The 115,343-nt window shown below is 58.2% G+C and carries 99 protein-coding genes, 2 tRNA genes and 2 pseudogenes (1 of these 103 running past the window's edge); 45 read left to right on the top strand and 58 right to left on the bottom strand.

From position 1 onward, the window contains the following. Positions 1 to 62: pseudogene (locus GIW69_RS07905) on the top strand (helix-turn-helix domain-containing protein); it begins 227 nt to the left of the window's first position. A gap of 61 nt (positions 63 to 123) precedes the next feature. Here GIW69_RS07905 and GIW69_RS07900 read toward each other — a convergent pair. Both GIW69_RS07900 and hslO read right to left on the bottom strand, forming a co-directional pair. After that, on the bottom strand, positions 124 to 1,665 hold the full coding sequence (locus GIW69_RS07900; protein WP_236481572.1) for a phosphoenolpyruvate carboxykinase: 1,542 nt from the start codon (positions 1,663 to 1,665) through the stop codon (positions 124 to 126). Positions 1,666 to 1,846: 181 nt separating this feature from the next. Further along, positions 1,847 to 2,749 (bottom strand): Hsp33 family molecular chaperone HslO, encoded by a 903-nt coding sequence (hslO, locus tag GIW69_RS07895; RefSeq protein ID WP_236481571.1) that lies wholly within the window; start codon positions 2,747 to 2,749, stop codon positions 1,847 to 1,849. Positions 2,750 to 2,853: 104 nt separating this feature from the next. Between hslO and GIW69_RS07890 the strand changes: the two genes are divergently transcribed. Further along, entirely contained in the window at positions 2,854 to 3,654 is an 801-nt protein-coding gene (locus GIW69_RS07890; protein WP_236481570.1) for a phosphatase PAP2 family protein, read from the top strand. Positions 3,655 to 3,779: 125 nt separating this feature from the next. Here the strand turns inward: GIW69_RS07890 and GIW69_RS07885 are convergent, their stop codons facing one another. Beyond that, complete coding sequence (locus GIW69_RS07885; RefSeq protein WP_236481569.1) at positions 3,780 to 4,193, bottom strand: S4 domain-containing protein; 414 nt, start codon at positions 4,191 to 4,193, stop codon at positions 3,780 to 3,782. 216 nt (positions 4,194 to 4,409) lie between these two features. Here GIW69_RS07885 and rimB point away from each other — a divergent pair, with 216 nt between their 5' ends. Continuing rightward, positions 4,410 to 4,889 (top strand): retropepsin-like aspartic endopeptidase RimB, encoded by a 480-nt coding sequence (gene rimB, locus GIW69_RS07880; RefSeq protein ID WP_496570904.1) that lies wholly within the window; start codon positions 4,410 to 4,412, stop codon positions 4,887 to 4,889. Next, positions 4,886 to 5,791 carry a 30S ribosomal protein S6--L-glutamate ligase gene (rimK, locus tag GIW69_RS07875; RefSeq protein WP_007949201.1) on the top strand — a complete coding sequence of 302 codons (906 nt, stop codon included), beginning with the start codon at positions 4,886 to 4,888 and terminating at the stop codon, positions 5,789 to 5,791. The genes rimB and rimK overlap by 4 nt, the downstream gene beginning before the upstream one ends. Before the next feature lie 79 nt (positions 5,792 to 5,870). On the opposite strand, the gene GIW69_RS07870 is transcribed toward rimK, so the two are convergent. Together GIW69_RS07870 and ompR are read right to left on the bottom strand one after the other, a co-directional pair. Continuing rightward, positions 5,871 to 7,184 (bottom strand): ATP-binding protein, encoded by a 1,314-nt coding sequence (locus GIW69_RS07870; protein WP_236481568.1) that lies wholly within the window; start codon positions 7,182 to 7,184, stop codon positions 5,871 to 5,873. 112 nt (positions 7,185 to 7,296) lie between these two features. Further along, the gene (gene ompR, locus GIW69_RS07865) at positions 7,297 to 8,037 is read right to left on the bottom strand and encodes an osmolarity response regulator transcription factor OmpR (RefSeq protein WP_236481567.1); all 741 of its coding nucleotides are present in this window, start codon (positions 8,035 to 8,037) and stop codon (positions 7,297 to 7,299) included. 359 nt (positions 8,038 to 8,396) lie between these two features. On the opposite strand from ompR, the gene GIW69_RS07860 reads away from it, so the two are divergent. The 9 genes from GIW69_RS07860 to GIW69_RS07820 all read left to right on the top strand — a co-directional run bounded on the left by GIW69_RS07860 (position 8,397) and on the right by GIW69_RS07820 (position 18,590). Then, positions 8,397 to 10,724, top strand: a complete 2,328-nt coding sequence (locus tag GIW69_RS07860; RefSeq protein ID WP_236481566.1) for a Tex family protein — start codon at positions 8,397 to 8,399, stop codon at positions 10,722 to 10,724. Next, a complete protein-coding gene (locus tag GIW69_RS07855) occupies positions 10,724 to 11,107 on the top strand; it encodes a PaaI family thioesterase (protein WP_236481565.1) in 384 nt (127 codons plus the stop codon). The genes GIW69_RS07860 and GIW69_RS07855 overlap by 1 nt, the downstream gene beginning before the upstream one ends. A 187-nt stretch (positions 11,108 to 11,294) precedes the next feature. Beyond that, positions 11,295 to 12,878 (top strand): glutamate--cysteine ligase, encoded by a 1,584-nt coding sequence (gene gshA, locus GIW69_RS07850; protein WP_236481564.1) that lies wholly within the window; start codon positions 11,295 to 11,297, stop codon positions 12,876 to 12,878. A gap of 197 nt (positions 12,879 to 13,075) precedes the next feature. Beyond that, on the top strand, positions 13,076 to 14,053 hold the full coding sequence (tauA, locus tag GIW69_RS07845) for a taurine ABC transporter substrate-binding protein (protein ID WP_236481563.1): 978 nt from the start codon (positions 13,076 to 13,078) through the stop codon (positions 14,051 to 14,053). A gap of 16 nt (positions 14,054 to 14,069) precedes the next feature. Continuing rightward, positions 14,070 to 14,864 (top strand): taurine ABC transporter ATP-binding subunit, encoded by a 795-nt coding sequence (gene tauB, locus GIW69_RS07840; protein WP_236481562.1) that lies wholly within the window; start codon positions 14,070 to 14,072, stop codon positions 14,862 to 14,864. Further along, positions 14,861 to 15,700 (top strand): taurine ABC transporter permease TauC, encoded by an 840-nt coding sequence (gene tauC / locus GIW69_RS07835; protein WP_236481561.1) that lies wholly within the window; start codon positions 14,861 to 14,863, stop codon positions 15,698 to 15,700. The genes tauB and tauC overlap by 4 nt, the downstream gene beginning before the upstream one ends. Before the next feature lie 58 nt (positions 15,701 to 15,758). Next, the gene (tauD, locus tag GIW69_RS07830) at positions 15,759 to 16,592 is read left to right on the top strand and encodes a taurine dioxygenase (protein ID WP_236481560.1); all 834 of its coding nucleotides are present in this window, start codon (positions 15,759 to 15,761) and stop codon (positions 16,590 to 16,592) included. A 114-nt stretch (positions 16,593 to 16,706) separates the two neighbouring features. Further along, entirely contained in the window at positions 16,707 to 17,384 is a 678-nt protein-coding gene (locus GIW69_RS07825; RefSeq protein ID WP_236481559.1) for a hypothetical protein, read from the top strand. A 3-nt stretch (positions 17,385 to 17,387) separates the two neighbouring features. Next, positions 17,388 to 18,590, top strand: a complete 1,203-nt coding sequence (locus GIW69_RS07820; RefSeq protein ID WP_236481558.1) for an XRE family transcriptional regulator — start codon at positions 17,388 to 17,390, stop codon at positions 18,588 to 18,590. Positions 18,591 to 18,663: 73 nt separating this feature from the next. Here the strand turns inward: GIW69_RS07820 and mgrA are convergent, their stop codons facing one another. Beyond that, on the bottom strand, positions 18,664 to 19,701 hold the full coding sequence (gene mgrA / locus GIW69_RS07815) for an L-glyceraldehyde 3-phosphate reductase (protein ID WP_236481557.1): 1,038 nt from the start codon (positions 19,699 to 19,701) through the stop codon (positions 18,664 to 18,666). A 231-nt stretch (positions 19,702 to 19,932) separates the two neighbouring features. Between mgrA and GIW69_RS07810 the strand changes: the two genes are divergently transcribed. Then, a complete protein-coding gene (locus GIW69_RS07810) occupies positions 19,933 to 20,193 on the top strand; it encodes a hypothetical protein (RefSeq protein WP_236481556.1) in 261 nt (86 codons plus the stop codon). Positions 20,194 to 20,214: 21 nt separating this feature from the next. Here the strand turns inward: GIW69_RS07810 and betT are convergent, their stop codons facing one another. Next, complete coding sequence (gene betT / locus GIW69_RS07805) at positions 20,215 to 22,176, bottom strand: choline transporter BetT (protein WP_236481664.1); 1,962 nt, start codon at positions 22,174 to 22,176, stop codon at positions 20,215 to 20,217. A gap of 296 nt (positions 22,177 to 22,472) precedes the next feature. Next, positions 22,473 to 23,399: a serine O-acetyltransferase EpsC gene (gene epsC, locus GIW69_RS07800; RefSeq protein WP_236481555.1), complete on the bottom strand. Its 927-nt coding sequence runs from the start codon at positions 23,397 to 23,399 to the stop codon at positions 22,473 to 22,475. A gap of 188 nt (positions 23,400 to 23,587) precedes the next feature. Here epsC and GIW69_RS07795 point away from each other — a divergent pair, with 188 nt between their 5' ends. The 13 genes from GIW69_RS07795 (at position 23,588) to GIW69_RS07735 (ending at position 36,646) form a co-directional block, all read left to right on the top strand. Then, the gene (locus GIW69_RS07795; protein WP_236481554.1) at positions 23,588 to 24,580 is read left to right on the top strand and encodes a D-cysteine desulfhydrase; all 993 of its coding nucleotides are present in this window, start codon (positions 23,588 to 23,590) and stop codon (positions 24,578 to 24,580) included. 233 nt (positions 24,581 to 24,813) lie between these two features. Continuing rightward, positions 24,814 to 25,614 carry a cystine ABC transporter substrate-binding protein gene (gene tcyJ / locus GIW69_RS07790; RefSeq protein ID WP_236481553.1) on the top strand — a complete coding sequence of 267 codons (801 nt, stop codon included), beginning with the start codon at positions 24,814 to 24,816 and terminating at the stop codon, positions 25,612 to 25,614. Beyond that, entirely contained in the window at positions 25,614 to 26,279 is a 666-nt protein-coding gene (gene tcyL / locus GIW69_RS07785) for a cystine ABC transporter permease (protein WP_236481552.1), read from the top strand. Before tcyJ ends, tcyL begins: the two co-directional genes overlap by 1 nt. Positions 26,280 to 26,283: 4 nt before the next feature. After that, positions 26,284 to 27,033 carry an L-cystine ABC transporter ATP-binding protein TcyN gene (gene tcyN, locus GIW69_RS07780; RefSeq protein ID WP_236481551.1) on the top strand — a complete coding sequence of 250 codons (750 nt, stop codon included), beginning with the start codon at positions 26,284 to 26,286 and terminating at the stop codon, positions 27,031 to 27,033. 472 nt (positions 27,034 to 27,505) lie between these two features. Further along, positions 27,506 to 28,237: a hypothetical protein gene (locus tag GIW69_RS07775; protein WP_236481550.1), complete on the top strand. Its 732-nt coding sequence runs from the start codon at positions 27,506 to 27,508 to the stop codon at positions 28,235 to 28,237. Positions 28,238 to 28,517: 280 nt separating this feature from the next. Further along, positions 28,518 to 29,759 (top strand): SfnB family sulfur acquisition oxidoreductase, encoded by a 1,242-nt coding sequence (locus tag GIW69_RS07770; RefSeq protein WP_236481549.1) that lies wholly within the window; start codon positions 28,518 to 28,520, stop codon positions 29,757 to 29,759. A 36-nt stretch (positions 29,760 to 29,795) separates the two neighbouring features. Continuing rightward, a complete protein-coding gene (locus GIW69_RS07765) occupies positions 29,796 to 30,995 on the top strand; it encodes an SfnB family sulfur acquisition oxidoreductase (protein WP_236481548.1) in 1,200 nt (399 codons plus the stop codon). After that, positions 30,995 to 32,353 carry an LLM class flavin-dependent oxidoreductase gene (locus GIW69_RS07760; protein ID WP_236481547.1) on the top strand — a complete coding sequence of 453 codons (1,359 nt, stop codon included), beginning with the start codon at positions 30,995 to 30,997 and terminating at the stop codon, positions 32,351 to 32,353. The genes GIW69_RS07765 and GIW69_RS07760 overlap by 1 nt, the downstream gene beginning before the upstream one ends. A 125-nt stretch (positions 32,354 to 32,478) precedes the next feature. Further along, positions 32,479 to 33,288, top strand: a complete 810-nt coding sequence (locus tag GIW69_RS07755; protein ID WP_236481546.1) for a MetQ/NlpA family ABC transporter substrate-binding protein — start codon at positions 32,479 to 32,481, stop codon at positions 33,286 to 33,288. A gap of 1 nt (position 33,289) precedes the next feature. After that, the gene (locus GIW69_RS07750) at positions 33,290 to 34,414 is read left to right on the top strand and encodes an ATP-binding cassette domain-containing protein (RefSeq protein WP_236481545.1); all 1,125 of its coding nucleotides are present in this window, start codon (positions 33,290 to 33,292) and stop codon (positions 34,412 to 34,414) included. Beyond that, positions 34,404 to 35,048, top strand: a complete 645-nt coding sequence (locus tag GIW69_RS07745; protein ID WP_236481544.1) for a methionine ABC transporter permease — start codon at positions 34,404 to 34,406, stop codon at positions 35,046 to 35,048. Before GIW69_RS07750 ends, GIW69_RS07745 begins: the two co-directional genes overlap by 11 nt. 450 nt (positions 35,049 to 35,498) lie before the next feature. Continuing rightward, the gene (locus tag GIW69_RS07740) at positions 35,499 to 35,855 is read left to right on the top strand and encodes a DUF6124 family protein (RefSeq protein WP_236481543.1); all 357 of its coding nucleotides are present in this window, start codon (positions 35,499 to 35,501) and stop codon (positions 35,853 to 35,855) included. 161 nt (positions 35,856 to 36,016) lie between these two features. After that, entirely contained in the window at positions 36,017 to 36,646 is a 630-nt protein-coding gene (locus GIW69_RS07735) for a class I SAM-dependent methyltransferase (protein ID WP_236481542.1), read from the top strand. Positions 36,647 to 36,650: 4 nt separating this feature from the next. Here GIW69_RS07735 and GIW69_RS26370 read toward each other — a convergent pair. The 9 genes and pseudogenes from GIW69_RS26370 to GIW69_RS07695 all read right to left on the bottom strand — a co-directional run. After that, positions 36,651 to 36,795 (bottom strand): annotated as a pseudogene (locus GIW69_RS26370) (hypothetical protein); the annotation flags it as partial. A 45-nt stretch (positions 36,796 to 36,840) separates the two neighbouring features. Further along, positions 36,841 to 37,977, bottom strand: a complete 1,137-nt coding sequence (locus GIW69_RS07730) for a hypothetical protein (protein WP_236481541.1) — start codon at positions 37,975 to 37,977, stop codon at positions 36,841 to 36,843. Further along, positions 37,974 to 38,858, bottom strand: coding sequence for a hypothetical protein (locus tag GIW69_RS07725; RefSeq protein ID WP_236481540.1), 885 nt, complete (start codon positions 38,856 to 38,858; stop codon positions 37,974 to 37,976). The genes GIW69_RS07730 and GIW69_RS07725 overlap by 4 nt, the downstream gene beginning before the upstream one ends. Before the next feature lie 217 nt (positions 38,859 to 39,075). Further along, complete coding sequence (locus tag GIW69_RS07720) at positions 39,076 to 42,708, bottom strand: toxin VasX (RefSeq protein WP_236481539.1); 3,633 nt, start codon at positions 42,706 to 42,708, stop codon at positions 39,076 to 39,078. Next, positions 42,705 to 43,571 (bottom strand): DUF4123 domain-containing protein, encoded by an 867-nt coding sequence (locus GIW69_RS07715; RefSeq protein ID WP_236481538.1) that lies wholly within the window; start codon positions 43,569 to 43,571, stop codon positions 42,705 to 42,707. Before GIW69_RS07715 ends, GIW69_RS07720 begins: the two co-directional genes overlap by 4 nt. Beyond that, positions 43,568 to 43,735, bottom strand: coding sequence for a hypothetical protein (locus GIW69_RS07710; RefSeq protein ID WP_236481537.1), 168 nt, complete (start codon positions 43,733 to 43,735; stop codon positions 43,568 to 43,570). The genes GIW69_RS07715 and GIW69_RS07710 overlap by 4 nt, the downstream gene beginning before the upstream one ends. A 180-nt stretch (positions 43,736 to 43,915) precedes the next feature. Next, positions 43,916 to 46,966, bottom strand: a complete 3,051-nt coding sequence (locus GIW69_RS07705; protein WP_236481536.1) for an efflux RND transporter permease subunit — start codon at positions 46,964 to 46,966, stop codon at positions 43,916 to 43,918. Further along, the gene (locus GIW69_RS07700; protein WP_236481535.1) at positions 46,963 to 48,027 is read right to left on the bottom strand and encodes an efflux RND transporter periplasmic adaptor subunit; all 1,065 of its coding nucleotides are present in this window, start codon (positions 48,025 to 48,027) and stop codon (positions 46,963 to 46,965) included. Before GIW69_RS07700 ends, GIW69_RS07705 begins: the two co-directional genes overlap by 4 nt. Then, a complete protein-coding gene (locus tag GIW69_RS07695) occupies positions 48,024 to 49,127 on the bottom strand; it encodes an efflux RND transporter periplasmic adaptor subunit (RefSeq protein ID WP_236481534.1) in 1,104 nt (367 codons plus the stop codon). The genes GIW69_RS07700 and GIW69_RS07695 overlap by 4 nt, the downstream gene beginning before the upstream one ends. 216 nt (positions 49,128 to 49,343) lie before the next feature. On the opposite strand from GIW69_RS07695, the gene GIW69_RS07690 reads away from it, so the two are divergent. Further along, positions 49,344 to 50,540, top strand: a complete 1,197-nt coding sequence (locus GIW69_RS07690) for an AAA family ATPase (RefSeq protein ID WP_236481662.1) — start codon at positions 49,344 to 49,346, stop codon at positions 50,538 to 50,540. 340 nt (positions 50,541 to 50,880) lie between these two features. On the opposite strand, the gene GIW69_RS07685 is transcribed toward GIW69_RS07690, so the two are convergent. The 4 genes from GIW69_RS07685 to GIW69_RS07670 all read right to left on the bottom strand — a co-directional run bounded on the left by GIW69_RS07685 (position 50,881) and on the right by GIW69_RS07670 (position 55,213). Then, positions 50,881 to 51,678, bottom strand: coding sequence for a MetQ/NlpA family ABC transporter substrate-binding protein (locus tag GIW69_RS07685; RefSeq protein ID WP_236481533.1), 798 nt, complete (start codon positions 51,676 to 51,678; stop codon positions 50,881 to 50,883). Positions 51,679 to 51,827: 149 nt separating this feature from the next. Further along, positions 51,828 to 52,760: a sigma 54-interacting transcriptional regulator gene (locus GIW69_RS07680; protein WP_236481532.1), complete on the bottom strand. Its 933-nt coding sequence runs from the start codon at positions 52,758 to 52,760 to the stop codon at positions 51,828 to 51,830. 55 nt (positions 52,761 to 52,815) lie between these two features. Continuing rightward, positions 52,816 to 53,397: an alpha/beta hydrolase gene (locus tag GIW69_RS07675; RefSeq protein WP_236481531.1), complete on the bottom strand. Its 582-nt coding sequence runs from the start codon at positions 53,395 to 53,397 to the stop codon at positions 52,816 to 52,818. Between the two features lie 742 nt (positions 53,398 to 54,139). Further along, positions 54,140 to 55,213, bottom strand: coding sequence for a fatty acid desaturase (locus tag GIW69_RS07670; protein WP_236481530.1), 1,074 nt, complete (start codon positions 55,211 to 55,213; stop codon positions 54,140 to 54,142). 100 nt (positions 55,214 to 55,313) lie between these two features. Between GIW69_RS07670 and GIW69_RS07665 the strand changes: the two genes are divergently transcribed. Continuing rightward, the gene (locus GIW69_RS07665; protein ID WP_236481529.1) at positions 55,314 to 56,318 is read left to right on the top strand and encodes an AraC family transcriptional regulator; all 1,005 of its coding nucleotides are present in this window, start codon (positions 55,314 to 55,316) and stop codon (positions 56,316 to 56,318) included. Between the two features lie 5 nt (positions 56,319 to 56,323). Here GIW69_RS07665 and GIW69_RS07660 read toward each other — a convergent pair whose 3' ends face one another. The 4 genes from GIW69_RS07660 to GIW69_RS07645 all read right to left on the bottom strand — a co-directional run bounded on the left by GIW69_RS07660 (position 56,324) and on the right by GIW69_RS07645 (position 59,950). Continuing rightward, positions 56,324 to 57,547 (bottom strand): type II toxin-antitoxin system HipA family toxin, encoded by a 1,224-nt coding sequence (locus tag GIW69_RS07660; protein WP_236481528.1) that lies wholly within the window; start codon positions 57,545 to 57,547, stop codon positions 56,324 to 56,326. Then, positions 57,540 to 57,788, bottom strand: a complete 249-nt coding sequence (locus GIW69_RS07655) for a helix-turn-helix domain-containing protein (protein WP_236481527.1) — start codon at positions 57,786 to 57,788, stop codon at positions 57,540 to 57,542. Before GIW69_RS07655 ends, GIW69_RS07660 begins: the two co-directional genes overlap by 8 nt. A 79-nt stretch (positions 57,789 to 57,867) precedes the next feature. Continuing rightward, positions 57,868 to 59,283, bottom strand: coding sequence for a heavy metal sensor histidine kinase (locus tag GIW69_RS07650; protein WP_236481526.1), 1,416 nt, complete (start codon positions 59,281 to 59,283; stop codon positions 57,868 to 57,870). Then, a complete protein-coding gene (locus tag GIW69_RS07645) occupies positions 59,270 to 59,950 on the bottom strand; it encodes a heavy metal response regulator transcription factor (protein WP_236481525.1) in 681 nt (226 codons plus the stop codon). The genes GIW69_RS07650 and GIW69_RS07645 overlap by 14 nt, the downstream gene beginning before the upstream one ends. Before the next feature lie 136 nt (positions 59,951 to 60,086). On the opposite strand from GIW69_RS07645, the gene GIW69_RS07640 reads away from it, so the two are divergent. Both GIW69_RS07640 and uraH read left to right on the top strand, forming a co-directional pair. Continuing rightward, positions 60,087 to 60,572, top strand: a complete 486-nt coding sequence (locus GIW69_RS07640) for a heme-binding protein (protein ID WP_236481524.1) — start codon at positions 60,087 to 60,089, stop codon at positions 60,570 to 60,572. Positions 60,573 to 60,583: 11 nt separating this feature from the next. Beyond that, positions 60,584 to 60,994 carry a hydroxyisourate hydrolase gene (uraH, locus tag GIW69_RS07635; RefSeq protein ID WP_236481523.1) on the top strand — a complete coding sequence of 137 codons (411 nt, stop codon included), beginning with the start codon at positions 60,584 to 60,586 and terminating at the stop codon, positions 60,992 to 60,994. Between the two features lie 92 nt (positions 60,995 to 61,086). Here the strand turns inward: uraH and GIW69_RS07630 are convergent, their stop codons facing one another. Then, on the bottom strand, positions 61,087 to 61,764 hold the full coding sequence (locus GIW69_RS07630) for a Crp/Fnr family transcriptional regulator (RefSeq protein ID WP_236481522.1): 678 nt from the start codon (positions 61,762 to 61,764) through the stop codon (positions 61,087 to 61,089). Positions 61,765 to 61,847: 83 nt separating this feature from the next. Here GIW69_RS07630 and GIW69_RS07625 point away from each other — a divergent pair, with 83 nt between their 5' ends. Next, entirely contained in the window at positions 61,848 to 62,360 is a 513-nt protein-coding gene (locus GIW69_RS07625) for an Mpo1-like protein (protein WP_236481521.1), read from the top strand. An 80-nt stretch (positions 62,361 to 62,440) separates the two neighbouring features. Here GIW69_RS07625 and GIW69_RS07620 read toward each other — a convergent pair whose 3' ends face one another. From GIW69_RS07620 to dibA, 6 genes are all read right to left on the bottom strand, one after another. Continuing rightward, complete coding sequence (locus GIW69_RS07620; protein ID WP_236481520.1) at positions 62,441 to 63,430, bottom strand: sulfate ABC transporter ATP-binding protein; 990 nt, start codon at positions 63,428 to 63,430, stop codon at positions 62,441 to 62,443. 3 nt (positions 63,431 to 63,433) lie between these two features. Further along, complete coding sequence (gene cysW, locus GIW69_RS07615; protein ID WP_236481519.1) at positions 63,434 to 64,306, bottom strand: sulfate ABC transporter permease subunit CysW; 873 nt, start codon at positions 64,304 to 64,306, stop codon at positions 63,434 to 63,436. Positions 64,307 to 64,318: 12 nt separating this feature from the next. Further along, positions 64,319 to 65,137, bottom strand: a complete 819-nt coding sequence (gene cysT, locus GIW69_RS07610) for a sulfate ABC transporter permease subunit CysT (protein WP_236481518.1) — start codon at positions 65,135 to 65,137, stop codon at positions 64,319 to 64,321. A 138-nt stretch (positions 65,138 to 65,275) separates the two neighbouring features. Further along, complete coding sequence (locus GIW69_RS07605; RefSeq protein ID WP_236481517.1) at positions 65,276 to 66,289, bottom strand: sulfate ABC transporter substrate-binding protein; 1,014 nt, start codon at positions 66,287 to 66,289, stop codon at positions 65,276 to 65,278. A gap of 133 nt (positions 66,290 to 66,422) precedes the next feature. Continuing rightward, positions 66,423 to 66,605, bottom strand: a complete 183-nt coding sequence (gene oscA, locus GIW69_RS07600) for a sulfur starvation response protein OscA (protein ID WP_236481516.1) — start codon at positions 66,603 to 66,605, stop codon at positions 66,423 to 66,425. A 203-nt stretch (positions 66,606 to 66,808) separates the two neighbouring features. After that, entirely contained in the window at positions 66,809 to 68,728 is a 1,920-nt protein-coding gene (dibA, locus tag GIW69_RS07595; RefSeq protein ID WP_236481515.1) for a phosphodiesterase DibA, read from the bottom strand. Positions 68,729 to 68,873: 145 nt separating this feature from the next. Here dibA and desA point away from each other — a divergent pair, with 145 nt between their 5' ends. Beyond that, complete coding sequence (gene desA, locus GIW69_RS07590; protein ID WP_236481514.1) at positions 68,874 to 70,058, top strand: delta-9 fatty acid desaturase DesA; 1,185 nt, start codon at positions 68,874 to 68,876, stop codon at positions 70,056 to 70,058. A gap of 235 nt (positions 70,059 to 70,293) precedes the next feature. Further along, positions 70,294 to 71,283, top strand: coding sequence for a sensor domain-containing diguanylate cyclase (locus tag GIW69_RS07585; RefSeq protein ID WP_236481513.1), 990 nt, complete (start codon positions 70,294 to 70,296; stop codon positions 71,281 to 71,283). Positions 71,284 to 71,421: 138 nt separating this feature from the next. Here the strand turns inward: GIW69_RS07585 and GIW69_RS07580 are convergent, their stop codons facing one another. The 3 genes from GIW69_RS07580 to gabD form a co-directional block, all read right to left on the bottom strand. Beyond that, a complete protein-coding gene (locus GIW69_RS07580) occupies positions 71,422 to 72,633 on the bottom strand; it encodes a response regulator (RefSeq protein WP_236481512.1) in 1,212 nt (403 codons plus the stop codon). Between the two features lie 141 nt (positions 72,634 to 72,774). Further along, entirely contained in the window at positions 72,775 to 74,052 is a 1,278-nt protein-coding gene (gene gabT, locus GIW69_RS07575) for a 4-aminobutyrate--2-oxoglutarate transaminase (RefSeq protein ID WP_236481511.1), read from the bottom strand. A 199-nt stretch (positions 74,053 to 74,251) separates the two neighbouring features. After that, positions 74,252 to 75,694, bottom strand: coding sequence for an NADP-dependent succinate-semialdehyde dehydrogenase (gabD, locus tag GIW69_RS07570; protein ID WP_236481510.1), 1,443 nt, complete (start codon positions 75,692 to 75,694; stop codon positions 74,252 to 74,254). A gap of 443 nt (positions 75,695 to 76,137) precedes the next feature. On the opposite strand from gabD, the gene GIW69_RS07565 reads away from it, so the two are divergent. Further along, a tRNA-Arg gene (locus GIW69_RS07565) sits at positions 76,138 to 76,214 on the top strand. A gap of 621 nt (positions 76,215 to 76,835) precedes the next feature. Here the strand turns inward: GIW69_RS07565 and GIW69_RS07560 are convergent. Further along, the gene (locus tag GIW69_RS07560) at positions 76,836 to 77,369 is read right to left on the bottom strand and encodes a hypothetical protein (protein WP_236481509.1); all 534 of its coding nucleotides are present in this window, start codon (positions 77,367 to 77,369) and stop codon (positions 76,836 to 76,838) included. A 204-nt stretch (positions 77,370 to 77,573) separates the two neighbouring features. After that, positions 77,574 to 77,921, bottom strand: coding sequence for an AAA family ATPase (locus tag GIW69_RS07555; protein WP_236481508.1), 348 nt, complete (start codon positions 77,919 to 77,921; stop codon positions 77,574 to 77,576). A 324-nt stretch (positions 77,922 to 78,245) separates the two neighbouring features. On the opposite strand from GIW69_RS07555, the gene GIW69_RS07550 reads away from it, so the two are divergent. Continuing rightward, complete coding sequence (locus GIW69_RS07550; protein WP_236481507.1) at positions 78,246 to 79,730, top strand: sigma 54-interacting transcriptional regulator; 1,485 nt, start codon at positions 78,246 to 78,248, stop codon at positions 79,728 to 79,730. Positions 79,731 to 79,899: 169 nt separating this feature from the next. Continuing rightward, positions 79,900 to 80,091: a GTPase gene (locus GIW69_RS07545; RefSeq protein ID WP_236481506.1), complete on the top strand. Its 192-nt coding sequence runs from the start codon at positions 79,900 to 79,902 to the stop codon at positions 80,089 to 80,091. On the opposite strand, the gene GIW69_RS26365 is transcribed toward GIW69_RS07545, so the two are convergent. Both GIW69_RS26365 and GIW69_RS07540 read right to left on the bottom strand, forming a co-directional pair. After that, entirely contained in the window at positions 80,088 to 80,501 is a 414-nt protein-coding gene (locus GIW69_RS26365) for a protein phosphatase 2C domain-containing protein (RefSeq protein WP_496570903.1), read from the bottom strand. The two genes, GIW69_RS07545 and GIW69_RS26365, sit on opposite strands and share 4 nt — an antisense overlap. After that, positions 80,501 to 81,184 carry a VWA domain-containing protein gene (locus GIW69_RS07540; protein WP_236481505.1) on the bottom strand — a complete coding sequence of 228 codons (684 nt, stop codon included), beginning with the start codon at positions 81,182 to 81,184 and terminating at the stop codon, positions 80,501 to 80,503. Before GIW69_RS07540 ends, GIW69_RS26365 begins: the two co-directional genes overlap by 1 nt. Before the next feature lie 1,234 nt (positions 81,185 to 82,418). Here GIW69_RS07540 and GIW69_RS07535 point away from each other — a divergent pair. Both GIW69_RS07535 and GIW69_RS07530 read left to right on the top strand, forming a co-directional pair. Next, the gene (locus GIW69_RS07535; protein ID WP_236481504.1) at positions 82,419 to 82,667 is read left to right on the top strand and encodes a helix-turn-helix domain-containing protein; all 249 of its coding nucleotides are present in this window, start codon (positions 82,419 to 82,421) and stop codon (positions 82,665 to 82,667) included. A 181-nt stretch (positions 82,668 to 82,848) separates the two neighbouring features. Continuing rightward, positions 82,849 to 83,340, top strand: coding sequence for a hypothetical protein (locus GIW69_RS07530; protein WP_236481503.1), 492 nt, complete (start codon positions 82,849 to 82,851; stop codon positions 83,338 to 83,340). Positions 83,341 to 84,074: 734 nt separating this feature from the next. Here the strand turns inward: GIW69_RS07530 and GIW69_RS07525 are convergent. Both GIW69_RS07525 and GIW69_RS07520 read right to left on the bottom strand, forming a co-directional pair. Beyond that, positions 84,075 to 84,959 (bottom strand): hypothetical protein, encoded by an 885-nt coding sequence (locus GIW69_RS07525; RefSeq protein WP_236481502.1) that lies wholly within the window; start codon positions 84,957 to 84,959, stop codon positions 84,075 to 84,077. 49 nt (positions 84,960 to 85,008) lie between these two features. Then, positions 85,009 to 85,078: transfer RNA gene (locus tag GIW69_RS07520), tRNA-OTHER, on the bottom strand. A gap of 485 nt (positions 85,079 to 85,563) precedes the next feature. Here GIW69_RS07520 and GIW69_RS07515 point away from each other — a divergent pair. Next, positions 85,564 to 90,621, top strand: a complete 5,058-nt coding sequence (locus GIW69_RS07515) for a HEAT repeat domain-containing protein (protein WP_236481501.1) — start codon at positions 85,564 to 85,566, stop codon at positions 90,619 to 90,621. Positions 90,622 to 91,071: 450 nt separating this feature from the next. Here the strand turns inward: GIW69_RS07515 and GIW69_RS07510 are convergent, their stop codons facing one another. The 4 genes from GIW69_RS07510 to GIW69_RS07495 form a co-directional block, all read right to left on the bottom strand. Continuing rightward, entirely contained in the window at positions 91,072 to 92,523 is a 1,452-nt protein-coding gene (locus GIW69_RS07510; protein ID WP_236481500.1) for a hypothetical protein, read from the bottom strand. Then, entirely contained in the window at positions 92,520 to 93,614 is a 1,095-nt protein-coding gene (locus GIW69_RS07505) for a nucleoid-associated protein (RefSeq protein ID WP_236481499.1), read from the bottom strand. Before GIW69_RS07505 ends, GIW69_RS07510 begins: the two co-directional genes overlap by 4 nt. 973 nt (positions 93,615 to 94,587) lie before the next feature. Continuing rightward, entirely contained in the window at positions 94,588 to 94,863 is a 276-nt protein-coding gene (locus GIW69_RS07500; RefSeq protein ID WP_236481498.1) for a hypothetical protein, read from the bottom strand. A gap of 44 nt (positions 94,864 to 94,907) precedes the next feature. Then, positions 94,908 to 95,468 (bottom strand): YbhB/YbcL family Raf kinase inhibitor-like protein, encoded by a 561-nt coding sequence (locus GIW69_RS07495; protein WP_236481497.1) that lies wholly within the window; start codon positions 95,466 to 95,468, stop codon positions 94,908 to 94,910. Between the two features lie 137 nt (positions 95,469 to 95,605). Here GIW69_RS07495 and GIW69_RS07490 point away from each other — a divergent pair, with 137 nt between their 5' ends. Then, on the top strand, positions 95,606 to 97,129 hold the full coding sequence (locus GIW69_RS07490) for an FAD-dependent oxidoreductase (RefSeq protein ID WP_236481496.1): 1,524 nt from the start codon (positions 95,606 to 95,608) through the stop codon (positions 97,127 to 97,129). Positions 97,130 to 97,174: 45 nt separating this feature from the next. Here GIW69_RS07490 and pgaD read toward each other — a convergent pair whose 3' ends face one another. The 11 genes from pgaD to GIW69_RS07435 all read right to left on the bottom strand — a co-directional run bounded on the left by pgaD (position 97,175) and on the right by GIW69_RS07435 (position 111,357). Continuing rightward, positions 97,175 to 97,702 (bottom strand): poly-beta-1,6-N-acetyl-D-glucosamine biosynthesis protein PgaD, encoded by a 528-nt coding sequence (pgaD, locus tag GIW69_RS07485; protein ID WP_236481495.1) that lies wholly within the window; start codon positions 97,700 to 97,702, stop codon positions 97,175 to 97,177. Then, positions 97,699 to 99,051, bottom strand: coding sequence for a poly-beta-1,6-N-acetyl-D-glucosamine synthase (pgaC, locus tag GIW69_RS07480; RefSeq protein WP_236481494.1), 1,353 nt, complete (start codon positions 99,049 to 99,051; stop codon positions 97,699 to 97,701). Before pgaC ends, pgaD begins: the two co-directional genes overlap by 4 nt. Before the next feature lies 1 nt (position 99,052). Then, on the bottom strand, positions 99,053 to 101,050 hold the full coding sequence (pgaB, locus tag GIW69_RS07475) for a poly-beta-1,6-N-acetyl-D-glucosamine N-deacetylase PgaB (protein WP_236481493.1): 1,998 nt from the start codon (positions 101,048 to 101,050) through the stop codon (positions 99,053 to 99,055). A gap of 12 nt (positions 101,051 to 101,062) precedes the next feature. Beyond that, positions 101,063 to 103,546, bottom strand: coding sequence for a poly-beta-1,6 N-acetyl-D-glucosamine export porin PgaA (gene pgaA, locus GIW69_RS07470; protein ID WP_236481492.1), 2,484 nt, complete (start codon positions 103,544 to 103,546; stop codon positions 101,063 to 101,065). A 242-nt stretch (positions 103,547 to 103,788) separates the two neighbouring features. After that, entirely contained in the window at positions 103,789 to 105,294 is a 1,506-nt protein-coding gene (locus GIW69_RS07465) for a YdgA family protein (protein ID WP_236481491.1), read from the bottom strand. Positions 105,295 to 105,607: 313 nt separating this feature from the next. Continuing rightward, entirely contained in the window at positions 105,608 to 106,243 is a 636-nt protein-coding gene (locus GIW69_RS07460) for an NADH:ubiquinone oxidoreductase subunit N (protein ID WP_236481490.1), read from the bottom strand. Between the two features lie 93 nt (positions 106,244 to 106,336). Beyond that, a complete protein-coding gene (locus tag GIW69_RS07455; RefSeq protein ID WP_236481489.1) occupies positions 106,337 to 107,782 on the bottom strand; it encodes an efflux transporter outer membrane subunit in 1,446 nt (481 codons plus the stop codon). Beyond that, on the bottom strand, positions 107,779 to 108,657 hold the full coding sequence (locus GIW69_RS07450; protein WP_236481488.1) for an HlyD family secretion protein: 879 nt from the start codon (positions 108,655 to 108,657) through the stop codon (positions 107,779 to 107,781). The genes GIW69_RS07455 and GIW69_RS07450 overlap by 4 nt, the downstream gene beginning before the upstream one ends. Continuing rightward, positions 108,654 to 108,863 (bottom strand): DUF1656 domain-containing protein, encoded by a 210-nt coding sequence (locus GIW69_RS07445; protein ID WP_236481487.1) that lies wholly within the window; start codon positions 108,861 to 108,863, stop codon positions 108,654 to 108,656. Before GIW69_RS07445 ends, GIW69_RS07450 begins: the two co-directional genes overlap by 4 nt. Then, a complete protein-coding gene (locus tag GIW69_RS07440) occupies positions 108,860 to 110,932 on the bottom strand; it encodes an FUSC family protein (RefSeq protein WP_236481486.1) in 2,073 nt (690 codons plus the stop codon). Before GIW69_RS07440 ends, GIW69_RS07445 begins: the two co-directional genes overlap by 4 nt. Then, entirely contained in the window at positions 110,929 to 111,357 is a 429-nt protein-coding gene (locus tag GIW69_RS07435; RefSeq protein ID WP_236481485.1) for a winged helix DNA-binding protein, read from the bottom strand. Before GIW69_RS07435 ends, GIW69_RS07440 begins: the two co-directional genes overlap by 4 nt. A 194-nt stretch (positions 111,358 to 111,551) precedes the next feature. Between GIW69_RS07435 and GIW69_RS07430 the strand changes: the two genes are divergently transcribed. Beyond that, positions 111,552 to 111,830 (top strand): antitoxin of toxin-antitoxin stability system, encoded by a 279-nt coding sequence (locus tag GIW69_RS07430; protein ID WP_236481484.1) that lies wholly within the window; start codon positions 111,552 to 111,554, stop codon positions 111,828 to 111,830. After that, positions 111,827 to 112,108 carry a type II toxin-antitoxin system RelE/ParE family toxin gene (locus tag GIW69_RS07425; RefSeq protein WP_236481483.1) on the top strand — a complete coding sequence of 94 codons (282 nt, stop codon included), beginning with the start codon at positions 111,827 to 111,829 and terminating at the stop codon, positions 112,106 to 112,108. Before GIW69_RS07430 ends, GIW69_RS07425 begins: the two co-directional genes overlap by 4 nt. Here the strand turns inward: GIW69_RS07425 and GIW69_RS07420 are convergent. Continuing rightward, positions 112,075 to 112,356, bottom strand: a complete 282-nt coding sequence (locus tag GIW69_RS07420; protein WP_236481482.1) for a DUF2789 domain-containing protein — start codon at positions 112,354 to 112,356, stop codon at positions 112,075 to 112,077. The genes GIW69_RS07425 and GIW69_RS07420 overlap by 34 nt on opposite strands. Before the next feature lie 213 nt (positions 112,357 to 112,569). Here GIW69_RS07420 and GIW69_RS07415 point away from each other — a divergent pair, with 213 nt between their 5' ends. Then, positions 112,570 to 113,100 carry an NfeD family protein gene (locus GIW69_RS07415; protein WP_236481481.1) on the top strand — a complete coding sequence of 177 codons (531 nt, stop codon included), beginning with the start codon at positions 112,570 to 112,572 and terminating at the stop codon, positions 113,098 to 113,100. Between the two features lie 2 nt (positions 113,101 to 113,102). Beyond that, a complete protein-coding gene (locus GIW69_RS07410; RefSeq protein ID WP_236481480.1) occupies positions 113,103 to 113,861 on the top strand; it encodes a slipin family protein in 759 nt (252 codons plus the stop codon). Between the two features lie 49 nt (positions 113,862 to 113,910). On the opposite strand, the gene GIW69_RS07405 is transcribed toward GIW69_RS07410, so the two are convergent. Beyond that, the coding region (locus GIW69_RS07405) for an efflux transporter outer membrane subunit (RefSeq protein WP_236481479.1) at positions 113,911 to 115,343 on the bottom strand (1,433 nt) is incomplete at its 5' end.

Raw genomic sequence — 115,343 nt, 5'->3', positions numbered from 1 at the left:
AAGCCCTGCTCAAAGCCATTCATAACGACCCTGTTCACGTACTGAATGCGTTGGCTGATTGAACGATACCCACAAAAAAACCGCCTATAAAAGGCGGCTTTTTCATTCGCTACAACCCAGACCTTACAACTTCGGCCCGGCAGCCTTGATCGCATCGCTCACTTCGAACTTCTTGAAGTTCTCGATGAACAGACCGGCCAATGCTTTGGCCGCTTCGTCGTAGGCGGCCTGGTCAGCCCAGGTGTTACGTGGGTTGAGCAGGTTGGTTTCAACGCCCGGCACGCTCAGTGGCACGTCGAGGTTGATGGTGTCGAGGTGTTCGGTGTCGGCACCGATCAGCGCGCCGCTCTGGATCGCTGCGATCACGGCACGGGTGGTCGGGATGTTGAAGCGTTTGCCAACGCCATAGCCACCGCCGGTCCAACCGGTGTTGACCAGGTAGACCTTGGAGCCGAAACCACGGATGCGCTTGATCAGCAGCTCTGCGTATTCGCCAGCCGGGCGCGGGAAGAACGGTGCGCCGAAGCAAGTGGAGAAGGTCGACTTGATGCCGCTGCCCGAACCCATTTCAGTCGAGCCAACCAGTGCGGTGTAGCCGGACAGGAAGTGGTACGCCGCTTGTTCTTCGTTGAGGATCGACACTGGCGGTAGCACGCCGGTCAGGTCGCAGGTCAGGAAGATCACAGCGTTTGGCTCGCCGCCCAGGTTCTTCTCGGAACGCTTGGCAACGTGCTCCAGCGGGTACGCAGCGCGGCTGTTCTGGGTCAGGCTGACATCGGCATAGTCGGCGTGCTTGGCATCGTCGATGACGACGTTTTCCAGCACGGCACCGTGCTTGATGGCTTTCCAAATGACCGGCTCGTTTTTCTCGGACAAGTCGATGCATTTGGCGTAGCAGCCGCCTTCGATGTTGAAGACAACGCCTTCGCCCCAACCGTGTTCGTCATCACCGATCAGGTAACGGCTTTCGTCGGCTGACAGGGTGGTTTTACCGGTGCCCGACAGACCGAAGAACAGGGTCACATCGCCTTCTTCGCCAATGTTGGCGGCGCAGTGCATCGGCAGCACGTCGGCCGCTGGCAGCAAGAAGTTCTGCACGGAGAACATGGCTTTCTTCATCTCACCGGCGTAGCGCATACCGGCGATCAGCACTTTCTTCTGTGCGAAGTTGATGATCACACAACCGTCGGAGTTGGTGCCGTCGCGCTCGGGAACGCATTCGAAGTTGGCCACGTTCAGCACTTGCCACTCTTCACGGCCAGCCGGGTTGTACTGGGCCGGATTGATGAACAGGCAACGGCCGAACAGGTTCTGCCAGGCAGTCTGGGTAGTCATTTTCACGGCGAGGTAGTGATCCTCGGCCGCGCCTACATGAACGTGGGAAACGAAGTGCTCCTGGGCGTTGTTGAACGCTTCAACACGAGCCCACAGCGCATCGAACTTGTCGGCCGGGAACTTGCGGTTGATCGGGCCCCAGGCAATGGCAGCCTGGGTGGATGGCTCGTCAACAATGAAGCGGTCAACTGGCGAACGGCCGGTGCGGTGACCGGTGCGAACAACCAGAGCGCCGGTATCGGCAAGCTCGCCCTCACCGCGGTTCAGGGCTTCTTTTACCAGATCATCAACACTCAGATCGGTGTACACGGCGTTATTGGCTTGCGTCATGAGGTTCCCCGTCGGCCAGTGGCCGAGTGTGCTCCAAACGTTTTGTAGTAGAAAGTCGTGCACTACTACCGCGAAAAAAGTGGGCCGGATTATGCCAGAAAAGCCCAAAAAAAGTAGAGCCCTCCCGTCGTAGCGGCGTAATTCCGTCGTTGAGCAGTGAATTTACCTGCGCTGAACCGTTTTAGTGCCGGGTATCTGACGGCGTCTCGACACCCGCGCCGGCGAATAATTGAGCCACATCCGCCGAGTCGAAAAAGTAGCGCTCGTTGCAGAACTGGCAATCGACTTCGATGCTGCCACCGTGCTCGACCACCAATCGCTGCGCATCTTCCAGACCCAGACTGACCAGCGCATTGCCCGAGCGTTCCCGAGAGCAGCTGCAATGGAAGCGCAGCTTTTGTACGTCGAACAGGCGAACTTGCTCTTCGTGGTACAGGCGATGAAGGACGGTCTCGTTGTCCAGACTGAGCATTTCATCGGCGGTCAGGGTCGTGGCCAACGCGGTGATGTGCTGCCAGCTCGCGGCACGGTCGTCTTCGTCTTTCAGACGGTCGGCCGGCAATTGCTGTAACAGCAGGCCACGGGCGCGACGACCGTCGGCGTAGAGCTTGAAGCGCGTGCCAACCTGTTGCGACATCACGAAATAATTGGTGAAGCAGTCGGAAAGTGTTTCGCCGTCAAGATCGACGATGCCTTGGTAACGCTGGCCAATTGTCGGGTCGATGGTCAGCGCCAGGACACCTTCGGGCATCAGGTCGGACAAGGTGGCGTCAGCCGCAATCTGATCAGCGTGGTAGCGGGCCAGGCCACGAATTTCATGCTCGCTGGAGCATTCGATCATCAGTAGCGGCACCGGACCTTCGGAGCGCGCCTGCAGAATGAGCAAACCATCGAATTTCAGGGTGCCGACCAGCAAGGAAGCAGCAGCCATCAGTTCGCCCAGCAATTGCGCAACCGGCTCTGGGTACGGGTGTTTGGCGAGAACTTCGGCGTAGCTGCGCTCAAGCGCCACCAGTTCGCCGCGGGTGTCGCTGTCATCGAAGATGAAGCGTTGGGTGAAATCGGTATCTGGTAGGTCGGTCATAGGTTCGGGTATCTGAATGGATGACAAATTGGTTACAAAAGATGAAAATCGCGCGCCTCTTCGCACCCCCTTGGTGCGAAATGTTCTGCCATGGGAGGCATTTTATGAACAATCCGGGTTTGTTCCAATCAAGGTGGAACCTCGGCCGGCTGGTTCTGTGCAACGTGTTGCCATTGGCGCTGTTGGCTTTCTGGTTATGGCCTACCGGCCAAATGCTGTGTGTGATTTTCGACGAGTGGCTGTTTCACCTGCTCAATGCGCCACTGGCCAGCAACCCGATATGGCTCCACGTGTGGGCAATTGCAAGTCTGCGTCCTTTCGATGCAGTGGTCGGCATCATCTTGCTGGCGCTGCTGATCAAGGGCGACTGGGTCTTCAAGGCCATCGACGTGCGTCGTGCGTTTTTTGGTTTTCTGTCGATCCTGCTGTTGCTGCTGTTCATCCGCATGCTGTTTTCCAAGTTTGCCGACTATATGGACTGGCAACACAGCAGTCCGTCGATGATGATCAACGGCGCGGTTCATATGAGTGACTACTTTCCCGGCCTCGAAAAGACCTGGGAGCTGAAGGATCGATCCAGCCAGAGTTTCCCCGGCGATCACGCTTCGGTGCTGTTGATCTGGGCGTTGTTCATGGGCGTATTTGCCCGCAGTGCCGGGCAGTTTTTGGTGGTCTGGAGCCTGGCGTTGCTGTTCATGATGCCGCGCCTGGTGGCCGGTGCTCATTGGGGACAGGATGATTACATCGGCGGCGTGCTGCTGGCGGTGTGGGCGTTGGGCTGGGGTTACTACACACCGTTTGCTTTTCACGCGTCGAACTTTTTGATGAAAGTGACGGCGCCAATCTTCCGGTTGCTGGGCAGGTTGCCGGTGTTCGGGCGGATGAGTGTGATGCGTAGCGCCTGATACCGGGTCGTTCCCGGCGAGTGCTGCGAACCCGAATCCCCAGCAGGCTGACCCTACATTGGAACGTATTTCCGTGTAGGAGCCAGCCTGCTGGCGATGACATCAGAACAGGCACAGCAGAAGTTTCAGTCTGAATCGCCGCTGCTGTTCCCACGAAACTTAAACAAATCCCGCCGCTGCTTTTTGCTCGGCTTGCCCTCGGTGCTTACCCCTAGCGCACCGGCCTTGCGCATCGCCGCCGCGGCCTCACGCTTGGCGATGCTGGCCTCGGTTTCGGCGTACAGCGTTTGCGCCTCGGGCGCGCCGCGACGCACGATCGACAAGGCCTGAACCACTACGCTGCGCGTCTCGAAACCGGTGCGAATCTCAAACTCATCGCCAATGCGTGGCTCTTTGCCAGGCTTGCAGCGTTCGCCGCGACAATGCACCTTGCCGCTCTCGATGGCGGCCTTGGCCAAGGCTCGCGTCTTATAAAAGCGCGCCGCCCATAGCCACTTATCGAGACGGATCTTGTCGTCCTCTTCGCTTTTTTGTGCCATGGAATGTCCTCATTCTGAAATATGGGTGAACTGTACTACCGTTTCTGTCGTGCCATGAATTACGCCGTCCCGGATTACAATGCACACGCTCCGATGCCTCCTTGAAGCATCGGCAATCCGGGCCGTAGATATCTGTCGCCTTTTAACCACTATTCTGCGTGAATACCGAAAATTCGGCCGTATGCGGTTCGAGCGGTTTCTGCCGGTTGAGTAAATTTGAAGACATTTGACCATTTGACTGTTGTGGGTCTGCGCGAGTGGGTGGCGCTTCCGGGATTGGGAGTGGCGGGCCTGCGCGCGAAAATCGACACCGGTGCCAGCACTTCCAGTCTGCACGCCACCGACATCGAACCGTTCGAGCGCGATGGCGAGAAATGGGTGCGCTTCACCGCGCATCTGGGCACGGTGGTGCAATTGCGCCATCGGCGCTGCGAAGCCCTGCTGGTCACTCGCAAAACCATTAAAAGCTCCAATGGCCACGCTCAGGTGCGCTACGTGATAAGCACCACGCTGGCCCTCGGTGATCGCGTCTGGCCGGTCGAATTCACCCTCGCCTGCCGCAAGTCGATGCGCTATCGCCTGTTACTTGGATCGAAGGCGTTGATCGACGGTCAACTCGTTGTGAATCCAGGCATCAAATATGTACAAGACAAGCCGGTGTTCCCGGTATCTACCTCCTCCACAGGTGTTGCATGAAGATCGCTGTGCTGTCGCGGAACCCGCGTCTGTATTCCACCCGCCGTCTGGTCGAAGCCGGAACCGAACGCGGGCATGAAATGGTGGTGATCGACACCTTGCGCGCCTACATGAACATCGCCAGCCACAAACCGCAGATTCATTACCGTGGCAAGCCGCTGGAAGGCTTCGATGCAGTGATTCCGCGGATCGGCGCCTCGGTGACGTTCTACGGCTGCGCGGTGTTGCGCCAGTTCGAAATGATGGGGGTTTTCCCGCTTAACGAATCCGTGGCCATTGCCCGTTCGCGAGACAAATTGCGCTCGTTGCAATTGCTGTCACGGCGCGGCATCGGCCTGCCGGTGACCGGCTTCGCCCACTCGCCAGACGATATTCCTGACCTGATCGACATGGTCAACGGCGCACCGCTGGTGATCAAGGTGCTGGAAGGCACCCAGGGCATCGGTGTGGTGCTGTGCGAAACCGCGACCGCCGCCGAGTCGGTGATCGAGGCGTTCATGGGTTTGAAGCAGAACATCATGGTGCAGGAATACATCAAGGAAGCCGGCGGCGCGGACATCCGTTGCTTTGTGGTCGGCGACAAAGTCATCGCCGCGATGAAGCGCCAGGCGAAACCGGGGGAATTCCGTTCCAACCTGCACCGTGGCGGCAGCGCCAGCCTGATCAAGATCACCCCGGAAGAACGCATGACCGCGTTGCGTGCGGCAAAGGTCATGGGCCTGGCGGTGGCGGGTGTGGATATCCTGCGTTCCAATCACGGGCCGCTGGTGATGGAAGTGAATTCGTCGCCAGGACTGGAAGGGATCGAGACCACCACCGGCAAGAACGTGGCGGGGATCATCATTGAGCATCTTGAGAAGAATGGCGGGCCGAACATGACCCGAACCAAAGGCAAGGGCTAGAGAAGCAGCGTTTAGAAGCAAGCTTCAAGCGGCAAGTAGGAGCCGCTTGAAGCTCGAGGCTTGCCGCTCGTAGCTGCTTCTAGACCGCATCCCTAGGCAGCATCAACCCCAACGGCAATCTGACCCGCGCTTCCAGCCCGCCACCCGAGCGGTTGCGCAATTCGACATTGCCGCCGTGCATCGAAGCAATCCGTTTCACGATCGCCAGGCCCAGCCCGGTGCCCTTGCCGCCCCGCGCACGGTCGCCACGGGTGAAGGGGTTGAAGATCGCCTCCAGTTCCGACGGATCGATCCCCGCCCCGCGATCCATCACGCTCAGCACCACATAGGGTGCGCTGGTATCGCCTGAAACATACGCCGCCACCTCGACGCCGCTGCCGGCGTGGTTCAAGGCGTTGCCGATCAGGTTGTTCAACAGGCGCTTCATCGATACGCGGCGCAAAGGAAACGGCTGGATCGGCTCCAGACGCAGACGCACTTTTTCTTCGCCCTGGTTGTAAGGCGCCGCCACTTCACGCACCAGATCGCTCAGATCCACCTCTTCCACCGATTCGTCTCGTCCGTCGCGAATGAACGCGAGGAACTGGTCGAGAATCGCGTCCATGTCTTCAATGTCGCGCACCATGTCGTCGGTCAGATCCGTATGGTCGCCCATCAATTCCAGCGAGAGCCGCAGCCGGGTCAGCGGTGTGCGCAAGTCGTGAGAAACACCGGCCAGCATCAATTCACGTTCGCGCCCGGCCTGTTCGACGTCCTCGGCCATCTGATTGAACGCGCGGTACACCTCGGTCATTTCGCTCGGCGTGTCGCTGATCGGCAGACGCACGCTGCGGCCCTGGCCGAGTTGGCGTGCGGCAAATACCAGGCGTTTCAATGGCTGGTTGAGCTGGCTGACAAAGATCCATGCGGATGCGGTCGAGAGCAGACCGATGGCGAGGAACCAGCCAAGCACGTTCCAGATTTTCTGGCCGCGCAACGGATGCGGGTACAGCGGCACTTTCAGCCAGCCATCGCCAAGGCTCGGCGCGCGAACCCACAGCGCCGGCGGTGAGTGCATGCGCAAGCGCACTTCGGTGTCGGCACCCAGTTCCGCCTGCATCTGCCGCTGATAAATTTCGCTGTACGGCCAATGCTGTTCGCCTTCCGGCACGCCAGCACCGACCACCCGGATCAGCGTTGCGGCATCGGCAATTTTTGCGCGGTTTTCTTCATCGGCGGCCCAGTAGGCGCGCAGCGTCAGGGCGACGCCGTGGCTGTATTGGCGATCCACCAGCACGTCCTCGTTCATCAACAGATAAACCAGGGTCAGCGCCTTGGAAAACAGCACGACGATAAGCACCAGCCAAAGGGTGCGGGAGAAAAAGCTTTGGGGGAACCAGACGGGGGTTTTCATGAATTACCGCTACACACTTGCAGGAACGAGCGATGCTCGCACATTGCCGATCGCGAGTCTTCGGGCAGCGTCTTGCAACAGCTGCCCGAAACCCGCTCCTACAAATCACCGATCACTTGGTGGCAGCGCCATCCGGCACGAACACGTAGCCAACACCCCAGACGGTCTGGATATAGCGCGGCTTGGACGGATCAGGCTCGATCATCCGGCGCAAACGGGAAATCTGCACGTCGATGGAACGCTCCAGGGCATCCCATTCGCGGCCACGGGCCAGGTTCATCAGTTTGTCGCGGGTCAATGGCTGACGCGCGTTCATCACCAGGGCCTTGAGCACGGCAAACTCACCGGTGGTGAGCATGTGCACTTCGTCGCCACGCTTGAGTTCGCGGGTCGCCAGCGAAAGTACGTAATCGCCGAACGTGACATTTTCGTCTTCGCTGCCCGGTGCACCCGGAACGGCCGGTGCCTGACGGCGCAGAACCGCTTTGACCCGTGCCATCAGCTCATCGGGGTTGAACGGTTTGGCCAGATAATCATCAGCGCCCAGTTCAAGGCCCTTGATGCGGCTGATCTCATCGCCTTTGGCGGTGAGCATGATGATCGGGATCTGGTTGTTCGCCGCACGCAGACGACGGCAAGCGGTCAAGCCGTCTTCGCCCGGCAACATCAGGTCGAGGACGACCAGGTTGAACACTTCACGCGACAGCAGACGATCCATCTGTTCGGTGTTCGGTACGGCGCGGGCGCGGTAGCCCTTGCTGACGAAAAAGCGTTCCAGCAGGCTGCTCAGCCCTGGATCGTCGTCAACGATAAGAATTTTTTCGCCTTCAGCAGTTTGTGCAGTGCTGCTCATTGGAAGCTCCTTTTAGCTCGGCGCGCATTATGGCGTAGCTGCCGTTATACGCACCGTGTGCATTGTTAGCAGATTTTTCCTTCACTGCCAGAAAACCGGGGTTTGTGCCTACACGCTGCGACGCCCCCGAATGACAGAACGCCGGTTATAATGCGCGGCCTTTTGAGTCAGGCAACGTCTGAATCGTTACTGCAAGTGGCCATTGTTTTTTTCACGGTGCCGGCAGTAATTGTTCGAATTCACGGGTCAATGGGGTGCCCTTGACCCAGGGCAGCGGCGAACACCATGCCGCTCAACCAGACTCCGGGCCTTTATTTTCGTGCCTGCGAGCCTGCTTTCATTTTTTGTCAGGTGGTTTTATGGACAGCATCAACAGCCGCATCGCCGAAGAACTCGGCGTCCGCCCGCAACAGGTCGAAGCGGCCGTCGCGCTACTCGATGAAGGCTCTACGGTTCCGTTCATCGCCCGTTACCGAAAAGAAGTCACCGGTAGCCTCGATGACACCCAGTTGCGTCATCTGGAAGAACGCCTGCGCTACCTGCGTGAACTCGACGAACGGCGCATCAGCATCCTCGCCAGCATCAATGAGCAGGGCAAACTCACCCCGCAACTTGAACGCGACATCAAGCTCGCCGACACCAAAACCCGCCTTGAAGACTTGTACCTGCCGTACAAGCAGAAGCGCCGCACCAAGGGCCAGATTGCCCTCGAAGCCGGCCTCGGCGATTTGGCCGATGCTCTGTTCAACGACCCAACCCTGACCCCGGACACCGAAGCCGCGCGCTTCATCGATACCGAAAAAGGCGTGGCAGACGTCAAGGCTGCCCTTGAAGGCGCCAAGTACATCCTCATGGAGCGCTTCGCCGAAGACGCCAACCTGCTGGAAAAATTGCGCAATTACTTGAAACAGGAAGCCACCCTCAGTGCCCGCGTGATCGCCGGCAAGGAAGAAGAAGGCGCCAAATTCCGCGATTACTTCGAACACGACGAACCGCTGAAAAGCATGCCGTCGCACCGTGCCCTTGCCATTTTCCGCGGCCGCAATGAAGGCATCCTCAGCTCCGCGCTGAAAGTCGGCGATGAGCTGCCGGGCACCATGCACCCGTGTGAAGGCATGATCGGTCAGCAGTTCGGCATCCAGAATCAGAACCGCGCCGCCGACAAATGGCTGGGCGAAGTGGTGCGCTGGACGTGGAAGGTCAAGCTCTACACGCACCTGGAAACCGACCTGCTCGGCGAACTGCGCGACGGCGCCGAAGCCGAAGCGATCAACATTTTCGCCCACAACCTGCACGACCTGTTGCTCGCCGCCCCGGCCGGCCCGCGCGCTACCTTGGGCCTCGACCCGGGCCTGCGCACCGGTTGCAAGGTTGCGGTGGTCGACTCCACCGGCAAGTTGCTCGATCACGCCACGGTTTACCCGCACGTACCGCACAACAAGTGGGATCAGACCATCGCCATTCTGGCCGCCCTGTGCGCCAAGCACTCGGTTGACCTGATCGCCATCGGCAACGGCACCGCCAGCCGCGAGACCGACAAACTGGCCATCGAGCTGATCAAAAAATATCCAGCGATGAAGATGACCAAGGTCATGGTGTCCGAGGCCGGCGCATCGGTTTACTCGGCATCGGAACTGGCGGCCAAGGAATTTCCGGATCTGGACGTTTCGATCCGTGGCGCCGTGTCGATTGCCCGTCGCTTGCAGGATCCACTGGCTGAGCTGGTGAAGATCGATCCGAAATCCATCGGTGTCGGCCAGTACCAGCACGATGTGTCGCAACTGAAACTGGCCCGTGGCCTCGACGCCGTCGTTGAAGACTGCGTGAACGCCGTTGGCGTGGACGTGAACACCGCGTCCGTGGCGCTGCTGGCGCGGATTTCCGGCCTCAATGCGACACTGGCGCAGAACATCGTCAACCATCGTGACGAAAACGGCGCGTTCAAAACCCGTGCAGCCCTGAAGAAAGTCGCGCGTCTGGGCGAGAAGACCTTCGAACAGGCGGCCGGTTTCCTGCGCGTCATGAACGGCGACAACCCGCTCGATTCGTCCGCTGTTCACCCGGAAGCCTACCCGCTGGTGCAACGCATCGCGGCTGAAACCGACCGCGACATCCGCTCGCTGATCGGCGACGCCGGGTTCCTCAAGCGCCTGGATCCGAAGAAATTCACTGACGAAACCTTCGGTCTACCGACCGTCACCGACATCCTGCAAGAGCTGGAAAAACCGGGCCGCGACCCGCGTCCGGAATTCAAGACCGCCGAGTTCCAGGAAGGCGTCGAAGAACTCAAGGATCTGCAACCGGGGATGATTCTCGAAGGCGTGGTGACCAACGTGACGGCGTTCGGCGCGTTCGTCGACATTGGCGTGCATCAGGACGGCCTGGTGCACATTTCGGCGCTGTCGGAGAAGTTCATCAAGGATCCGCGCGAAGCGGTGAAGGCCGGTGACGTGGTGAAAGTGAAGGTCATGGAAGTCGACATCCCGCGCAAACGCGTCGGTCTGTCGATGCGCATGGGCGACACCCCGGGCGAAAAAATCGACGGCGCCCGTGGTTCGCGGCCGGGTTCGGCATCGCGTCAGTCTTCGGGCAACGCCGCACCGCGCAAGGAAACTGCCGCTGCCGCCCCGGCCAATAACGCCATGGCCTCGCTGTTCGCCAACGCCAAGCAGTTGAAGAAACGCTGATGGAGATCCCGGCCGGGCTCACCGAAAGCGCTTTTTTCAATTTGCTGGGTTGCCGCCTGCATAGTCTCGACGCCGGGGTGGCGCAAGTCGCCCTGGCGCTCGAGCCGGAGCTGCGCAATCGCGGCGGCAAACTGCATGGCGGCGCGCTGTTCAGCCTGGTCGACATTGCCATGGGGCTGGCCTGTTCCAGCACCCACGGCTTTGACCAGCAGAGCGCGACCATCGAATGCAAGATCAACTACATCCGCGCCGTGTCTGACGGCGAGGTGATGTGCACCGCGCGGGTGATCCACCCGGGCCGCCGCACGCTGGTGGTCGAGGCCGACGTGATGCAGGGCGACAAACTGGTCGCAAAAGCGCAAGGCACGTTCGCTGTCCTGTAGCTTGCGGCCATCATTTTGAGTTAATTTCAACGCATCAACTGTGTAGGAGCTGCCGCAGCTCCTACACGGTTTTGTGTATGGCTAACCGGCTCGAAGAACCAGGCGATAACGCCAGTTTCAACTTCACCCTTGTAGACCGTCCTGCCCACCCCCATATTGGGGCGACTGACGCGTGAAGGAATCCAACTTGAGCGAACTTCTCAACCGCCGCCTGGCTCTGCTCGGCGAGCGCGCTAACCTTTCCCTGCTTGAGCAGTGCCTTCACGGAATCGAACGTGAATGCCTGCGCGTGACTGGCGAAGGCCGCCTGGCCCAAACGCCGCACCCTGAAGCCCTGGGTTCCGCGCTGACCAACGAACAGATCACCACCGACTATTCGGAGTCGCTGCTCGAGTTCATCACGCCCGCCCTGCCCGACCCGGCCGACACGCTGGCGAGCCTGGACAAGATTCATCGCTTCGCCTACAGCAAACTCGGCAACGAGTACCTGTGGAGTCCATCGATGCCGTGCCCGTTGCCGGCCGAGGAAGACATCCCGATCGCCTATTACGGCACCTCAAACATCGGTCAGCTCAAGTACGTTTATCGCAAGGGCCTGGCCCTGCGGTACGGCAAGACCATGCAGTGCATCGCCGGGATTCACTACAACTTTTCCCTGCCGGAAAAGCTCTGGCCTTTGCTGAAGGAAGCCGAGGGCTTTGTCGGCACCGACCGTGATTTCCAGTCGTCCTCCTACATCGCCCTGATTCGTAATTTCCGTCGCTACAGCTGGCTCTTGATGTACCTGTTCGGTGCTTCACCAGCGCTGGATGCAGGGTTCCTGCGCGGTCGTTCGCACCAGCTGGAACAACTCGACCCGGACACCTTGTATCTGCCCTACGCCACCAGCCTGCGCATGAGTGACCTCGGTTACCAGAGCAACGCCCAGGCCGGTCTGACACCTTGCTACAACGATCTGGCGAGCTACACCGACAGCCTGCGCAAAGCCGTGGCCACGCCGTACGCTCCGTACGTTGAAGTCGGCACGCACAAGGATGGCGAGTGGGTGCAGCTCAACACCAACATCTTGCAGATCGAAAACGAGTACTACTCCAACATCCGCCCGAAACGCGTGACTTACACCGGCGAGCGGCCGATCCAGGCGCTGGTGGCGCGTGGCATTCAGTACGTTGAAGTGCGTTGCCTGGACATCAACCCGTTTCTGCCGATGGGCATCGACCTCACCGAGTCGCGCTTCCTCGATGCGTTCCTGCTGTTCTGCGCGCTCAACGACAGTCCGCTGTTGACCAACAACTCTTGCAGCAACGCCACCTCAAACTTCCTCAGCGTGGTCAAGGAAGGTCGCCGTCCCGGCCTGCAATTGAGACGAGACGGCCAATCGGTCGACCTCAAGGAGTGGGCCGGCGAACTGCTTGAGCAGATCGCGCCACTGGCCGCGCTGCTCGATCAGAGTCACGGCGGTGATGCGCACAACAAAGCGCTGGACGCTCAACTGGCCAAGGTCAAGGATTCGTCCCTGACGCCGTCGGCCCAAGTGTTGGCGGCGATGGCTGAGCACAAGGAAAGCTTTACCCAGTTCTCCCTGCGTCAGAGCCAGGTGCATGCGGAGTTCTTTCGCAGCGAACCACTCACGGCGGACGAGCAGGCGAAGTTTGAAGAAGTCGCCCGAGAGTCCCTGGCTAGACAAGCTGAACTTGAGCAGAACGAGGTCGGGGATTTTGATGTGTTTGTCGGGGCGTATCAGGCGAGCATTCTGGCGATCAGCAATTAACCGTTACCGGTAGAGATCACAGCCTGCGGTAGCCCCTACATGGATCAGTGCAGGGGCTGCCGCAGGCTGCGATCTTTTGATCTTTTTTAGATTTTTCCGCTAATAAGCTCATTCGAAAAAGTTATTTATTTTCGAATTCTTAGATCATTTAGTCTCCATCCACACCGACACTCGGTCGCCTGAATGGAGCTCTCCCCATGAAACTGAATTTCCCGCTTCGCCTGCTCGCCGCCGCGTCTGTGGCTGCCGCGAGTTTCATGGCGCAGGCCGCCGACCTCACTGTCGCCTACCAGACCACCGTCGACCCGGCAAAAGTCGCTCAAGCCGACGGCGCTTACGAGAAAGCCACTAAAGCCGATATCAACTGGCGCAAATTCGACAACGGTGCCGACATCATCGCCGCCATCGCTTCCGGTGACGTACAGATCGGCTACCTCGGTTCGAGCCCGCTGACCGCCGCGATCACCCGCAAAGTCCCGGTTGAAACCTTTCTCATCGCCACCCAGATCGGCGCCGCCGAAGCGCTCGTCGCCCGCGACGGCTCCGGCATCAAGACCCCGCAGGATCTGGTCGGCAAAAAAATCGCCGTGCCATTCGTGTCCACCGGCCACTACAGCCTGCTGGCCGCGCTGAAGCACTGGAACATCGAACCGTCGAAAGTCACCGTGCTTAACCTCGCCCCGCCGGCGATCATTGCCGCGTGGAAACGCGGCGACATCGACGCCACCTACGTGTGGGATCCAGCCCTGGGCGTGGCCAAGGAAAACGGCAAAGTGTTGATCACCTCCGGCGAATTGGCCAAGTTCGGCGCGCCGACCTTTGATGCCTGGATCGTGCGCAAGGACTTCGCCGAGAAGCACCCGGAGATCGTCACTGCGTTCGCCAAGGTCACGCTCGATGCCTACGCCGACTACCGCGAGGATCCAAAAGCCTGGCTCGCCGACCAGAGCAACGTCGACAAACTGGTGAAGTTGTCCGGTGCCAAGGCCAGCGACATTCCGCTGCTGCTGCAAGGCAACGTCTACCCGCTGGCCGCGGATCAGATCAGCGACCTCGGCGCGCCGACCACCAAAGCCATTACCGACACCGCCACGTTCCTCAAGGAACAAGGCAAGGTCGACGCCGTGCTGCCGGATTACGCGCCGTACGTCAGCGCCAAATACATCACCAATTGACCGGGAGTTGATCGCGATGGCCTTGCTACAGCTGGAGCGCATCAGCGCACAGTACCCGGGCAGCCCGGAACCTGTGCTGGCGGATATTTCTCTGACCCTGGGGCCCCGGCAGTTGCTGGTCGCCCTCGGCCCGTCCGGCAGTGGCAAGACTTCGCTGTTGAACCTGATTGCCGGTTTCGTCGAGCCCAGCGCCGGGCGCATTACCCTCGACGGCGTGCCCGTCAAAGGCCCGGGCGCCGAGCGCGGCGTGGTGTTTCAGGATGACGCGTTGCTGCCCTGGCAGGACGTCCTGGCCAACGTCGCGTTCGGTCTGGAACTGGCCGGCGTGCCCCGCGACAAACGCGAACAGCGCGCCCGGGAAATGCTTGCGCTGGTTGACCTCTCGGGGTTCGAAAACCGGCGCATCTGGCAGCTCTCCGGGGGCCAGAAACAACGCGTCGGCCTCGCCCGCGCCCTCGCCGCCGACCCGCGGGTGTTGTTGATGGACGAACCCTTCGGTGGCCTCGATGCATTCACCCGCGAACAGATGCAGGAGCTGTTGCTGCAAGTCTGGCAACGCACCGCCAAACCGGTGTCCCTGATTACCCACGACATTGAAGAAGCAGTGTTCCTCGCCACGGATCTGATTTTGTTAGCGCCGAATCCCGGCCAGATTGTCGAGCGCCTGCACCTCGATTTCGGTCAGCGCTACGCCGCCGGCGAGTCGGCCCGCGCGATCAAATCCGACCCGCGCTTTATCGAAACCCGCGAACACGTCCTCGCCAAAGTGTTCTCGCAACGCAGCGCCATTCAGCGCCAGGAGCACGCATGAGCAGCTACGACGTTTCTGCCGCGACGGTGAAAACTACCGGATCCTCAATGTCGACTCCCGTGCGCCGCAGCCTCAGTACCCGATGGATCAGCGTGTTGACATTGCTGGTTTTGCTGCTGATCTGGTGGGCCGCCACCGCCAGCGGTTTGATCGAACCGCTGTTCCTGCCGCCGCCCTCGGCCGTGCTGCAAAAAGGCTGGCTGCTGGCGACCAGCGGCTACATGGATTCGACCTTGTGGCAGCACTTGGGCGCGAGCCTGAGCCGCATCGGCCTGGGCCTCGGTTTCGCCATTTTCACGGCCGTACCGGTCGGGATTGCCATCGGCGCCAATCGTATTGCCCGTGGTGTGCTGGATCCGCTGATCGAGTTCTACCGCCCTATTCCGCCGTTGGCCTATTTGCCGCTGATCGTGATCTGGTGCGGCATCGGCGAATTGTCGAAGGTGCTGCTGATCTACCTGGCGATTTTTGCGCCGATCGCGATTGCCACCGCCACCGGCGTGCGCACCGTCGACCCGGCCAAGTTGCGCGCCGCGCAATCGCTGGGCGCCACCCGCACGCAGTTGATACGCCACGTGATTTTGCCGAGTGCGCTGCCGGACATTCTGACCGGTGTGCGCATTGGCCTGGGTGTGGGCTGGTCGACCTTGGTCGCCGCCGAACTGATCGCCGCCACCAGTGGATTGGGTTTCATGGTGCAGTCGGCGGCGCAGTTTCTCGTCACGGATGTGGTGGTGCTTGGGATTCTAATCATCGCCCTGATCGCCTTCGCCATGGAAATGGGCCTGCGCGCGCTGCAACGAAAACTCGTGCCGTGGCACGGCCAGACCCACTGAATCGCATCCCCTGCGGCAGCTCCCACAGGGGTCGATATCTGAATTTGAGAGAACCACCATGAACATCGTCCCTTTAAGCTCGGCCCTCGGCGCGCAGATCAGCGGCGTCGACGTGAGCCAGCCATTGACCGTGGAACAACGCGACGCCATTGAACAAGCGCTGCTCAAATACCAGGTGCTGTTCTTCCGCAACCAGCCTGTCGAACCGTCGCAGCAAGCGCGTTTTGCCGCGTATTTCGGTGACCTGCACATTCACCCGATCTACCCGAACGTACCGGAACAGCCGCAAGTGTTGATCCTCGACACCGCCGTCACAGACGTGCGCGACAACGCGATCTGGCACACCGACGTCACGTTCCTGCCGACCCCGGCGATGGGCGCCGTACTGAGCGCCAAGTTGCTGCCCGAATTCGGTGGCGACACCTTGTGGGCCAGCGGGATTGCTGCGTATGAAGCGCTGACGGCGCCAATGAAAAACCTGCTTGAAGGACTGACCGCGACCCACGATTTCACCCGTTCGTTTCCACTGGAACGCTACGGCAACACGCCAGAGGCAATGGCGCAGTGGGAAGAAGCGCGGCGCAAACATCCGCCGCTGTCGCACCCGGTGATCCGCACGCATCCGGTCAGCGGGCGGCGTTCGTTGTTCGTCAACGAAGGCTTCACCTCAAAAATCAATGAGCTGTCGGACACCGAAAGCGAAGCGATTTTGAAGTTTCTGTTCGCTCACGCCACCCGGCCGGAATTCACCATTCGCTGGCGCTGGCAGAAAGACGACATTGCGTTCTGGGATAACCGCGTGACGCAACATTACGCCGTGGATGATTATCGTCCGGCGCGACGGGTGATGCAGCGGGCGACAGTGTTGGGGGATGTGCCGTTTTTCCGTTGAGCGTAATCTGCATGACCATCCATCAGCTTGGCTGTATAAAAAACCAGTCAGCGCTTCCATAACGAATAAAAATGAAGTAAAAATCCGCTTACCGATTAGTGAGTGGTGAAACGCATGGTCACAAAAGAAGAAATTCAAGATTTCATTCGTTCGCAAGTTGACAGAGAATTCTTCGATGAGCTTGGGGTGTTGATTCCGCAAACATTCCAAAAAGCCGCTAAGGAAGTCAAAGACCTCTTGATTCACACGCCTCCGGAAGACTTGCGTGGGCATTTGCGTCATTCACTTGTTCAAGAAGCTTTAGCAGGGATGAGACGTTGGAACCCAATCATCAAAGCCACAGATCCTAAAGGACATAACTATGTCCTCTTGGAGCTGGGAAAAATGCGCGTCACGGCGGTTGTATTGCCTTGGCAGAAAGAAATTCGAACTGCCAAACACCGAGCCGAACTCAAAACGCTGAATGAATCGCTATCATCCATCCAATTAGATTGGATTGACGGCTTGAAGCACACTGTGACCGAACAACTGATCCATGCTCTTGTCGTAGTCCATGCACCACCTCCACGTTTCGCGGATCAATCAGAGCCTGTCGCGATCATGATGGCGGTTCCGTATTTCAACGGGAAAGGGTTTCACATGGATTGCACCTTTGAAGAATTGCTCCAGAGCTATTCTGATAATCAGGCAACTGATCCGAAACCGATTGAATTGGTGAAATTGCGAGATAAGATGCGCCGCGCCGAAATAGTCGAAGATCAAATTGATGATGAGCAGAAAACCAAGAGGTGAACCATGAGAACTGGAGTCGCGGGTTTTCAGCCCGAACGCCTCAAACAGTTACGGCTCACGTTTGGCATTACCCAGACAGCACTGGCCGAGATGGTGGGGCGCGCCTCTGGAAACATCTCTAAATGGGAGAACGGGGTTCAGGTTCCTGAGGCCGATGCTTTCCAACGACTATGTGAGGTCTTCGGCGTCAGTGAAAACTGGCTGCTCGAAGAGCAAATCTTAACGAATGAAAATACCCCATTCTTCTTTCGTTCTCAGGTCAGCGCTACGGCTAACGCTAGGGAAATAGCGGAAGTACGGTTGGAGTGGCTTCAAGACATCTCATATAAACTTCAGGAAAGCCTTGAGTTCGTCGCGGTCAACGTTCCTCATTTGGACGAAAGCAACTGCTTGGTGATTTCGGATGAAGAAATCGAACGGATGGCCGCCGAATGTCGGCAGGCTTGGGGGCTCGGGACGGCACCCATTCCCAATGTCGTTCAATCACTCGAAAGCGCAGGTATCGTCTGCACTCGAACCACTCTGGGCCATCTGAAAATGGATGGTGTTTCAAACTGGCATGAATTGGATCAACGTCCTTACGTGCTCCTTGTAGCAGATAAGGCAAACGGGATACGAAACCGATTCGATGCGGCTCATGAACTGGGACATATCGTTCTTCATCGACATGTTTCCAAGGAGCAATACGAATCAAATTACGATCTGCTTGAGTCACAAGCACATCGATTCGCCAGTGCATTTCTGATGCCAGCAGAGAGTTTCCTGAGAGAAATTCGATGGCCGACTCTGGATACTTTGCTCGCGCTGAAACCACGCTGGAAAGTCTCAGTAGCCGCGATGGTTCGTAGATGCAAGGATCTAGAAATAATCAACGAAACCACTACAACGAGATTGTGGAAGGCTAGGTCAGCAAGAGGTTGGGTCAAAGGTGAGCCGATGGACGCCGACTTTGATTTTGAAAGACCCCAGCTCATTGCGCGAGGCGTAAAAATGCTTGTGGAACATAAAGTTCTTTCTCGATCTCAACTCAGGCAGCTACTTGGACTGCCACTGCCGACGCTTGAAAGCCTGTGCTGCTTGGATAAAGGTTATTTCACCCTGCCAGATCAGTCACAGGTGATCGACATCCAACTGAGAAAAAGGACCGCAAGGGATACTTTTTTCAGCGAGGCCGCAGAGGTGCTTGGTTTCCCAAGCAAAAAATAAGCTACAAATAAGCCACGGCGGAACCTCACTCCCAGAGGTTTCGCCGTAATGAAATTGTGTACCTTCGAGAGTCTTACTCAGCCGTCGAAGGTTTCTCCCAAAGATTGATCCCACCTTCTTGGGCGAACCGGTCAATCTCCGCCAATTCTTCGGCGCTGAAACTCAAATTCTTTAATGCCCCGACGTTCTCGATAATCTGCTCCGGCCGGCTCGCGCCGATCAGCGCCGAGGTCACCCGTGGATCGCGTAACGTCCATGCGAGCGCCAGTTGCGCCAGACTCTGACCTCGACGCTTGGCAATCTCGTTGAGGGCGCGCACATGGTTGATGTTGTCTTCGGACAAGTGCGATGCCTGTAGTGAACCACCGCCCGGACGATTGACGCGAGCATCCGCCGGCACGCCGTTCAGATACTTGTCGGTCAACAGGCCTTGCGCCAATGGCGTGAAGGCGATGACGCCCGTGCCGAGTTCGTCGGTGGTGTCGAGCAGGTCTTTTTCCACCCAACGGTTGAGCAGGTTGTACGCCGGTTGATGAATCAGCAGCGGCACTTTCCATTCTTTGAGCAGGGCCGCCATCTCACGGGTTTTCACGCCCGAGTACGACGAGATGCCGATGTACAACGCCTTGCCCTGCTGAACGGCTGTGGCCAACGCGCTGGCGGTTTCTTCCAGCGGGGTGTCCGGGTCGAAGCGGTGTGAATAGAAGATGTCCACGTAGTCCAGACCGAGGCGATGCAGGCTCTGGTCGAGGCTGGCCAGCACGTATTTACGCGAGCCGCCGCCCTGGCCGTAAGGGCCGGGCCACATGTCCCAACCGGCCTTGCTGGAGATGATCAATTCGTCGCGGTACTGCTTGAAGTCTTCGCGCAGCAGACGACCGAAATTGACCTCGGCGCTGCCGTAGGGCGGACCGTAGTTGTTGGCCAGGTCAAAGTGGTTGATGCCCAGGTCGAAAGCGGTGCGCAGCAAGGCGCGTTGGGTATCGATCGGCGTGCTGTCGCCGAAGTTGTGCCACAGGCCCAGGGACAATGCCGGCAGCACCAGACCGCTGCGTCCGACGCGGCGGTAAGGAATGGAGTCGTAGCGGTTTTCGGCAGCGGTGTAAGTCATCGAGTCCTCTCTTATCGGTTTTGAACGGGTATCGACTGCTTTGCAAGTCGCCCAGCATACGCCCGCCAGAACGCCGGTAAACCTCGGACTCGATTAATGGCTGAAACGTTTCACAGATTTCGGTTCGCACGGCTACACCGACGACTCACGCAACGCTGGTTCTAATTCCACGGTGGTTCGAGTTGACTATGCTCATACGAGACGCCGGATATTCATCAGGTCCAATCCACCATGCACACCACCATCATCACCACCTTTGGCCTGATCCTTCTCGCGTTGATGCTCTACATCGGCGAGCGGATCGGTTTCAGTCGTCAGGCCATGGGCTATGGCTTCGTGGGGTTGTGGCTGGCGCTCACGCTGATTAACGGCGCGGTGGGCATCGTGCATGCGGGCCAGTCATGGGGCAGGGAGATTGCGGTGGGCAGCGTCGTGTTCGGTGTACCGGTCGCTGCGCTAGTGTTGTTCATGGTGCTGAGCGCCGAGTCGTGACACACGGCGCTCAGCTTGCGATCAACGCACCAGATGCAGGAACTGCATGTGCCGTTCGTACTGGTCGAGGATGTCGTTGATGATCTGTTCCTTGGTGTAGCCCACCAAGTCGTAGTCCTGACTGCCCTCGCTCAGATGCACTTCGGCGCGGTAGTAGCGGCGGTTGTTGAGTTGTTTGGAACCCATGCCGCCGCGCGCAAATGACGGCGTGAAGTAGCCGCGCATCTGCACCTGATAGATGAACGGATGCAGCTCGCCGTGGCCGATTTCCAGACTGACGCTGTCGTGCGCCGGATCCGGTTGCGCGACCACGTTCAAGCCTTTCTCGACGAACACGGCCGTCACTTCTTCGATGGCCGGACGCACGGTGGAGTCCATGAAGCGGTACACCTCGTCCCGCGACGGAAAGTGCACGGCCTGGCTCAGGCGCTGGCGCCAGCCGCCCTTGCCGCGTCGCGATCCAGACACCGGCGCCAGCGAATGCAACTGCGCAATCTGCTTCTGCGACTCCAGATAGAACGCCTTGTGCAGCCCCCACATCATCAGCAAAAGAATCAACGAGAACGGCAGCGAAGTCAGCACCACCGCCGACTTCAGCGCATCGATGCTGCCGGAGAACAGCAGCGCACTCGTGACCAGCGCGGTCATCGCACCCCAGAACACCCGCAGCCATTTCGGCCCGTCTTCGTCCGGGTTGCCGCCCCTCGCCGACAGGGTAGAGAGCACCACGGTGCCGGAGTCAGCCGAGGTGACGAAGAACACGAAGCTGATGAACACCGTCACCGCGATGACGGTTTTGCTCCACGGGTAGGTTTCCAGCAGCAGGTAAAGGCTCATCGACGGGTTGTCGAGGGCCGACATGCCTAGCGCCGACATGCCGTGGTTGAGCACTTGGTCGATGGCACTGTTACCGAAAATCGACATCCACGCCAAGGTGAAACCGAGCGGAATCAGCAACACGCCAAAGACAAATTCACGGATGGTGCGGCCACGGGAAATCCGTGCAATGAACAGGCCCACGAACGGCGACCATGCGATCCACCAGGCCCAGTAAAACACCGTCCAGCCGCCGAGCCAGTCGCTCGGTTTGTCGTAGGCGTAGAGGTCGAAACTCTTCATCGGCAAAGCGCCGAGGTAGTCGCCGATGTTCTGCACCAGGGTGTTGAGCAAGTGCTGCGTGGGGCCGGCAAACAACACGAACAACAGCAACGCACAGGCCAGCAGCATGTTGATGTCGGACATGACCCGCACGCCTTTATCGACGCCGGACACCGCGACAATGATCGCCGCGCCCATCATCAGCGTGATCAGGCCGACTTGAATCCACTGGGTGTGCGCAATGCCGAACAGATAGTCGAGACCGGAGTTGAGGTGCAGCACACCAAAACCCATGTCCGCGCCAAGACCGAAGACCGTGGCGATGATGCCGAAGCCGTCCACCGCGTAGCCGATGGGGCCGTTGATGCGTTTGCCGATCAGCGGATACAGCGCCGAACGCAGGGCCAGTGGCAGGTTATGCCGATAGGCAAAGTAGGCGAGTGCCATGCCGACGAAGGCGAACACACCCCAGCCGTGCAGGCCCCAATGCAAGAACAACACCTGCATGGCCTGACGCGCCGCCTCTGCTGTACCGGCCTCGCCTTGGGGCGGCTGGAGCATGTGGGTCAGCGGTTCGGAGACGCAGAAGAAAAACAGCGTGATGCTGATCCCGGCGGCGAACAGCATGCCGGCCCAGGACAGGTAACTGAATTCGGGTTCGTCGTGATCGGCACCGAGTTTGATCTTGCCATAGCCCGACAACGCGGTGACCACAACGAAGATCAGGTACAGGGTCATCGCCAGCATGTAATACCAGCCGACCGTATTGGCCGCCCAGTTTTGCGCCTCAAGAAGCCAGGCACCGGCCTGTTCCGGCATGGCGATGACAACGAGACCAAACAACAGAATCACCGTCGCGGCGAAGTAAAACACCGGGGGATTCATGCGCACCAGACCGCTGGCGGGGGTGGACGATGCACTCATGAACGGTGCACCTCAAGGGATTGGAAAATGGCTGAAATGATCGGACTCAGCAAAGGCAAGCCTCCTGTTGTGAGCGGGCGGCGAACCACCGGTTTAACTTGATTGAACGTTCAATTTAAACACGGTTGGGCGGCGAAGGACTAATCGCAGGGCTGGGCGGTACTTTTCCTACACCGGTTAAGGCAGGAGATGCGGGGGGGGGGGAATACTCGTTCCCACGCTCTGCGTGGGAACGAGCACGAAGGGAGTTAGCCGCGTTATTTCTGCGTACCGTCATCATGTTGCAGATTCGCCTGGGTGAGGTTGCACCCCGCTGGCACGCTGCGCGTCAGCCACACATTGCCGCCAATGGTCGAACCCTTGCCAATGGTGATCCGTCCCAAAATCGTCGCCCCGGCATAAATCACCACGTCATCCTCGACAATCGGATGACGCGGATGGCCCTTCTGCAACTGTCCGTCTTCATCCGCCGGAAAGCGTTTCGCACCCAACGTCACTGCCTGATAGATCCGCACCCGCTCACCGATGATTGCGGTCTCGCCAATCACCACGCCCGTGCCATGGTCGATGAAGAAACTGCGGCCAATCTGCGCGCCGGGATGGATGTCGATACCGGTGGCCGAGTGGGCAATTTCAGCACTGATCCGCGCCAGCAATGGCAAGCCCGCACGATACAAATGGTGGGCCAGACGATGATGAATCACCGCCAGAATCCCCGGGTAGCACAACAGCACTTCATCGACACTGCGCGCCGCCGGATCGCCGTGGTAAGCGGCCAGGACATCGGTGTCGAGCAACGTGCGCAGCCCCGGCAACGCCAGGGCAAAATTCTGGATGATGCGGATCGCGTGGGCTTCAACGGCGCTGTCGTCCTGCGCACTGTGGCGGGCGACATAACGCAGCTCAAGTCGCGCCTGGCCGAGCAAGGTATTGAGGGCGACATCGAGGGTGTGGCCGACGTAGAAATCTTCGCTTTCCTCACGCAAATCCACCGGTCCCAGGCGCATCGGAAACAGCGCCCCGCACAAGGCTTCGAGAATTTCTGCCATCGCCGCGCGGGACGGCAATTCGCGTCCGCCCTGCTCAGCCGCGACGCGGCCGTTCTGTGCGCGCCATTCATCCCGCGCGCTGCGCAGTTGGCTGACGATGGTCTGTAATTGCCAGTGGCTGGAACGCTCGCTCACGGTGAAAACTCCTCACGGGCGGCCGGACTGTCTGGCCGCGTCTGCGTTTACTCTACGACATGCCTGCCGAGGCCTATCAAGAACCGATAGTGCTGGAATCAGCACTTTTAGCTATAAGGCGATTGATGGTTGCCGGTGCAAATCGGCGTGCCTATAGTCCGGACATCCTCCTTCTCCAGAACGGAATCATGATCAAACAACAGCTCGACCGCTTTGAACGCCTTGAATTGCTCGGCCAACCTACCGCCCTGGAAAAACTCGAACGCCTGTCCACCTGGCTCGGCCGCGATCTCTACATCAAGCGCGATGACCTGACGCCGCTGGCCATGGGCGGCAACAAACTGCGCAAGCTCGAATACCTCGCTGCCGACGCTATCGCGCAAGGCGCCGACACACTGATCACCGCTGGCGCCCTGCAGTCGAACCACGTGCGCCAGACCGCCGCACTGGCCGCCAGACTCGGCCTCGGTTGCGTCGCCCTGCTGGAAAATCCACTGGGCACCGACGACGCTGACTACACCGGTAATGGCAATCGCCTTCTCCTGAACCTGTTCGATACCCAGGTGGAACGGGTCGACAACCTCGATAACGCCGACGAACAACTGGCCGCGCTCGCCGTGCGCCTGCGCAGCAATGGCAAAAAACCGTATCTGGTACCGATTGGCGGCTCCAACGCCCTCGGTGCCTTGGGTTACGTGCGCGCCGGCCTGGAGCTGGCCGAGCAGATCAAAGACACTGGCCTGACCTTCGCCGCCGTGGTGCTCGCTTCGGGCAGCGCCGGCACCCACAGCGGATTGGCGCTGGCCTTGAGCGAAGTGTTGCCGCAACTGCCGGTGATCGGCGTGACGGTTTCGCGTAGCGAAGAAGACCAGCGGCCGAAAGTGCAGGGCCTTGCCGAGCGCACGGCCGATTTGCTCGGCATCCCGTTGCCGGCGGATTTCAAAGTCGAGCTGTGGGACGAATATTTTGGCCCGCGTTACGGCGAACCCAATGCCGGAACGCTGGCGGCGGTGAAGCTGTTGGCCAGTCAGGAAGGCGTATTGCTTGATCCGGTGTACACCGGCAAGGCCATGGCCGGGCTGCTCGACGGCATTGGACGCCAGCGTTTCAATGACGGGCCGATTGTGTTTTTGCATACCGGTGGGGCGCCGGCGTTATTTGCCTACAAGGATTTTCTGTAACCGTATCTGATCGTTCCCACGTGGAGCGTGGGAACGATCAGATAGCCAAAAAGAATAACAAGGCTGTTATTTATTATTTTCAAATCTAAAAAACCCGTCATATAGTCTCGCCGCAGGCGAATTTGCGGGCAGACGCATACGCTGCTTTTCAGGCAGGATAGCGCTGTCGTTCAAATCCCGAATTCGCCAACCTTTCCTTTAGCGTCTTCCATAAGAAAACACAGGGGCTTGTCATGATTCTTTCCGCACTACGTCGAAATCTGCTGGTGGGTTCGCTGGGCCTGGCCTTGAGCGCTGGCCTCATCGGGCAGGCGGTTGCCGGTGAACAACTGCAGCAGATCAAGGACAAAGGCGTTATCAACGTCGGCCTGGAAGGCACTTATCCACCGTTCAGCTTCGTCGATGTAGACGGCAAACTGACCGGTTTCGAAGTCGAGTTTTCCGAAGCCCTGGCCAAAGAACTAGGCGTGAAGGTCAAGCTGCAACCGACGCCATGGGCCGGCATCCTCGCCGCACTGGAGTCCAAGCGTCTGGACGCGGTTATCAACCAGGTGACCATCTCCGACGAGCGCAAGAAGAAGTATGACTTCTCCACGCCGTACACCGTTTCCGGGATTCAGGCGCTGGTACTGAGCAAAAAAGCCGCCGAGCTGAACATCAAGTCCGCTGCCGATCTGGCCGGCAAGAAGGTCGGCGTGGGCCTGGGCACCAACTACGAAGAGTGGGTGCGCGCCAATGTGCCGAAAGCTGACGTGAAGACCTACGACGATGATCCGACCAAGTTTCAGGATCTGCGAGTCGGCCGCATCGACGCCATCCTGATCGACCGTCTCGCCGCCCTCGAATACGCGCAAAAAGCCAAGGACACCACCGCTGCCGGCGAAGCGTTCTCCCGTCAGGAAGCCGGTATTGCCCTGCGTAAAGGCGAGCCTGAGTTGCTGGCAGCCGTGAACAAGGCGATCGACAAGCTGCGCGCCGATGGCACCTTGAAGAAGCTGTCCGAGAAATACTTCAACGCTGACGTCACTCAATAATGGAAGAGGCTTTCAAACTCGCTCTGGATTCCGCGCCCTTCCTGTTGAAGGGCGCGTATTACACGGTGATTCTCAGCCTGGGCGGCATGTTCTTCGGCTTGGTGCTGGGCTTCGGCCTGGCACTGATGCGCCTGTCGCGCTTCAAACTGGTGAGCTGGCTCGCGCGCATCTACGTGTCGTTCTTTCGCGGCACGCCGTTGCTGGTGCAGTTGTTCGTGATCTATTACGGCTTGCCGCAATTGGGCGTGGAACTCGATCCGCTGCCGGCCGCCCTGATCGGCTTCTCGCTGAACATGGCTGCGTACGCCTGTGAAATTCTGCGGGCCGCGATCGGTTCCATCGAGCGTGGTCAGTGGGAAGCCGCCGCGAGCATCGGCATGACCCGCGCGCAAACCCTGCGCCGGGCGATCCTGCCGCAAGCGATGCGCACGGCATTGCCGCCGCTGGGCAACAGCTTCATTTCGCTGGTCAAGGACACGGCGCTGGCCGCCACCATTCAGGTGCCCGAACTGTTCCGTCAGGCGCAGTTGATCACCGCCCGCACCTTCGAAATCTTCACCATGTATCTTGCCGCCGCGCTGATCTACTGGGTTCTCGCCACGGTGCTGTCGCACCTGCAGAACAAGTTGGAAGAGCGGGTCAATCGGCACGACCAGGAGTCCTGACCCGATGATTGTCGTGGAAAAACTGACCAAGCAGTTCAAGGGTCAAGTGGTGCTCAACGGCATCGATCTTGAGGTCAAGGAAGGCGAGGTCGTGGCGATCATCGGCCCCAGCGGTTCGGGCAAGACCACGTTCCTGCGCTGCCTGAATTTCCTTGAGCAACCCACCAGCGGCCGGATCAAGGTCGGCGACATCGAAATCGATACCAGCCGCCCGTTGAGCCAGCAGCAAAACCTGGTGCGCAACCTGCGCCAGCACGTGGGCTTCGTGTTCCAGAACTTCAACCTGTTCCCCCATCGCACCGCCCTGGACAACGTCATCGAAGGCCCGATCGTGGTCAAGAAGACGCCCCGTGCGGAGGCTGTGGCCCTGGGCATGAAGCTGCTCGCCAAGGTCGGTCTGGCGGGCAAGGAAAACGCTTACCCGCGTCGTCTCTCCGGCGGTCAGCAACAGCGCGTGGCGATTGCCCGGGCGCTGGCGATGGAGCCGGAAGTGATCCTGTTCGACGAGCCAACTTCGGCGCTCGATCCGGAACTGGTTGGCGAAGTGTTGTCGACCATCCGTGGCCTGGCCGAAGAAAACCGCACCATGGTCATCGTCACCCATGAGATGGCGTTCGCTCGGGATGTGGCCAACCGCGTGGTATTTTTCGACAAGGGCGTGATCGTCGAACAAGGTGAAGCGAAGGCACTGTTTGCCAACCCGAAAGAAGAACGGACAAAACAGTTTCTCAGCAAGTTTCTGAATCACGCCTGAGATTAAAAGTTTGTTCATATCGATTACTTCCAAGGATGGAAGTTGTCTTCGCCTCCTGACTCCTCCTGCCAGCATAAATAATTAAATGATATTCCGTGCGGCACATATATATGTCCCGCAACAGACTCGCCCGGCCTGAATTTCATCCCCGCCAAACGTTAAAGCTTGCGCGCAGACACGCACTGCGATTGCCGGAAACGCTGTAATTATGTAGCCCACCTCACCAATACACGACGGCCATTTACCTCCGCACTGTAGGAACATTCTGATTAATGCCGGTTTAGCCGAGCAACTAAGAAAGTCTATTGACTCTACCTCCAATGGACTTTTATCTAACGGCCAACGAAGCGTCTTCCAACCAAACAATCATTAATAGAGCCGACCAGTTGCGACGGTTTGTATTGCCTGGGGATTCACACACTTTGTTCTTTCAGAAACGGACTTCGCTGCAACGCTTCAAGGAGAGAAACCCATGACCCGTACTTCGCATACCCTGGATTTGGCGCCGCCGGTTTTAGCGCAATCCTTCAAGGGCGCTATCAACCTCGCGGCGGCCGCGCACGTGCTGGTCGACGTGGCGCCTTTTTCCGGCATGGACGCTGGCGATCTGATCGAACTGTACTGGGACGACTGCTACGTCGCCTCGCATGTGCTGACAACCGAAGAGGTCGGCGTGGCGGTCAGTCTGCGGGTGCCGGAAAGTTTTATCGTCAGCGGTTCGAGCACCTTCCACTACCGGCTCATGCAGGTCGGACAGGCGCCGGCGGTGTCAGCGACGACTCGCGTGGAGGTCAAACTGGACTGTCCCGGCGGCCAGCCATCGACCCTCGGCGACGATGAAAACCAGCAACTGGCGCCAGTGAGCCTGCCTGACACCATTCGCCGCAAAGGCGTGAATCCAGGCCAGATCCGCCGTGGTTTGCCCTTGAGCATCGAGCCGTATCCGAACATGGCCGAGGACGACGAAATCACCCTGCGCTGGGGCGATGTGCGCATGGATTTGCCGCGCTTGACCGCCGACGATATCGGGCGGCGGATTCAGGTCTGGGTGCCGTCGTCGGTCATTGTCGAGGCTGGCGAAGATTTGCGACTGGACGTGAGTTATTGCGTGATCGACCGGGTGGGCAACAACTCGCGCTGGGCACCGCCGCGCACGCTGAAGATTGGTTGTGCGAATGCTTTTTTGACCGTGCCGCTCAAGTGAAAAGATCGCGGCCTTCGGCAGCTCCTTCAGAGACGCACATTTTGTGTAGGCGCTGCCGCAGGCTGCGATCTTTTGGTTTCTGACCTTCTATGCATATTCCTAAAAGTTAGTTCATTTAATTTTTATACACGCTTAGGGTATATAAACCGGACCACCGGACATTCTTTCTTTCGTCGCGCTTCGCGGCGTTTTTCATGAAATGTGAGGTAGGTATGGTCCGGAACACAATCACCCCAGTGCAGATCGCCAGGGCATTGCGTGCAGCCAAGGAGTGGCGCTGATGTCCAGTCTGGCAGACGCAAACGTTCAGAGTGATCTGGACATCGCCCCGCTGTTGTTGCCCGCGCAGGTGTTGCGCAACGACGCGCAAGCCATCAAGGCTGCCCGTGATCTGGCGCGAGTCGCCCGCGTGCAGGCCGCCAAACGCGACCGCCAGCGCAAGCTGCCATGGTCGGAAATCGAGCAGTTCACCCGCAGCGGTCTGGGCAGCATTGCCATCCCTCGCGAGTACGGTGGGCCGCAGGTGTCCTTCGTCACGTTGGCCGAGGTGTTCGCGATCATTTCTGCTGCTGACCCGGCGCTGGGGCAGATTCCGCAAAACCAGTTCGGCATCCTCAATCTGGTGCTCGGCAGCGCCACCGAAGAGCAGAAAAAACAGCTGTTCCAGAGCGTGCTCGAAGGTTGGCGCATCGGTAACGCCGGCCCGGAACGTGGCACCAAAGACACCCTCGAACTGAAGGCGCGAATCACTGCCGACGGCGATGATTTCGTCATCAACGGCCAGAAGTTCTATTCCACCGGCGCCCTCTTCGCCCATTGGGTCGCGGTCAAGGCGTTGAACGATGACGGCAAGCAAGTGCTGGCCTTCGTCCGTCGCGGTACGCCGGGTTTGCGCATCGTCGATGACTGGTCGGGTTTCGGCCAGCGCACCACCGCCAGCGGCACGATTTTGCTGAACAACGTGCGCGTTGAAGCCGGCCTGGTCGTCGACCACTGGAAGATCAACAAAACCCCGAACACCCAAGGCGCGGTCTCGCAGCTAATCCAGGCCGCCATCGACGCCGGCATCGCCCGTGGCGCCATTGATGACGCCATCGATTTCGTCAAAACCCGTGCGCGGCCGTGGATTGATGCCAAGGTTGATCGCGCCAGCGATGACCTCTACGTGATCGCCGACATCGGCAGGTTGAAAATCGAACTGCACGCCGCCGAAGCGTTGTTGCGCAAGGCCGGGAAAGTGCTCGACGAGGTTCACGCCGCGCCACTCACCGCCGAGTCCGCCGCCCTCGCCTCGATTGCCGTGGCCGAAGCCAAAGTGCTGACCACCGAGATCTCGTTATTGGCGAGCGAGAAACTCTTCGAGTTGGCCGGCAGCCGCGCCACCCTCGCCGAGTTCAACCTCGACCGCCACTGGCGCAACGCCCGGGTGCACACCCTGCACGACCCGGTGCGCTGGAAATATCACGCGGTCGGCGCTTATCGCCTCAACGGCAAGCTGCCGGCTCGTCATTCCTGGATTTGAAAACCGCACCCTTTTCCAAGAGCGGTGGAGAAACACATGACAATTTCTCAACACGTCGCGGTCATCACCAGCGACGAGCAAGCCCTGATCGTCGCCAGCGACCTGGCCGAAGATTTCAAACGCGACAGCAACCTGCGCGACCGCGAACGCCGCCTGCCACTGCCGGAACTGGATGTGTTTTCCCGCTCAGGTCTGTGGGGTATCAGCGTGCCGAAGGAGTACGGCGGCGCCGGCGTGTCCAACGTCACTCTCGCCAAAGTCATCGCGCTGATCGCCCAGGCTGACGGCTCCCTCGGACAGATTCCGCAAAACCATTTCTACGCCCTCGAAGTGCTGCGCGTAAACGGCAGCCATGCGCAGAAACAACGGCTGTACGCCGAGGTTCTCGCCGGCCAGCGCTTCGGCAATGCCCTGGCGGAACTGGGCACCAAAACCGCTCACGACCGCGTCACCCGCCTTACGCGTGACGGCGACGGCGACGGCTATCGCATCAACGGTCGCAAGTTTTACGCCACCGGCGCGATTTACGCCCAGCGCATTCCCACGTCAGTGGTCGATGAACACGGCATACAACAACTCGCTTTCGTCCCACGCGACAGCCAGGGCCTGACCGTGATCGACGACTGGAGCGGCTTCGGCCAACGCACCACCGGCAGCGGCTCCGTAGTATTCGGAGACGTGTTCGTGGCCGCTGAAGACGTGATCCCGTTCCAGAGCGCTTTCGAGCGTCCAACCACCGTCGGCCCGCTGGCGCAAATTCTTCACGCCGCCATCGACACCGGCATCGCCCGCGCCGCTTACGAAGACGCCCTGCATTTCGTGCGCAGCAAAACCCGGCCGTGGATCGATTCGGGCAACGACAAAGCCACCGAAGATCCGCTGACGCTGAAGAGCTTCGGCCACTTGAGCATTCGCCTGCACGCCACCGAAGCACTGCTCGAACGCGCCGGGGAATTCCTCGACGCCGCCCAGGCCGAAACCAACACTGAAACCGTCGCGGCAGCGTCCATTGCCGTCGCCGAAGCACGGGCCATCAGTACCGAAATTTCTCTCGCCGCCGGTAGCACGCTGTTCGAACTGGCGGGCAGTCAGGCGACGTTGATCGAGCACGGTCTCGACCGCCATTGGCGCAACGCCCGAGTGCACACGTTGCACGACCCGGTGCGCTGGAAATATCACGCGGTGGGCAATTACTACCTCAACGATGAAAATCCTCCGCTGCGGGGGACGATCTGATGAGCGCTGCGAAAAAGAAGATCCTGCTCAACGCGTTCAACATGAACTGCATTGGCCACATCAACCATGGCCTGTGGACGCACCCGCGTGACACCTCGACCCGTTACAACACCCTCGAATACTGGACAGAGCTGGCGCAGTTGCTGGAGCGCGGGCTGTTCGACGGCTTGTTCATCGCCGACATTGTCGGTGTGTACGACGTCTACCAAAACTCCGTCGACGTACCGCTGAAAGAATCGATCCAGTTGCCGGTCAACGATCCGCTGCTGCTGGTTTCGGCCATGGCTGCCGTGACGAAAAACCTCGGTTTCGGGCTCACCGCCAACCTCACCTACGAGCCGCCGTATCTGTTCGCCCGGCGCCTGTCGACACTCGATCACCTGAGTGCCGGCCGCGTCGGCTGGAACATCGTCACCGGCTATCTGGACAGTGCCGCCAAGGCGATGGGGCTGAGTGAACAGGTCGAACATGACCGGCGTTACGACCAGGCCGACGAGTACCTGGAGGTGCTCTACAAACTCTGGGAAGGCAGTTGGGAAAACGGCGCGGTGCTCAACGATCCGCAGCAACGGATCTACGCGCAACCGGACAAGGTGCACAAGGTCGAGCACACCGGCGAGTTCTATCAGGTCGAGGGTTATCACCTCTGCGAACCTTCGCCGCAGCGCACGCCGGTGTTGTTCCAGGCCGGCACGTCGGATCGCGGTTTGCTGTTCGCCGGACGCCATGCCGAGTGCGTGTTCATCAGCGGCCAGAACAAGGCGTCGACCAGGGGTCAGGTCGAAAAAGTGCGCGCCAGCGCCGTCGCCGCTGGGCGTAATCCCGAGGACGTCAAGCTGTTCATGGGGCTTAACGTGATCGTCGGCGCAACCGAGGAAGCGGCGTGGGCCAAGCACGCCGAGTACCTGAGCTACGCCAGCGCCGAGGCCGGTGTGGCGCATTTTTCGGCGTCCACCGGTATCGACTTTTCCGAGTACGAGATCGACGAACCGATTCAGTACGTGAAGAGCAACGCCATTCAATCGGCGACGAAACACCTGCAAAACAATGACTGGACACGCCGTAAATTGCTCGAACAACACGCCCTCGGCGGCCGCTATATCACCGTGGTCGGCTCGCCCGAACAAGTGGCGGATGAACTGGAATCGTGGATTGCCGAAACCGGTCTCGACGGTTTCAACCTGACGCGCATCGTGACGCCGGAAAGCTATGTCGATTTCATTGAGCTGGTGATTCCGGAGTTGCAGCGGCGCGGGTCATACAAGACCGCGTACGACAGCGGCAGCTTGCGCGAGAAGCTGTTTCACGGTGAGGCGCAGTTGCCCGTGCAACACACGGGTTCCGCGTTTCGCCGCTAAAAGCATCGCTGGCAAGCCAGCTCCCACAAGGGTCTGTGGCGTTCGCAAAACCTGTGGGAGCTGGCTTGCCAGCGATGAGACCGCAACAGACTCCACACATTTATGCACTGACTGGAAAACTCATCATGACCAAGAAATTCCTGTCCCACCCAGTCAAAGCACTGGCCCTGGCCCTCGGCCTGTTCAGCTCGGCCATTTTCGCTGCCGACGCCCCACTGAAAATCGGCACCACCGCAGCATTCGCCATTCCTCTGGAAGCCGCCGTCGAAGAAGCCGCCAAACAAGGCCTGAAGGTCGAGCTGGTGGAGTTCACCGACTGGATCGCGCCCAACGTCAGCCTTGCTGCCGGCGACATCGACGTGAATTACTTCCAGCACATTCCATTCCTGGAAAACGCCAACGCTGCCGCCGGTTTTGACTTGGTGCCGTTCGCGCCGGGAATCATCAACAACGTCGGCCTCTACTCGAAGAAATACAAAAGCTTCGACGAGTTGCCCGAGGGTGCCAGCGTCGCCATCGCCAATGACCCGATCAACAGCGGTCGCGGCCTGCAACTGCTGGCCAAGGCCGGGCTGATCACCTTGAAACCCGGCATTGGCTACAAAGCCACCGAAGAAGACATCGTCGCCAACCCGAAGAAAATCAAAATCCTTCAGGTCGAAGCCGTGCAACTGGTTCGCGCCTATGACGACGCCGATCTGGTGCAGGGCTACCCGGCCTACATTCGCCTGGCGCAGACCTTCGACGCCGGTTCGGCGCTGCTGTTCGACGGCATCGATCACAAGGAATATGTGATCCAGTTCGTCATCCAGCCGAAGAGCAAAGCCGATCCGCGCCTGATCAAATTCGTCGACATTTACCAGCACTCGCCGGCCGTCCGCGCCGCGCTGGATAAGGCTCACGGCAAGCTGTACCAGCCGGGCTGGGAAAGCTGAAATGACCGCCGCCATCCAACGGCGACTGGAGATTCCAGAGCCAAAGCACACTGCACAACGCAGCGAACTGCACCCGGAGCTGAACCGCGCCCACGTGCGTTTCATCGGCCTCGGTAAAACCTACGACGGCCGTCAAGGGCCGGTCGCCGCACTGGAGGGCATCGACCTGGCCATTCAGCGTGGCGAAGTGTTCGGCATCATCGGCCGTAGCGGCGCGGGCAAATCGTCGCTGATTCGCACGATCAATCGCCTCGAACAGCCGACCTCTGGCCGCGTCCTGATCGACCAAGTGGACATCGGCGGTTTCGACGAAGATCGCCTTGTGGCCCTGCGTCGGCGGATCGGCATGATCTTTCAGCACTTCAATTTAATGTCGGCGAAAACCGTGTGGCAGAACGTCGAATTGCCACTGAAAGTCGCCGGCGTGCCCAAGCTGCAACGCCAGCATAAAGTGCGCGAGCTGCTCGAACTGGTCGGCCTGCAAGCCAAGCACAAGGCCTACCCGGCGCAGCTGTCCGGCGGGCAAAAACAGCGTGTCGGCATTGCCCGCGCGCTGGTGCACGGCCCGGACATTCTGCTGTGCGACGAAGCCACCTCGGCGCTCGACCCGGAGACGACGCAGTCGATCCTCGGCCTGCTGCGCGAGATCAACAAACGCCTGGGTCTGACCATCGTCCTGATCACCCACGAGATGGCCGTAATCCGCGACATCTGCGACCGCGTCGTGGTGCTGGAGCATGGACGAATCGTCGAGCAAGGGCCGGTGTGGGAAGTGTTCGGCAACCCGCAGCACGAGGTCAGCCAGACCTTGCTCGCACCGCTGCAACATGCGCTGCCGGAAGAATTGCAAAACCGTATGCACGCGCAGAGGCCGTCCACAGAGGCCGCTGTAGCGCTGCGCTTGCAGTTCACCGGCAGCAGCGCCGACGAGCCAGACCTTGCCGCACTGTTCGCTGCGCTCGGCGGGCGCGTGCGCTTGCTTCAGGGTGGCGTGGAACGGATTCAAGGGCATGCGCTCGGTCAGTTGCTATTGGCGGTGAACGGTTCCTCGCTGGATGCCGAAGCGTTGCGCCAGCGCGCCGGACAGTGGGCGCAACATGTGGAGGTGCTGGGTTATGTGGTTTGATCGTTTGCTGCAAGGCTTCATCGACACCTTCTTAATGGTTGGCGTGTCGTCGCTGATCGCGCTGCTGGCGGGGATTCCCATGGCGGTGATTCTGGTCACCAGCGACAAAGACGGCATCTACCCGGCCCGGGTGCTGAACCGCGCACTGGGTGCGTTCGTAAACCTGTTTCGCTCGATTCCGTTTCTGATCCTGATGGTCGCGCTGATCCCGTTCACCCGGCTGATCGTCGGCACCACCTACGGCGTGTGGGCGGCAGTCGTGCCGCTGACCATCGCCGCCACGCCGTTCTTCGCCCGCATTGCCGAGGTGAGCCTGCGCGAGGTCGATCACGGTCTGATCGAAGCGGCGCAAGCCATGGGCTGCCGACGCTGGCACATCGTCTGGCATGTATTGCTGCCGGAAGCGCTGCCGGGGATTGTCGGCGGATTCACCATTACGCTGGTGACGATGATCAACTCATCGGCAATGGCCGGTGCCATCGGTGCTGGAGGTTTGGGCGACATTGCCTATCGTTACGGCTATCAGCGCTTCGACAGCCAGATCATGTTGACGGTGATCGTGTTGCTGGTGGCGTTGGTGGCTTTGATTCAGTTGGGTGGGGATCGTTTGGCGCGGGGGCTGAACAAGCGTTAGAGCAAGATCAAAAGATCGCCTGATCGCGGCCCGGGCTTTCGGCCGCTCCTACAGGGGTCGGTGTAGGAGCGGCCGAAGGCTGCGATCTTTTAGGGATCGAAGGTAAGTTTTCGCACACGAAAATCAGAGTGCCAGCAGGCCTGATCCCTTTCATTTGCAGGACATTTCCTAGATCATTCTGCCCGCTTGCACCTGCAGAGTTCGCTGGCTAGTCTCCGTCCGTCACTGCTCATCAGTGATCGGATTTAGTAGCTCGATTCAATAGGTGCATAGCGACTCCATGTCTGCGTCCAGTGTTTGGCCGCATTCAGACTATGGTGGCTGTGCGCGGGGCACTCTCGGGTGCACCGGTTTTCCTATTGACCGGCCTACTAACCTGCGCACAGCCGCCACCCAATGTTTAGTAGGCGGAGGGTGTCGGCTCCATGTCATGAAAATAGGAGCTGTACCATGGACAAAAGCGTTCCCGATCCCCCGCACGACGCCGCCAACAAAGCCTTCACCGACGACCTTCTGAAGGATCGATCGGCGCTGTACCGTGCCATCGACTTTCACCTGACCGGCAAACGCCCTTCGATGCCTGAGGAACTGCGTTTCTACACCGTCAGCGCGGACGTCAGCGCCGAGGAAGCCCAGCTTTATGTAGCTGACCTGCTGCGCTGTGCATCGGTGTCGGCCTACAAATGCGGCGATCAGCTCAGCGGGGCGGATCGACTGATGGTGTTTTCCATCTGGCACCTGCTGGAGATCGCTAAAGCGATGGTGGATCGGTCGATTGATCGCCTGGGGATGAAGCCGGCGGGCTGAATCCCCCCGTCGCCCGGTATGCCGCCTTCGCGAGCAGGCTCGCTCCCACAGGGGTAAGCGTTCCAACGGTGGGAGCGAGCCTGATCGCGGATGGCTGCGCAGCAGCCTAAGGCTGCTTGGCGTATATTCGCCAGATCTCAACCGCCCGCGCAGCCCCAACCATGAAGCAGACTCCCTCCGATCTGGATCAGATCACCGCCACCACGCTCGGCCACTACAACTCAGTGGCGGAGGACTTTCGCGAAGGCACCCGTGACCACGATGTCAGCCAGAACATCGACGCCCTTCTGCGGCACATTCAGGGTCAGGCGCCGCTGACGATCCTCGATTTCGGCTGTGGGCCGGGGCGGGATTTGCAGACATTCACGCGAATGGGCCATGTCGCGGTGGGTCTCGATGGCTCAGAGGAATTTGCGCGGATGGCCCGCGAGGACAGCGGCTGTGAAGTCATGCAGCAGGATTTTCTCAAGCTCGACTTACCGACCGAACGCTTCGACGGGGTTTTCGCCAACGCCGTGCTGTTCCATGTGCCGTTGCAGGAATTGCCGCGCGTGCTCAAGCAGCTTCACGACACGCTGAAACCGGGTGGTGTGCTGTTCAGTTCAAATCCGCGTGGCGATAACCGCGAAGGCTGGAACGGGCAGCGTTATGGCTCGTATCACGATCTTGAGGCGTGGCGCGCTTTGTTGACTGCGGCGGGGTTTATCGAGCTGGAACATTACTTCCGACCGGCGGGTTTGCCGCGCGAGCAGCAGCCTTGGCTGGCGAGTGTGTGGCGTAAAGCGTCTTAGGCAGTCAGGCCGCCATCGCCAGCAAGGTGGCAATGATGATCCCGCCGATCATCGTGTAGGCCATCGGCCCCCCAGAACACTTCGCGCGCAATCGGGATCATGCCCAGGCTCGCCGCCGCTACCGTCAGCAGGATCGGCCGTCGGCGATGCTTAATGCGCCACAGCGGACTCTCCAGTACGACTGCCGCCAGGCTTCATGCACGGCGCTTTCCAGTACTGCCGCCGCGATAAACCTCAGCAAAAATTTCGGTAATCGCCCGTTGTGGCTGGCGCTTGTGCAGTTGTCGAACCTGTTCACTCATTCTCAGCAGCGCCTCGCTCGGTTTGGCCCACTGATCCTTCGGCAGCGGTTCCGACCACTGGCGCATCACCGGCGGCAAGGTGTGTTGGCCCATGGCGTTGATGCGGCGGATTTCCCATTCGACCAAATAGTTGGGCAGTGTCCAGAACGTCATGACGTGATACAGGTACCAGAAAAAACCCGAGACCCGGTTGCGCGAGCCGTCGCGAATCTGCTGATGCATGCGCGCGCGGGCGTTGCGAAACGTGTGCAAGCCTTCGTGGGGCGGGTCGTCGGGGCCTTGTAGATCCTGCAAATCCTGAATCGATTTGAGGTCGTTGACCTCGTACTCCATGTAGCCACGGATCGCCTCCCAATGACTGAGGGCGAGCGACAGGCCGGCGCAGGGAAATTCGACGCTGGTCAGGTTCTCGCCGTGCTGGAAACCGATACCCATGCCGTACTGGCGGCGAACGCCGAACTGGGTGACGCCTTGCGCTTCGATGACCCAGGCGCGGAGGGATTCCCACGGGACGAAGACCGGCTCGGTGGCGCCTTCGGGCATGAAACAGACTTCACGGCGTTGACGGTTGAAACGGGTGGGGATGATTTCGGCGCGTTTGTTGTGGTTGTGGAGCCAGACGCCGAGGCCGATGAGTAAGGTGCAGATGCCGGTTAGTAAACCTACTCCGTAAGCTTCATGGAAGATCCCTTCTATGGCATGAGAAATATCTTCCCATCCCATCCCGAACAAAAAGAACATGAAACCACCGATCAATGGGAATAGGAAAACCACCATAAAAACGAGAGTGAATGGTCCGCCTAAGATGACTTGCCATGAGAACACTTGCGGTGATCCCAAACCGAAATCCATGTACACCTCGTTTAACGCCCCAATATGAGGGCCATAAGGTGGCAGCGGTGTCGGAAGTGGCAACGGCGCAAGATAGGTGATTTTCCCACTTGGAAAGGGCTCGATATCTCCTGCTTTACGCGATTGCTCAACATCCGGCGTCGGCACGGGATGTCGCTGGACGTCACTCATTTTCATGCGCGTTTCCTATTGCCGGCATTCAAGCGCTGAACCTCGGCAAAAACCTCGGTAATCGCCCGGTGTGGCTGGCGTTTGTGCAGTTGTCGAACCTGTTCGCTCATCCTCAGCAGTTCCTCGCTCGGTTTGGCCCACTGATCCTTCGGCAGCGGTTCCGACCACTGGCGCATCACCGGCGGCAAGGTGTGTTGGCCCATGGCGTTGATGCGGCGGATTTCCCATTCGACCAAATAGTTGGGCAGTGTCCAGAACGTCATGACGTGATACAGGTACCAGAAAAAACCCGAGACCCGGTTGCGCGAGCCGTCGCGAATCTGCTGATGCATGCGCGCGCGGGCGTTGCGAAACGTGTGCAAGCCTTCGTGGGGCGGGTCGTCGGGGCCTTGTAGATCCTGCAAATCCTGAATCGATTTGAGGGCATTGACTTCGTACTCCATGTAGCCACGGATCGCCTCCCAATGACTGATGGCGAGCGACAGCCCGGCGCAGGGAAATTCGACGCTGGTCAGGGTCTCGCCGTGCTGGAAACCGATGCCCATGCCGTACTGGCGGCGAACGCCGAACTGGGTGACGCCTTGCGCTTCGATGACCCAGGCGCGGAGGGATTCCCACGGGGCGAAGACCGGTTCGGTGGCATCTTCGGGCATGAAACAGACTTCACGGCGTTGGCGGTTGAAACGGGTGGGGATGATTTCGGCGCGTTTGTTGTGGTTGTGGAGCCAGACGCCGAGGCCGATGAGTAAGGTGCAGGCGCCGGTTAGTAAAGCCAGTTCATATGACGCCAGGTAAATCCCCTCCACGGAATCCAAGATGTCGTCCCGCTCATATCCAAGAATGAGTCCAAGAAAACCGCCCACCAGCGGGAATATGAAGGCGATCATGAATGCCCCATTGAAAGGTAGGCCTAATGTCATCTGCCACATAAAGACTTGGGGGGATCCCAATCCAAAATCCATGTACACCTCATTCAATTCCCCAATATGAGGACCATAAGGTGGCAGCGGTGTCGGAAGTGGCAACGGCGCAAGATAAGTGATTCTCCCACTTGGGAAGGGCTCGATATCTCCTGCTTTATGCGATTGCTTCAGCGCTGGGTTATCACTGTTTTTGGACATGGTCGACCGGTTCCAGCAAATGGGTATCAACCAGCAACAGAGGTGGGGGCTCGGTGACTGATTTCGGCGGCAGCGACGGGAAATGACCCTCACCGCGAGGATTGAGATGAATGAAGTGGGTACGAGAGATCCACTCACCTTGAGCGTTCAACGTTTGCACGCACACTGCCAACTCCAGTGTCTCCGCCACCGGCGCCATTGGCGCATTGCGATTCGGCGGATGTTGCAGGCATAAAATCAGCGGTTCTGCTTGCACCACCTGCAAGGTGTCCGTGACTTCATCGCTGATCACCTCCTTGCGTTCACGCGTGACTCCGCGGCTGTCGAGGGGGCGGAACAGTCGGTGGGCGCCGATACCCAACCGATGAGACGGTTTACCGCTTAATGGTGGCTGGAAGTCGCTGAGTTTCACCCCCGGCAGCGTCAGATGGATATCGCTGGGCTCGGCGCGCAAAAACAGATTTTTCAGTAAAGAGTCATGCGGATTCGACCCAAGGTGTGCAAAAGGAGCGTGAAGCAAGAGGCCGAGATAATGCTGGTACTCATCCAGCGTATAGTCGCCGCGCTCATCGCTGTCCAAACTCCACGGCGTGGTTTTCAGCCATTTGTCGTGAGCGCTGATGTTGTAGCGGTTGTGCAACCAGGTGCCGCCGAACTCCAGCACAGTGAATAAAGCACCGGCCAGATTGACCCGAAAAAATACAGTGGACAGCCGTGTGCCGGCGGCAGCCCATGCGGCTGTTCTTGCCGCAGCACTCCCGGCAGTCGCGACTTTAAAGGTGGCGTGAACGGTATGACTAAGGCCATAGGCATTAACAGCCGTCATACCGCCTGCCCCCACCACGGCAAGAGCAGCACTGCTCTGCGCCGCGCGGTTACCGCTACGCGTTGCTTGCTGCCAATTCTGGTGCTGCGTACTCAGGCTTGAAAATGAAGCAACAAGACCAAAACCGTAAGATAAAAAGCCCAGTCCAACATGCATTTTCCCCATCTGCACATGCACACTCTCCAAGGCTTCAGAAACCAGTTTTTTGCTGCTCGCCTTAAGCGCGGTATCCGCCAAGCTCTGCGCTGCGACAAACCCTGCTGCACCAGTGACGGTGAGGGCATTTATAACTGGCCCCCAAACCCGTTCGTTTCTCGATTGATTCACCAACTCCCTCGTGACCACCACCAAATTCACGACCTGCGCCAAAAACACCAACAACCCAACCCCTTCACTCCTGATCAGATCCGCCCTCGGCACACTCTGAATCCCCATCCGAATGTTCTTCAGCAAACTCCTCACTTCCTGTTGCTGCGCCGGGGCGAACACCACTGTCACCCCGGCCCGGGCCGGCGTGGCGCCGTAAGTGCGTACCGAGGCATCCGGCAGTTCGGCAATCGGGCTCAATGCACCCGCCAGCCTGCTCTCAAGTTGCGCCAACTGTGCACGCACGCGAACGATCTCGGTCTGCAACTCAACCGCTCGCGGACTTTTGTGCCCCGACAGGTGTTTGTTATGGGTCAGCCGGTTGCGCTCACCGGTCAGGCTCTTGAGGTATCCGCGCTCCCGGAGCATGTCCTTGATGTCGGTTTGCAGCGCCGCGTGTTCGGCCGGGGTGGTAACGGTGAAGGTCACGCCGGTGGTTTTTGCCGCGTCGAGGATGCGCGCCGGCAGCGCTTTCGGCAGATGACGGAACAGTTCGTCAAGGTCGGGGACTTTCCCGCCTGCCAGATCGAAGCCTGCCAGTGCACGATTCAAGCCCAGGTTCAGTGCCGGGGTGTAGCTGTGCTGCACCGCGTCGGCGACAGCGCGAGTGTGCTCGGGCAGATCGTCGAGGGCTGGCAGGTGCGGGTGTTCGATGCTGTGCAGGGTTTGCAGCCAATGGGGCAGGTTGTTGAACAGGCCGACTCCGGCGTTGGACACCACTGTGTATTGGGTCAGCAGTTCAGGCCGGATGCGTAGCGCCAGGGTATAAAACGCCGAGCGTGTCAGCTCCGGATGCTGTTCCAGGTAGCCAAGCATCTTTTCACTGGCTTGGTCACTGCGGCAGAGGTCTTTGACGCAGGCGTATTCGGCGGCGAAGGCTTCGGCCAGTTGGTGCGGCGCCTGAGCATCGAAGTACCAGGCCGAACGATGAAAGCGACCGGCACACACCAGTTGCGTGCGGTCTTCGGTGATGCGTTCGAGCAAGCGGTTCCAGCGTCCGAGATCCGCGCGATGCTGGAGCAGCGAGTCGTCCATTTTGGCGCGGTCGATGAAATCGTTGATCCCGCCCTTGCCGGTGAAACTGGAGCCTTCGAGCGCGTCCTCGATGCGCTTGTTTTGCTGCTTGCCCAGCTTGACCAGCACCTTGAGGTGGCGGTCGACGAAATGATCAGGGGCCATCGAAAAATGCTGGCGGGTGTAGTAGCTGCGATCTGCATCCTCAATGGCGCGCCGGTGAGCAGTGATGTCTGGAGTGCCGCCCTGATACCTGAGCATTTCCTGGACGTCGGCCTGGGCCTGCTTGCGCAATTGCTCAAGCTGCGCAGGCACGGGCCCGTCGGGCGGTTCGACCTTGCCACCCTTGTTCAAGTAATCGAGCAAGGCTTTGCGGGTGCCTTCCCGCGCAGGCTCGAGCAGTTGCTGCAGATCAATGAGCAGGGCTTTTACCGCCGGGTCGTCGCTGGCATCGGCCAGATTAGCGATGTCTGGCGGGCTGAGCAGGCTCAGGGATTCGATGTAGCACGCCAGCAGATAATCGCGCTCGTTGTGGTCGGCATTGCTCCAGTCGTCAATCCAGCCCACCACCATGTCCTGATACTCGGCCAGGTCGCGCAACACGCCGAGATCGTCGTTTACCACCAGGAACAGCGTGTCGCTCTGATAAAGCGCTCGAACCCGTCCGAGAAATTCACCCATGTGCGCCTCGCGAAAGCGCCGGGGCCGTTCCCACAGATAGGGTTCACGTTCGTGTTCCGGGTCGCCGTAGACCGTGACCGCAGGCAACAGACTTGCCGGAGGTCGCGCGACGCTTGTCGGCTCGGCTTCAAGGTCGGCGTGATCCTCCGCAGCTTGCGCCTGCTTGAGCGGCACAGTGGCGATCTCCGCCAACCAGCGTTTGCTTTGCTCGACCGTAAGCAGGTGCTCACCACCGGTGAGGCAGTTCACCGGGCCGAGGTTTACGGCCTGCATGAAATGCTCGCGCTCCTCGGAACTGTCGAGCACTTGGGCGCATTTGGCGGCGGTCCACTGTGTTTCGGCGAACGTCACATGCAAGGTGCTGCTGCGCGAAAAAATCAATGCTGGACGCTCTTCGATTGGCGTGCGCTGGTCACTGGCGACCTTGTCGCCCTTGTGCAGCAAGGCACTGACCTGCCCGTCACGGGTCTGATATTCGTGCAGGTGACCGGTGACGCTGTCGATGATGTACAACCAGCCATCGCGCAGCATGCGGATGCCCAAGGGGCGTGTCTGGAGGGTATAGGGGAGTGTCAGTTCTGCGCTGGGGTCAAGAGGCTTTTCCACCAGTGCGTAACGCAGCGGCAGAAGCTGCACGTGTGTTTGTTCCAAGGGGCACGCGCCAAGAGAACCGATGGGGGCTTTCGACTCGACGGCTGCGGCGAGGTCGGCAAGGTCTGGCCTGCTCATGGGCGACGTCCCCCATTTACCCAGTCGCGGGCGAGGTCAGCGGCCAGCACGACGCGCTCGTCGACCGGTTGCAGAGACGGGCCATGCAGCAGTCGATTGATCTCGGGATGTCGGCTTAAAGGCGATCCGTCCAATCTGGCCATGATATTGGCGTAATGGAACAGCCCGAACCGACTGTCAAGACCCAAGTCACTGGCTGCGCTTTCGAGCTTCTGCAGCGCAGGCAAACGCTCGGCCACGCTTGCGCCGCGAGGGTGTTCGGGGAAGTGATTGAGCAGATGCGCATCGAGGTCGAGCAGCGCCCGGCGCCGGTCAACCTGATCCAGCGCCAGGCACTGTTCATCGCTCAGGCGATAGGGAATTGGCAGTTCCGGGCACTCGGGATGGCGAGGTTGATGTCGATGCCATGTCGTGGCAGCGTAATCAGGCGTCACCACGTGGGACAGCGGGCCAAACAAACGTTGGTCGCCGCTGCTGAACAGGGCTTGCGCGACGGCGGCATCGGCCAGACGCAGAAAGACCGGGAAACCCCCGGGCATCTGGACGGTCACCAGTTTGCGCAAATGTTGCACGACGCAGTGTGTCGCCGCCTGGCTGAACAGCAGCAGCCCCCACTCCTCGTGCGCACGCTCCAGATAGAACCGGAAAACCGGATCGTCGGGGTTTTTCAGCTGCACCAGCAACGGCGAAATGTCGCTCAAGCCATTGAAGGGTGCGAAGTCATACAGCGCGATGGCGCGTGCACAGGGATCTTGCTTCGCCAGCACCGCCGGCAGATTGGGCAGTGTTACGCCATCGAGTAAAAGAAATGGCTGAAGGTCAGCCCATGGCAAGTCGTGCGGCAGCGCGGTCGACAGCGTCATGAACCGGCTGCCTCGCCCGGATCCAGACGTCCACTGCCCTGTTCTCGTTTGGCCTGGTGGCGACGCTTGAGCGCGTCGCAGGCGCTGGACTCAAGTCCTTGAAGGTCGCAGGCGAACCCTGCATCGTCGAGTTTCAACCCGACATGGCTGACGGCACTGAACATCCACATTTCCCTGTGTCATTTTTTGACACGGGACTCTGCTGGGTTCTACGAGCTGGCGCAGTCAGGCGAATCCATATTTTGCGTAGGACACTTCCGTTAAAACAAACGCAGGCTATCTTTCCGAAGCTGACAAGCAGTTAGCCGCCCCACTCGCTTGCGCCAATAGGGCCTGGCGTCTGCCTACGCGTCTTTTTTGGGCTCGCGGATTTTGTACCAGGCCACATACAGCGCCGGCAAAAACAGCAGCGTCAGCAAGGTGGCAATGATGATCCCGCCGATCATCGCGTAGGCCATCGGCCCCCAGAACACTTCACGGGCAATCGGGATCATGCCCAGGCTCGCTGCCGCCGCCGTCAGCAGAATCGGCCGACGCCGGTGCTCGGTGGCTTGCAGCACGGCGTCCCACGGCGCGTAGCCGTCCTTCTCGAACGCATCGATCTGCGTCACCAGAATCACCGAGTTGCGGATGATGATGCCGATCAGCGCGAGGATCCCGAGAATCGCCACAAACCCCATCGGCGTGCCCGTTGGAATCAGCGCCAACACCACGCCAATCAGCCCCAACGGCGCCACGCTCGCCACCAGGAAGAGCTTCTGCACGCTGTGCAACTGGATCATCAGGAATGTCGCCATCAGGAACAGCATCAACGGCACCACGCTGGCGATCGGCCCCTGGGCCTTGCCGCTCTCCTCCACCGTGCCGCCGGTGGCGACCTTGTAGCCGACCGGCAATTCAGAGGCGAATTTCTCGATGGCCGGTTTCAGTTGCTTGACCAGATCGGTCGGCTGAATTTCGTCGCGCACCGCCGCCTTAATGGTGATGGTCGGCTTGCGGTCGCGGCGCCACACCAGCGGCTGTTCCAGTTCATAGCGCACGGTGGCGAACGCCAGCAACGGAATCGACGTGCCGCTCGGCGTCACGATTTGCAGGTTCTGCAAGGTTTCCGGGGTGCCACGTTCGGCGTCTTCAGCACGACCGACCACGTTGATCAGGTAGATGTCGTCATCGACCTGGGTCACCGGTTGGCCGACGACGATGCTGTTCATCAGGTTGGCCACGTCTTCCGACGACAAACCCAGTTGCCGTGCCTTGTCCTGGGCGATGTCGATGCGCAGGACTTTGCCCGGTTCGTTCCAGTCGTAAATGATCTCGCCGATGTGCGAATTCTTGTCGAGTTCGGTGGCCAGGGCGATGGCGTGTTTGCGCACCTGATCGATGTCTTTGCCGCTGACCCGGTACTGAATCGGCCGGCCCACGGGCGGGCCCATTTCCAGCGCCTGGACGTAACTGCCGATGCCGACAAAGTCCTTGCGCAACCGTTCGCGCAGCCTCTGGCTCAGGGCTTCGCGGGCCTCGAAGTCTTTGCTGACGATGACCAGTTGCGCGTAGTACGGGTTCTGCAATTGCTGATCGAGCGGCAGGTAGAAACGGATCGCGCCTTCGCCGATGTACGTGCTCCAGCGCACGATGTCCGGATCGTCCTTGAGCGTCGCTTCGAGCTTGTCGACAGCTTTGCGGGTTTCAGCCATCGAGGCGTTTTGCGGCAGGTTGAGGTCGACGAGGATTTCCGGGCGGTCGGACGACGGGAAAAACTGGTTCTGCACGAATTGCATGGAAAACACCGCGCCGATGAACAATGCAATGGTGATGCCGATGGCCCACCAGCGATTGCGCATGGCCCAGAGCATGCCGTAGTTGAACGCGCGGCCGATGCGTCCCGGCTCGCCGTTGTGCGGTTTGACGTTGGCGCTGAGGATGTGCACGCCGATCACCGGTGCAAACAGCACCGCGACGATCCACGACACCAGCATCGCCACCGCAATCACCGCAAACAGGGTGAAGGTGTACTCGCCCGCCGAACTGGCGTTGAGGCCGATCGGCACGAAACCGGCGACGGTCACCAGCGTACCGGTGAGCATCGGGAACGCCGTGGAGGTGTAGGCGAAGGTCGCGGCTTGCTCCTTGGTCTCGCCCATTTCCAGGCGCGTGACCATCATTTCCACCGTGATCATCGCGTCGTCCACCAGCAGGCCGAGGGCGATAATCAGCGCGCCGAGGGAAATCCGCTGCATGGTGATGCCGCTGTATTCCATGAACACGAACACCATCGCCAGCACCAATGGAATCGAGCACGCCACCACCAGACCGGCGCGTACGCCGAGGCTGATGAAGCTGACGATCAGCACGATCACCACCGCTTCGAACAGCGCGCTGGTGAAGCCGCCGACGGCTTTCTCGACCACATCGGCCTGATCGGACACAGTGTGCACGCCGATGCCCACCGGCAGGTCGGCGGTCAGTTGATCCATACGGGCGTGCAGCGCCTTGCCGAACTCCTGAATGTTGCCGCCCTTCTTCATGGCGATGGCCAGGCCGATGGCCGGTTTGCCGTCGAAGCGGAATTCCGGCGTGGCCGGGTCGACGTAACCGCGGCTGATGTCGGCGATATCCGCGAGGCGATAGAAACGGTCGTTAAGCCGCAGATTGACGTCGGCCAGATCCTTTTCCGAAGCAAATTGCCCAGAGGTGCGCACGGAGATCCGCTCCGGCCCTGCCTCGATGACGCCGGCCGGCGTCACTGCGTTTTGCGATTGCAGGCTCTGCACGACCTGGCGCTGATCGATGCCCAGCGCCGCCAGCTTGCGTGTGGAGAAGTTCAGGTAAATGACTTCGTCCTGCTCGCCGACCATCTCGACCTTGCCCAGACCGGGCACATCGCGAATCTCGGCGCGGGCCTGCTCAACGTAATCGCGCAACTGGCGCATCGACAAACCGTCAGCGGTAAAGGCATACACCGAGCCATAGACATCGCCGAACTCGTCGTTGAACCCCGGTCCTTGCAGGCCCTGCGGGAAGTCGCCGCGGATGTCGTTGATCTTCTTGCGCACCTGATACCAGATTTCCGGGATGTCCTTGGCGCTGGTGGTGTCGCGCAGGTACACGAACACCGTGGATTCACCGGGGCGCGTGTAGCTTTTCACGTAGTCGAGGGAGTCGAGTTCTTCGAGTTTTTTCTCGATGCGGTCGGTGACCTGTTTGAGGGTTTCTTCCTGGGTCGCACCGGGCCAGCGGGTCTGGATCACCATGGTTTTGATGGTGAAGGACGGATCCTCTTCGCGACCCAGGTTCATGTACGAAAACACGCCCATCAGCAGCCCGACGAACATCAGATACCACACGAACGACTGATGCTTGAGAGCCCATTCGGATAAGTTGAAAGGCCCTTTCATCGTGGACTGTCCTCGTCGATTTTGACTTTCTGACCGGGTTTCAAACTGTTCACCCCGGCGGTCACCACGCGCTCACCGGCCCTCACACCATCAGCGAGCACCACGGTGCTGTCGGTGCGGCTGATGACGCTGACGTCCCGTGGCGATACGGTTTGCGCTTGGGTGTCGATGACCCAGATGCGGGTTTTGCCATCGGCTTCCTGCAACACGTTGGCGGGTAATTCCAGACGCGGTTTGATCGCTGAACGCAGGGTGACGCTGATCGCCGTGCCGAGTCGAAAGCCTTGCGGCGTGTCGGTCAGCGTCAGGCGGGCGCGCCGGGTGCGCGTGGCGCTTTGTGCCTGGGGTTCGATTTCGCGGATGATCGCCGTGGTGTTGATGCTCGGGTCCAGTTGCGCGGCGACCAGAAACACCACGTCCGAGGGCAACTGATCGACCAGGGTATCGGGCAGGTCGATCACCGCTTCCTTGATATCCGGTTGCGCCAGCGTGACCACTTGTTGGCCGGCGGTGACCACTTGCCCGGCCTCGGCATTCCACGCGGTGACCACAGCTTTATGGTCAGTGCGCAGTTGCACGTAATCGAGTTGATCCTTGGCCTGGCTCAGCGAAGCACGGGCCTGATCCAGCGAAGCCTTGGTGGTTTTCAAATCGGTCTGGGCCACGTCCAGTTGCGCCTGGGCGCCGACGCCACGGTCGAACAATTGCTGCTGACGCCGGGCGTTGGCCTGGGCGTTGATGTACTGGGCCTGGATGCGCGCGAGGTCGCCCTCGGCGGCGCGCAGCTGGTTTTGCTGATCGGTCGGGTCGAGGGTGGCGAGCAAATCGCCCTTGTTCACTTCGGCGCCGACATCGACGTTGCGACTGGCGATGCGCCCCGGAATGCGGAAACCGAGGTTACTTTCGTAGCGCGCCTGGATGCTCCCGGCAAACCGACCGAGGTCTTGCTGATCGAGGGCTTTCACTTCCACCGACAGCACCGGGCGCACCGGCTCCGGTGGCGGCGCCTTGTCCGAACACGCCGCCAGCAGCAGCGCAGAAATCAACGGCAGTCGCTTCATGGCTGGCTTCCCACTTGCAGATCCTTGTAAGTGTTTTCGGCAATTTCAACTTTCATGCCCGGGTGCAGCAACTGGCCCCCGGCGATGATGACTTTGTCACCGGCCTGCAAGCCGTCGCTGACGATGACTTTACCGGTGAGGTAGCGACCGACGGTGACCGTGTGCAACTGCGCTTTGCCCTCATCATCGATGATCCATACGGCCGGGTCACTGAGGTTTTTGGTCAGGGCCGACCAGGGCAATTCCACCGCAGATTTACCCGGCGTCTTGGCGGTTGCGCTGACCACAGATCCCAGTTGCATGCCGTCCGGCAAGCCATCGAGGGTGACCTTGACTTGCACCGTGCCGGTCTGCGCAGACACCGCCGGGGTGATTTCGCGCACGGTGCCAGTGGTTTGTACCTTGGGATTTTCGAGCAGGCTGACGACGATTTTTCGATCCGATGGCGGTTCGGCGAGCAAGGATTCGTAGACGTTGAACACGGCGTCGCGTTCGCCGTCCCGGGCCAGGCTGTAGATCGGCACGGTGGCTTGCACGACCTGGCCGACTTCCGCCTGACGCGCGGTGATAATGCCCGGCGCGTCGGCGACCAGGGCGGTGTAGCTCAGTTGTTCGCGGGCGTTGGCCAGTTGCGCCTGAGCGGCGGCGAGTGCGCTCTGGCTGCTGCGCAATGCGGCTTGGGCCGCGTCGTATTCGGATTGGCTGGTGTAGCCCTTGGGCAGCAGTTTTTGCTGACGGACGAACGCGGCGGCGTTCTGTTTGACCCGTGCCTGTTCGGCCAGCACTTGCGCCTGGGCCGAGTCGACATTGGTCTGCAAATCTTTCGGATCGAGTCTGGCGAGCACTTGCCTGGCGGTAACACGGTCGCCGACATCCACCAAACGCTGGATGATTTTGCCACCGACGCGGAACGACAAATCCGTCTGCACCCGCGCCTGCACATCTCCGGTCAGCGTCACGGAAGCCGCGTAATCCAGAGGTTTGACCTCTTGCACAAAGACCCGGGGCAGATCCTTCTCGGCCTGTTTTTTCTCACCGCATGCGCTCAACAGCACCAGCAGGCAAAGGCTCAACACTGTTTTCAAACCGGGACTCGCCATGCAGACTCCTTTGCGTTGTACGTACGTGCCAGTGACGATACGACTGTGAGCTTAGAACAGGGTTCCGCGTCTGAGTACCGGATCCCTATACTCACGCTAAATCGTTCCCATGCTCCGCGTGGGAACGCCGCCATGGACGCTCTGCGTCCAACTGCGACGCAGAACGTCGCGGGATGCATTCCCATGCGCAGCGCAGGGACGATCTACGAGGAGCCCATGCTCAAAACCCTCGCGGTGGCCAATTACCGCTCGATCAATAAATTGGTGATTCCGCTCGGCCGCCTCAACCTGATCACCGGCCCCAACGGCAGCGGCAAATCCAATCTGTACCGGGCGCTGCGGCTGCTGGCGGAAACGGCTCAGGGCGGCGTCGTCAATGCGCTGGCCCGTGAGGGCGGGCTCGATTCTACGTTCTGGGCCGGCCCGGAAACCATCAGCCGACGCATGCGCAACGGCGAAGTCGCCATTGAGCCGATCGTGCGTCAAGGCGTGAAGCGTTTGCGTCTGGGCTTTGCCGGCGAGGATTTCAGTTATTCAATCAGCTTGGGGCTGCCCGACTCCAACGGGCACTTCATGCTACCGGAACAGACGAGGCCGATTCCCTCGCGCTTCAGCCTTGACCCGCAGATCAAACGCGAATGCATCTGGGCCGGGCCACATTACCGTCCTGCCAACCTGCTGGTGGATCGAGACGGCCCGATGATCCGCGCCCGCGAAGGCCGCAACTGGGACGTGCTGGCCCAACATACGCCAAACTTCGACAGTCTGTTCGATCAGGTCGGCAACCTGCGCAGCTCGCCGGAGGTGTTCCAGATGCGCGAGTTCATCCGCCGCTGGCGCTTCTATGATCACTTTCGCAGCGACGCTGACGCACCGGTTCGCCAGCCGCAATTGGGCACGCGCACACCGGTGCTGCACCACGACGGGCGCGACCTGGCGGCGGCCCTTCAAACCATTATTGAAATCGGTGACGGCGACGCGATGCGTGCCGCGATTACCGATGCCTTTCCGGGCGCACGGTTGCATATCGAAGCTCAGGCAGGTGGACGCTTTGCCATCGAGTTTTATCAGGAAGGATTACTGCGACCGCTGTCAGCGGCGGAATTGTCCGACGGCACGTTGCGTTATCTGCTGCTGATCGCCGCGCTGCTGACCCCGCGACCACCGACGCTGATGGTGTTGAACGAACCGGAAACCAGTTTGCACCCGGATCTGCTGCCGGCATTAGCGCGGCTGATCATTCGTGCGTCGCAACAATGCCAAGTGTGGGTGGTGTCCCATGCACGTCGTCTGATTTCAGCGTTGCAGGACGACTCGCAATGCAATTGCATCGTGCTGGAAAAGACACTGGGGCAGACGGGGATTGTCGGGCAGCGGATGCTGGATGAACCGGCGTGGCATTGGCCGGATTGAACGTACCTTGTACGTTTGCGGGGAAGGAATAAGACAGCTATTTTTCCTTTTGCTGTAGGACGGATCTTTTTTTCATTCAGACCCTCCAAGGACCCACAGCTTTTGGCCAGACTCCCTCGGCCAAACCATCACAAGGAAGAGAACATGGCTGACGTAAAAGCGCCGCAGCGGCTGGACCCGCAGGACATTGTGAAATTACTGATGGCATTGCGCAGAGCGCTGAAAGCCAAAGCGGCATGACCCTGGAGCTGCCGCAGGCTGCGATCTTTACTGTAACCCACAACAAAAACGCCGATGACCTTCACAGGCCACCGGCGTTTTTTTGCAAGTTCACTTCCAATCAGAACGCCGGCAGTACCGCGCCGCTGTACTTCTTCTCGATGAAGGCTTTGACTTCCGGGCTGGTCAGGGCTTTGGCCAGTTTCTGGATCGCGTCACTGTTCTTGTTGTCTTCACGGGCAACCAGGAAGTTCACGTAAGGCGAATCTGCGCCTTCGATCACCAGGGCGTCCTTGGTCGGGTTCAGCTTGGCTTCCAGCGCGTAGTTGGTGTTGATCATGTCCAGATCAACTTCTTTCAAGACGCGTGGCAGCAGGGCCGATTCCAGTTCCTTGAACTTGAAGTTGTGCGGGTTCTTGGCGATGTCTTTTGGCGTGGCCAGGGCGTTTTTCGGATCTTTCAGCTCGATCAGGCCAGCCTTCTGCAGCAGGATCAGGGCACGGCCGCTGTTGCTGCCTTCGTTCGGGATGGCGATGGTGGCGCCGTCTGGCAGTTCAGCCAGGGTTTTGTACTTGCTCGAATAACCACCGAACGGTTCAACGTGAACGCCTTGCACGGTCACCAGGTATTTGGACTTGTCGCCCTTGTATTTGCCTTCGTTGAAGCTGTTCAGGTACGGCAGGGTCTGGAAGTAGTTGGCGTCCAGACGCTTCTCGCCCACCTGTACGTTCGGCTGAACGTAGTCGGTGAACACTTTGATTTCCAGATCCACACCTTCTTTGGCGAGCGTCGGTTTGATCAGCTCAAGGATTTCAGCATGAGGTACCGGGGTCGCGGCGACCACCAGTTTCTCGCCGGCGTGGGCCAGGCCAGCGGTCAGAGCGGCCGCCAATGCGGTAAACAACAGAACCTTTTTCATGCAGTGTCCTTATCGAGAATCACGGTCGTCATCGACGACGGCATTTAATACGAGTGCCAGTGATGTGCTATCGCTGGCGTGGGGCGGACAATACCCGGATTTTTTATTCCCGGACAATAACCTTTATTCAGTTTCATATTCCATTTTGTTCATATTGATCGCACCCCACGTCCCGCGTCTTCCAGCAGTTGCCGTAGCGCAGCCTTATCCGCCGCTGAGCCGCTCGCGAGGATCTGGTTTAGCTGGATTTCTATTTGTGCGAGGGCCGGCGGCAGGTTCAGGTGCTCCGGCAGGATTTCGTCGCCAGTGCTCACCAGCAGCGCAAAGTGAATGACGTTTTCCAGTTCGCGGGTGTTGCCGGGCCAACTGTGTTGTTCCAGCACATGCTGCGCCGCTTCGCTGATCAGCGGCACCGGCAGGTCGAGACGCTGGCTGTAGATGCCGAGGAAGTATTCGGCCAGGGACAAAATGTCGCCGACCCGGGCGCGCAGCGCCGGCAGTTCGAGCTGGCCTTCGCTGAGGTAGTGATAAAGCCGTTCATGGAACTTGCCCGCCGCGACGGCTTGCGCCAGGTCGATGCTGGTCGCCGCCACCAGCCGCACATCGACCGGGCTCGGTTGTTGCGCGCCGACGCGGGTGACTTCGTGATTCTCCAGGGCGGCGAGCAGTTTGATCTGGATCGGCAACGGCAAATCGCCGATTTCGTCCAGATATAAGGTGCCGCCATTGGCCGAGCCGAACCAGCCGGCGCGACTGCTGGCCGAACCGCTGTAGCTGCCGGCGGCATAGCCGAACAGTTCAGCGTCGGCGTAGGTCGGGCTGATCGCTCCGCAATTGACCGAGACAAACAGGCCGCCACGATCACTGGCACGGTGGATGTGGCGGGCAAGCAATTCCTTACCGGTGCCGGTTTCGCCACGGATCAGCACCGAGATCGAACGCGGCGCCAGTTGCTCCAGTTCCTCGCGCAACTGACGCGAGCGTGGATCGACGAACACCAGCGCCTTGGCACGGATGCTCAGGGGACTTTTTTCCGCGTCGGGAAAGGTCAGTAACGGTTGACCGAAGGTTTCAAAACTCATGGCAGGCTCCTGCCCAAAACCGCCGGGAGACGGAGGCGTTCAAAAATAAATAGACTCAAGCGCGACGCCGCGCGTGGTGTTCCAGACGATTTTGCAGACGATAAAGGTAAGCAAAACCTTGCTCCCAACGCTGATGCCCGGACTTCACGTTGATGTGCCCCGCACCCGCCAGAATGCCCGCCTCGGCACCCCAGCTTCGCGCCAGTTCCATGGCTCGCGGTGCACTGACGGCGGCGTCGTTGTCGGAGCTGACCACCTGGCTTGGGAATGGCAACAGATCGCGGGGAATCGGTGCGAAATTGCGCAATGCCGGTGCACATCCCGGGCGTTCGACATCCGCTGGCGCGACCAACAGCGCACCCCGCACTTGGCGCAGCGCCTGCACTGGCGCAGTGGCGGCCCAATGGGCGACCGTCACGCAGCCGAGGCTGTGGGCGATGAGAATGACCGGCGTGCTGTCGGCGGCAATTGCCTCGGCCAACGCGGCGACCCAATCCTCGCGACGTGGCGTCAGCCAGTCGGCCTGCTCGACCCGAGCGCTGTTGGGCAGGCTGTTTTGCCAATGGGTTTGCCAATGATCTTCTGGCGATCCTTGCCAGCCCGGCACAATCAGATAGCGGATTGATTCGTTGTGCATGGGGACTCTCCTGCGTGTCTGTTCCCTGAGGAGTATAAGGACGAGGGTTATATGCGTTAAGGAATAAGAAGCTATTTGTTAAGTTCTATATCGAATATACAACCACGCCCTTTAGGAGCTGCCGAAGGCTGCTCCTACACGGGGACGATGCAATAAAAAAGGGGCCGCACCCTGCCAAGGAGACGGCCCCGGAAAACGATAGAAACCCAATCGCGTGGTGGCTGAAAACCTGTCATCCCTTGCCACTTAAGCGACGCCCTGCCCGCGCCCTTTTGCTGTGTTACCGCAAGGGCGAGCCGAGCGTGCTAGCGATACGGCCTCAGACTTACCGCAACCTTACAGCCGGGTGATGACCAATTAGTGAACGTCGAAATCGAAGGTGCTGAACCCGTTGGGTGTTCAACAGGCCGTAACAAATACGGCCATGAAGAAGTTTTTTGAAGGCTCAACGCTGGCGTTGTGAGGGGAATTATTGAGGCAACTGCTTATCTCCGAAAATACTTTTTATGGAGATAACGAGACCAAACTGGAATATAGAATTTACGTTCCGTACTACACTGATACCACGCCTTATACAGTACGAAATCGACTTTTCAACAGGGTTATGCGTGACCTCAAAGTGCCAGTAACTCTTGCATACGGCACCTTGAACGAGCTTGCAAATCGGTACGATTGAACGTATCGCAGCCGTACATCAGTCTGATCAAGCTGTTCTATGGTCAGCCCGCTGATATTCGCCTTTTCAAGCAGTCTTCATTTCCTGACTGGCCTCAACAGTGACATCACGCTTTCTAAACCGGTTCGCCCGCCCAAACGTCCCGAAATCATTGAACCGCACCCCCATCTCCCGCATGACTTTATGCGCCACCGGCACGGTCATCTGACGGATGTAAAACGGTTCCTTCACCACAAAATGATGAATCCCGTGACTGCTGCCGAAGTTGAAGCAGAACGCCTGCAACGGCCACAACCACCATGGGTTCAACACCTGACACTGCTCAAGCACGTTACCCAGCTCGACATCGCCGTAGTAATGCATGTTCGAGCTGATGAAATGCAGGCAAAAGGTGCGCAACACGTTCGGGCCGATGATGACCACCGCGGCGATGTCAATGATGTGCATGACGGACAACGTGGTCGCCGACCATTCAATCGGCGAGCCCATCAGGTAAGCCATGCCATTGGCCGCATGAAAACCGAGAAACACATACCACGCACCCCAATGCACCAGCGCCAATGGCGCGTAGACCTTGAGCGTGCGTTTGATGATGCTGAATTTATGCTTCCAGGTTTTCGCCCGCAGCATCCGGATGAATGCCGACATCACGTTGTCGCCGACCATCAGTAACCGCGCAAAACCCCACGGTTCGCCGTTGGTGATCGCGCGTTCTTCCATGTCGGTTTCGGTGCCGGACACCTTGTGGTGATTGAGGTGCAAATGACGGCGGATCCACGGGTTGATCGTGCTCGGCCGAGCCAGCCACACCAGGCCCATCATCAGGTTGTGCGGCAGCCGTTGCTTGCGGAAATACATGCTGTGGATCAAATCGTGTTCAAGCTCGTGGGTGAGCGAGGCAAAAAACGCGTTGAGCAACAGGCATGCCCACCAGGCCATGTGACCGGTGATGTACAGCGCCGCCGAGCCGATCATGCCGGCCAGCGCGAAGGCCAGAATGCTTGCGCCGAGGGCATCCTGATGCTTGAGAATCGGGTAGCGTTCGCGCAGCTCCACGCCTTTGGCCAGCACCACGTCACGAATGTGCGCTGATCGCTGGGCAGCATTGTGTCGCTGGGGACTTGCAGAAGTACCGTCCATGCTTCCATCCTCTGGTTATTGATGTTCGCATCCTGCCCGGTAAAACCGCGGAACCCGGTAGCCGTGAACGCCAACCTGTTGACCGGAAGCGCCAATCAGCATGAAGGAACCGACCTCTCTCGCCAGTTGGACCCGCGCCCTGCGCAAGCAACTCGATGCGCTGGGGCTAGACAGCATCGCCCTGTGCCAGCAGGCCGGGCTCGATCCGCAGTGGATGGACGATCCGAACGCACGCTACCCGTTGTCTGGCACCACGCGGCTGTGGGAGATCGCCGTGCAAGTCAGCGGCGACCCGGCCATCGGCCTGCGGGTGTCGCGTTTCGTCAGCCCGACCACGTTTCATGCCCTCGGCTATGCACTGGTGGCCAGCGGCAGCCTGCGTGAAGTGTTCGAGCGTATCGTGCGTTATCACCCGGTGGTCAGCGATGCGCTGGAACTGGAACTGCATCGCGGCGACGACCGCTATCAATTTCGCCTGAAAGTGCCCTCTGGCAATCCCGCCCCGGCCTTCGAAGCCATCGACGCCTTCGCCGCGATTTACGTGCGCACTTGTCGCAATCGCCTGGGCCGCGACTATGCGCCGCTCGCGGTGTACCTGCGCCGCCCGGAACCGGCCGACGTCCACCAATGGCACAAAGTCTTCCGCGCCCCGGTGCATTTCGCCGCCGCCGAGGATCGCCTGGAGTTCGCCCTCGCCGACTTCGACAGCCACCTCGACGACGCCAACCCGGAACTCGCCGAACACAACGAAGCGGTGCTCAAACGCACGATGGCCCAACTCAAGCCGTTGACTTGGGAGCGCAAGGTTCGCGACGCCATTGAAGAACAACTGCCGGAAGGCGAGCCGAGTGCCGAACGCATCGCCCAGACCTTGCACCTGAGTCTGCGCAGCTTGCAACGGCACCTGGCGGATGAGGGTTGTCGCTTCGATACGCTGCTCAACGAAAGCCGGGAAAATCTGGCGCTGCTGCACCTGCGCGATCCGCAATGCTCGTTGAGCGAGATCAGTTATCTGCTGGGATTTGCCGATACGAGCAGCTTCAGCCGCGCGTTCAAGCGCTGGACGGGGATGACGCCGGGGCAGTTTCGGGACGGGTTGCGATAGCGCCCTCAGTTTTTGACCAGACTACGTTCCATGCCGATGCCCCACTGCTCGCTCATGGCGGCACCTACCTCGGCGAACGCTGGATGGCTTTTGCTGTATTCAGCCATCTCACCCATTGCCTCATGCATGCCATGAACAACCTGCTCCAGCAGCTCGTTGCAGCGTCCCTCGGTCAAATTGCAGGCCGTTCGGCCAAATCGCATCAGCATTTTGTATTTCGGCCAGGCTTTTGAACCGCCCAGCAGCAACGCCATGCTGTCGCTCTTGATATAGACCGAGGTCGTGATGATGTCGTAAGCCGGAGCGAGTCTGACCGATGATTGAGCGCCACAATCTTCGTACAACACACCGAAGTTTTTTAGATGTGCATCACCGTTTTTCAATCCGGCCGACAACGCCACAATCTTGAAAAATGCTTCCAGCGCTTGATTGAGCAGCAGCGGCGAAACGAACGCCTTGATCTGGCGGGCAGCGCCTTCATACGAGCCATCGTATTTGGCTTTCGCGGGCCACCCGTTGAGCACGCAGAAATCCTCAAAGCCGAGATAGCCGCTATCGCTCAGATCAAACCGCTCGACGACGAAAAACTTGCCCTGCTCACTCAGTTCGAACGCTGGCACTTCAAGACCACAATGCAGGGCCGCGCGCATACAGAAATACTCGTTAGTCGCCAACTCCGGATATTCTTCGGCTCGAAAGGCTTTGACCAAGTGCGTGGCTCCGCGGTGAGTCACGCGATCTACCGTTGCCGCACTGTCGCGCACCAGTACTTTGGGCTGCACGCCAGAAACCCCGGAATATTGACCGTAAGTTTGTAACAAGTCTTCGAAAAGGCCTTGGGCGCCATCGTGTACCAACAACTCGGCCAGGGACGTTTCCGGCTGACGATCCGTCGTCGATGCGTCAGCAATAGCAAGACGGCCCAATTGATGCGGCCCGATTATCGATAACAACGCAAAGTCATCGAAACCGCGCACCGTTTTACTAAAACGACGCACCAGCTCATCGCGCAGCGCGCCTTCTGGCAAATTCATTTCGAATATTGGATGGATGCCCTGCTCCCAACCGTAACTTTCCAGACGAGCAGGCATTGTTAACGACACGGCGTTTTCATTACTCGCATCTTCACGATAGGTGAACACGCTATCCGTGCGTGTGTGCCCACGTCCGAGCGCTCCCACTGGCGTGTCTGCGACCCGGATGTGCAATCGATCCATCGACTCAGTCATGGAAACTTACCTTTCGCAGCGTATCGAGTGTCGGGCGTTGGGATTGGCGAGGAACGGCTAAGAGTTCATAGCCAAAGCCATTCAGAATCGCCTCCACCTTGCGCAAACCAATTTCGGCAACCGTGTTGTTTTCGATTCCTGAGATGGTTGCGCGACTCATACCATATTGCTCAGCAAGCGCTTGCTGAGACAACTTGTGAGCCTTGCGTAACGCTCTGATCAATTCACCGAGCTGTTCCATTTACCACCGATTGCATTATTAACGATGCATTTAGAGAAAAATCCGCTTTTTGCATCATATGCAATGCGTTAACCAGAGCTTAACGGCATTGTTCTGCGGATGAAAGGTGTGTTTTTACAAACCCCAACTCAAACACCGTCCCCCCCGCATCACTGCGCACCCTCACCTGCCCGCCATGCAATTGCATGATCGACTGCACAATCGCCAATCCCAACCCGCCCGAATCCCCCGGTTCGGCGCGGGACGGGTCGACGCGGTAGAAGCGGTCGAACAGTTTGCCCAGGTGCTCGGGCGCGATGATGGGGCCGTCGTTGTCAATCTGCAGCCATCGTATGCCCGCCTCGTCATGCTGGCAGAGGCTGATCGAAGTGCCCGCGTCCGCGTGGCGTACCGCGTTGGCCAACAGGTTGCCGAGCGCGCGTTGAAACAGTTGCTGATCGGCGAACAGTTCGCCGTGAAGCGTGTTGACCAGGCGAAGGTCGCGGTCGTCGGCGAGGGCTTCGAAGTAATCGCAGAGTTCATCGCCGAGGGTTTTCAGATCGAGGGGCTGTATATCGAGTGCCCGTTCGGCCTGTTCGGCGCGGGCCAGAAACATCAGGTTTTGCGCCATGCGTTTGAGGCGTTCGAACTCCTCCATGTTTGAGGCCAGCACCTCCTGATATTCGGCCGGCGTGCGCGGATGGTTCAGAGCCTGGCCGTTGCTCGCCAGCAACGTGTGAAGCGGCGTGCGGATTTCGTGGGCCAGATCCGCCGAGAACTGCGACAGACGCTGCACGCTTTCGTCGAGTCGTATCAGCATGCCGTTGAGCGCCTGCACCGGCTCAAGTAACTCAGCGGGTATATCAGCGGCGGGCAGACGCTGATCGAGGCTGCGCAGATCAATCTTGCCTACCGCGAGACTCAGTTGGCGCAACGGCTGCAAACCACGCCGCAACAACACCAGCCCCAACGCAAACGCGAGCAACGCGCCCAAACCAATCGCCAGGTACAGACGCAGGCGATAACTGGCGAGCATCTGTTCACGTTCGCTGAGAACTTTGCCGGCGATTATTTTCAGCCCTTCGCCGTCCGGGCCTTGGGCCTGGCCTGAAATCAGCGCCACCGCTGCGCCGCGAGGGGCTTGCCAGGTCAGCACATCGTTGCGCCGTGGCGAGCGATCCAGCGCGATAGCCGTCAGCGGTGGCAGGGCTTGTTGCCGAGGGTTGATGCGAATCACCGGCGAGCCGTCGGCGCGCTCGACCAGAAGCAAACTGTCCTGATTGCCGAGCATGTTCTGATACAGCCGTGGCCGCGCCTGCAACGCGTCGAGGCTGTCGCTGTCGGAGAGCAACGCGCGAACTTGCTCCAGACGACCGAGCAAGGCCATGTCGTCGCGAAAGGCCAGTTCCGAGGCCAGCGAGCGATACAGAAACACGCCGATTGCGCTCAACACCAGGGCACAAACAATGGCAAACGCGAGGGCCAGCCGCAGGGCGATGGATTTAGTCCAGATCATCAGGCGCTTCCAACTGATAACCGACGCCGCGCACGGTGTGAATGAGCTTGGGCATGAACGGGTCATCGACCTTGGCGCGCAAGCGGCGCACGGCCACTTCAACCATATTGGTGTCGCTGTCGAAATTCAGATTCCAGACCTGTGAAGCGATCAAGGTGCGCGACAACACTTCGCCCTGGCGGCTGGCGAGCAGGTGCAGCAGCGAAAATTCCTTATTGGTCAGATTGATCCGTTGTCCGCCACGACTGACGCGACGGCGCAGCACGTCAATGTCGAGATCGGCGATGCTGAACGATTCCACCTCGCGCATCGGCCCGCGCCGCAACAACGTGCGCACCCGCGCGAGCAGTTCAGCGAAGGCGAACGGTTTGAGCAGGTAATCGTCGGCGCCCAGTTCCAGGCCGCGCACACGATCCTCGATGGCATCTTTGGCGGTAAGGAACAGCACCGGCGTCGCGCCGCGCTGGCGGATCAGTTGCAACAATTGCCAGCCGTTGAGGCCCGGCAGCATCACGTCAAGGATGATCAGGTCATATGTTTGCTGCTCGATGAAATAGCGGCCGTCGAGGCCGTTGAGCGCCACGTCTACGGCAAAACCCGATTCGCCCAGGCCTTTGGCGAGGAAATTCGCGGTCTTGGCTTCATCTTCTACGACCAGCAAACGCATGGCACACCTCGATTATTCAGGCACACAGGCTAGGCGCCTTGAGCGCCGTTGCCCATTACAAAGTTGTAATCAGACTGACGAGGTTCTGACGAAGGACGGCGACTAAGGTGGCGGCCTACGTTTTCGGAGCCTGCTTATGACACTCAAATGCATCATCGCCAGCCTCGCCATTGGCCTGAGCACCCACGCTATGGCCGGCCCGGAATTGCCGCGCCACGCCGACCTCGACCTGCGCACCGCACGGCTGCTGGCCGACTCTGCCGTCAACGCCTGCACCGGCACGGTATCGGTGCTCGACCGTGGCGGCAATCTGTTAGTGACCCTGCGTGGCGATGGCATCGGCCCGCACAACACCGCCGCGAGCCAGCGCAAGGCGTATACCGCGTTGTCGACCAAAACGCCGACCCGACTGTTTGCCGAGCGCGCTCGCAGCAATCCGGAAACCGCCAACCTCAACACCCTCGACGAATTGCTCCTGCTGGGCGGCGGCGTGCCACTGTTCAGCGGCGCTGAACTGGTGGGCGCCATGGGCGTAGCCGGATCGGGCGGCGGCGAGCAAGACGAAAACTGTGCCATTGCAGCGGCCAAAACAGCTGGCCTGTCCACCCAACGTTCTCACTAAGGAGATTCACCATGACCCCACTGCGCATGACCCTCGCCGCGCTTTGCCTCGGCAGCCTGTCGAGCCTGGCCCTTGCCGCCGGCAATCCGCTGAGCGTGCATGTCCTCAATCTGGAAAACGGCCTGCCGTCGCCCGGCATCAACGTCACCCTGGAAAAACACGTCGGCCAGACCTGGCAGCCGTTGAGCCAAGGCACGACCAACGAACAGGGACGCATCGCCGAACTGTTCCCGGCCAAACAGCCTTTTGAAGCGGGGCAATATCGGGTGGTGTTCAAGACCGGCGAGTATTTCGAGAAGGCGAAGCATGAGACGTTTTTCCCGGAGATTCCGGTGATCTTTGAAGTGAAGCAGGCCGATCAGCACTACCACATCCCGCTACTGCTCAGCCCTTACGGCTTCTCGACCTATCGCGGCTCTTAAAACTCACACAGAACCTGCTCGTGATGGCGATTCCACGATCGCCCCCTGTAGGAGCTCCCGCGGCCCGAGCCAGCGGCAGCTCCTACACGCGGTTATACGGTGGCGAGGGCGCGCAAACGTGGCGCGTCGAGGATTTCGATTTCGCCGTAGCTCAACCCGATGATTCCTTGCCCCTGCAAGTCCTTGAGAATCTGGTTTGTGGTTTGGCGGGACAACGAAAGCATCGCTGCCAATTGTTCTTGTGGCAGATGCAAAATCCGGCGCGGGGCATCGATTTCACCGTAGCCCTCGGCAATCATCAGCAGTCGATGAGCCAGACGTGCCGGCGCGGGCAGCAGGCTGAGTTGTTCGAGGCTGATGAACGTCAGGCGCAATTTCTGGCTCATCAACAGCGCCAGATGCCGCCAATACACCGGATGCTCATCCAGCACGCGCAACAGCGTGCTTTGAGCAATATTCAGCAGCGTGCACGGCCCAACCGCATAGGCGTCATGCGTACGTGGCTGGCCGTCGAACAGGCAAATCTCCCCGAACCAGTGCGGCGCTTCCACCAGACTCAGCAACGCCTCTTTGCCTTGCTCGTTCACGGCTCCAATGCGCACCGCACCCTCGAGCACCGCATACAACCCGCACGGCGGATCACCGCGCTGGAACAACCGCTGCCCCGCCGTCAGCCGGCGCTCGCGGGCCACTGCGAGCAGACTATTCTGAAAGGACTCAGGCAAATGACCGAACCATTGCCCGGTCATCAGCCGTGAACGTATTTCCATGAAAACTCCTGGATTGTCGCCTGCCTGACAGAGTGAACACTGAGCCCGGGGCATGATGCGATCACCCTACCGGAGGAACAACAATGAAAAGCCTCGTCGATCATTTGAGTCAATACGCCGCGTATCACCGTGACCCGCGCAACATTGTCAGCCACTTTATCGGCATCCCGCTGATTGTAGTGGCGGTCGCGGTGTTGCTGTCGCGCCCGCAGTGGGGAGTGTTGACGCCTGCGGTGCTGGTGTCATTGGCATCGGCGTGGTTTTACCTGCGCCTAGAACTGCGCCTCGGCGTGTTGATGACGGTGCTGTTGGGCCTGTCAGTCTGGGCGGGGCATGCGCTGGCGCAGCAGAGCACGATGGTGTGGCTGAGCAGTGGGCTGGGAATGTTTGTGGTGGGCTGGGCGATCCAGTTTGTCGGTCATCACTATGAAGGGCGCAAACCGGCGTTTGTCGATGACGTGACGGGGCTGATTGTCGGGCCGTTGTTTGTGGTGACCGAGCTGGCGTTCATGCTCGGAATGCGGCATGAGTTGAAAGAGCAGATTGAGGCGCGGGTGGGTGGGGTGCGTTTGAACCCGAATCGCGCGCCTGTGTAAATCGCATTCGCGAGCAGGCTCGCTCCCACAGTTGGAATGCCAATCCTTGTGGGAGCGCGCCTGCTCGCGAAGCTTTGATCTTAAATATTGGCGACTTTCTGCCAAACCTTCGGCTTGAAGAACAACGTCTCACCCTTCGCCAGCCCCGTCAGACTGTCGTGATCTTTCACCACCTCAGCTTCGATCAGATCCGTCTGCCCTTCGACTTTCAACGTCACCCGCGTGGTCGCGCCTAATGGACGGATATCCCGCACTTCAGCGGCGTGGTGATCCGCCAGCTCATGCCGCGACAGCGACACTTCATGCGGGCGAAACAGCACATGATTGTCATCGCCCAGATGCAGACGGTTTGAATCACCGAGGAAGTGATAAACGAAGTCGCTGGCCGGATTTTCATAGACCTCGCCCGGTGATCCGATTTGCTCGATCACGCCCTTGTTCATCACCACGATGCGGTCGGCCACTTCCATGGCTTCTTCCTGGTCGTGGGTCACGAACACTGAGGTCAGGTTGATGTCTTCGTGCAGCCGTGCAAGCCAGCGGCGCAGTTCTTTACGCACCTTGGCGTCGAGGGCGCCGAACGGTTCGTCGAGCAGCAGCACTTTTGGCTCGACCGCCAGGGCACGAGCCAACGCAATACGCTGACGTTGCCCGCCGGAGAGTTGCTCCGGGTAGCGGTCCGACAGCCAATCCAGCTGCACCATATTCAGCAATTCATGAACTTTAGCGGCGATCTGGCTTTCGCTCGGGCGCTGGTTTTTGGGCTTCATGCGCAGGCCGAACGCGACGTTGTCGAACACGGTCATGTGGCGGAACAGCGCGTAGTGCTGGAACACGAAACCGACGTTGCGATCGCGCACGTCGTGGCCGGACACGTCTTCACCGTGGAACACGATGTTGCCCTGATCCGGAGTTTCCAGGCCAGCGATGATCCGCAGCAGCGTGGTCTTGCCGCAGCCGGACGGGCCGAGCAAGGCGACCAGTTCGCCGCTGTGGATATCCAGGCTGATGTTGTCCAGCGCCTTGAACGCGTGGAAATTCTTGCTGACGTTACACACTTCGATCGACATGACTTATTCCTCCGCGGCGCTGGCGCGCAGGCGGTTGATACGGTTTTCGCTCCACTGCTTGAGCAGCAGGATGAAGAGCGCCAGGATCAGCAACAGGCTCGCCACGGCGAACGCGGCCACGTGGTTGTATTCGTTGTAGAGGATCTCGACGTGCAGCGGCAAGGTGTTGGTCACCCCGCGGATGTGCCCGGACACCACCGACACCGCGCCGAATTCACCCATGGCCCGCGCGGTACACAGCACCACGCCGTAAATCAGGCCCCACTTGATGTTCGGCACGGTGACATGCCAGAACATCTGCCAGCCATTGGCGCCGAGCAGTCGCGCGGCCTCCTCTTCTTGAGTGCCTTGTTCCTGCATCAACGGAATCAGCTCTCGGGCCACGAACGGCACCGTCACGAAGATCGTCGCCAGCACGATACCCGGCAGGGCGAAGACGATCTGGATGTCGTGATCCTGCAACCACGGCCCGAAAAAGCCCTGAGCGCCAAACATCAGCACGTAGACCAGACCGGCGATTACCGGCGAGACCGAGAACGGCAGGTCGATCAGCGTTACCAGCATGCTCTTGCCACGGAATGAGTATTTGCTCACGCACCACGCCGCGCTGACGCCGAACACCAGGTTCAGCGGCACGGAGATCAGCACGGCGATCACCGTGAGTTTCAACGCCGACAGAGCATCCGGTTCAAAGATCGCCGTGAAGAACGCGCCAAGGCCGCTCTTCAAACCTTGCGACACCACGATGAACAGCGGCAGCAGCAAAAACAGCGCAAATACCAGCCAGCCGAGGCTGATCAAAATCCGCCGCGACGTAGCGCTGCCACGGCGGGCGGCGTTGGCCGAAGAGGCGGCCGCAATAGACGATTGGGACATGTTCGCGCCTCCTTATGGGGTTTCGATGCGCCGCTGCAGCAAGTTGATCAGCAGCAACAGGACGAAGGAAACCACCAGCATCAGCACGCCGATGGAGGTGGCGCCGGTGTAGTCGTATTGGTCGAGCTTGACCATGATCAGCAACGGCAGGATCTCGGTTTTCATTGGCATGTTGCCGGCGATGAAAATCACCGAGCCGTACTCGCCGACGCCACGGGCGAACGCCAGGGCAAAACCGGTCAGCCACGCGGGCAACAGCGCCGGCAACAGAATGTGGCGGAACACCTGCAACGGTTTTGCGCCGAGGCACGCCGCGGCTTCTTCGACTTCACGGGGGATATCGGCCAGAACGGGTTGCACCGTGCGCACCACGAACGGCAGCGTCACGAAGGTCAGCGCCAGCGTGATGCCCAACGGCGTGTAAGCGATCTTGAAACCGAGATCGGCGGCAAACTGCCCGACGATGCCGTTGGGCGAATACAACGCGGTCAGTGCGATGCCGGCCACGGCCGTCGGCAAGGCGAACGGCAGATCGATCATCGCATCGATGACCTTGCGCCCCGGGAAGGTGTAACGCACCAGCACCCAGGCGAGCAGCGTGCCAATGATGCCGTTGATGATCGCGGCGCAGAGCGCGGTGCCGAAGCTCAGCTTCAATGCCGCCAGCACGCGCGGTGCGGAAATGATCGTCCAGAACTGATCCCAGGTGAGTTGGGCGGCGTGGACGAACATCGCCGCCAGCGGGATCAGCACAATCAGGCTGAGGTACACCAAGGTGTAACCCAGCGTCAGCCCGAAGCCGGGTATGACGGGGGAAATACGACGTGACATAAAAGTCCCTGGTTAAAAAGCGTTTCACTCAACGCATCAATGTAGGAGCGAGCCTGCTCGCGAAGAGGGAGTATCAGTTAACAACCTTGTCGTCTGACACGCCGCCTTCGCGAGCAGGCTCGCTCCACATGAAGCAGATCACTGCGCCTGATAAATCTGGTCGAACACGCCACCGTCGTTAAAGAATTTCGGCTGGGCGGATTTCCAGCCCCCGAAGTCTTTGTCGATGGTGACCAATTCCAGTTTCGGGAACTGCTGCGCGTACTTGGCCGCTACGTCCTTGTCACGTGGACGATAGAAGTTTTTCGCGGCGATTTCCTGTCCGGCCGGGCTGTACAAATGCTTGAGATACGCTTCGGCGATCTCGGCGTTGCCCTTCTTTTCGGCGTTCTTGTCGACTACGGCCACTGGTGGCTCGGCGAGGATCGACAGCGAAGGCACGACGATGTCGAACTTGTCTGAGCCGCCATCTTCTTTCAGCGCCAGGAAGGCTTCGTTTTCCCAGGCCAGCAGCACGTCGCCCTGACCATTGTTGACAAAGGTGATGGTCGAACCGCGCGCGCCGGTGTCCAGCACCGGAACGTGCTTGAACAACGTGGTGATGTACTCCTTGGCCTTGGCTTCGTCGCCGCCGTTGGCTTTCAAACCATAGGCCCAGGCCGCGAGGAAGTTCCAGCGCGCACCGCCCGAGGTTTTCGGGTTCGGGGTGATGACGGAGACGTCATTCTTGACCAGGTCGCCCCAGTCCTTGATACCTTTCGGGTTGCCCTTGCGCACCAGGAACACGATGGTCGAGGTGTACGGCGTGCTCGCTTCCGGCAAACGCTTTTGCCAGTCGGCCGGCAGGGACTTGCCGAGCTTGGCGATTTCATCGATGTCGCCGGCCAGGGCCAAAGTCACCACATCGGCGCGCAGACCGTCGATTACCGCGCGGCCCTGCTTGCCTGAGCCACCATGGGATTGCTGGATTTTCACGTTGTCGCCAGCGTGTTCCTTTTTCCAGAAATTGACGAATTCGGTGTTGTATTCCTGGTACAGCTCACGGGTCGGGTCGTAAGACACGTTGAGCAGTTCGTAATCCTTGGCAACCGCGGAACCGGCAAACACAGCGCTGGCCAGCGCGGCCAAAGCGTAACGGCGAATCGACGACATGGTGGAAGCTCCTGGAATTCGGGTGATGGCTTTTTCTTATGCTTGAAACCTGGGTTGCCCGTTCAGACATCGCAGCCTTCGACAGCGCCTATACAGATCTCCCCTGTAGGCGCTGCCGCAGGCTCGGGCCGGATCAGCCCGACTTCTGCCCCGGCTGCTGCAACCGGAATTTCTCTTTGCGTTCGATCTGAACCACTTGCGCGTTATGCACAGTGATTTCCACTGCTCCGAAACGCAGGTCGCGCAGGGCACTCTGGATCTCGCGCAAGATGGTGGCTTCGTCCTGACCGTCAACGCTACGCAGGGATGCGCTCATGGTGCTGCTCCTTTGAACGGGAAGTGCCTGGCAGTGCTCAGCACTGCGTTCGGCGTGAGCGCAATATAAGAGAGGCATGGATATTCTTAAAAAGACTATTTAAGAATGTTTATATAACCTAAAGACATTAATTGACCGGACAAGGCGTTGCGCCAAGTCAGGTACCTGTGCAGGAGCTGTCGAAGGCCGCGATCTTTTGATCTTCAACCGATAACGGGAGCCCTCATCCAATCGATGTTATGCGCCGGCACCGGTCGCCCGAACCAATACCCCTGCCCCAGATCACACCCGTGTTCAAGCAAAAACGCCGCTTGCTCGACCTGCTCGATACCCTCGGCGTGCACCTGCATGCCCATGCTACGTGCGAGTGCAATGATCACGCGGACAATCGCCGCGTCGTCGTCATCCCACGGCAATCCCGCAACGAAACCCTGATCGATCTTGAGCTTCTGTACCGGCAGCCGTTTGAGCCGCAGCAACGACGAATAGCCAGTGCCGAAATCATCGATGGCCAAGCGGATGCCCAGTTCGCGCAAGCGATGCATCTGTTCCAGCGCCACCTCCGGATCGTCCATCACGGCGCTTTCGGTGACTTCCAGTTCCAGGTACGCCGGATCCAGCCCCGTTTCGTGCAGCACCTGCGCCACGTGCTCTAACAGTTCCCGGCGAGCGAACAGCCGCGACGATACATTCACCGCCACGAACGACAGCACCACACCCGCCGCTTGCCACTGGCACATTTGCTGGCAGGCCTCGCGCATGACCCAGGCATCGATCTCGGCAATCAGTCCGGTGCGTTCGGCAATCGGAATGAATTCGGCCGGGGACACCAGCCCTCGCTGCGGATGCTCCCAGCGCACCAGCGCTTCGACGCTGATCAGGCGACTGGTTTTCAGGTCGTGTACGGGTTGGTAATAAACGCGCAGCTCTTTTCGTTCCAGCGCGCGGCGCAGCTCAGAAGCGATCTCCACCCGTTGCCGGGCATGAGCCGTGAGTTCTTCGGTGTAGAGCGCGTAACCGTTGCGGCCGCTGTTTTTTGCCTTGAACAAGGCGGCATCAGCATTGCGCAGCAGCTGTTCGGCCGTTTGCGCATCGCCGGGGAACAGGCTGATGCCAATACTGGCGTTGATGAACAATGAGTGGCCGCCCACATGGAACGGATCATTGAAACCCTCAATAATGGATTGCGCGAGCGCGGCGCCCTGCGCGGGCTGTGGATAACTATCGACGAGCACCGCGAATTCGTCACCGCCCAGTCGCGCCAGGGTCAGGCCGGGGCCGGACAGATTCTGTAAACGCGTCGACACGCTTTTGAGCAGTAAATCGCCGACACTGTGGCCGAGGCTGTCATTGATCATCTTGAAGTGGTCAAGATCAATCAGCAGTAACGTGCAGCCGCGTTTATGAACCTGCGCTGAAGCCAAGGCCTGTTCGGCGCGGTCACTGAACAGCAGGCGATTGGGCAGATCGGTCAGCGGATCGTGATGTGCCAGGTGCTTGAGTTCCTGTTCGGAATTCTTGATTGCGCTGATATCGGAGAAGACCGCCACGTAGTGGCTTAGGTGACCATTTTCATCGTTGATAGAGCGGATAGTCTGCCATTGCGGGTAGATCTCGCCGCTTTTTCGCCGATTCCAGATTTCTCCGCTCCACTCGCCGCCGGCCTGCAAGGTCGCGAACATCGACTGATAAAAACCCGGAGGGTGATGACCGGACTTGAACAGGTTTGGATTTTGCCCATGGACCTCTTCGCGCGAGTAACCAGTGATCGCCATGAATGCGCGGTTAACGTGCACGATCAGGCCTTGCGGATCGGTGACCAGCACACCTTCGCGGGTGCAGTCGAACACAGCAGCCGCCTGGCGCAGATGCTCGCGATCAGCCTGGCGCTCAAGCAATCGTGCGGCGCTGCCGATGGTATTGAACAAGCGTAACCGGGCCGTAAAGATCAGCCCGGCGCTGAAAATGATGAGGAGATAACCGTTGATCAGGTGCCAGTGCGGCAGATCGGCAGAGTCATCGAAGAATCTGTTCAATAAATAACCAGTGCTGGTCAGCCAGACAGCAGCCAGCACCAGATACAGCAGCGCTGCACGCAAGGCATCGCGATAAGAGGCAGACATTCGGCCGTCCATGTCCCTGAAAAATGTCGCGATTATAGGGCAGGAAACATTCAGCGACTCTTATCTGAAAGGGCGACTGGTTTTATCTGTCTGCTTAGTGATAATGCATCGGCTGTTTTTATCTTTATCGAGGGCCCTATAGCCTATGTGGTACGAAGGTTTTCTTGGCTTGTCCGCCTGGTCACTGGTGGCAGTCACCTTGCTGATGACTCACGTCACGATCATTGGCGTCACGGTCTATCTGCACCGCTACTCGGCCCATCGCTCGCTCGAGCTGAATGCCGGCCTCAAGCATTTCTTCCGTTTCTGGCTGTGGCTCACCACCGCTCAGAACACCCGCGAGTGGACCGCCATCCACCGTAAACATCACGCCAAATGCGAAACCGAAGACGATCCGCACAGCCCGGTCATCAAGGGTCTGTCGACGGTGCTGCGCACCGGTGCCGAGTTGTACCGTGCCGAAGCACAGAACCCGGAAACCCTGCGCATTTATGGCAAGAACTGCCCGGACGACTGGATCGAACGCAACCTGTACACGCGCTTTCCGTTGTTGGGCGTGGCGATCATGGGCGTCATCGATCTGCTGTTGTTCGGCACTATCGGTATCACCATCTGGGCCATCCAGATGATGTGGATTCCGGTGTGGGCCGCTGGCGTCATCAATGGTCTCGGCCATGCCGTGGGCTATCGCAACTTCGAATGCCGCGACGCGGCGACCAATCTGGTGCCATGGGGCATCCTGATCGGCGGCGAAGAACTGCATAACAACCATCACACCTACCCGAACTCGGCCAAGCTGTCGGTCAAGAAGTGGGAGTTCGATCTCGGCTGGGCGTGGATCAAAGTGTTCAGCTTCCTGCGTTTGGCAAAAGTGCAGCGGGTTGCGCCGATCGCCCACCGCGTCGAAGGCAAGGGCAGCCTGGACATGGACACCGCCATGGCGATCCTCAACAACCGCTTCCAGATCATGGCGCAGTACCGCAAATTGGTGATCGGCCCGCTGGTTCAACAGGAACTGGCCAAGGTTGATCATTCAGTGCGTCACCAATTCCACCGTGCCAAACGTCTGTTGTCGCGAGAGACCAGCCTGCTGGAAGAGCGCCACCACGCGCGCATCCAGAACATGCTCGAGCACAGTCAGGCACTGAAGGTGATTTACGAGAAGCGCCTGGCCCTGCAACAGATCTGGGTCAAGACCAGCGCCAACGGCCACGACATGCTCGCCGCCATCAGGGAATGGGTGCACGAGGCTGAGGCCAGCGGTATTCAGTCCCTGCGTGAGTTCGCCGATCAGTTGAAAACCTACTCGCTGCGCCCGGCAGCCGTGTAGGCGCTACCGCAGGCTGCGATCTTTTGATTTGCTTTCATGAAATCAAAAGATTGCAGCCTCGTTTCACTCGACAGCACCTACAGGTTCATCTGGTTTTTCTATACCGCTTGGCGGAGTTCCCCGCCAAATCGGGAACTTCGCGCTCGATCACTTATCTCAAAGACACTTCGCCTCCCCGGCGGGCTTATCTGTAGCCGCTGTCGAAACTGCGGCACGCCCTTTGAGATTTGTGCCGATGGTCAACAACAACCAGAAAGACGCATCCCCTCCACAGTGGCCCGACGCTGCGCAGACGCTCATGGCCCTGATTCATGCCCAAGGTGAAGTCGCTCGCCTGAGCGAGCGCGAGCAGCTGTTCAGTTCCTTACTGTTCAGCGTTAACGCCGTGCTGTGGGCATTCAATTGGGAAACTCGTCAGGTGCTTTATGTCAGCCCTGCCTACGAGCGGATTTTCGGCCGTTCCGCCGGACTGCTGCTGGCCGACTACAACCAGTGGCGCGACAGCATCTATCCCGATGACCTCGACTACGCCGAACGCAGCCTCAGCGAGGTTCTGCACAAAGGCGCTGTTGAAGACCGCGAGTATCGAATCATTGCCGCCGACGGCCAGGTACGCTGGCTCAGCGACAAGTGCTTCATTAATCGCCAGGAAGAGACGGGGCAACCAGTCATCATCGTCGGCCTGGCCGAAGACATCACCGACAAGAAACAGCTGGAAAGCGAGCTACAACGCCTGGCCACTACCGACGTGCTGACCCAGAGCAGCAATCGCCGGCACTTCTTCGAATGCGCCCACCGCGAGTTCGAACAGGCCCGCCTGCAGGGCTCTCCGCTGTCCTTTCTACTGCTGGACATCGATGACTTCAAAATCATCAACGACTCCCACGGCCATCCCGAGGGCGACAACGTTCTGCAGCGCATCGCCGAATGTGGCCGTGCTTCATTGCGCCGGGGCGATGTGTTCGGACGAATTGGCGGTGAAGAATTTGCGGCGGTGTTCCCCGGCTGTGCGCCGGACATGGCGATGCAAGTGGCCGAACGCTTGCAACGGGAGATCCAGCGGCTGACTTTCGAACATGACGGGCAATCGTTCGGCATCACCGTCAGCCAGGGTCTGACCAGCCTAACCGACGAAGACACTAGCCTGGAAAGCCTGTTTGCCCGGGCGGATGCCGCAATGTACGAGGCCAAGCGCCAAGGCAAGAACCGGATCATTTCTGACTGATAAACATCCCGAATATGCAACAAAAAATCCTGTAGGGGTAAGCCTGCTCGCGATGAGGCCCTGACGTTCAACACCGGTTTGGCTGACAGTCCGCTATCGCGAGCAGGCTCACGCCTACACTGGATTTGTGACGCTGGGCTATTTACGCATCCGCATCAATTCCGGCAGTCCGATCTTGAGCAACCGCGCCGTTCGGCTCTTGGACAATGCCTCCACGCCCTCATGCTCGGTCAGACGGGCCATCTGCGCCGCCATGTTCATCACCAGCGCTTCTCGTGAGTAAACCCCGCCACCGAGCTGATAGACCGCCGCAATCAGCTCGCGCAGCTCCAGCGGCAGACGCCAGCGGGTGCGCAACGCCGAACCATAAGCCGCACCGAACTGCACCAGCGCTTCACCGACTTCCTCGAGCTCGTCCAGCTCACCGCCGGCCTGCTTCCACTCCTGCAGGCAGCGCAGCAGCGCCAGATCACCGAGACGATGGAGCATTCCTGCGCAATAACAGCGCTCCTGATCCAGATCGAGCAGGCGCGCCAGGGTGCGGGCGTATTCGGCCGTGTGCAGTGACAACCCCCAATAACGTTCGGCGTAATCCGCCAGGCATGGGTCGCTGAGCCTTGCGCTGCGCTTGAGCGCAAGACCGAGTATCAGATTCATGCTTTGTCCGGTGCCGAGCCGCTGCAATGCTTGCGCGAGCGTCTGCACTGCGGCCCCTCGATGCTGCGCAGCGCTGTTCGCGGCAGCAATCAGCACGGCGGTTATTTGCGGATCGGTGCGGATTTCATCTTCCAGGCGTTTCAGATTGAGGCCGTCAGGATTGAGGCTGCGCTTGACAGCGACTTGCACGTCGGTCATCAACGGCGCGCCATCGGCCTGTTCCCGTCGCCGTTCGAGGTAAACCGACAGCGTCATGCCCGGCGCCAGCGACGGCACTTCACACGACACTTCCTCCCCGGGATTAAGCAGTAAATCCTGCAGACGCTGGGTCAGGCTTTCCATATTCAGGGGTTTGGTCAGGTAAGCCGTCGGCGCCAGCGGCAGTGCCTCGCGCACGCTGGCAGTGTCGTTACGGCTGCTCATCAGGATGAACGGCAGCGGCGGATTGCGTTTGCGCTGACGCACATTGCGCAACACATTCAAGCCGTCCACACCGGGCAGCTCCCAGTCGACGATGGCCAGGTCATAGGGGACTTCACGAAGCAGGTTGATGGCTTGCTGGCCATCGGCGCACAGATCCAGCCGCGCATCGCAGCGCACGTTCAACAACACCTGCTTGAGCAAGTCACGAGACCAGGGGTCGGCCTCGGCGATCAAAACTCTCGGTACTGCGGGTAAATCAACAGCCGTCATGCGCGCGCTCCCTTGCAATGCCTGAACCTTAGCCAATGCCGGCCATTCGATACAGCGCTAAAGTTCTGTCACTGTTTCACAGGCATGAAAAAACCCGCCGAAGCGGGTTTTTTGTCGAACCGATCACACTGCGCTCGGCGATTACAGCTCCGAGAAGCACTCTTCGATGATCGCCAGGCCTTTGTCCAGTTGCTCGTCCGGCGAGGTCAGCGGTACGAGTACGCGCAGCACGTTGCCGTAGGTGCCGCAGGACAGCAGGATCAGACCTTTGTCACGCGCCTTGGCCACCACCGATGCCACAGCGGCAGCGTTAGGCTTGTGGCTGTCGCCGTTTTCAAACAGCTCGACGGCAATCATGGCGCCCAGGGCACGCACTTCGCCGATCACCGGATACTTGGCCTGAATGGCTTTCAGGCCAGTGACCAGACGCTCGCCGACAGCCTTGCAGCGATCCAGCAGTTGTTCTTCTTCGAACACTTCCATCACGGCCAGGGCCGCGGCGCAAGCGATCGGGCTACCGGCATAAGTGCCGCCCAGACCGCCAGGCGCGATGGCGTCCATGTATTCGGCCTTGCCGCACACACCGGCCAGCGGGAAGCCGCCGGCAATGGATTTGGCGAAGGTGGTCAGGTCGGCAGCAACGCCCATCTGTTCCATGGCGAAGAACGTGCCGGTACGGCCTGCGCCGGTCTGCACTTCGTCCGCGATCAGCAGGATGCCGTGCTGGTCGCACAGCGCACGCAGACGCTTCATGAATTCCTTCGGCGCCACGTAGAAACCACCTTCGCCCTGAACAGGCTCGATGATGATAGCGGCGATATCTTTCGGCTCGGCGTCGTTCTTGAAGATGCGCTCAATGCTGGCGATCGAATCGTCGATGCTCACGCCGTGCAGCTCGTTCGGGTACAGCGCACGGAAGATGCCGCCTGGCATCAGGCCCATGCCGGCCGAGTAAGGCACGACTTTACCGGTCAGGCCCAAGGTCATCATGGTGCGACCGTGGTAAGCGCCGGTGAACGCGATCACGCCGGCGCGGCCAGTGGCGGCACGGGCGATTTTCACGGCGTTTTCTACCGCTTCGGAACCGGTGGTGACCAGCAGGGTTTTCTTGGCGAAATCACCCGGAACCTTGGCGTTGATTTTTTCGCACAGCTCAACGTACGGCTCGTAAGCCAGTACCTGGAAGCAGGTGTGGGTCAGTTTGTTCAGTTGTTCGGTCACGGCAGCGATGATCTTCGGGTGCACGTGGCCGGTGTTCAGCACGGCGATACCGCCGGCGAAGTCGATGAACTCGCGACCTTCAACGTCGGTCACGGTCGCGTTCTTCGCGGACTCTGCGAAGATCGGGTGAATCTGGCCAACACCCCGTGGAACAGCAGCGGTACGGCGGGCCATCAAGTCAGCGTTAGTCTTGCTCATTACAGTCCTCATTCGCCGCTCATCGGGCGGCGTTGTTCAAGGATTAAGCGGGAGAAATCGACAGTGGCAGCATGCGATGATCGACTGCCACAGCGTTCCTGGCCGCAGAGAAAATTCCGTTTTGAAACGACGCAAAGGGACAGCGCTCTCGTGCCCTTTGCGTTTGCAGCAATGCCCTGCCGGGCCTGAGTTTTCGAACTTAGATGCCCAGGCAGAGGTATTTGATTTCCAGGTAATCTTCGATGCCGTACTTGGAGCCTTCACGACCTAGGCCCGAGGCCTTGATGCCGCCGAACGGCGCGACTTCGTTGGAGATCAGCCCGGTGTTGACGCCAACCATGCCATATTCCAGCGCTTCAGCGACACGGAACACACGGCCCAGGTCGCGGGCGTAGAAGTAGGAAGCCAGGCCGAACTCGGTGTCGTTGGACATAGCGATCACGTCGGCTTCGTCTTTGAAGCGGAACAGCGGGGCCAACGGACCGAAGGTTTCTTCCTTTGCCACGGCTGCATTGTTCGGCACATTGGTCAGAATGGTCGGCTCGAAGAAGTTGCCTTCCATCGGCTTGCCACCCGCCAGCACGGTAGCGCCTTTGCTCACCGCGTCGGCAATGTGTTCTTGCACCTTGGCCACGGCTTTTTCGTCGATCAGCGGACCGGTGGTGGTGCCGTCTTCCAGACCGTTGCCGATTTTCAGTTTGGCCACGGCCACTTTCAGCTTCTCGGCGAACGCGTCGTAGACGGCGTCCTGAACGTACAGCCGGTTGGCGCAGACGCAGGTCTGACCGTTGTTGCGGTATTTGGAAATGATTGCGCCTTCGACGGCCTTATCCAGATCCGCGTCGTCGAACACGATGAACGGCGCATTGCCGCCCAGCTCCAGGGACACTTTCTTGATGTCCTTGGCGCATTCCGACATCAGCTGACGCCCGATTTCAGTCGAACCGGTGAACGACAGCTTGCGCACGATAGGGTTGCTGGTCAGCTCGCTGCCGATGTCGCCGGCGCTGCCGGAAACCACGCTGAACACACCGGCAGGAATGCCCGCACGCTGGGCCAGTTCAGCCAGGGCAAAAGCGGAGAATGGAGTTTGCGAGGCAGGCTTGAGCACCATGGTGCAACCGGCGGCCAGGGCAGGACCGGCTTTACGGGTGATCATCGCGGCCGGGAAGTTCCACGGGGTGATCGCTGCGGTCACGCCGATCGGCTGCTTGATCACGATCAGGCGCTTGTCTGGCTGGTGGCCCGGGATCACGTCGCCGTAGATGCGCTTGGCCTCTTCGGCGAACCACTCGATGAACGAAGCGGCGTAAACGATTTCGCCCTTGGCTTCGGCCAGCGGCTTGCCCTGCTCGAGAGTCATCAGGCGAGCCAGGTCGTCCTGGTTCTCGATCATGAGCTCGAACCAGCGACGCAGCTTGCCCGCGCGTTCCTTGGCGGTCAGTGCACGCCAGGCCGGCAGCGCCTTGTCGGCAGCTTCAATGGCGCGACGGGTTTCGGCAGCGCCCATCTTCGGCACGGTGCCCAGAATTTCGCCCGTTGCCGGGTTGTTGACCTTGATCGTCTGACCGTTGTCCGCATCGACCCAAGCGCCATCAATGAACGCTTGCTGGCGGAACAACTGGGTGTCTTTAAGCTGCATGTCGGCTTTCCTTAACAGCACCGCGACGGGCGCGGAGCAAAGTTATGATTGTAGAAAGGCGCCTCGCAAGGCTGCCGTCAGGGAAATCATTCACCGGGCTGAAGCACATCAATAGCGCACCACTCGAAACACGTGCGGTTCAGCGCCCAGGCAAAAAGCGTTTGAAATCTCAAACGGATCGTAGGTTCAACAGGGTGAAAGGACAATAGGCCGTTCGAAAAAAAGAACAAAAATACCGTCTCTGTTGAAATTTTCAGATCAACGAGCCAAAAGTCCCGACCGCAGGCAAACCATAGATCAGTCTCGCCAAAGCGCCAAACGAGCCTTTTGCAGAACGTTACCGCTTTATGGAATACAGCGATCCATCCGACACGCGCACTGACAATCCACGCCAAAACCCAGCATGGACGCCCCGAGCCGACCTAGGTATGATGTCGCCCGCTGCACCAGTAGCTCAGCTGGATAGAGTACTGCCCTCCGAAGGCAGGGGTCGTGGGTTCGAATCCCGCCTGGTGCACCATACAAAGCAAGGGCTCAGGTGAAAACCTGGGCCCTTTTGTTTTGGGCTGTGCCAATTCTGTGCCTAAACCGTGCCTTGAGGTCTGGCACTCCCATTCGGCGAGTCAAACTTTTGAGAACTAGCCATAAGCCGGACTGTAGGCTGCAACTCTGTACCGATCTGAGGGCAACCACTTATTGCACGGCTAGTCACTCAACTGGTAGTAGATGAGCGGCCTTGTTCGCCGCACCAACTACCCTCAGAGAGGCACCGACAGCGGTGTTTCGTTGCTAAGGCCGTCTGCCCCAGGTCTGAACTGTTTAGTGATCGATCAAACGTCCGGCGTCCACATCGGCTACCCGGCGCCAGTGGCTCGTCCTCTCGCTCTTGCATGTACTGGCGATAGGTCTCGATCACGCTTTCAGGGGGGCAGCCTCCAGTGCCGCCTTGAACATCTGATCAGACTCGCTCATGTCGAACAGAGCAGTCGCTGAGATGCCCACGACCAAGGTATTGCTCAAGTCAAATGCCACAAGTACGCCCTCTGCATCTTCTTAGAACCGCCGGACACCGACGAGACGAAAATCACTCTCGCCACTCCTTTAACAAAAAAGCCCTTTATGCCCCAGGGACCAGCTGTGGTCACCCCCGATCAATTGCAACTGCTTTCCAACCCCAACGAGCCCGTTTCACGTTGTAGCTCAGCACTGCCGTGCCAGCTATCTTTTGATCGTCATCAATATGATGCTTTGCTAACAAATGGGCTGGTACAAATATATCGTTCTGCGTAAATCCCATGCCGTTAGATACGCGGACCTCTTCAGAAAAATCCTTTTTCAAGAGTTCGCTTGGTTTTTTATCGGTCGCCCGAGCGAGTAGAACTCGATACATGGGGCCACGCTTTGAAACGTAACGAGAGAGCCTTACCTCGATTGTATCGCCTTCTGCAAAAGCTCCTGACAGTTCTGACATGGGAATTTCGCCATTAACCTCTCGGTCGACGATGTAGCGAATGACCTGCTTTTCCTCATTTACATTGTTCACAACGCCTATTTTTTCCGAAAACACATCCCACGGCTTTTCGGCGTGCCTGCTTTCCAAGACGAAGAAATTGAACCTTTGATCTTCATCAAGCTCGCCCTTGACCTTTACTGCATCGCCCGGAACCAGCTTCATACGGCCTAGCTTTGACTCAGGGATGGATATTTCAGTGGGTATAGCGCTCAGCCAGGGATGAATGCTGATACAGCTCAGGCCAGCGAAACTTTAGCGGGACAAAGTTATCCGAAACCATTCATTTTCCTTACTCGCCGGGCGACTGCCTCACGATCAATCGATTCCTTTAGCATCCCGACGCGCTACAGGATGCCGCATAGCGCTCTAGAGCAGACTGACGACCGTCAAATGAGGCTGTGATGCGATGGGCACGCCTATCCCGCCAACGGCTAACGTCCAGGAGGTGCCAGCCGCTCCCCTGACTGCTGGCAGGTCGTGAAACTCACAGGCCATCTCGAACTGCTCAGCGCCTTCGGCCAGGCTGAAGCAGTTCATATCACTTTTGTCGGCATTGACGTCGCCGCTCTCGAAGAAGATCGCCAGGGCTTCAAGGATGGTCGATTTGCCATAGTCGTTGCGACCGACGATGCCGGTCATGGCTTTGTCGATGGGAACGACAGTGGTGGCGCGGTAGCCGCAAAAATGGTTTAGTTTGACGGACTTGAGACGCATGGGGATTTCCTTAAAGACGGCGTGAATCCGTTTGTTGTTGAAAAAATCAAGAACACGTTAACGCCATCCGAGTTCAAGCAATTAACATCCAGCAAAATGCCGGTGTGGCTGCTTACGGCTCTTCGCGAAGCGAGCTGAATACCTGCCGATTTGTTTCTAGAGCACTCCGTAGTCTTTGACTGATTTCATGAGTCCAAGGCGATTCACTGGATGCGGACCCGATCAGTTTTATCTAGCCCCCCCCAAAACTATTCGTTTTGACAAGTTGACGCAGGAAGCTGCCCACCCGGAGAATGCTATGGATTCAACTCCGCTGGGATGCGCATGGCCACGTTATTTTCATGGATAGGTAACACTGACCTCAAGGCCTCTACAGACGAAGCCAATGGTTTGGGGCCGATTGCACACGCCCTCACTGAAAGAGCTTTCAACTCAGTTCATCTGCTTTGTAACTACGAGACTGAGCGTGCCACCCAGTACCTGACTTGGTTACGTCAGCGGTTTGGTTCGATCACGCTGCAGCTACACTCGGTAAAACTCACCTCACCGACCGACTTTGCTGCGATTTATCGCGAGGCCAAGGCGTTCATTCAGTCTTGGCAAGAAGCCAACCCAAAAGCTAAGCCGACCTTCCACCTAAGTCCGGGTACACCAGCCATGGCGGCCGTCTGGATCATGCTGGCTAACGGCAAGTTTCAGGCAAGCCTGATCGAAACGAGCAGAGAGTCTGGTCTGAAGGATGTTCAATTTCCCTTTAATCTAGCCGCTGAGTTCGTGGCTGACAGTTTTCTCGCATCCGATACACGCTTGACTCGCGACAAGCTAGCCATCGAGCATCCAGAGTTCGACTTTATCGTGGGTAACTCGGTTCAGCTGGTTCGTGCCAAGCATAGGGCTAGGAAAGCCGCCCTCCGTTCACTACCAGTAATGATTGAAGGTGAAAGCGGTACTGGTAAGGAAATGTTTGCAAGAGCCATACACCGGGCCAGCCCGCGCGCGTCCAAACCATTCATTGCCATCAACTGCGGCGCTATTCCCCCCGATCTAGCGGAGTCCGAACTCTTCGGCCACGAGAAAGGTGCCTTCACCGGTGCAACTGCAACGAGGACAGGCCACTTCGAACAAGCTAACGGTGGCACGCTCTTTCTCGACGAAATTGCCGAGCTGCCGAAGCCCATCCAGGTCAAGTTGCTGAGAGTACTTCAGGAAGGTGAAATCGTTCGCGTCGGCTCCAGCAAGGCCGTCCCTATAGATGTAAGGATCATCGCAGCTACTCACTGCAACTTGATTCATGCAGTCGCACAGGGATTTTTCCGCGAAGACCTGTTCTATAGGCTTGCCGTGGCCACTCTCTACCTACCAGCTCTGCGTGAGCGTGAGGGCGACCTCAACTTGCTGATCGATTACCTTTGGGAGTTGGTTGGTGAAGAGAACCGTACTACGCGTGGTTACGACCATAAAAAAATTTCCGTTAGCGCAAGAAAAATTCTTCTTCAACACTACTGGCCGGGCAATGTTCGCGAGCTCATCAATACGCTGCGCCGTATTTCGATGTGGGCCGAGAACGACACCATCACAGCCGAAGACGTATCGGAAGCACTGCTAGTTCATCCTGACCCCGCCGAAACGAACACTTTAGGGCTCCCCACCTTAATAGGGCAAGGTATTGATTTAAAAGGCCTTATCGAAAAAATTAAGGATCATTACATCAGTGAGGCTTTAAGCCTTAGTGGCGGAAACAAGAAGCGCGCAGCCGAGCTTTTGGGCATAGTCCACTACCAAACATTGAGCAACTGGATGAAAGACTGAGACACTTGGCACGACTTGTGCCATGTAGCGAATGACGACAGCTTTTTGAAAGATTCATCCATAGGCTTTGAGTTGCTTCACAAACCTAGTTGCTCGCCCTCTGCGATGCAGTAAATAACGGAATTACGAGCTACAGAACCGTTGGAAGGAACAGAAAAGGAATCCCTTCATGAGCGAAAAATATACCGCCGAGTATGCTGACCAGCAGATCCAACGGATGCTGAATCAGAAGGAGAGGATCACCATTTTGCTCGTGGGACGAACCGGTGTCGGTAAATCCAGTACGATCAACTCGCTGATGGGTGCAGAGGTGGCGCCAGTTGGCAAATTCACTGCTACGACTTTGCAGGTGGAAAGCTAGCCTTGGCGCTCAGGGGTCAGCCTGTAGAAACGCCCGGCGCTGCGAAAGAGGATTAGTCCATCGCCCAGTTGGCTAGCTTGCCCTCGCCCTTCGCTGTCCACGGACGCCCAGAGACAAGTCGTCGCTACGGCTTCCATCGGGCGCGGACTGACCCGCTCGATCCACCGTGCATGAATGGCCGCGTTGGCGGCCGCAGGCTCTAACCGAGGCCTTGCCGTTAGGACTTCTAGAACAGCGCCTGACGCCGCCCTAGAACCGATATCGCTCAGTTGACACGAGCCCAAACCGTCGCAAACCGCAGCCACCCAGCCACCGCGACTGCCACGAAGCGCAACGGCGTCCTGGTTTGGTAGGTCCTCATCCACATGCGCCGGCCCGCGAACACTTGTGCCAGCAGACACAAATCGCATTAATACTCCAGCCCGTTCATGGGATCTTCATTCGGCAGATCATCAATTACGAAGGCTGCCGATTGGTCCGGATTGGGACTCCGACTTTTGGTCGTGACGCTCATGGTCACAGCACGGAAAAAGCGGTGAATATCTCGGGCGTTATGGGCCTTGAATAGAGGCGCTTCTACATCCTGAATAAAGCTCTGAAGCATTTCCTCGTCAGCGTCGGCGCCGATCGCCATAGCCAAACGAGTTGCTTTCTTGGCTCTCTCGGAATCTTGCAAGCGAAGGAAGGACTGGCTCCAATCGTCTGTGGGGAGGCCATCGGAAACTAGGACAAGAACCGGGCGGTAAGCTCGCGAAGATATCAGCTCTTTGTTTTCAAGAATTTCACGAACAGCCTCAAGCGCGCTTCCCATTGGAGTGCCGCCTGATGCAATCAGCGGTTCGATCTTAGGGGCCTCATGTGCGGGCGTGAGTTGCAGGTGGGTCGCTGCCTGGGTCCCGCCGAAGGTAATCAGACTTACTTGAATCTCGGCACGAAGACGACTCTCAGTCGAGAAGGTGTTGATCATTTCCTTTAGCGCCGCATTTAGCGCCTCGATCTTGCCGTCAACGCCCATGCTTCCACTAACGTCTGCCAGCACGATGATAGGTAGCGGCCGTGCGGAACTCATTTGGAATTGCTTCAAACCGGACATAGGTTTAGCTCCTTGCTTTACTACAGGCTTACTTTTGATTTCTTGTGGGGGGACAGCCCCACCCAGCAAAGTCTCGCGATCACGGGTGTCGTTCACGAACCGGCTTACGATGTCTTCCTGATATTTGGCGAATCCCAAGGTGCACCTCACTGGTTAAAACGGGAGTTATCAGTTGTCAATGCACGGAAAATGCCAACTTAAAATCCATTAAAATCAATGACATACACCTACAGGCGAGCCCTAGACAATAAAAAATTTTGTGCCTATACAAAAAATATTATTTTTGCGTCGCCATGATACTAATGACTTAGTCAGTCAAACGGGCTGATCAGAACAATATCACTTTGAGATCATGATGGGATCGCGCACACAGGACAATGCGTCCAACGTCTAAAGAAAAGTTCCGCCAGCCTCCGCTTAAACAGACCCGCAGTCCCCCCAACACCTAACTGACTTTAGCTTCTCTGTGACTTCACTACCAATATCCCGAAATGCATTCTCTTCCATCATGAGTTTTCATCTATGAGTATCTCGTTTTTATCTCTCGGTAAAGGTCAGAAAAAACACTCTGGGCTAGGCGATACTGCATCCGCATCGTCAATCATTCCTACCAATCACACCCCATTGGCGTTGTTCTGTTTCGTTGCGTTCACCGTCCATTCATCGTCCTGGACTCATCTCAAAATGATGCACTTATGATCAGAGCGATCGTCCTAAACGCGCCTTTTTTTCGTATCCGCGTTGTCCCCTCACTGCCAACGCTCCTTGCAACTCCTCTGTATCCGGATTTTGCAGGTATCACCTATTTTTGCGAGGGAACTACATGGACAAGGTAGGGTTTGTGATACCGCCAGTACCTGGCGACTCACAACCGGCGCGCGCCAGTCGTTTCACTCCCTCTGCTTTGCCTACCTTCCCTGCTCAGGGCAAGCCCCGAGACCCACCCCAACACCGGGAAAGAAAAAACATGAGCCGTAGTGAACAACCATCGAATGGCCGGATCAGCACCGCCAGAAAACCCCAAAAAGAACGGTAGGTTGAAACCGCACAAAACCACCACAACCAGCAGCAACGCACCAACCGGCAGACTCCCAACAATCCAAAGCACTCGAAATAGCTCCGAAATCTGCCTCATCACTTTTCCTCATGCGAATATTCAGCAAGAAAATATCTGAAAATCAGATATCTTAAAAGCAGATATAGCTTGGCAAGCCGCCCCTCCAGATACGCGGCCATGACCAAAGCGATCTATCGACGTGAGCACGAAATTTTTCTTCAAGTGCTAAAACGTATGCGCGTCGAGTCCGGAATGACTCAAGCACAGTGCTCTGCTGCCCTGGGTAGACCGCAGTCATTCATGAGTGATGTGGAGCGAGGAGTCAGAAGGCTCGATATTGTTCAGCTTCGCGATCTTTGTCTCGTCCTTAAGACTGATCTCTCAAGCTTTTCCAAAACGTATGAGCAAGCCCTTAACGAGGGGTAATGCATGCATCCCAGTCCTACTTGTATCCGGCAGGACATGACTGGCAGAGATCAGCCAAACGCGGCTGTTGAAGATATCGGTCATAGCCAGCATTGACGCTAACCTTAGCTCTCTAATCGACACATAAAATGTGATATTCGCAGACCACCTCATATTAAAGCAGCAGATAAGCAAAGAAAACATGAAAATACCGAACAAACCCTATACTAAAAGTTTAAATGACGAGCTCGACTGGAAGCTTCTCGATCAATTGCATGGAGCAGTATCGCAAATCAGCAGCTTTTGTTTTGAGATAAAGAAATTCTGTGTCACAACGCTGTTTGTTGTTCTGGCATTTATTGTAAAGTTCACATCAGACAAACTTGATCACTCGATATTTGTTGCGGGACTGATAATTACTTTGTGTTTTTGGTTCTTAGACGCCACGGGGTACTTCTATCAAGTCAAGTTGCGTGGAATGATGGATGCAATTCGCGAACGACTTGCTTCAGATCACTCGATGAAACTAATTATCTCGCTTTCAGCGAGAGTTATTGAGCCATCGAGGGTAAAGGCCTCACTCTACAAGCGTATTCTCGCAGCCGGTTTCAACCACTCCATGTGGCTCTACGTAATGCTCTTGGTTATTAATTTTTCAATATGGGGCTTGTACCACTTGAGCATTATCAAATGAAGCTCTTTGTCAGCTACTCACGTCGGGACGGAGTGGTCACGACAGACGCCCTTCGGATGTTGGATGAGCACTTGCGAGACGTTTGCATGCCGTTCATCCACTGCCTTCAAGACACTGGCTCACGCTGGGAGCAGTTGCGTGTGATACGCGCATTATTATTTTCACATGCCGTTCTACTAGTTGAATCACCCGCAGCCAACACTTCGGGCTGGGTGCGCCTGGAGCTATTTATCGCAAAGCTACTTGGGCGACCATTAATGCGCATCCAAGCCACTGACATCATTCTTTATCAATAAGGTATATTTAATTGCCCAAGGCAACTCATCAAAAGATACGCACTGAGGGCTAGCTTGGCTAGATTAGCTTTTAGTTGAACGACCTCTTTGGGTCGTTTTCTGCCCCTTATGACAGGCAAGAATCGGCCAAAAGCGACCCTTCGTGTAGGATTACGTCACACCCCACAAGCTGCTGCCGGCATCTAGGAAGTTTCGGCTTTTTTGACGTACAGCTTATATAGTATGCCGACCACCAACAGGTGTCTGGACTTAAGAGAATTATTAATACCAACAGCTGCTCTGAAATACACTTCCAGTTCATTTCCGCAACAAATAGCCTGCATGCGATTATTCATACTTACAAGGGTGTCAACAGTCCGGAGTATTTGGCGACCAGCAAAATTAGTAAGAAAGGATATTTATCTAACAAGACAGCGACGCTGTCGTATAGCGGCAAGGTTAAGTCCCATACTTACCAGCAATACTTGCTCGATATTTTGCATAATCAGCGTTATTCAATTTAGACACAACGCCAGAAACTATTTTGTGCCTTACGTCGAAGTCAGTCGTTTGAAATATAGCACTATCGACAGCAAGATTATTGATTGTTGTGGAGACTTCCTTTATTAGATTAAATTTCAAAGTGATGGTTAGTAGATTTTCATTTCTAAGCGCATCCATCGAATTCTGGTTGATACGAAAGTCAGAACTATTTATCCACTGACCCTGCATATTACCGAAAGGCTTTGTCCACTGAGCGTGTGCAATTTTGTTTCGCAAGGTTATCGCAGGAGAGAAATAAATTAATATCCAATTTCGAATCTCTTCATAAATCATGAACTTTGAGAAACTTAATGTTTGCCCATTTATCTCGTCCATAGGATTGAGAGATGCGTGTTTCCGTATACCTATCTCCAAGGCGGCTTGCCATCGATGTTCAATAGCTTTTATATTGTAAACTACAGACCTATCAGCTTCATCAAAAGCTCCTGTTTCGTACAATAGCTTATGAAGGCGAGCCTCACACCAAACCCCAAGAATCAAAGTATAGAATCGAGTTAGTGTGATTTCGTTGGCTAGTGCCTTGGCAGGGTCTAGTGAATTCGGCTTGGCAATAAATTTTCTTAGCTGGTTTTCTGCCAATTCAACAGCATTTGACACTTGATCAAAGTTTTCCTCATGATATCTTTTGACTGATAAAATTACTTTATTTTGATCAAGTGCGTAGGCTTCTCTTGAGGTGGCAAGAGCAGGATCTTCGATAGCGAGAGGAGTAGCGATGGCTACGTTTAGGCGCTCAGGAAAAAAAACTTTACGAAGAACAGCTTTTATGAGTCTGAGCATTTTTCAAATGTACTGAATCTAGATGCCAAAATAATCTTTCCAGATTACTTTGGCATCCCGGACTCGAACCGGGACCTTCCTGATTTCGCAGGATGTGCAACCAATTACACCAAAGCCCAGCGTAATTATCCCTCAATGTTACAAAGTTAGCAAATGTGACCGTTTGACGTCGATTGCCACCTTTAACGAAAATCCGCAATGGGTCGATTGTGTTGAAAAAGTCGCCCTAGCCAGACGGCCAGTGCATTGAGCATTGAGCATTGAGCATTGAGCATTGAAAACGCATTTTTTACACGCTACTACGTCAAATCTGAGCCCTGAACCTTCTGCGCAGAACACAGATTTCAATCTCAGACGCGTACTTTTCTGCCGTGGAAACCGAAGCCGACTTTTTCAACACAATCGGTCGGTTGCCGTCCTTCGCGACAGGCAAAAACGGCCAAAAGCAGACCTTCACACTCAACAAGTTGGTAAGTAACGTCGTAAAACGGAATAGGTTAGTCAATCTGACTCCAAGGGGCGATGTTCCGCCTAGGACGACAAAAATGCGGGCTTAAAACGAGCAATTAGTGAGATATGCTCTGGGAATTTGAAGGAGAAACACGTGTCTGGCGGACGGATCGCAATTAGCGGCTTCGATTACCAAGCGATCGTCATTCTGGATCAGTTGTTTGATCATTTTGACTTGCACGGCCTAGGCGCCAAGGCTCGGCCGGAAGGCTCGGCCGATTTAGATTTAATTGGGCGCGAGAACGGTCGTGACCGTCACCGCCACATCCAAGTCAAAAAGCCGCGCGAGACGGATCAAGGTGTTCCCAAAAATCAGCCTTGGCGACTTTCTGAAGTTGCGGATGAACTCCTCCCAAACACCCTGAACCAACTCACGACCTTGGACAGTCAGCAGGCTTGGATTTTAGGGGACGCTGTGCAGCCTCAGGTTCGGCGCTTGGTCGCAGCAGGGAGCGCAGCGGCGGATAGGGAGGCGGAACTATATTGGTTGGTAGTCCACCTAATGGCTCGCGCCGCGGTATTGGGCGATCTTCCCCCCCAGCAGCGTCAATCCCTTCTCAAATGGCGTTTCAAGAACCCGCCCAGCATCGCTAATGATGCGCGCGATCTTCTACTTACCGAGTACGGCCAGAGATTGAGCGCGGCAAATGCCGACGTCGAGGTCGTAAGTCGCTATCAAAAACGGGCGTCCTGGATTCACCAGCATCTCCCAGAGGTTCTCACACGGATCGAAATTCTGGATAACTACGGGTCTGAGGCTGACGTAGGTCAGCGCTTCAAAGACCGGTTACAACGTGAATACCGGCTATCAGCGGAGACAGTGGAACACAATCTGTTTGGAAATTTCCGCTCTTTCATTAACGATGTTGCCAAACGACCGGGAGAGACGATCGATCGGCAGGGGTTCGAGGTCCAGCTCCGCAGCGCTTGGCCGCAGATGAGTGCTGCGACAGAGCCGCCTATTCCTCCAGTAGCTGGAATTTTGAGACCGGATCTGACTGATGGCCTAGTCAAGCCCGGAGCAAGCACCGTGGTCGAGGTCATTGGGATATCCGGGTCAGGCAAGACGACGCTAGCAGCTCAGGCGGCTGCCGCGCTGGAGGACCACGATCCGGGCCGCCTTCCGATTTATGTCCGTGTGCGCGCTGACGTGGCATTTCGCGACGTGATGTCCGGAGTCGCCTTCCATCTTCTGCGTCGGGGAATACCTGATCTGTTCAGTCTCGCTGTTGACAGCAAATCCGCCGACGAGACCGTGATCGCCCGCTTGGCAGAGGTCTGCAGTGGCCTCTCCCGCCCGGTACAGTTGTTGTTCGATCTGGTCGAGGGAGCGTGTAATGCGCAATTCGGCCGCGACCTGGGGCGATTCGTTCGCGTCCTGACACCGGGCTCGTGCCGCCTCGTCGTGTTTGGTCAACAAAGTATCTTCAGTGCGCTAAGCCCTGTCGAGACCGACAGTGCAGGCATCCTCGCGATCAATATGCGCGGCTTCCGCTGGGAGGAGTTCGCAAGCCTCGTGGTTCGTTACCACCTCGACGCCGACCGCAGCGTGCTGTGGGATATCTTCAATCGCATCACCGTTGGCCGGCCAGCCGGACTTTATGCTCAGCTGGCTGAGTCCTTGGCCCGCCAGCCCTCTTTGGAAGCGATGCTCTCCATCGCGAGTAGACCGCCTGAAGATATGGTTTCAGCTGCTGAGCAGAGCCGTTTTAATCAGCTCGCATCCGGCGTCAGGTCTGCGGCGGAACGCCTTGTTTGCTTTGCTCTGCCATTCCGACTGCATGATGCTGAGGCTGCCTTTCCGGATGAAAATGTCGGCGCTGCCATTAAGGCGCTCGTCGCAATTGGCCTGCTTCGAACTGATGCCGAAGGCTTCCTGGAGATGCACGAAACCGTTCGCGCGGGGCTGGAGTCTGGCATTGCGTCAGCCGTGCGGCAGAGCGCCCACGGCGCTTTGGCGGACTGGTATGGGAGACTGGGCGATATCCCCGCGCAGATATTCCATCTCGGCAAGGCAGGTCGTTCTGCTGAAGCGCAATCCCTTGGCCGAGAGACGTTCCTGCGAGGAGAGACATGGAGTAGTCTCGCCAGCTATGTGACCCGCTGGGCGCTGGTCAGCGCGCAAGAGGTGGTCGCTGTCGCTGCGCGAACCGAGCGCATCGATAATTTCTATCTCCTCCGATCTATCCTGCTGGAACTTGCTTCAGATACCGTGGATGGTCTTCTCATAGACCTGCTGGCCCAGCAGCGTTCTCGCTATTTTAGCGACCATGATTGGGCGCGACCGATGGTTGAAGCGATACTCACGCTCAACCCCTCGCGTTTTCAAGACCTTATTGTATTTACAGTTGCCAAAGCGGGAAATGCCAAGGAGCGTCGGGAAGGCCTGACATGGCTTTTGATCGCCGCTCGCCAAGGATGCCGATCTCCCTCAACCGAAATTGTCGGCTTCGCGAAGTCGCAACCAGCGGACGTTCAGCGCCTATTGTTGCCGTTCTTGCTACGCGACGGTGGGCGCGCCGCGCTTGCGCTGGCCTTTGAAATCTTCGCTCGCCCAGCGGACGACGAAACTCGCCGAGACGCTCCCTGGAACAGTGTGAAGTTGGCGGTCGAGCGACGCGAGGACGTGGTGGAAATTCTGGCCGCTTTACCTAGAAAAATGTCGGTATCGGCGATGATCGCAACCCGATCGCTTTCATTTGGCCCAGTGGGATCACTCATCTGGTCGGCGCGTCAACAGTTACGCCCGTTCTGTGTCGACATTCTCGGGAGCGATGGCGACGAAGCCGAAATCAAGGCTAATGCCTGGCGGCTCCTGCTCTTTATCGGTCACCCGGCGTTTGAGACTTTGGTGGACCCCCTCGTGTCGGGTCCGGTCCCTCACGATTACGCTCTCCTGGGGCCAGCCTTCGCGCCCACAGCTTATGATGCTCAGCGATATGAAGGGACTCTGTTCGACCCATCGGCGCCGCCCCCCCGTCGTCACGCCGCTCTTGCAGTCCTTCTTTTCTTAGACGTGGATCTTGGGGGGCTACGGAGCCGTCTGGCAGCTTTGCCGAAAGATCCGCTTGCCGGCCTTTGGGACAGGATTTTTGTACTGCTGTTTGTAAAACAGCCCTTCGTCGCCGGCGTCCCGATACTGCAAGCCGAGCTTGCGTCGCCGCCGTTGGATCCGCTGCCGCCTCATTTCTTGGCGTCTTGCCTACACGCGGTTGGCGAAACCGCGTGGCCCGCTGTCACCGATCTCCTCATGCAAGGCGTTGAGCACCGAGATCCTTCGGTCCGGAGTGTCTCGATTTTTGGGCTTGCTCGCCGACGCTCCCAACGCGCTGTGGAAGTGCTCCGGCGCCAGATTGTCATCGAGCAGAACTCCAAAGTCGTTGCGCTTCTCGCGCAGGCGCTCACCGCTTGCGGCCCATCTTCAGCCAGCGATCTAGCGAGTGGGTCAGCCTCGTCAGAACTCGCCCTATGGCAATGCATTGTCGCGATGCGGACACGGGACGAAGGCTTCGCGCCGCAACTCGTTAAGCTTGCGACGGACTCATCGGTTCATTGGGTAATTCGGCGCGCGGCCATTTGGGCGGCGGGACGCTTACCCTTCAGCGCCGCTCTCCAAATGATCGCCCCATCGGTTCTGGCGGAGAGCACACCCCTTACGATCGATCATGATGACAACCTGCAGGCTCACGCTTCTCTCAGTGGCATGCTGCAGAATGGTGTGTCAGATTTACTGTCCGACAGCGAAGCGAACTTCATCGTGTTCATCGCTTCGGTTCTCGAGCAGCAGTGGAGCCAACTGCTCGCGAGGGGTGACTTGCCGTCGCCATCCGACGCGGCCCAATGGCTCCACACGAGCTTGGTGAGTGATCCATCGCCAGCAGGTATTCAGCGATTGCTGAATAGGGTTCAAACGCCCCTTCTGCACGCGGCAGTCGTTAGAGCCTTCCGCCATTGTGGTCGTGCCCAGGATATCGAAGAAGTGCTGGCTAGTACGTCTTCTGTGTGGCTGGCGGTCAAATGCCTGCTGGAACGACGCCGGGTCGGGGACAATGATCCCGACCTGTGCCCGCGACTGCGCCGCGTCCTGGCCAGGTCGTCCTGCGGCGGCACAGCTCTATTAGGTCGGATTGTCGACGAATTCGAAGAGGGTCGTCGCCAATCCGAGAACATGGTGAGTGCATCACCGGAGCGCAAGCCTCCGGTGCCGGCGCCTAACTCGCTGCTCGACTATTCTGCGGCGGTGCGCGCTCTTCGCGTGGCCTCCAACGTGGGGCTCGAGCCAAGTCAGCCTGTCGTGCTTTCGCGGTTGGATCGGGAGGAAGTGCAGAGACTCATCTCTCTCGCGGATCCGGCCAACGACCCCCGGACAGCCGTCATCCGCTTCACACCCTCAATGACGTTTACCTCCGAAGGCCACCTTGTGGGCAGAGAGAGTTCGACATCGACCGGTGACACATCCATTCCCGAGCGGCTCCGCCCTGCCATTGCCGCTGCCAACCGATTTGAATTGCCTATGGCTTGGCATGACGAGCGCCTGCGATGGCCCTGGATTAGCACCTATGGGGCTCAATTCATCGCTAGCCTCGGCGCACAGGGCGATGCCGAACGCCTCTACCAGGCGCTTGAGTCCGACGCCGACGTGCTATTACCCTTTCTCGGAAGAAGCGACGGTCTTAAGGCGACAGAGCAACTTCTTGACGAGCGTCTAGCGCCGATTCTTCACCGCTACCTCTTGCTCGGTGACGACGTCTTTTTTGAAAGCCTGTGCAACTTAGTGAAGCGAATTTCGTCCCCCGCGGCGGTACCACTTCTTTCGGGGCTGCTTGGGCGATGGGCGTCTCGCTTCGATGTGAGGTCACCCGCCCTGCAGGACGAAAGTATCGAACTATCACGTGGTTTTGCACGGCTCAGGGAGCATCCGCGCTTTTGCGAAGTTACTGGGTGGCGTAAGACGCTTGAGAACGTTCTTGCCGCAAATATGAGTTGGTTTTACAAGCAGAAAATTATGAGGGTTCTTGAGGGGGATCCTGGTTCCTACGTGACCGTCGAGAACCAACTGTCTCGTGAAGAAAACTGGGTCCATTTCAGTCGTTCGGAAATAGACGCTCTCGACGAGGCGGCGGAAAAGTTATTCCACAACGTGTGTCCCTAACAGTATCCCGTCGATATACATACCCGACGTAGTGTCAGCGGTACCGGCGCGGTACTCCTAAGGCACAATGGGACTCGTTGTTGACCGTATGGCTATTCATGATCGGCGAGATCATCTGTGTACACCCGGATAGATGCAGTGCACTGTCGTTAGAGCGTGACGCTGGAGCCGAGCGTCCGCTCCTGACCGAAGCTGTGTAAAAACGTTTTAGAACAGGTTTGACAGTCGGAATCGGAAAGAAAATCGCACTCTTATGCAAATTTCTGGTCAGCTGACTAACCAAGCGCTGGATTTTACGTAGCAACGCAGACTTCAAAACGATGCATGCGTTTTTACACAGCCAGGACCGATTGCTGCCTGTCACCACCGGCAGCAATGGTTCGATTTTCGCCCGTCGTTACAGTCAGAAAACAGCCATTAGGAGACACTCACTACGAACGGCTAAGAGCCTCAAAAAACACACCAAGCCTCTTTAAAATAACTTATAACCCAAAACACTGGACCATCAATGTGACTCTCAATAAAATCTGGGATAACTAGAGACAAGAAATAACGAATAAATAGTGAATACACTACAAAACAAATAAACCAAGATACCCAGTAGACTAATCGACCAGATAAAATAGGTCGCTCAACCAATTTTAGCCAGTCTTCGTCCGACATAAAATTATATAGCTTATTGCGCCAATCCTTCCTACTGACATCTGCCAAGTAATTAAATCGCCAAACTGAAACAGTTCCTACAGCCAAGCTAATAAACAGTAATATCGAAACACCAAAGTAAAGAATCTTCATGGCTGACTCCATCACACCTACAGTAGAAACAGGTGCTTTTAGCGCCAGAATCAGACCAGCCACGGCAAAATCTCGCCAGATAGATGAAATCAAATCTCTAGTTGCTGACTGAGTCTTATTAACCTCTTCTTGCAATCCCTTACGCAGATCACCTAAACTTTTCACGGCCTCCTTGCTTTGGTCTTGCAAATGAAATGCAAATGCTTCTTTGGCCCCAATCAAACTATTGGGCAACAGAACATTTATAGAAGATGGCCAGCCACTTTCACCCACCCAGTTTGTGGCTATGTGGTTATTCAAAAGATGAAACCTAGTTTCAGATTCCCTAGAGTTAGCATAAATCCAGCTGCATGTCTGATGCACAATATCGTAACTAACCACAGTCCAATCTATCGCAGAATCAACGGCAATCGGAATTGAACGCCCGCCACGAAAAACAACTTGAACTAGCTCATTTTCCTGACGTATTTCAGACGGCAAACAAAAAACAAGCTTCTCTTTAGCTACTTCTTTCCATACCGCAAAGGCTGGACCCTCTTTTATCGGCGCTGTTTCGACCAGCCAAGGAGAGATGTTCTGAGGTGTGCGTTCTCGAGTAAGATCCCTGACCAATTTCCATGGTTTTTCAGGTGTATATGACGCATCTACGACAACATCACTAGCTTCAAACTTTTGAACAGAAAGTGAATAGGTTGAAAATGGATTATCTTCACCCAACACTCTAATACATTTTTTCTTGCTCTCATCTATAGTGTCGAAGTTTTCGTTTCGCAACCACCACTCGAACCCTTTTAAAGTCAGAAAATAGTGCAAGCCGCTTTTGGTGTTCTTTTCAAAAACAACAGTAACTCGATCGCCCCGTAAATCTTCAAATTGAACTTTCTTAATATCTACTTCTTGTGCAACTTCACCATAAACTTCAAAACTCCCAACGCCTTCCTTCTCTGCCTCTGCGTTAAGGCGTTTAATTTCCATTATAAAATCATCGGAAGAAACAGTGCCGCCATCTATACGCAACGCACTAGAAGACTCCGTGAGAAAGAATTGCTCAGCCCCACACAACCTCTTAAAAAGCTCAGCAACATCCTCCGCAAATCTCAGTTTCATTTTTCACGCAGCCGAGAAGTGCGAATCGTAATCGTAGTACCATCTTTATCATCCTTATAACTAAAGCTATTTTTAGCCTTGGCTGGAATATTTATGGTAATACCTTCAAACGTCACATATTTCTTTGCATCACTACGAGGCAACGCCCCCTCATCGTAAATAAATACTTCACCCACCAACTTTCGATCACTTAGTTCCCGATCATAAGTCACACGAATTTCGTCCGTTTCTTTGACACCAAAAAAATCAGAAAAAAAACTATCTGCTTCAAACTCTTTACGTTTGCCGGCAATCTCTACGATCTTTTCAGAAACTTTTGAGGTGATGGCAGGCGGCAGATCATTCAGGTGAATTTTTACCGTCTGCTGAATTGCTTTAACAATATCATTAGTCATTTCTTCTGAATTTCTGAGCCGTTCGACCCCGAGAAATTTCTTAAAGAAGTCACTGATCCCTGAACGGCTAATTTTATCAATCACTACGACCTCAGCATCTTTCGATCCAAGATCAATCAGCGCCGATTTTTGTAGGGCTTTTGGCGACTCTGTAAAATTATTGGTTACCGCTTCCAGGATAGCCTTGGCTCCCTTCACCTGAAAAGTCACCACTTTTTCCGAGTCGAATTTTATAAGTGAATAGAGCTTCTTTTTTCCTGTTGCGAGAGCGATAACAATTAACACCCCAGGCTTAACTCGTTTATCTCGTGGCCCATGAAATTGTCGAGCGAGGCTTTTTGATAAATCAACGAAAGAAACTTTCTTTGCCTGCCAGTCGATCAGTTTTTCTTGGACATGCGAGTCTTTAGCAAAGGAGAATTTGTTCCCGCGAAGCGTCTCTTTTATTCGATCGATAAAAAAAGGCTCAAATGTTCCCAGCGGGGTATCGTCAAACAAAATTGCATCAGGTTCGCCGTGGTGCACCACGTGAAAAATAAAATGTTCAATCTTAAGTTCTTCAATCTCTATTTCAGTGAGTGTAGCCAAAGTAATGTCTTCCCTGAATGGTGGCGGCGAAATGCCATCAAACATCAAATCATTTTTTTTATCCCGTTGCGAGGCTTTTAGCCTGAAAAAACTCAAGGCACTGTACAAACATACACTGACCTTGCATTGCTTTGTAGCCGGGAACTTGCCGCGCTGACCGTTTTCGGATCACCGGTAGCAAAGCACTCGATGATGTCTTTTAGAAAAAGTCGTCACGCCAGTCTGTCCGACGTATTCGGAACGACTACATTGGTCGGGGAGCTAGCAGGATGAAGGAAGGTGCATGGCATACGATCAAGCTAGCGTTGCTTTATCTGCTGGAGTTGTGATGCGGCTAGGTGAGCGGAGAGACTTACCTACTGATCGGAATGCCACAAATTTGCCACACTCGCCCCGCTAACCAGGGCGAAAACCCGCTAACCCCAGCTCCCACAAGCCTTTGATTTCCCAGCTAATCCGAGCTAACGTATTGATTCTAAACGTCGATTTTTAGGACTCCGAAGGCAGGGGTCGTGGGTTCGAATCCCGCCTGGTGCACCATGAATTGAAACGAGAAAGCCTCAGGCCTGATGGGTCTGGGGCTTTTTTGCATCTTGAATTTGTCAATTGATGGCGATGCCCGAATCACCGTACCCTGCGTATCGCTTGATGGCGTACTCACACGTCATTACCAAGGAGGTGATATGACCAAAATGTGGATGATCTGAGGCGAGTCTGGCCGCTTATATGACGATTTCCGTGAGCGATGTCAGCACCGGTGGCTTCAGTAAGGATGCGTATTATGAAGCGGAGCGAGCCAGCGTACCGCTGACACTTTGGACTCTGGACAATCTGGTACGCGCTTTGATTGAACATTACGGACAGACAGACTCGGAGACTTAACGGCTGATACCGCTGAAACTGACCTACTTGCCTATCTGATTTTCAAACCCCAACGTAGATTCAACTTCATCGATAAGTGCGCTGAGTTCCCCCACCGTCAATTTCGTTGCGGCTGGCTGAAATACACCGCGTATTCCAGCCTGTCGCAATTTACCGTTGGTCTCCGGTTTCGTAGCAGGGCGTATCAAAAGCAAATTACTCACTCCGTCGTCCAATCAAACTCATCATATTCATCATCACCCTCGCCTTCCTCCTCGCCAGTCTCCTCCTCAAAATCGTCCTCTTCTTCCAGAACGTTCTCTTCCGGCTGATTCAGCAGAAATTCCTTACGCGTTTCGGTAATCGCGCGACGGATCTGTTCGCCTTTTTGCGGGCAGTTGAGCAGTTGGGCGATGCGGTCGATTTTTGCTGCCACGGTGTCCTCCAGCGCATCGGCAATGACCCGATAGTGCGCGCTTTTACAAGGCAATGCCAAATGGCCGGGGGATTCGCGTTCAGGAATAACGCCACTAAAAATGTTCAGCGGTGGTAACGCCGCACCGTGCTGCTGTTACGCAGCACATGACCTTTGATTTTTTCCATCAGTTCGGCGCGCGTCAGACCGGCAGGCAAAGCGTCCGGAGCCAGATCCAGCGCATAGATCTGAATGATGTAATGGTGAGCACTGTCACCGACTGGCGGGCATGGCCCGACGTAGTGGGTGTTGCCCTTGCTGTTGGTGCCGCCGATCCCTTCAAGCGCGGATTTGGCGCCGACGCCGGCCGCTATCTGGCGGGTCGTGGGCTTGATGCCGTAGTGAATCCAGTGATCGACGCCCAGTCCTTTCTGCCCGTCCGGGTCGTGCATGACGATGGCGTAGCTTTGTGTGCCGGACGGCCCGGCATTCCAGCTCAAGGCAGGCGACTGGTTTTTGCCGCCGCAGCCGCTGGCATCGCTGGCCGCCGCCGAGGTGAACAGCCGATTGTCCGAAACGCCGGGGATGCTGAGGCTAAAACGCTCCACAGCCTGTGCCGGAAGCTGCACGCAAAGGGCGACGGCAAGGGCCGCCAGCCAAGGGGTGAGAGAGGTCAATCGGGTCATTGCGGAGCACCTTGTGCGGTTGGGCCGTCGTCGGCCTGCAGACTATAGCCGTACCGTTCGTGCGGTGGCAGTGGCAAATGGCTGAACCTCACGGCGCTACGCAAACTCGTAAGAGAAACGCCTGCGAGGAACCGTCCATGTCTCTGCACCGTGTCGCCCGTTTCGCCGATGTTCCCCATGATCGAGGTCTGGAGGTGAAGGTGGGTGACTGCAAGATCGTGCTGTTGCGCGCCAACGGCGAGCTACGTGCTTTTCAGGGCGAATGCCCCCACGCCGGGGCGCCGCTGGCGGAGGGAGCGCTGTGCCATGGCAGGCTGATTTGCCCTTGGCACAAAGCCGCGTACCGCATCGAGGACGGCGCGCTGTGCGAGCCGCCGTCGCTCGACAGCCTCAAGCGCTATCCATTGGAGCTGCGTGGCGACGAGGTCTGGGTCGACGATCAACCGTTGCCGGATCCGCACATGCCACCGGCGGATGACCCACGTACTTTTGTCATCGTCGGTTCCGGCGCGGCTGGAACCGCCTGTGCGGCTGCATTGCGGGAAAAGGGTTTCGGCGGGCGTATCGTGATGATCGACCGCGAACCCGAGGCCGGTTACGACCGCACGGTGTTAAGCAAATTTGTCCTGGCAGGTGAAATGCCAGCGAACGAAATTCCACGGTTACGCGATGGGGATTTCTATCGCGAGCAGCGCATCGAACGCCTTGAGGCAGAGGTTGAAGGCATCGATCCCGAGAGTAAAACTTTCAGGCTCGCCAATGGAGAAACGCTCGATTACGACGCCGCCGTTTTAGCCACCGGTGGTGCGCCAAACACGCTGGAATTACCCGGCGCCGATCTGCCGGAGGTCTTCGTGCTACGCCTGAAAGCGCAAGCGCAAGACATCATCAAAGCCGCACAGCCAGGGCAACGCGCGGTGATCATCGGCGATAGCTTCATAGCTCTGGAATGCGCCGCTGCGCTGCGTCAACACGGCTTGGAAGTGACCGTACTGGCGCGCCACGCCGTGCCGTTCGCCAAACAATTCGGGGAAGCTGTAGGCAAAGCGATCCGTGCATTGCATGAGGAGAACGGCGTCAAGTTCATCACTGACCATGAAGCCACGGAGATCGTCGGCGACGGCAAGGTCGAGGCGGTGCTGCTCGACAACGGATTGCGCGTGACGGCTGATCTGGTTTTGGTCGGCGTCGGGGTGCATCCGGCGACAGGGCCGTTCGCGACACTGCCGTTACAGAAGGATCAGTCGTTGAAGGTCGATGACGGCATGCGCGTCGCTGAAAGCCTATGGGCCGTCGGCGACATCGCCACATTCCCGTTGAACGGTTTGCCGCAGCGCATCGAACATTGGCGCGTAGCCCAACAACACGCCCGCATCGCTGCCGCCAACATGCTGGGCGGCGAGGAGCATTACCTTGATGTGCCGTTTTTCTGGACGTATCACTTTGGCAAGAACTACAACTATCTCGGCAGATCCGAAAGCTGGGATGAAGTCGAGTTTCGCGGAGCACCCGAAAACCCGCCCTTCATCGGCCTGTTCGGCAAAAACGGCGTAGTGGTGACCGCCGTCGCCTGCGAAGAGGATCGGGCGATGGCATTGCTGGCCGAACGGATGAAACAGCCGCTGTCGATCGAAGAAGCCTGGAAACTGATCCGCCACTGACCCTGTAGGAGCTGCGCAGGCTGCGGCAACTCCTACACAGGGGATTCAGAAACGCGGGACGCGTTCGCGGCTGTCGTTGCCTTCGGCATGCAGAAAAATCACGCGTGGGTGTTCCAGTGTGGTCAGCGGTGTGGGCAACTCTTTTACAGCCACCGGCCGCAAATGCGGCACAACGCGGCTGACGTCGCCTTCCTGGTCGTTGTGAATGGTCATCACCCCCAGGCTGCGCAACTTCTGAAAACGGTCGTCGCACAGTTTGAAGCTTTGGCTCAGCCTTTGATCATCTGCCACCGGTGCCGGCAGCCGACGCTGGGCGAAGCTGCGGCTTTTACGTTGTTGATAGCGTGCCCAGGAGATCAGCACCAGCGCATTGATCAGCGCCACCCACATATAAATATTCAGCGTCCCCATCGCATCGAACGCGGGGTTATCGACGCGCGGGCCATCGCGGGTTTCAATCAGCGGCCAGAGACCACTGATCAGCAAATACAGCAAGCCTACCCAGGCCACCACCGTGACAAACGCATCGATGACTACCAGGAAAGGCCGTTGGCGGGTCCGGATGATTTTCATTTGATAACCTCCTCTTCATCGTTCAGCGGCTTGATGCCACGGTCAGGGCTGACCCACCGCGCACGCTTCTGATGTTGGCCAAACAGCACTTTGGGAAAGCTGATCAGCGTAGTGAGCAAACTGACCAACCAGAACGCGATCGGATACCAGACCACCCAGAACATGGTCTTGCCCAGTCCGGGCTCGTAGCGCCGATCAATGATGATGCTGACCGCAAACTGCACCAGGCAGACGAACGCCAGCAGCAATCCGGTGAAGGCCGGCGGCATCAGACGATCCACCGCGATGGCGTCCGGCATGATCATGAACTTGCCCATGCCCCAGAAGATCACCGACAGCAAGAAGGTGAACGCCCAACCGGTGGACAGGCAGTATTCGAACAGCAATGGCCACAGGTAACGATGGCGGTATTGCCAGATGCCACGGATGTTCTTGAACAGCACTTCGGCGCCGCCCTGCGCCCAGCGCAAGCGTTGTTTCCACAACCCGCCAAGGGTTTCCGGCATCAGGATCCAGCACAGGGCACGGGGCTCGTAGAAGATGCTCCAGTGATCCAGTTGCAGTTTCCAACTGATGTCGATGTCTTCGGTGATCATGTCCGGGCTCCAGTAGCCGACCCGGTGCAACGCTGTGCGACGGAATGCGACGATCACGCCGGACACGGTGAAAATCCGCCCGAACACCCGTTGCGTACGCTTGATCAAACCAATGATCGAAGAGAACTCGCCGACCTGCACCCGGCCTACCAGGGTCGAACGCGTTCGAATCCTCGGGTTGCCGGTCACCGCGCCAAGACGGGCGTTGTCGAGCATCGGCGCCACCAGGTACGCGGCAGTGTTCGGGGCGAGCAGCGCATCACCGTCGATGCACACCAGGTATTCGCTGCGCGCCGCAATGGCGCCCATACGCAGAGCCACGGCTTTGCCCTGGTTTTCCGCCAGGTGCAGCACACGCAGCCGAGAATCCTGCATGGCCAATGCATCGAGCACGGCGGCGGTGTTGTCCTTGGAACCGTCGTTGATCGCGATGACTTCGATATTCGGGTAATGCTGCGCCAGTGCCGCGTGGATGGTGTCGGCGGCGTTCTCGCCCTCGTTGTAGCAAGGGATCAGGATCGAAATCAGCGGCTCGCCTTCCAGCGGTGGCGGCAGCGTGTCTTCTTTCCAAGGCCAGTGCCGCTCCCAGTGCAACCAGAAATACAGGCCGCCGGAAATCCATAACCCGGACATGAACAGCGGGTAGAAAAACACGAAATCCATCAGGAATTGCCCGGTGACCAGGAAAATCAGCCCCAGGGGCACCCCAAGGACGATCGCCAGAACCAGCAGGGCCAGCAGTCTATCCAGCATGTTATGGATTCCATTTGTTGGAGAGCGCGGGACGCAAGGTTTTCATGTCCGGCAGGTTCTCAAGGAAGTTGTCCGGGTAGTAACCGAAACTGGTGGCGCCCTGACGCTTGAGTCGGCCCATCCAGTCGGCCAATATTTTGCCGTCGATGTCAGCCTGATCTTTCTTCGTCCAGTCGCGAGCTTGCAACTCGAATACCGTGCGATTGAGGGCATCGGGACGGCTCTTGACCTTGGCCACCAACGCCTCCAGCCACGGGCCGGATTCGGCCTGGGTCTGTTTTTCCATCAGCGGCATCGCCATTGGCGCCGTCCAGTCATAGGTCGCGAGGAAGTCGTCGAGGTTCTGCGCGAACCACGCTTCGCTCTCGGGATTGATGATCGGCTCGGCAAAAATATTGCGTGCGGTCTTCAGTTGCGGGCCCCGGATGGCACGCATTTTCGCGGTCAGTTCTTTGGTGAAGTCGGTCAGGTAACGGCTCTTGAAACGCGTCCAGCGTTGCAGGGCCGCGGGATCATCGCGCAAGGCAGCGATCGAGCCGGGCAGGCCGTTGGCCGCGTAGACCTTCAGCGCTTGCGGGCCAGCGTCTTCGAAGTCCGACAGAATCGCATCGTCGTGGTAGAGCACACCGTCCACTGATGACATGCTTGCCGCGTCTTCGTAGATGTCACCGATGATGCGCCGCACCTCAGGATCAAACGGCGACAGACGCTGGTACTGATTCGGATCGACCGAGGTAGTGCCGGTCTTCGGATCCCAGCGGGTGACTCGCGGCAGCTTCGCGTCGAGGGCAAAACTCAGTACCGGCATCCAGGCATAGACTTTCACATGGGCACGGGTGCGCAGTTGCCAGGCGACACGGTCGAAGAGATCCGCACGCACCGGCAAATGGCGGTTGGGGAAATACAGTGAGTGCACTAGGCCGTCGCCTTTCGGATCGGCGAAGGCTTGCAGGAACACCGTGTTGGCGCCGAGGTCAGCCATGCGCTGCACCAGTTTGCCGAGATTGATATCCTGCTGCGCCGGATCCGGGTCGTAGACATTGTCCAGATCCACGTGCACCACGCGCATAGCCGTTTCGCTTTGCACCGAGACGATGCTGTTGGCGAAGCGCTCGCCATCCGGATCGGACGCCACGAGAAAACGCGGGCCGCTCATCAGGTTGTCGAGGGTATCGAGGCCATCCTCCAGGGTCAGGGCCATTTCATAGCCCTGCTCACTGACGACGGTCAGCGACGTGCCGTCCGCCGCGCCATATGGCCAGACCCAGACACGTGGTTTCTTGCCGGTGACCTTGCGGATTTTTTCCGAGATGGCGACCACGTCAACGCGGATTCGCTTGCGGAATTCATCCTCGGTTTCATAGCGTTTTGCAACCGCATCGTAACGACGGGTCGCGGCGGCCGGTTGCAGGTTGCCCTGCGGGTTACCAAGCACGCCTTTATGGTTGGCATCGGTGTGCGCGGCGATTTCCACCAGCCCCGATTGCGAGATCTCACGAATCTGATTCCAGGTCAGAAAGTCCGAACGCTGGCGCGGCATGCCGGCAAAATCGACCGGCTGATTGAGCGGCGTATCGATCCAGGTGCCGACCGGCGCCAGCAATGCGTGCCAGTTATAGGCACGCAACACGGGCAGGACCCGGGTGTAGAAACTCGCATAACCGTCGTCGAAGCTCAGCAAAATCGCCTGCGGCGGCAGCTCTGGCCCGCCGTTGCGCGCAGCCATGATCTGGTCGACGGTGACCGGTTTGTAGTTGTTCTCCCGCAACCAGGCAAGCTGTTCGATCATGCGTTCGGTGCGCACGGCCACGACAGCCTGGTCGGGATCGCGGTCGTCGACGTCGTGATAGGCGATGCCCAGGACGTGGTTTTTCGGCCACGGTTGTTCGTTGGCGGCCACCGGGCGCTCGGACGGCGGCGTAAACGCCGGGGCTTGCTGGGCACAGGCGCCGACCAGCAGCACTCCCAGCAGAAGGATGAAACGCGAGATAAAAGGCATCTTCAAACTCTTCTAGAAGCGGAAAGTGAGGTCGACAAGCAGGCGCAGATCGGTTTCCCGGTCACCGTCGTAGGTTCGGTTGATCACACTCACCAAGCCGCCCACTTCGAACACATCGTTCCAGGCATAACGCTGGCCGTAGCCAACCATGCCCATGCCGGCGGTGCCGTGGTCTCGCTGGCTGTACGTCCCCGCGCCGGCCTGGAATTGCTGGCTCCACGAGGTTTCGTAACGGTGGTAGAGGACGTGATTGACGTTGACCGTCGGCATCACGCTGAAGTCCGACTTGGGGTTGAAGTACGGCACGTCATCGGATTTGGAGTTGTGGCTGGTGCCGACTTCCAGACCCGCATCGACCTGCACGTTCGGCGCGCTGTAGATCCCTTCGCGACCGATCAGCAGGGCTTCGACACGATCGTTGCCGTCGCTGAAATGTGACGGGCTGACCGACAGGCGCCACTCGCGGCTTTCGTTGGCGCGCCAGCGAATGAAACCGCTGCCGCCGTTGGCGGTGATGTCGCTGTTCAGTGCGCGTAACGGCGTTTCGGCCGAGAAGTATTCAAGACTGCCGCCGTACTGCCAGTGATCGTTAAAGTCGCGGGCAATCGCCAGACGCGCGCCCTGCTTGTCGCCATAACCGTAGGAATGGTTAGAGATTTCGGCTTCGAGACTCATGTCGCGGGTGCGCCGCTCCAGGCCGACACGCTGGAAACGATGGTGGCCGGTGCCTTCGGCGAAGTCGCCGGTGGCATAACCGGCGCCGGCGAACACGCGCCAGTCTTCATCGATCGGCGGACTGTAGATCGTGCTTTGAATGCCAAAGTCGCGGCTGCCGGTGACTGCGCCGGCATCGCCACCGCTGTCGCCGCCATTGGCCTTGCCGCCGTAGGCCTCGACACGCAATTCAGACATGTCATGAACTTCGCGCTGGCGTACCAGACGCTGCGCCTGGCGGTTGTCCGGAAAGCGCGCAATGACGTCGTCGGTCAACGCGTCCATCTGCCGCCACTCCTGCAAATCCATGGCGGCATGGGCTTGCCCCACTTCCAGGCCCATGGCGCGCGGCGCCATGCTCTCGGTTTCCTTCAGCTGATTCTCGGCACGGCGCGGCCAGCCGCGGGCCAGGTACAGATCCGCCTGGGCCAGGCGCAGGCCGATGTTGCCCGGCGCCTGATCGACCAACACTTGTAAACGCTCCTCGCCATGGGGCAGGTCGGCGCCGTAGGTACCGGCCTGGGCCGCCAGTTGCTGGGCGTCCATCCACTCGTCGTTCGGGTTGCCGACCGGCAGGCCTTTGAGCTCGATGCGCGGGCGTTGAGCCTTGGCGGCGTCCTCGGCCACTTTTCGCGCTTCCTCGGCACGGTCGCTTTCCAGCAATGCGTAATACAGCGCCGTGCTGTCTTCGAGGCGGTTGCCGACGTCGGCATCCGGGGCCGACAACACTTGGCGATAGAGGTCGGTCGCGATTTCCGGCTCACGCTGATCCAGATAAGCCGCCGCCACCCATCGCAGGGCGTAGGTCGGAATTAAGACGCCTTCAGCTTGCAGCTTCTGATATTCGCTGATGATGTCGGCGGTGCGCGCCCGGGCCTTGAGCGCGCCCATGCGGTCGATGCGCCAGCGGGTCACGTCTTCTTGTGCTGTGGCGTCCGGTGTCCAGGTGGCGATCAGTTTGTCGTAATCGGCCAAGGCGCGATCGGCGATCACGTAGCGCTCTTGTTCGCTGCGCGTGGCGAATTCAGCCAGTCGCACGCGTTCGGCGGCGAGATCGCCTTCGATACGACGCAAGGTCACGGGATCGATCAACCCCGGGCGCTGATTCGCCAGGCGCAACGCCGGTTCCGGCAAACGTGCCTTTTGCAGGGCGACCACGTATTCGTGGGCGACTTCCGGTTTGTTCCCGGCACGGACGAATGCCTGATCGAATTCGAACAGCGCATCGTATTGCTTGCCGGCGCGGGTCAACGCGTAACCCAGCGCGAGGCGGCGGGCAGGATCGTCCGGTTTTGCGGCGACGAGGGCTTTGGAACGGATCACGGCTTCGTCGGGTTTACCGGCATCGGCTTGTGTAAGAGCCAGACCCAACTGCAGGTCGGCGTTGTCCGGCTCCAGCGCCAGCGCCTTGTTGTAGACCTGAGTGGCCTGATCCCAGCGCTTGAGGTTGCGATAGGCGCGAGCGGTGGCGGTCAGTGCCTGAACCGGCAGGTCAAGGTAGCGGCCCTGGGTTTCATAGACCTGCACCACTTCGCTATCGAGCCCGGCCCAACCGGCGATTTGCAAGTGGTCGCTGATTTGCCCGGCTGTCGCTTGCGCCGGCGGCACAGCGCGCAACGCTGTCAGCGCCGGCGTGAAGTGGCCGGCCCGCGCATCGAGCACCATCTGATCGTAGGGTGTATCGGCGAACGCCAGTGCCGGCCAGAGCAGTTGACTGCACAGCGCGACTCGAAACAAAGGGCGCAAACCACGATGTAATACGGGGACATCAATACGCGGCATTCGTCAGCATCCTTACATGGCCAGCCGGGTCGCAATGCCCTCCTTGCCCATTCGTAACGGTGACCGACACAACAAATCTTCGGTCAAGCTTATCCAGGCAGTGTTGCACGCAAGCGTAGACGACATTTGCGAACGCAATAATTCTTCAGAATCTGGGCAATATTTCCAAAACCTGTACGCCAGACAGCAAAACGCCCGGCGTCTGCTGGGCAGAGGCCGGGCGCGGGTGGGTGCCGCCGAGATTATTGAACCGGGACGACCCCGGCAAATTTGCTCATCAGGAAGCTGACAAACTGCTCAACGGTCATTTTCTGGCCATTAAATTCAACCTGATTGGCGGCGTAATGCAGCTTGGTGACAACGTTGCTGCCTTCAAGGGTCGCCAGCTGCGAACCGACGGCCATGCCGGCGAACATATCGGCGGTGGCGGTGGCCTGGTCGACGATGGCTTTGGCGTCGGTCTGACCGTCCACTTGCGCCTGCACGCCGAGCAGATCGACCAGCATCGGCTTGGACACTTGCACATTGACGTCCAGCAGTGCGATCAACTGACGAGCCAGTTGATCCGGCGGCAGATCCATTGATTGCGGTTTGGTCAGATCCAGCACCAGATTGGCACGGCTTTCACCGTTGGCGGTTTTCAGCGAGAGATTTTCCAGCGCGACCTGTGGCCCTGCGGCGAGCAGTTTTTGCAGGTCGGATTTGACCTGTGCCTCTTCGGCCGGGGTGAGGTTCAGTTCCGGCGCCGGCAGGCCTGCCGCAGCGGCTTCTTCGGCGGCTTTCTCGTACGGCTGCAATTTGGTCTGGTAGATCTGCATCAGCGACATCGTCGACGGGATGTCGAGGTTTTTCAGGCTCATGGCCATGTTGGCCGAGCCGATTTTCTTGTCGTTGAGTGTCACTTCACCAATCTTGTAATCGGCACGCCCTGAAGCATTGGTGCCGGTTTCTTCGGTGAAGTTCTTCATTTCGAATTTCTTCACGCCCACCACCGATTGCTTGAGGCCGAAGGTGGTTTTGCTGTCGGTCAACTCCAGGGTGTTTTCCCCGGTGTAATAGCCGTACGTGCTCTTGGTGAGGTTGCTGGCCAGGGTCAGGCCATTGAGTTCGATCTGCACCGGCGCCTGGTCTTCGGAGACGGTGACCAGTTTCAAATTGTCCATGTAACCATTGGCCTTGACCTTCTGGGCCTGGGCGCTGGCGGAGATTTCCATGTTCAGGCCGGAAAATTTCAGGCTGGATTTTTCGTCCAGTGCGGTTTCCAGCGGCAACAGCTCAAAATTGCCGTTGGTGGACTCGTCGTAGCCGATGTTGACCACGCCTTTGAGCGGTGCCGCGCCCTGAGTGGCAGCGAACCATTTTTCCGTGGCCGGGGTCTTTTCCAGCTCGTAGTGACTGGTGGCCATGACTGGCAGCCATTTCAGCGAAACCAGGCGCGAGAACGGCAGCGGGCCGTGTTCGATGTGATCGACGAACAGCAATTCAACCGGCGCTTCACCGAACATTTCGCCTTCGCCCTTCAAGCGATAGTGCGCGGTGCTGCTGAAGGTGTGACGCTCCAGCGAAACCAGCTCCAGCGAAGCCTTACCGTTGGAGCCGGCCATGGCGGTCTGCAACTCTTTGTTGGCGTTGACGACAGCGTTGTTCAGTACGCCCTCGATTTTTGTGCCCGTGAACCAGGCCCCGCCCGCGCTGATCGCGCCGATGGCAACAACAATTCCGAGTAGCACGCCTGCTGATTTATTCATGAATGACCTGATCGATTTCCGTGGCTGAAAGTGTGGTCGTCTTCCCTGAACCCTAAGACCGGGTCGCGGCTCGACTGCGCTGAAAACTAGCGGTGGAGAGTAGCACTGGCGAGACGGGGTGACCGAATGATTAAAGGTTAAAGAGTGTCTATGGGGAGAGTGGACAGCTGGCAGGCTTCAAGAGTTTCTGTGATGTTGCGAACGCCATCGCTGGCAAGCCACCTCCCACAAGGATTTTCGAGGTTTCTTTTCCAACCCATAACCTGTGGGAGCCGGCTTGCCAGCGAAGAGGCCAATCCAGGCGATACATCATTCAGGAATACTGAACCTCAATCTCATCCAATTGATGATCAAAGCTTTTGAGCCGTGCCGTCCACGTATACACCAGCACTTCGAAGTCGCGATCAATCACCGCTGCGCCCGGGCTTTCGCCGCGCGGATCGCAGAAGTCGAGTTGATAGCGCTCGCGAGCCATGGCCGTGGCGACGTCGGACAATTCACGGGCGTTGTTGAGCCAGTGCCATCCGTCGTCGGCGACTTGTTTATCGAGTGCCAGGCACTGTTTTTTCAGGGTTTCGAGGCTTTTTTCAAGCGGCGTGCCACTCAGCTCGCCCATGACTTCGGCAAACGTTCGCCCCGGCTGCCAATAACTGCCCCAAAAGTAGCGATCGAACACGGTTTCGACACGGCGCAAAGCGACCTTGGTGTCCCAGATCAGCACCAGGGTTTTGCTTTGTTCGAGCTGTCTTTTCTTGATGCGTTGCACCTGCACCGATGCCCACGCCACCACGACAATCGACATCACAGCAATCAATGCCACAGCGCTGTCGAGAAAGACCATCGCCTTATCGATCTGGTGGGCGAGCATGATGCCGTAGAAGTAAGTGGCCGATAGCAGGACGAGTGCTACGAGGGCACACCAGAAGCCAAGAGCATAAGGGTTTTTCATTATTGGTTTCCCCCAGACCTGCACAAGCCTTGAGCACTGAAAAGGCGCGTTGCGCGTGGCGCCCTCTCAGTATTTCAAAGCATAGCAACGGCCTCAGGGTTTGCCGGGATTCGACGCGTTCGTTCGTCCGCTTTCCCAACCGCCGCCAAGGGCCAGGAATAAATCGATCTGGCTCATCGCGACTTGCGTATTGGCAGCGGCCAGTTGCGCCTCTACATCGGTGTAGGTGCGGGTCGCTTGCAGGTCGGCGAGGAATGACGCGCGGCCAGCCTGAAAGAAGCGATGGGTCTGGTCAGCGGCCAGTTTTGCCGACTGATCGGCATCGGCCAGCGCGTCGCGGCGTTGCAGCAGGGCGCTGTACTGAGCGAGGCCGGTCTGGGTTTCGCGAATCGCGTTGAGCACCACGCCATCGAAATGCGCCAGCGCGCCCTGAGTGGCGGCTTCGGCTTCACGGATGCGAGCACGAGAACCGTTGGACGGCACCGTCCAGCTCAGCAACGGGCCGAAACCCCAGCGGTTGGTGGCGGGTTTGCCGAGATTTTCCAGAATACCGACGGTGCCGACCGTCGCACCAATGCTGATGTCTGGATACAACTCGCCCGTGGCGATGCCAATACCGGCAGTCGCCGCCGCCAAGCGCCGTTCAGCCTGACGCACATCAGGGCGGCGCTTGAGCAGCGTGGCGCCGTCGCCGACCGGAAGCAACTGGGCGATTTTCGGCAGTTCGGCGCAATCACGAGTGCCAGCGGGCAGCTGATCGACTGGCTTGGCCAGCAGCATCGATAAACGGAACAACCCGGCCTGACGCGCCGCTTCATAGCGCGGCAGATCGGCACGCAAGGATTTGAATTGGGTTTCGGAACGGGTGACTTGGGTTTCATCGCCGCGCCCAGCGTCGCGCAAGCGTTGAGTCAGGCGGGTACTTTGCGCCTGAAGATCCAACGAATGCTCGGCAATCTCGCGCTCTTCGTTGGCGGCGCAGACTTGCGTGTAGGCGCGTACGACATCGGCCACCAGCGTGATCCGCGCCGTGTCCGCCGCCGCCTGCGTGGCATCGGCGTTGGCCTTGGCCGCTTCGATCCCGCGCTGCAACGTGCCGAACAGGTCGAACTGGTAAGAAGTGGTGATACCGATATCGCCGACATTGGCCACCGGCACTTTATCGGCCAGCAAAAATGCTTCGCCGGATTCCTGCAAACGCTGGGCGCCGATTTTTACGCCACCGCTCCAGCCGCCCGCCGCTTCGGCTTCATCGACCTGGGCGCGAGCCCGGGAAATATTGGCTGCCGCCACGCGCAGGTCGGTGTTGGATGCCATGGCCTGCTGCACCAATTGATCCAGCCGCGGATCCTGATACAACCGCCACCAGTCCCCCGGCACCGGCGCCGAAACCACATTATTGTTGGCCGCCAGTTCACCCTGAAGATCGGCGCGATGCACCGCCGCCGCTTCTGGCAAATGATAATCCGGCCCGACCACCTGGCAGGCCGACAGCATCAGGCCCAGTCCGGCCACCGCCAACCCTGATGCCTTGCTCATTTCGGCTCCTGATCGTCGATGATCGACACCGTGGCCGTACGCCCGGCGATCATGCGGAAATCCGCCGGCACATCATCAAAGGCGATGCGCACCGGGATTCGCTGGGCCAGACGCACCCAACTGAACGCCGGATTGACGTTGGGCAGCAAGTTGCTGCCACTGCTGCGATCACGGTCTTCGATGCCGGCGACGATGCTGTCGACGTGGCCGCGCAATCGCGCGTTGTCGCCGATCACGCGAATGTCGACGCTTTGGCCGACGTGGATGCCATCGAGTTTGGTTTCTTCAAAGTAACCGTCGATGTGGAAAGAATTGCTGTCCACCACGGACAGCACCGGGCGCCCGGCGGTGACGAATTCCTGCGAACGCGGCGCGCGGTCGTTGACGTAGCCATCCACCGGGCTGCGGATCACCGAGCGGTCGAGGTTGAGTTGGGCACTGTCGACGGTCACCCGCGCTTCGGCCAGCGCCGATTGCGCCCGGGCCACGCGGGACTGGCTTTCTTCCAACTGCTCGGCGGGCACCAGATTGCCGAGGCCACGGTTACGCTTGGCTTCACGCTGCGCCTGGGCGAGGGTTTCTTCGCGGTCGGAGAGTGCGGCCCTGGCCTGGCGCAGGGCCAGTTTGAAACGATCCTGATCGATGCTGAACAGCACTTGGCCGCGTTTCACCCATTGGTTGTCCTTCACTTCGACCTGCTGGATCAGCCCGGACACGTCCGGGGCGATTTGCACGATGTCAGCGCGGATGTGGCCGTCGCGTGTCCATGGCGCAAACATGTAATACATCACCATGCGCCAGACCACGACAACGGCGAAAGTCACGATGAGTAAGGTCAACACCACGCGACCGATGGTCAAAAACGGTTTTTTCATGTCATCAGGTATCGGCTGAGTGAATCCACGGCGCCCAGCAGCAAGGCGTAGAGAGCCACATTGAACAATGCCCGGTGCCAGACCAGACGGTAAAAGTGCAGGCGGGTGAGCACGCCGTGCACCAGCAAAAACAGCAGGTATGTGATGCCCATCAGTATCAGCAGGGTCGGCAGGAAAATGCCGCTGACATCCAGATCACCAATCATAGGGGCGCTCCATCGATGCCATGGGGCAGCGGTTCTTCGGGTTCGGCGGTGCCGACAAATTCGACTCCGGGCAACAAGGCCAGACGCAAGCCGCTCAGGGCATGCAGCAGATGCAGACGGGTTACGTCATCGCAGTGGCCATTAAGGGCTCGGCGGGTTCGATCAAGCGTCATCAGCAACGGACTCGGCGCCGGCAAGCGCTCGCCGGCCTTCAGGCACGCCTTGAAATATGCACCGACTTCGGCAACCACCTGCTGCAATAACGTTCGCGGCAAGCCGTGCGCCCGTGGCGTGTAGGCCAGCAAATCAAGAAGGTTGAGCGCCACGCGCACTTCGCGCAGTGCGGCGCCGGTGTCTTGGCCGGTCATGGCCAGACGCGGAAGGTGCTGCATCAAACGGTCGAGCATCTGCACACCGAGATGCCGATGTTCGGCGAGGCTCGCAGGTTCAGTCATATTGACGATGTCTTTCCAGCTGAAACGGGTCAGGCGCTTGGCTGCCAATTCGGCGCCGAACGGCCGGGCAATCAGCGTCCAGATAAACGCGAACAGCAAACCGACCGGGCCTGCCAGATTAGCGTTGGCGAACGCGAAAAAGTCCGCGTCATAGGCGCCCTGAATGCTGATGAACGACGACGTGTTGACCAGCGTCAGCAGCATGCCAAGGTAAAAACGCGGCTGCACCGTAAGCGTGCCGACGCAGATGAACGGCACCGCGAAGGCCAGCACCAGCATGGGAAAGTCATGCAGGTTCGGCAGCACCAGAAACAGGTAAAGACTGGCGAACAGCACCGACATGCCTGTCCAGAAAAAGAACCGGTAAATCTGCGGTGCCGGATCGTCCATCGAGGCAAAGAAACTGCACGCCACCGCCGCCAGGATCACTGCGCTGCCGCCATCCGTCCAGCCGAGCAGAATCCACAGAACCGACGCGACAATGATCGCCAGGATGGTCGATGCGACCGAATACAGCATCAGCCCGCGATCAAGAAACGGCGACAAACGCCCAAGCCGCCAATGCCGATAAACCGCCCGCCAGCTGTCCTGACGCTCGCAGAGAATTGCGTTTTGCAAGCTGCGACAGTCCTGCCACAAATCGATCCACTCGCCGAGGCGATACAAGGCGTTAGAGAACAGCAGTTGCTTACGATCTTCCAGCGCTTCGACGCTTGGCTGCCGGGCCTCGAGCTGATCTTTAAGCGCTCGCCAGCGATCAAGATCGGCGTCCTTGTGGTTGAGCCACTCGGTTGTCGCGCTGAGCAGCGGCGCGAACTTGTCCACCCACTCCGGCGTGCGTCGTTCCAGGGCGTAAAGCGCATCGTCGAGGGCATCGATCACCGGCAGCAAGTGAATCATCCGCCCGCGCAGTTCCTTGGTGTTGCGCACGGTCTGCGGTCGCGTGCCTTCGTGAGGCAACTGGCCAATCATCAATTCGAGGCTGTTGAAACTGGCGACCATGGCCCCGCGCAACGCGCTGACTTCCTCCGGCTGCACGTTGCGGCTGAGAAAGCGCAGGCTGTAAGTCGACGCATCGGCGAACCATTTGCCCACCGCGTCGTTAAAGACCGGCGCCAAGCGGCGCGGCCAGAACATCGCCCCCACCACCGCCGCCACGGCGATGCCGAGGAAAATCTCTTCGGTACGCGCTTCCGCCACGTCCCACACCGCCAGTGGGTTATCCACGACCGGCAAGGCAATCAGCGGCAAGGTGTAACCGGCAAGCATCAATGCGTAGCTGTTGGCCGTGCGCAAATGCAAGGACAGGAACAGCAGAATCCCCGTCCACAATGCGATGACCACCACCAGCACATAAGGGCTCTGGACAAACATCGGCACGAAAAAAACCGCCGCCGCCGCACCAAGAAAAGTGCCGACGGCGCGGTACAAGGCCTTCGAACTGGTCGGGCCGACGAACGGGCTGGAAACGATATACACCGTGGCCATCGCCCAATAAGGACGCGGCATCTGCATGAGCATGGCGATATACAGCGCAATCATCGATGCGGCGAAGGTGCGAACGCCGTAAAACCAGTCGCGCGCGGGGGGCATGCCGGTGAAAAAACCGTTCAAGAATTGAATACCGAAGGAGGATTCGCCGATTCAAACGCCTTGAGGACTCGCAAGGCCGCTTCCAGATCGCTCTGTTCTATACCTTCCAGCACTTCCTGACGCAGCCGAACCAGTTCGGCTTCGACGGCTTGCACCAGTTCACGTCCAGTGTCGGTCAGGCTCAGGCATTTGGCGCGGCGATCATGAGAGTCTTCGGTGCGGCAGACGTAACCCGAATGACACAGCTGATCCAGCAAGCGCACTAGAGACGGACTCTCCATCCCCGCCGCTTGCGCGACCGTCACCTGGCGCACGCCCTCACCCAGGCGCCCGATCATCAAGAGCGGGACGGCGCAGGCTTCGGAAATTCCATAGTTGACCAGCGTCGTCTGGCAGATCTTCCGCCAATGCCTGGCGGCCACCACCATGGCACTGCTGATGTTCATCTGGAGAGCGTCGAGGTTATTCGGCACGGAAAAATGCACACACTGTTAGTTTGCTAACTATCAATATGGCATTGAGAGGGAAATTTCGTCAAGTTTTGAAACAAAATTTCCGCTGGTCGCGGAAGGTAATTTCCAACACAAAAAGAGTACTGACGCCGTATATACTTTGTCTGTACATACACGAGGAATGGATAATGTCAAAACAAGCGGTTTTCACCATGAAACTCGAATCTGAGTTGCGCGAACAATTTATGGCTGAGGCAGAAGCCGCACATCGTCCCGCTTCGCAAATAATGCGAGAAATGATGCGCCAGTTCGTTCAGACCCAACAAAACGCGCGCGCGTACGAAGATTTTTTGCATGAAAAAGTGGAAGTCGGCCGGTCTTCGCTTCGAGCAGGCGAAGGCCTGTCCAATGAAGAAGTTGAAGCACAATTCGCCGCCAGGCGCAGGCGGGCAGATCACCAAGAATGAGGATTATCTGGACGCCAACCGCCGCGCAAGATCGCGAAAATATCTGGGACTACCTCAATGCTGTAAACCCAAAAGCAGCCATCGACATGGACTTGCGTTTCAGCGCAGCGACTTCGCAAATATCACGAAACCCCGAGTGCGGCCCGGCCGGCATCGTTGTCGGTACTCGCGAAATCATTCCGCATCCGAGTTATCGCCTTGTATACCAACTGGAACCGGATGCGATTTGGATTCTGGCGCTGGTTCACACAGCCCGACTGTGGCCTGCCACACGGTGACGCTCTTCATCGCGCCCCTTACGCAACATCACATTCAACTGATCCACCACCTCCGCCCAATCCGCGTCATCGAGAATTTCCTCACGCAACAACTGCGCCTGGCTTTCCGACCAGAAAAACGCGTCTGCCAGATGCAATTCAGGTTTCAGAGGCGAATGGCTGGCGATGAATTGATCGATGCTTTTTGCGTCGTCATCCAGCCCAAGTTGTTTGAATAGTTCCGGCAAGCTGTGTGTCGGGTTTTCCATGTCGGGCTCCTGACGATGGTGTGATTTCGGAATTTTTCGCGGGCAAGCCTCGCTCCTACCGGTTACGCGAAGCGCGTGCCCCGCAAAGTCTAGTCCGACTCGACGACGGCGAAGCAATATCCGCCCACTGGCCGCGTTCTTAATTGATCACAATTCAACCAGCCACAGGGTCAACTAGACTTAGGGAAAGACACGACGCTCGCGGAGGGTCACGTGAACACCCGTTGCTACGCGCTTGCTCTGTTCCTGTTGATGAGCGGGCCTGCTTTTGCCGCCGAGATTTCGCTTGCCGCCGCCAGTCCTGTCGGGCTGTGGCTGATTACCCTGGGCGTCGTGTTTCTGATTGCCGAAGCCGCGTTGCCCAATTACGGGTTGATCGGCTTGGGCGGCATTGTGATGTTCGTGATCGGCGCGCTGATTTTGACCAATACCGAATTGCCGGTGCCGATGATGATCGGTCTCGGTCTGGTCAGTGCAGTATTACTGGTTGTGCTGTTGGTTCGCGCCCTGAAGACCCGGCCGCGCCACGCGGTGAGCGGCGATGCCGGTCTGGTCGATAGCATCACCGATGTCATCACCGTACAGCCGGGCGATGCCCGCAACGGCTGGGTGCAATTGCAAGGAGAACGCTGGCAAGTGTCGAGCACCACGCCATTGCACACCGGGCAAACGGTGCGCGTGGTGGGTCGCAAGGGCTTGCTGCTGCAAGTGGCCGCAGCTGATGCGGCGTCGTTCGGAGAGTAGAAATGGGTTTGCAAATCGGTTTTGTCGCGCTGCTGTTGCTGTTGATCGCCCTGGCGGGCTCGACGTTTCGCATCCTGCGTGAATATGAGCGCGGCGTGGTGTTTCAGCTCGGGCGTTTTTGGCAAGTCAAAGGGCCGGGGCTGATTCTGTTGATTCCAGTGGTGCAGCAAATGGTACGGGTCGATCTGCGCACCATCGTCCTTGATGTGCCGGCCCAGGACGTCATCACCCGCGACAACGTATCAGTGAAGGTCAACGCGGTGCTGTACTTCCGCGTGCTCGATCCACAGAAGGCAATTATTCAGGTCGAAGACTTTCTCTCCGCCACCAGCCAACTCGCCCAGACCACCCTGCGTGCAGTGCTTGGCAAACATGAACTCGACGAACTGCTGGCCGAGCGCGAGCAGTTGAACATCGACATCCAGCAAGTGCTCGACGCCCAGACCGATGCGTGGGGCATCAAGGTCGCCAACGTCGAAATCAAGCACGTCGACCTTAATGAATCGATGATCCGCGCCATCGCTCGCCAGGCCGAAGCCGAACGCGAACGCCGCGCCAAAGTCATCCATGCAGAGGGCGAATTGCAGGCCTCGGAAAAACTCATGCAAGCGGCCGAAATGCTCGGCCGCCAACCCGGCGCGATGCAGTTGCGCTACATGCAGACATTGAGCTCGATCGCGGGCGACAAGAGTTCGACCATTGTTTTTCCGCTGCCGATTGAATTGCTCAAGGGGATGGCGGATTTGTCGGACAAATCTTAGGTTGCGACAGACCTTCGGTTAACGGAAATGCAATGTTTCAAACAATTACTCATAAACAGCCGAATGAAAGTCTTGACCATCGGTGGAGTGTGATCGGATAAACCGACTCCCATCCACCACCCAACGCCTTATACAACCCGACCATCGCCAGCGAAACGCCGGTGGAGCTCTCCACCCATTGTTCCTGCGTCGCGAGCAGTGCGCCTTGTACTGTGAGGACGTTGACGAAATCGACCACGCCTTCGACGTATTGCTGTTGCGCGGTGCGCAGAGCGATCTGGTTCTGGCGCACGGCCTCGGCGAGGCTGTCGGCGCGGCGTTGGCTGGCGTTGTAGGCGGTCAGTTGATCGTCGATTTCATGCCAGGCGCGCAGCACGGTTTGCTGATAGGCAATCGCCGCGTCCTGCTGCTGGGCTTCGCGCAAATGCAAGACGCCACGCAGACGGCCGCCGTCGAATAGAGGAAGACTGAATTGCGGGCCGATGCCGAAAGCGCGGGAGCCCCAGGAGCCGAAGTCGCTCAGCTGCATCGCTTGCGAACCGAGGTTGCCGGACAAGGTAATGCGAGGGTAAAAGTCGCCTTTCGCGACACCGATGTTCGCCGTAGCGGCATGCAGCGCCGCTTCCGCCTGGCGGATGTCAGGGCGGCGTTCGGCCAGTTGCGACGGCAGGCCTATGGCAACCCTGAGCGGTGACGTCGGCACCGGGCCGTCTGTGGATAAATCTTTGGCGAGCGCTTGCGGCGGTTCGCCCATCAACAAGCTGATGGCATTGACCAATTGCGACTGGCGCTGCTCCAGCGCTGGCAGCCGCGCTTCGATGGTCGCGACTTGTGCGGCGGCTTCGGCCACGTCGAGGTCGGTCGCCACGCCGTCGGCCAGGCGCAGCTGCGACAGCTTGAGGCTGTGACGCGCGACATCGAGGTTTTGCTCGGTGACCGCCCGGGTGTTTTGCACGCCCCGCAGTTGGATATAGTTTTGCGCGGTATCGGCGAGCACGGCGAGCAGCACGCCACGACGGTCATTTTCCGCGACTTCCAGGCTGGCGTCGGCAGCTTCGGCTTCCCGGCGCACGCGGCCCCAGAAATCCAGTTCCCATGACGCGGAGAATCCGGCATCCCACAGATTGAACGCAGAGTCGCCGTCGTGTCCGGAAGGATCGCTCAAACCTTCGCCGCTGTTTCGTTTGCGTGCGTAACTGCCGGTGGCGGCGGTTGACGGATAGCGATCGGCAGTGACGACCTGGCGCGCGGCGCGGCTTTGTTGCAGGCGACTGCTGGCGCGTTTCAAATCCAGGTTGCTGTTCAATGCGCGCTGGGTCAGGGCCGAGAGTTGCGGGTCGTGGAAAACTTCCCACCAGCGCTCGTTCAGTGGTTCGCTGACGGTTTGGCCGGGGGCGGGCTGGGCGGGTTTCGCCCAGTCGGCGATGGGTGTGGCTGCGGGTTTCTGGAAATCCGGGCCGACGGTGCAGGCGGTGAGGCTGA

Source organism: Pseudomonas syringae (assembly GCF_021605415.1).
In the GTDB taxonomy this organism is placed as follows: Bacteria; Pseudomonadota; Gammaproteobacteria; order Pseudomonadales; family Pseudomonadaceae; genus Aquipseudomonas; species Aquipseudomonas syringae_S.
This window is presented reverse-complemented; position numbering and strand designations above follow the sequence as displayed.

Coding starts and splice junctions, on each gene's coding strand:
- GIW69_RS07900 (WP_236481572.1), bottom strand. CDS start 1,665: ATGACGCAAGCCAATAACGCCGTGTACACCGATCTGAGTGTTGATGAT.
- hslO (WP_236481571.1), bottom strand. CDS start 2,749: ATGACCGACCTACCAGATACCGATTTCACCCAACGCTTCATCTTCGAT.
- GIW69_RS07890 (WP_236481570.1), top strand. CDS start 2,854: ATGAACAATCCGGGTTTGTTCCAATCAAGGTGGAACCTCGGCCGGCTG.
- GIW69_RS07885 (WP_236481569.1), bottom strand. CDS start 4,193: ATGGCACAAAAAAGCGAAGAGGACGACAAGATCCGTCTCGATAAGTGG.
- rimK (WP_007949201.1), top strand. CDS start 4,886: ATGAAGATCGCTGTGCTGTCGCGGAACCCGCGTCTGTATTCCACCCGC.
- GIW69_RS07870 (WP_236481568.1), bottom strand. CDS start 7,184: ATGAAAACCCCCGTCTGGTTCCCCCAAAGCTTTTTCTCCCGCACCCTT.
- ompR (WP_236481567.1), bottom strand. CDS start 8,037: ATGAGCAGCACTGCACAAACTGCTGAAGGCGAAAAAATTCTTATCGTT.
- GIW69_RS07860 (WP_236481566.1), top strand. CDS start 8,397: ATGGACAGCATCAACAGCCGCATCGCCGAAGAACTCGGCGTCCGCCCG.
- GIW69_RS07855 (WP_236481565.1), top strand. CDS start 10,724: ATGGAGATCCCGGCCGGGCTCACCGAAAGCGCTTTTTTCAATTTGCTG.
- tauA (WP_236481563.1), top strand. CDS start 13,076: ATGAAACTGAATTTCCCGCTTCGCCTGCTCGCCGCCGCGTCTGTGGCT.
- tauB (WP_236481562.1), top strand. CDS start 14,070: ATGGCCTTGCTACAGCTGGAGCGCATCAGCGCACAGTACCCGGGCAGC.
- tauC (WP_236481561.1), top strand. CDS start 14,861: ATGAGCAGCTACGACGTTTCTGCCGCGACGGTGAAAACTACCGGATCC.
- tauD (WP_236481560.1), top strand. CDS start 15,759: ATGAACATCGTCCCTTTAAGCTCGGCCCTCGGCGCGCAGATCAGCGGC.
- GIW69_RS07825 (WP_236481559.1), top strand. CDS start 16,707: ATGGTCACAAAAGAAGAAATTCAAGATTTCATTCGTTCGCAAGTTGAC.
- GIW69_RS07820 (WP_236481558.1), top strand. CDS start 17,388: ATGAGAACTGGAGTCGCGGGTTTTCAGCCCGAACGCCTCAAACAGTTA.
- mgrA (WP_236481557.1), bottom strand. CDS start 19,701: ATGACTTACACCGCTGCCGAAAACCGCTACGACTCCATTCCTTACCGC.
- GIW69_RS07810 (WP_236481556.1), top strand. CDS start 19,933: ATGCACACCACCATCATCACCACCTTTGGCCTGATCCTTCTCGCGTTG.
- betT (WP_236481664.1), bottom strand. CDS start 22,176: ATGAATCCCCCGGTGTTTTACTTCGCCGCGACGGTGATTCTGTTGTTT.
- GIW69_RS07795 (WP_236481554.1), top strand. CDS start 23,588: ATGATCAAACAACAGCTCGACCGCTTTGAACGCCTTGAATTGCTCGGC.
- tcyJ (WP_236481553.1), top strand. CDS start 24,814: ATGATTCTTTCCGCACTACGTCGAAATCTGCTGGTGGGTTCGCTGGGC.
- tcyL (WP_236481552.1), top strand. CDS start 25,614: ATGGAAGAGGCTTTCAAACTCGCTCTGGATTCCGCGCCCTTCCTGTTG.
- tcyN (WP_236481551.1), top strand. CDS start 26,284: ATGATTGTCGTGGAAAAACTGACCAAGCAGTTCAAGGGTCAAGTGGTG.
- GIW69_RS07775 (WP_236481550.1), top strand. CDS start 27,506: ATGACCCGTACTTCGCATACCCTGGATTTGGCGCCGCCGGTTTTAGCG.
- GIW69_RS07770 (WP_236481549.1), top strand. CDS start 28,518: ATGTCCAGTCTGGCAGACGCAAACGTTCAGAGTGATCTGGACATCGCC.
- GIW69_RS07765 (WP_236481548.1), top strand. CDS start 29,796: ATGACAATTTCTCAACACGTCGCGGTCATCACCAGCGACGAGCAAGCC.
- GIW69_RS07760 (WP_236481547.1), top strand. CDS start 30,995: ATGAGCGCTGCGAAAAAGAAGATCCTGCTCAACGCGTTCAACATGAAC.
- GIW69_RS07755 (WP_236481546.1), top strand. CDS start 32,479: ATGACCAAGAAATTCCTGTCCCACCCAGTCAAAGCACTGGCCCTGGCC.
- GIW69_RS07750 (WP_236481545.1), top strand. CDS start 33,290: ATGACCGCCGCCATCCAACGGCGACTGGAGATTCCAGAGCCAAAGCAC.
- GIW69_RS07745 (WP_236481544.1), top strand. CDS start 34,404: ATGTGGTTTGATCGTTTGCTGCAAGGCTTCATCGACACCTTCTTAATG.
- GIW69_RS07740 (WP_236481543.1), top strand. CDS start 35,499: ATGGACAAAAGCGTTCCCGATCCCCCGCACGACGCCGCCAACAAAGCC.
- GIW69_RS07735 (WP_236481542.1), top strand. CDS start 36,017: ATGAAGCAGACTCCCTCCGATCTGGATCAGATCACCGCCACCACGCTC.
- GIW69_RS07730 (WP_236481541.1), bottom strand. CDS start 37,977: ATGAAAATGAGTGACGTCCAGCGACATCCCGTGCCGACGCCGGATGTT.
- GIW69_RS07725 (WP_236481540.1), bottom strand. CDS start 38,858: ATGATCGCCTTCATATTCCCGCTGGTGGGCGGTTTTCTTGGACTCATT.
- GIW69_RS07720 (WP_236481539.1), bottom strand. CDS start 42,708: ATGAGCAGGCCAGACCTTGCCGACCTCGCCGCAGCCGTCGAGTCGAAA.
- GIW69_RS07715 (WP_236481538.1), bottom strand. CDS start 43,571: ATGACGCTGTCGACCGCGCTGCCGCACGACTTGCCATGGGCTGACCTT.
- GIW69_RS07710 (WP_236481537.1), bottom strand. CDS start 43,735: ATGTTCAGTGCCGTCAGCCATGTCGGGTTGAAACTCGACGATGCAGGG.
- GIW69_RS07705 (WP_236481536.1), bottom strand. CDS start 46,966: ATGAAAGGGCCTTTCAACTTATCCGAATGGGCTCTCAAGCATCAGTCG.
- GIW69_RS07700 (WP_236481535.1), bottom strand. CDS start 48,027: ATGAAGCGACTGCCGTTGATTTCTGCGCTGCTGCTGGCGGCGTGTTCG.
- GIW69_RS07695 (WP_236481534.1), bottom strand. CDS start 49,127: ATGGCGAGTCCCGGTTTGAAAACAGTGTTGAGCCTTTGCCTGCTGGTG.
- GIW69_RS07690 (WP_236481662.1), top strand. CDS start 49,344: ATGCTCAAAACCCTCGCGGTGGCCAATTACCGCTCGATCAATAAATTG.
- GIW69_RS07685 (WP_236481533.1), bottom strand. CDS start 51,678: ATGAAAAAGGTTCTGTTGTTTACCGCATTGGCGGCCGCTCTGACCGCT.
- GIW69_RS07680 (WP_236481532.1), bottom strand. CDS start 52,760: ATGAGTTTTGAAACCTTCGGTCAACCGTTACTGACCTTTCCCGACGCG.
- GIW69_RS07675 (WP_236481531.1), bottom strand. CDS start 53,397: ATGCACAACGAATCAATCCGCTATCTGATTGTGCCGGGCTGGCAAGGA.
- GIW69_RS07670 (WP_236481530.1), bottom strand. CDS start 55,213: ATGGACGGTACTTCTGCAAGTCCCCAGCGACACAATGCTGCCCAGCGA.
- GIW69_RS07665 (WP_236481529.1), top strand. CDS start 55,314: ATGAAGGAACCGACCTCTCTCGCCAGTTGGACCCGCGCCCTGCGCAAG.
- GIW69_RS07660 (WP_236481528.1), bottom strand. CDS start 57,547: ATGACTGAGTCGATGGATCGATTGCACATCCGGGTCGCAGACACGCCA.
- GIW69_RS07655 (WP_236481527.1), bottom strand. CDS start 57,788: ATGGAACAGCTCGGTGAATTGATCAGAGCGTTACGCAAGGCTCACAAG.
- GIW69_RS07650 (WP_236481526.1), bottom strand. CDS start 59,283: ATGATCTGGACTAAATCCATCGCCCTGCGGCTGGCCCTCGCGTTTGCC.
- GIW69_RS07645 (WP_236481525.1), bottom strand. CDS start 59,950: ATGCGTTTGCTGGTCGTAGAAGATGAAGCCAAGACCGCGAATTTCCTC.
- GIW69_RS07640 (WP_236481524.1), top strand. CDS start 60,087: ATGACACTCAAATGCATCATCGCCAGCCTCGCCATTGGCCTGAGCACC.
- uraH (WP_236481523.1), top strand. CDS start 60,584: ATGACCCCACTGCGCATGACCCTCGCCGCGCTTTGCCTCGGCAGCCTG.
- GIW69_RS07630 (WP_236481522.1), bottom strand. CDS start 61,764: ATGGAAATACGTTCACGGCTGATGACCGGGCAATGGTTCGGTCATTTG.
- GIW69_RS07625 (WP_236481521.1), top strand. CDS start 61,848: ATGAAAAGCCTCGTCGATCATTTGAGTCAATACGCCGCGTATCACCGT.
- GIW69_RS07620 (WP_236481520.1), bottom strand. CDS start 63,430: ATGTCGATCGAAGTGTGTAACGTCAGCAAGAATTTCCACGCGTTCAAG.
- cysW (WP_236481519.1), bottom strand. CDS start 64,306: ATGTCCCAATCGTCTATTGCGGCCGCCTCTTCGGCCAACGCCGCCCGC.
- cysT (WP_236481518.1), bottom strand. CDS start 65,137: ATGTCACGTCGTATTTCCCCCGTCATACCCGGCTTCGGGCTGACGCTG.
- GIW69_RS07605 (WP_236481517.1), bottom strand. CDS start 66,289: ATGTCGTCGATTCGCCGTTACGCTTTGGCCGCGCTGGCCAGCGCTGTG.
- oscA (WP_236481516.1), bottom strand. CDS start 66,605: ATGAGCGCATCCCTGCGTAGCGTTGACGGTCAGGACGAAGCCACCATC.
- dibA (WP_236481515.1), bottom strand. CDS start 68,728: ATGTCTGCCTCTTATCGCGATGCCTTGCGTGCAGCGCTGCTGTATCTG.
- desA (WP_236481514.1), top strand. CDS start 68,874: ATGTGGTACGAAGGTTTTCTTGGCTTGTCCGCCTGGTCACTGGTGGCA.
- GIW69_RS07585 (WP_236481513.1), top strand. CDS start 70,294: ATGGTCAACAACAACCAGAAAGACGCATCCCCTCCACAGTGGCCCGAC.
- GIW69_RS07580 (WP_236481512.1), bottom strand. CDS start 72,633: ATGACGGCTGTTGATTTACCCGCAGTACCGAGAGTTTTGATCGCCGAG.
- gabT (WP_236481511.1), bottom strand. CDS start 74,052: ATGAGCAAGACTAACGCTGACTTGATGGCCCGCCGTACCGCTGCTGTT.
- gabD (WP_236481510.1), bottom strand. CDS start 75,694: ATGCAGCTTAAAGACACCCAGTTGTTCCGCCAGCAAGCGTTCATTGAT.
- GIW69_RS07560 (WP_236481509.1), bottom strand. CDS start 77,369: ATGAAGCTGGTTCCGGGCGATGCAGTAAAGGTCAAGGGCGAGCTTGAT.
- GIW69_RS07555 (WP_236481508.1), bottom strand. CDS start 77,921: ATGCGTCTCAAGTCCGTCAAACTAAACCATTTTTGCGGCTACCGCGCC.
- GIW69_RS07550 (WP_236481507.1), top strand. CDS start 78,246: ATGGCCACGTTATTTTCATGGATAGGTAACACTGACCTCAAGGCCTCT.
- GIW69_RS07545 (WP_236481506.1), top strand. CDS start 79,900: ATGAGCGAAAAATATACCGCCGAGTATGCTGACCAGCAGATCCAACGG.
- GIW69_RS26365 (WP_496570903.1), bottom strand. CDS start 80,501: ATGCGATTTGTGTCTGCTGGCACAAGTGTTCGCGGGCCGGCGCATGTG.
- GIW69_RS07540 (WP_236481505.1), bottom strand. CDS start 81,184: ATGTCCGGTTTGAAGCAATTCCAAATGAGTTCCGCACGGCCGCTACCT.
- GIW69_RS07535 (WP_236481504.1), top strand. CDS start 82,419: ATGACCAAAGCGATCTATCGACGTGAGCACGAAATTTTTCTTCAAGTG.
- GIW69_RS07530 (WP_236481503.1), top strand. CDS start 82,849: ATGAAAATACCGAACAAACCCTATACTAAAAGTTTAAATGACGAGCTC.
- GIW69_RS07525 (WP_236481502.1), bottom strand. CDS start 84,959: ATGCTCAGACTCATAAAAGCTGTTCTTCGTAAAGTTTTTTTTCCTGAG.
- GIW69_RS07510 (WP_236481500.1), bottom strand. CDS start 92,523: ATGAAACTGAGATTTGCGGAGGATGTTGCTGAGCTTTTTAAGAGGTTG.
- GIW69_RS07495 (WP_236481497.1), bottom strand. CDS start 95,468: ATGACCCGATTGACCTCTCTCACCCCTTGGCTGGCGGCCCTTGCCGTC.
- GIW69_RS07490 (WP_236481496.1), top strand. CDS start 95,606: ATGTCTCTGCACCGTGTCGCCCGTTTCGCCGATGTTCCCCATGATCGA.
- pgaD (WP_236481495.1), bottom strand. CDS start 97,702: ATGAAAATCATCCGGACCCGCCAACGGCCTTTCCTGGTAGTCATCGAT.
- pgaC (WP_236481494.1), bottom strand. CDS start 99,051: ATGCTGGATAGACTGCTGGCCCTGCTGGTTCTGGCGATCGTCCTTGGG.
- pgaB (WP_236481493.1), bottom strand. CDS start 101,050: ATGCCTTTTATCTCGCGTTTCATCCTTCTGCTGGGAGTGCTGCTGGTC.
- pgaA (WP_236481492.1), bottom strand. CDS start 103,546: ATGCCGCGTATTGATGTCCCCGTATTACATCGTGGTTTGCGCCCTTTG.
- GIW69_RS07465 (WP_236481491.1), bottom strand. CDS start 105,294: ATGAATAAATCAGCAGGCGTGCTACTCGGAATTGTTGTTGCCATCGGC.
- GIW69_RS07460 (WP_236481490.1), bottom strand. CDS start 106,243: ATGAAAAACCCTTATGCTCTTGGCTTCTGGTGTGCCCTCGTAGCACTC.
- GIW69_RS07455 (WP_236481489.1), bottom strand. CDS start 107,782: ATGAGCAAGGCATCAGGGTTGGCGGTGGCCGGACTGGGCCTGATGCTG.
- GIW69_RS07450 (WP_236481488.1), bottom strand. CDS start 108,657: ATGAAAAAACCGTTTTTGACCATCGGTCGCGTGGTGTTGACCTTACTC.
- GIW69_RS07445 (WP_236481487.1), bottom strand. CDS start 108,863: ATGATTGGTGATCTGGATGTCAGCGGCATTTTCCTGCCGACCCTGCTG.
- GIW69_RS07435 (WP_236481485.1), bottom strand. CDS start 111,357: ATGAACATCAGCAGTGCCATGGTGGTGGCCGCCAGGCATTGGCGGAAG.
- GIW69_RS07430 (WP_236481484.1), top strand. CDS start 111,552: ATGTCAAAACAAGCGGTTTTCACCATGAAACTCGAATCTGAGTTGCGC.
- GIW69_RS07425 (WP_236481483.1), top strand. CDS start 111,827: ATGAGGATTATCTGGACGCCAACCGCCGCGCAAGATCGCGAAAATATC.
- GIW69_RS07420 (WP_236481482.1), bottom strand. CDS start 112,356: ATGGAAAACCCGACACACAGCTTGCCGGAACTATTCAAACAACTTGGG.
- GIW69_RS07410 (WP_236481480.1), top strand. CDS start 113,103: ATGGGTTTGCAAATCGGTTTTGTCGCGCTGCTGTTGCTGTTGATCGCC.